Origin of the sequence: Mycolicibacterium sp. Y3 (assembly GCF_051188035.1) — a bacterium.
Classification (GTDB): Bacteria; Actinomycetota; Actinomycetes; order Mycobacteriales; family Mycobacteriaceae; genus Mycobacterium; species Mycobacterium fluoranthenivorans.
Genome location: NZ_JAVQLT010000002.1, coordinates 1 through 115,343, shown reverse-complemented (window position 1 = coordinate 115,343; position 115,343 = coordinate 1). Strand labels below are relative to the sequence as shown.

Genomic DNA, 115,343 nt, shown 5'->3' with positions numbered 1-115,343 from the left:
CCGCACGGCATACAACTTCGGATACTCACTGGCACTGTGGGATTGCGACGACAGAGTCGAGATCGTCAGCGACGGCGCAGGCCGAAAGCAAGATCTCGCGCTCAACGATCCACGGGTGCTGGGTCGTCTACAGGTCCAGATGCGCAAGCGCCGCATCCAGGTAACGACAGTGGGCACGGACGAGTGCTCCGTATGCCAACGAACAGGCTAAAGCGTGTGTTTCTCGGGCGTCGTCGGTTCAGGCCGCGGGTGCCGTGTGAACGTCAGTTCCCGCGACCTTCGGGCTAGTTTCACGGCATGCCGCGTGTGTGGCCAGGGCTGTCTGGCCTGCCAACAGCAGAAAACCGGGTTCCAGCGAACAGGGGACCCGGTTTTCAAAACCCGCTCTTACGTCGGGGGTTGTATACCGACCACTATAGCCTTTCACGCTCTGTGAACAGACCCAACGCCTGACCAGGTGCTGCACCGACCCGGGGATCCTTTCCCCGGCTCTCCGGGCGTCTATCCCGCGCCTGCCGTCGAAGGTTGGGCCAGATACGTCGAATCCCTGCAGGAGGGGTACGCGCAACCACAGTCCGGCCGCCGGGGCGGCGGGGTCGGATTGCAGACCGTACCCGCCGGGTTCGCGCCCCATCGCCAGAACTCAATCAAGGCCGGCGGTAACCAAGAGGCGGCGTGGCCGCAGACTCGGCGGTTCGCCGTGTCGCTGGAGTCCGTCGATCGGTGAATCAACTCAAAGCGCTTGAATAGCATTCTGTTCCGCACCCGAACGCCGAACTTGGCCTGTCAGAACTCGGGTGTCGCTGATCCCGGTGTCTCAGGCCAAGGAAGGAACTGCATCGCTGATCGGGCTATCGCTCCGGAACGTGAAACTCGGTATTGAATTCGCGAAACCATGCTTGCGGCTCCAGATTCAGTCCACCAGCGATATCTTCGGCGGCTTCAGCTGGCATGCCGAACAGCATCAGCACATCGTGATCTTGGAACAAGCACTCGAACAGATCCCCGTAACCGAGTGGATTCGACTCATCGGGCCAGACACACGCCAGATCCGCAGAAAGTCCGGTATCGGCCAGCGCGGCCCGACGAAGAATGACGTGCAGCGCCATTTCCTCACCGGTGCACCGCGGGACGGGCGCACCCCAACGTTCGGTGTCCTCGCCGAGCCGCCGAGCTGCCAGCGCGAACTGATGGCGCCAGAGCTGGCTCTGCGCGAACGTCTGAGCGGGCAGTGCGCCAAGCACCCGAAGCTGCTTCCGATTCCGGTCATCGATGGCCTCGATGCCGAGCTGCTCGGCGTCGAATCGGACGTCTGCGGCAACCTGGTGGGCGGCCGCGATGATCTGTTGGCGCCGCCGCGGACCGACCATACTGATGATCTCGATGAACTCCTCGTCGAGATCCTCCACAGCGGCTACCTTCCACTTGTCGCAGCGCCACCACCCTAAGGCGTCCGCCCCGCGGAGATTGACTTGAACACACCCGCGAATTCAGTCCGACTCAGACGCACGAAGGCTGCGAGATGGCACCGACGAGCACCTACCGCCGGCTGTCCGCCAGGAGCCGGCTGCGCTGATGGCGGATATCATCCATCACACCTACAATGAGATCCATGAACACACGGTCTCGCTTTACTGATCTCACCGGCGGTTCGGCGGGCGTGTTATCCGACGGCCAGTTTGTTGTGCTCGACCAGGACGAATTCAACCTTGGCGCCCTTGCCCCACGACTGCAGACCACGGCCTTACCCGACAATGACGTGGTGGTCGTGGGCGCCTTTGCTCCTGAAGTCGCTACCCAGCTGATCCGGATCGCTGGCCTCATTGTGCAAAAGAAGCAGCAGAGCGAGCGGCTGATTGACGCGATGTTCAGCACCACCGCGACCGTTACGTCCGCGGCCGCGCAGCAGGCATTGCGCAACGCCGAGGCACGTCAGGAGCTGCTCGACGAGTTCGGTGTGTTCGACAGTGAACAGGTGGCACAGCTGGCCGGCTCGACTGCTAAGAATCGATCGGCGACCGTGTCGCGGTACCTGGCTGCTGGCCAGGTGTTCGCCATCGAGCACCGCGGGGGCCGCTATTACCCTGCGTTCCAGTTCGATGCCGACGGACGCCCTCGGCCGGTCATCGCCCAGGTACTGGCGGCACTGCGACGCTACGGCCTCGACGGTTGGGAAATCGCGCTGTGGTTCACCACTGCCAGCGGCTGGCTCGATGATCTGCGGCCGGTGGACTTGCTCGACGACGATCCTGCCGAGGTTGTTGCGGCGGCCGGGCACACCGTCGACGCTGTGGCCGGATAGATGCCCTGGGTCCCCGATGTCCGGGTTCCACTGAACGACCCACGGTTGCACCTGTGGCCAGCTGACCAGCCCATCGTGCGATGCCACAACGTTGCGATGGGCGCCACTGAGTTCAATACGACAGCGGTGTCTCGGCGGTTTCGACCCGTCTACGATTCCGGCGCCGCGGCCGTTGCGACCATCTACGGGGCCGACCTCACTGAGGGGGCGTTGTCAGAGACGGTGTTTCACGACGTCCCGGTGCGCGGTACCGGGCGCCGGATCCTTCGCAAAGCTCTGGTGCCCATGGTGATGTCGACGATCATGCCGGCGCGAGATCTACGGCTGGTCGAGTTGCATGGAGCGGGGCTGAGCAGACTAGGCGTCACTCACGGTGAGCTCATCGAGTCCAGCGCCAAGCAGTATCCGCGCACCGCACTCTGGGGCCAGGCCCTCTACGATCACGCGGACCGCTTCGACGGATTGATCTGGCGATCGCGGCAGTTCAATGACTCACTCGCACTGATGCTCTGGGGCGACAGAGTTGACCGTTTCACTGACCTCAAGGCCCACCCCGCCACCGCCCCCGTACCGCTTTTCGCAGGCGACGGCTTCGAGACCGTTCAGGAACTTGCCGATGCGGTGGCGATCACCATCGTCCAATAGCGGGGCCGACCGCGCGGATCACGAGCTGCCAGGTTTCCGAATGCGCTCTAACTCCTCGCGCACTCCCTCGACAGATTGCTTGTGCGAGTAGATCGCCTCACCGAGCTTGCCGCCGACTTCCACGATCACATTCGCAAGCACCATAATTGCCTGCGCCACAGTTGGTTCAGGAGAACTAGGTGTGCCATCTTCGAAAGGTTGTCCCACGGACGCATCCTACCGCGCTGAGACAGCGTCGACGCTGCGCTTCTGATGTTCAACAGCCATGCACGAGGTTGTCCCAGCCGAGGCCGCACTGACGGCAGATCGCTATCCCGTCACGCACTACTCGGTTCTCCGGCTTGTCGTGCTGTTCCTTGGCTGCGGCGAGTTCGGCTGCCTGCCTGGGCAAGTCCCATTCCTTCACTGCGGTGCCCTCTCAGCGGGTCAGGCTGTTGACGTGTGCGACCTGGATGACAGGTGGGCGGCCGTTGGCAGCCAGTGTGCCGTTGTCTGAGATGAGGTAGCCGCGGCCGGCGATGAGGAAGTTCTCTGCGCGGACATCGCGCATCTTGATCTTGTCGTCGCCGCAGGCGAGGGACAGGATGTGACCGCGCACTTCTTCCATGGCGGCGACCGGTGAGACGGAGGCTTGCCGCACGGATTCGCCGCTGTAGCTGCGGTGTGTGGTGGTGGCGATCACGCGAACGTCCACGCGGGGCCTGATGCGGATGATTTCGGAGAGGAGTGCTGCGGCGCGTGGTGAGGATCCTTGACCGTCGCGGTAGCTCTCGACATTGTCGATGAGGACGAACAGTGTTGGCCCGTCGAAGAATGTCTGTTGTTCTTCGGCGGTCTCATCGGCATTGGCGCCGGCTGCGACTCGGCGGTTGGTTTCGTCGAGTACCGCTTTGAGGACGCGTTGGGTGTCCTCGCGGTCACCGTAGCCGGCGAGGTAGTGCTCGCGTTCCAGAAAGCGTTTCACGCGGGAGAGTGCGCCGCGTTCGTCGAGCAGGACGATCTTGGCTTCGTGGGGTGCGAAGGATCCGACGATGCCGCTGATGATGGTGCGCAGGACGGTTGTTCGTCCGGATTGGGGGCGTCCGAGGATGAGTGTGTGTGGGCAGGAGTCCACGGCGTCTGGGGTCCAGGGAAGGCCGGCGATGGTCATGTCGACGCTGCTGAGGCCAAGCGGAATCTCGATGTTGCGCTGGGGGCGTCCGGGTAGGACGGGTTTGTTGATCTGGGTCTTGCGCCATTGCAGCCACATCTGTGTGAATGGCAGCTCGGCGGGCAGTGGCCGCAGTACTGGGATGCGCTGATCTGGTGTGGCTGCCCGGGTGATGCCGGCGCAGAGTTCGGCGATGTCGTCGCTGTAGTCGTGGGCTTTCAGTGATTTGATCTCGTCGACGGTGGGTTCGGGGACATCGTGAGTCACGGGTACCGCGAACCGGGCTTTGAGGACGTCGTGCTTGCGATCGCCGTTGTGTGTCGGGGGGTAGAGCGTGAGACCGGGTTGGCTTTCTGGGTAGGCCTTCAGGATCATCTTGGCGGTCGACCCGGCGTCGGTCAGTTGGTCGGCGCCGCGCAGGTAGAACGGGCTGACCGCTTTCTGCGCGACCTGGGGGAGGTCAACAGCGGAGTTGTCGGTGGTGATGGCGAAGTGGATGCCGAAGGACGGTCCGCCTTCGATGAGGGCGCCCATGCCGGTAACCCAGCCTTGCGTTTCCATGTCTTTCTTGAGTTCGACCTGCAGTGAGATCCAGCCGTCGATCGCGACGAAGAGATAGCCGTAGGGGTCGGCCGGCTGCGGATTGCTGTCGCGCCATTGCAGGTACTCAGCGGTGGAGGTCAGTGAGTGTGCTGCGAAGAGTCGGGACCGTAGCGTGAACACGCGTTGAATCTCGGAGAAAATTCGCTCGCGCATGTCGGTATTGCCGCGGCTGGCGTAGCCCGCGACGTTGGGCAGGTCCCGAGTCAGCGCGAGCCGCCCACCTTGGTCGATGATCACCCAGGACACCATCCGTGGCGGCTGTCGAAGCGCGCTGGTGACGATCAGTGTCGTGAGTGCCATGGTGCGGCCGGATTTCGCGGCACCTGAAATGACGATGCTGCCAGCATTCGTGGCGAAGTCGGTACTGAGCAGTGTCTGCACGTGGTCCATGGGATGGTCGACGATTCCGAGGGGGAATGTCAGATCGGCGAGGGAGGTCGCGGGTTGCAGCGCGCCGAAGGTCTTGAGTTGGTGCAGAGTGACGGTTTTGCGCAGCGGCGGGGTCCACATGTTGTGGAGGTCGGTATCTACTGGTTGGGACAGTTTCTTGATGAGCAGGGAGATCTCTGACCGTTCGGTGCGGATCTGACCGTCTGTGGTGCGTCCGGAGGCATGGTGTGGGGTTGCGGTTTCGTCGGCGTTGGCCTCGGTTTCCCAGTCGTTGGCCAGTGTGAAGGTGCTCAGTGACCCCGATGGTGCCGGCCCGGTGGTAGTCGAGGTGCCGGCCTTGCGGTATTCGGCCATGTTGTTGGCTGCGCGTAGATGCACTACGTCGTTTCCGGCGAACTTGAAGAAGATGTGGCCGCCCTTGACGTAGTTCTTCACTCGTTTCTTGACGTTGTCGTCGTGAGCGGCTTCATCGGTCAGCACCACTCGTGACAGGTTGGCGCTGTTGACAACTAGTGAGCTCTTGAAGTTCATCTCAGCCCATAGCTGGGCCTGGTTCTGGAGGAACTGCAGTTCCTGGGAGGCCAGTTGAATCCAGACACCAACTGAGCGGCCCTGTTTGACGATGTAGGTGAAGACCTGGGTGAATTCGCTTTTGTACTGCTCGTAGAAGATCGATGCCTCGTCGATGAGCACGATGAGGATGGGCAGGGGTTTCAGTTCGTTGCGGTACTCGGGCATTTCGCGGAACTGCAGGTACTTTCCGGCGTCTGGTAGGGACACGCCAAGGCGGGTCTGCTCGGTCGCAAGGAGACGTTTGCGTCGTTCAATTTCGCCGAGCAGTGTGGCCGCGAGGCGGTCAAGGATCTCGGGGTCTCCTGTGTCGTTGACCATTCCGCGGATGTGCGGGATGGTGTGGAATCCCCGGAAGGATGCCTCGCCTTTGAAGTCGATAATCATGAAGTTGACTTTGTCCGGCGGATGCCAGGCGCATGTGGACAGCACGAGATTCTCAAGGAAGATGGATTTTCCGGAGCCGGACTGCCCCTGGTACGCGCCGTGCACGCCGTCGCCGCCGTAGTTTCCAGAGCCGAGGTCACGGACGTACGGCGACCCTGTGGCGGTCCCATCTCGGTAGAGGGTTCCTAGCGCTACCTCCATGCGTGGATCGAAGCGACGTGGTGCCCAGAGTGTCTCAGGGTCAAAGTTCTCCAGGTCGGCGATTCCGAGAAGCTCGCTCAGTCGAAGGTCACGACTGTTCGCCGACAGCGCTTCGGTGTCGATGTGCGCGTCGCCAAGGTTCGCTTCGCGAAAGCGTGCCATCCGGCGGGCGAAGGCTTCCGCGCCCGAGCGGGTCATTTCGTCTACGGCGGCGACTTCGGACTGCGGCGGTGCGGTGAGGATGCCGTGCTTGTTGACGACGAGGTATCGGGTCTTGTCGGAGTCCAACGCGGATTTCATCGGTGGGCACCGTGCTTTGTTGTCGCACCAAAGATGTTGTTGCGGCGCGCCACCTCCCTGCTGATGGCTATGCGGAGTAGTGCGAACTTCGCGGGATCGGCCCGAATGTCGACAATCATGTCGGACAGGCGTGGTAGCCGAAATTCGGCGGACACCGTCCGGCCATCGGTGTCAGTGAGCACGCCATTGGGTGCGTTCTCTGGCGTCTCTGCGGTCGCGGCCATGGCAGGTCCTCTGCTTCGGATTGCTGGGGTAAACGTCTAATCCAGCCTAAGGGTGGTGACCGGCGCCGAGTCCGCTTAACCTGTTGTGCCAGCGCGACGCTCCTGGTTCGACAGCGCTCCGTGGACGGCGGCCTCGTCATGACTGTGTTCCTGTACGTCGCGACGTGGCAGGACCACCAAACCGTCAGTTCCAGTGGGCTGGTTACCTCGACGACCTGTGCTCTCGAATGAAGGCGGCGGTGTAGGCCCCTGTGAAGTCCAGCTGGAATTCGTAGTGGTCGTTGGGATAGCCAAGGCGAGCCGCAACGGGGCGTGTGTCGATCGGATGGTTGGCGAGGTGGCGAGGGATGGTCGGATGAGGGGGCGGGATCTCATCCGGTAGCGCGGGGACGATGTCGACGATCTCCCCCTGTCCAGCGAACTCACCATCAGCATCAACGCACGTCGCGTGCACAACCCAGTTGGGGTGGCGGACGTACCCGTCGGAATTGCGGGCTTCGTAGTGCGAGTCGACGATCTGGCACCATTGCGCGGCAGTCTTTGTTCGCACTGCGTCGACGATTTGGATATTCATGGTCGCTCCTTCACATGAATCATCACACGTCGAAAGCGCAGTTCGTCCGCTCGCCCGAACGTTGTCGCCCGGCCACGCCGTCAGAGGTTCTGAGCGGCAGCACATCTGAAACATCTCAGTGTTCTGCGCCGTCGTGCGGCCCTAGGTGCGGGCAGTGTTCACGCCGTCTGTCCGTCAGTGTTTCGCGACTATCCTTAATGGAGAATCAGGGAGGGCGCAGCTGTGAATCTGACCAACGCCGTCAAGGCAGAGTTGAGCAGAGTGGTGGTCGAATCGTTCACCGCCCGCAGGGCTGAGGTGGCCACGGTGATGCGTTTTGCCGGCGAGATCCTCGCCGCGGAGCGCGGTCTGGTGGTGGAGGCCGATCTCGCGTCCGAAGACGCAGCCCGGCGTCTTCACGGGCTGATTCACGAACTGTTTGATCCACGAGTTGCGTTGCGCCGCCGGCCTGGCCATAGCGAATGGGTGTCATCGTCCTACCGGCGGCACGAGCTGCCGTGCTTCGCAGTGGAGGTCAGCGAGAACGTCGTGGGCTTCGCCCAACGGGTGGGACTTGTCGATCGCCGTGGACGCCGTATCAGAGGGTTGCCACCCTCGATCATCGCCGGTGACCGCTCCGTGATGATTGCGGTCTGGCGTGGCGCCTTCCTGGCCGGCGGAAATCTGAGGGATCCTGGACGCCCGCGGCCGCTGCAGGTCAGGGCGCCCTCCCACGAAGCAGCGGTGGCAGTGGTGGGCGCGGCGCGCCGCCTCGGGATCGAGGCCAAGACACGCGAGGTTCGTGGCGCTGATCTGGTGGTTGTCTCCGATAGTGATGCCATCGCCTCACTGCTGTTGATGATGGGCGCGGCGAAGTCGAAAGCTCTGTGGGACAGGTCTTGTGAGCGACGCCGGGCAGATATCTCGCGCGGAGGTTCGGGCCGAGGCTTAGGGGATCGAAACGCGCAGAGTTCGATTCGCGCGGCGGAATCTGCCGCGATGCGGATCGAGCGAGCGTTGCAGATTCTGGGCGATTCGGCGCCGGCGGACCTGGTTGAGGCTGGGCGACTACGGATCACACATCGGTCGGCCACATTGGAGGAGCTGGGGCGTCTGGCGGACCCGGCACTATCCAAAGATGCTATCGCGGGGCGCATTCGGCGGCTGCTGGCCAAGGCCGATCGTCACGCGTCCCTCAATGGCCTCCCTGATACTCATTCAGTTATGGCGCTTCAGCCTGGTGCGTGAGCAGCGCACACGGTGCGTTACACGAGGCGAATGATGCTGTCGGCGTGGTCCTTCACCCAATTCGGTGTGAGCTCTGCGGGTGCGTCGACGGTACCCACGGGCTTCCACGGGGCGTGGTCGACGGTGGCGAGTACGGTGTGGCCGTCATCTCCGACCCGTATCCAGCCGCTGAGTTTGGCTGCTCCGGCGATGGTCAGGATGTAGCCGCGGGAGCCGTCGGGTGCGTAGCTGGGGGCCTCTGCGGTGATGTGCCTGGTCACGGTTTCCTTTCGGTGGCTACTTTTCGTTGTTCGTCGGCGTGGCGGCAGTCGGCGTAGATCTGATTCGCGAGGCTCGCGATCTGCTTCTTGCTCGCGGTGACGGGTCCACCGATGGCCAGGTCGATGGCCGTTGCTCGGGCGGGGACAAGGTAGGGGGTGTAGTCCGTTTGGGGGTCGACGGTTTGGACGATGTCGATGTCAGATGCGGTGGGGGTTATCGCGTGGTCGCGAAGGTAGTTCTGCCACTCCTCCCAGTTCGGTTGCCACGGCTGGCCTTGGTGGCTGAGTCCGTACAGCAGGTAGGCGGTTGCGGTCGTGATTGTCGCGTCTGGGGGTATCGCGGCGATGATCTGTTGGGCCTGTGGGCTGTACTGCCCGTCGATGATCGCTGCTGAGGCTGGGACGCATTCGGCGCGTTGTGCAGGCATGTTTGGTGCGCCGCCGCGCAGTGAGGCGGCGATCTGGCGCGCGGCGTTGAGTGGTTCGGTGAGTGCGTAGATGCCGGCGAGGGCGACGAGCGCTGCGGTCAGTGCGACAACTGTGGTGAGGATGAGTTTCCACCGCACGGCGGTGAAGAGCCGCTGGGTTGCTCCGCGCGCGAGTTTGAGCGCCAGGGTGAGCGGGTTGAGGGTGGCGAGGAATCTGATCACCTGCGGGATGGGGCCTTTTTCAGGATTGCTTGTTCGGCGGCGTTGAATTCCCATCGGATGGTGGCTTCCTCGGCGCCGGAGCGTACCTGCAGGATTCCTGGGTTGGTGGCGTCGATGAGGTAGCGGGGTTGTTGCCGGATGGGGCTTTCTGCCCAGAGAATGCGCACCGGGGCGGGCGACTGGTTGTCGTCGCCGATCGCGGCGATGGTGATGTCGGGTTGTTCGTGGCGGCCGATGCCGGCGTGTCGCAGTGCGTGTGCGATGTCGGCGAGCTGGGGTGCTCTTACGTCGATGCGTAGGCCGAGGGTGGCCGATCGGATGAGCAGAAGTTCGACGGCTTCGCGTGGGCCGATGATCCAGAGTGGGTCGTCACTGGCCACTGTGATGTCCAGCCAGACGCGGCGTGTGCCGTCGCTGGTGTAGCCGAGGTAGATTCCGGCGCCGCCGACCCGCTGGGGTAGGGCGTGTGGTGTTGGGGCGTCGGCGGTCGCTGTCGTTTTGGGTACCGCGGTGATCGGTGGAGCGACGGCCAGTGGAAGCGCTGTGTTGGCGATGGCGGCGTGTTGGCCGTATTCGCGGCGCAGATCGGTAGCTTCGGCGAGGTCGACGGTATCCAGGCGTTGCACTTTGTTCAGGTAGAACTGCTCGATGTGGTCGGAGGACGCTGAACCGGGGGTCATTCTGGTGATGCTGGCGCAGACTTCGGTTGTGGCCCGCAGCCACTCGGAGTGCGTGCGGGCAGATGCGTTCGCGGTGGGTGTGAAGCCAACCAGGTGGGGTGCGTCTTTGCCGGCGTAGGCGAAGCCTTCCTCGGCAATGGCGTCGGCGCCGAGGAGTGCGACGATGTCGCGATGCAGGCGCTGTGCGTCGTTCTTGGACAGTTTCTGTGCGATGAATCCTTGCAAGGTGATGGCACGGTGTGCGCGCGACGAGGCGATCTGCAGGGTGCGTGCGGTTGCGGCTGCCAGTGTTTCGCGTGGGTCTGCATAGGTGTCGATCTCGCGGGCGTGGATGCTGTCGGCCGATGTGGCGGTGTCGATGGTCACGCGCAGGTACGTGCGTCCGTAGGCGAGCGCGTTGATGGAGCCGGTGGTGGTGAAGGCGACCTTGGCCAGGTCGTTTTGCTGTGCGTAGGTGTATCCGATGGTGGTGAGGGTGAGATCGTGCAGCTTAATGTCGAACTGCCGTAGCTCGTGGCGGATGGGGTCCAGGTCGAGGGTGGTTGACGACCAGTTGTCGTTCTCGTCGACGATGTTGATGGTGAACGGTTTTGGCGTTGCCCCGATCAGGATGCTGGCTTGTCCTGTGGTGTGGTCCCACAGGATGGCGGTGCTGTTGTGCGACAGGATCTGGGTCAGTCGCGGGGTTCGACGGGTGCAGGTACGCCGGTGACGTATCCAGCCTGCCAGCGTGCGGTCTCGGTGGGTGATGGCGAGTATCGCGACGGTGACGATGACGAACCCTGCTGTGGCGTAGTACGTTTCGTGCCAGTGCGTTGTTCTGGTGATGGTGTAGTGCAGCGCTGCCGCAGCTGCGGTGGTGATCACCGCTTCGCCGACGGTGACTGTTCGTAGGCCGAGATGCATGGCTAGCGTCCCTTCTTGCGGCGGCGGGCGAGCCCGATGATGGATGCGGCGGCCAGTACGCCCGCGGCGGTCGCGATTACAGCGATGGCGATGTTGCGTGCGAGGTTGTCCGGCGGAGGTGGCGGTGCGTACTTCTCGGCTGCGCGGGGTGGGATTCCGGGAGCGACGATGGGGCCGGCGTCAAGTTTGTTGGTCAGGGCTGCCACTGGGTCGACGATGCCGGCGCCGAGGATGTTGGTGATGCTGTTGGCCGGGCTGTGAGCGGTTCGTTTGATGCGTGCGATGACTTGGTTTGCCGTCAGTTCCGGGTGAAGTTCGCGGATGAGCGCGGCAAGTCCAGACACGTAGGCTGCGGAGTAGCTCGTTCCGTTGATCGGCGTGGGATTGCCGTCCTGGACGAGGGCGTTGACCAGGGCGCCGGGTTGAGGTTCGGTCGGGTCGAGGGACGCGATCTCGACGGCGGGTGCGCCGACTCCTACCCATGGTCCTGGCATGGAGTTGGCGTAGGGGTCGCCGGTCAGTGTTGTTCCGCCCACGGAGAGGACGAACGAGTCGAAATAGGCTGGAATGGCGACGGATTGGGCTTGGGTCCAGTTCCTGGGATCGGCTGGCTGGCTGGGGTCGTACTCCGGGTTGGCTTTGCAGGTGTTGCCGCCGGTGTTTCCCGCGGCCGCAACGATGACGACGTTTTTCACGACAGCGGCGTAGTAGAGGGCCCCGGCGAGGACACGAAGATCGGGCACGTGGCCGGCGTCGACGCAGGCGGTGAGTGACATGTTGATGACGGTGGCGCCGAGGTTGGCTGCGTGGACGATGGTCTTGGCCAGGGTGAGCATGTTGGCGGCACTTTTGTCCGCGGGGGTTAGGTTTTGAGTTTCAGGGGTGCTGTCCTCTGTGTATTGAGCTGAGAGCTGCCGGATGGACAGAATGGTGGCTCCGGGTGCGACTCCGATGAATCCATCGTTGACTGATGGTTGACCGGCGATGATCCCGGCGACCAGGGTGCCGTGGTGGTCGCAGTCTTCCAGGCCGTTGGATGATCCGACGTAGTCGCCGCCTGGGATGAGGTTGGGCAGTCTGGTGACTGGCTGCACTCCGGAGTCGATGACGGCCACGGTTTGGCCGTCTCCACGGGCGAAGGTGTGCAGTTGAGCGACGTTGAATGCCTCTTGGGCGGGGATGGTGGTGAACTGGGAGTTCTCCAGGATCGCTGATTGCCCGCAGGTACGGGTCTGCTTCATCGGGTACACCGGACCGGGGCGTGTGTCGTCCGGCGCGATGTCGGTGGCAGGGTCGAAGGTCCAGGGCGTGAGGGCCTGGGCGATGCCTGGTGTGTGCAGCGCGGTGAGCAGCCCTACGACCGCGGCGAGGGCGATCAGTCGTTTCATGGTGCTCACCAGGCTCGGAAGATGCTGTAGAGGCCCATGAATGAGAACCCCAGAATGGCGTACGGCATGAAGTACACCCACCATTCGAGGATGTCGATGCCCTTCTTGACGGTGTTGCTGGTCAGTGAGATCTGTCGGATGGAGACGATCACAGTCAAGATGGCGGTCACGGTGAGTGCGCCGATGACTGCAGCGATACCTGAGTTCAGTCCCGCGGTCGCGACTGCGCCTGCGGTGAAGCTGATCACGGTGGCCGTCGCCGCAATCCAGTAGGCGGCCTGCAAGAACGCATCACCGCTGCTTAGTCCGCGGAACATCAGAGCTGCGGCGATCAGGATGACGAAGATGGCGGTGAGCCGCCAGGACCCGTTGGGATACAGGCCGGTGAAGAACGCGGCGGCGCTGATGACGGTGCAGAATCCGATGGTGACGGCCAGGATCGCGTAGCGCGACGCTACGACGCGCTCTTTCTGATGGAAGATTGAGTCGAGTGTTTCGTCCTTGCTCGTGATGAGCGGCAGCTTGGAGACGTCGCCTTTGAGGTTCTTGATGTAGGACTCCCCGCTGGCGGCGATGTAGGGCAGGTTGATTTTCGCCAAACCGAGGGCGATCTGGGCTGAATACTTCAGGGCCAACAGTCCCAAGGCCATCGCTTGGGCCGCGATCACCATCGGTGGCCACGAGTAGGCGCAGGACAGCAATGGTGTCACCGCGGCGAGGATCGAGGCCGAGGCAACGGTCACGTGGATCAGTGGATAGCGTTTGGTGGCCGCGTAGATGACCACCGACAGCGTGGCCAGGACGACGGCGACCACGATGATCGTGTAGACCGATAGGGCTCGCGGGATCACGATGGCCGCCGCGGCGGCACTCAGCCCGTATCCGAGCCAAAATCCCCATATCGGTACGGCTTTGGTCTCAGGGTCATCGCCGTAGTCACATACGAAGGTGATCGCGAAGGTCAGGGCCGCTACCGCGGCCAGTCCGCCGACGATGCTGTAGCGAGTGAGGGCATCGAGGTGGGGGTGCTTTGCGGCGAAGGCGACCAGGCCGGTCAGGACCAGCGTTGCGCAGACCAGCAGAGCCGCGCTCGACAGGGGGCGGGAGTACCGGGAGGACCACGATGGGAACTGTGCTGTTTGGAGCTGGGCGATGAATTCGGCGTGGTCGTCGATCAGTTCCGGGTAGACCTCGGTGGGGTTGCCTTTACGGAGGGTGATCCGCTCTCCTGACCTGACCCCGGCGTCGGCCAGGGTGCCTTCGGCTGAGATCGATTCGCCGCCGAATCGTTCCAGATGCCATGACACGGTGCGTTCGTTGAAGAAGTCAGTTGCGCGACCGGTCTTTTCCAGCGCGGTTCGGTATTTGTCGACCAGGTCGGCCATCATGGCTGCGACGGTGGTGTGTAGCGGCAAGACCATGTCAATGGAATGACGTGGGATCGTCACCGACACACTCACACGGTCTTCATCGTTGATGGTTGTCACCGGGCGTGGACTTTCTTGTCGTTGGCGGCGGGCTGCTTGCGTTTGGTAGGCGGTGCCTCAAATCCCATGTTTTCGAGGGCCTTTCGGGTGATGATCCGTTCGCCTACCACCCTCTCGTACTCGGTCCGGTAGTCCCCATCGGCATCGGCGAGGTCGCCGTCGAGTTCAGTCAGAGCCGAGGCCTCCTGCGCCCGTAGCGCGGACAGTTCGGCTTCAAGATCGCGGGTCTGCGTGGCGAGGCGCTCATCGTATTCTCTTGCCAGAGCAGCTCGTTCGTCTTCGTTCTGTGCCTTCACGCTTCGCCGAAGTTCTTTTGCGCGGCGGTCAGCGTCCTCGATCAGGCGGGCCGCCTCCTCTGAAGCTGCGGTGCGTCGCCGTTGCGCCTCCTCAGTGAAGCTGTCCAGGGCAGCCTTCTTCTGCGAACGAAGGTCCTCACGCAGGGTGCGCAGTTTCTCGCTCGTGGTGGCGATTTGTTCCTGGATGGGCCCCAGCGGCCCCAAGGTTGCCGAACGGATCTCGTTGCGGCGGGTTGCTGCGGCCTCGAGGCGGGACCGCACGGCGCGCATGTAGGCTTCGACGTCCATTTCAGTTCCTTCGCGTTCAGTGCTGAGCGTTGCGGTCGGCGTTTCGATCGGGCAGCTTGTCCATCAACAGTGCTGCAGCCCTTTCAAATTTGCGCCGGGTTTCTTTTCGCAGCAGCCCAAGGTTGATTTCCCCGCCCGCGGCAAGATGCGGATCCAGTGGTATGTCGACCAGGCAGGTCGACGGATCATTTTGTGGGGACAGTTCTCGCACGAGGACACTCTTGGTGGCGTCGACGTTGATGACGACCTCGCGCCCGGGCGCGGCGTTGTTCCACAGCAGCACAGTGCGCGTGAGCAGGTGATCGTAGCTGGAGTCCCTGATCAGATCGATGAATCGTTTGACATTGTCGATGCTCACCGAGTTGGGTGTGGTGACCAGCACGATGGCATGTGCTGATTGGATGGCCGGCCAGAACGTCGGGACCCGCCGGTCGGGCCCCATGTCGATGAGGTTGACCATGTACTCGTTGTGCAGCGCCCCCAGAATCTGTTGGAAATCCTCGGCGTCGAGTTGGTAGTCATGCATGTGCTGTGCAGCGACGAGGGCTTGCAGCCCGAAGGAGTTCGAGTACAGCTGAACCTGAACCTCGCTGCCCGACAGAGAGCGGCGATGTGCCTCGACGCCAGAGTGTGTGGCGCCCAGCGAGTTCAGGAAGAGCCGCGCATCTGAGGTCACTGCACGGTTCTTCTCCACCGGCATCCGGCGCCGCAGCGATCCGTCGGTGGCGCTGTCGAATGCGACGACATCACTGACGTCGCGGTGATGGGCCAGCGTGGAGCCTAGGGCTATCGTCGACGTCGACTTGCCGACACCACCTTTGAGGCTGATGAACAGAACATTCTGCGGGTAGGCCAGCTTGCGCTGCATGCGCAGTACATCGCGGTCGTAGTCCTGTTCGCGTGCCGATTTGGCCAACTTGATACCGACTTTGGCCATACCGGCACGCCAGCCCTGCTTGGGTCCGGTGCGTTCGGCATCAGCAGTTGACCACGCCGATTCGTCTGGCCCATGCGAGCCGGTGTCCGCCGCCGGTGGCCGGTACTGCTCGGTCTGGCGACCGTCAGCCGCGAGCAGCGCGGAGATGTCAGCCTGCGAACGTCCTGAGCCACCGCGTCCTTGCGATGCGTGATGGGGTCCATAACCGGTGGCCGGGGCCGGGGCCGGGGGCGGGGCATGGCGGCCGGCGTACGGCGCAGGCGGCGCAGGCGGTCGGCGGTCTGGTTCTGGACGGTGTTCGATGCGGTCCCAGCCGCGCGGGTCTGCCTCTACCGCCGGCGGGAAGACCGCGGGGCCGGGGTTCTGGGCTGGGGGTGTCGCCGGCCAGGGCGTTTGGGGCTGATACGGGGGCGGGACCTGCGGAGGTGCCGGGATCTGCTGCCCGTTGCCGGTGGGTGCACCCGGCCAGGGCGGTGGGGTCCGCGGTTCGGGTCCCGCCGTGGGTGTCGGGTCGGGCTGTCCGTCGTAGGGTTCAGCGTTGGGTGTCATGATGTGTCTCCTCAGGCGAAGCGATGTGAGCGTTATCCGTGAAATTCGGTGACCCAGTTGCCGGTCTCGTCGATCCCGGAAGTGAACAGTTTTGTGCCACTTGGCAAGAGCGCGCGGGAGTCGATGGTTCCCTCCCAACCCATGGCTCGTAGCACGATTTGGGCGTAGGTGATGCGGGCCAGGTAGGTGGATGGCGAGGCGTGTGCGGCCGGCGGTTCCAACGAGTTGCCGCGCGGGTCGGTGAGCGTCGACACTCTGCCTTGGGGGGCACCGTCGTTGCGGAATGTTTCGAGCAGTTGCGCGGTGTTGTTTCCTCCGGCTATTTCGAGCGAGTCTCGGCGCAGGTGATCTCGCCAACGCTGGCTGGCTGTCTGGGGTGTAGTGCGTTGGTCCTCGGTGGACTGCGTTGTCCCGGTGGAGGTGTTGAGCGGATCTGGCCGGTGAAGAAGATCGGTCAGTTCGTGGCGGTCGTGTTCATCGGTGGTGCGGTTGTTGAGCTGATGATCGATCCCACCGGCGGTTGAGGTTCGGCGTTGAGCCGGTGGAAGCGGGCGAGTCTGACGCCACGGTGCTAGCCGGGTGAGGATCGACTGCACTGTCGCCCGCGGCGCCAGAGTCTGCAGTGCGCGGTCGTCGATGGTGTTGACCACAGCTAGCGCGGCCCTACTCTGCGCGGTATCGGGCACAATCCCCTGCGCAGCGGCCACACTGCCGGTCCCTGCCGACGCGGCTTGACCATTCATCGCTGCGGCGGCCAGAAGTTTGTCGTTCGCCATTCTTGCGACCTGTTCACGTGTCTGGTGGGCCCATTGGGATCCTTGTTGGCGGGCCCGGGAGATCAACCGGTCAAATGCGGTTGCTTGCGGGTTGAGCCCGCCGGGGAAGGCGAGCGACCACCATCGCGATGCGGAGTCGGCACCTGAGGGTGTTGCGTTGCTGGCTGCTTTGAGCAGCCAGTTGCGGACGGGCCCGAACTGCTTTTCCACTCCCCAGACCAGCACGGCCAGCAGGTGATACATGGAGACCAGGACGGCGAAGTGGACGAGGGTTGACGTGCTGACGGACTCGGCTATGGCTACGGCGGCTGCTGGTCCTAGCCGTGCGACCGTGACGATGCCTGAGGCGATGACCAGATTGGCGATCGCAGAGATCATGAATCGCAGGAATTCGTCGAGCGGGCGGTCCTGCCACGGGGACAGTGCGGCCATCGCTGCTGCGGCGGCAAAGCGGACGAGGGCCAGGCCAAGGTGGGTCGCGAAGGTGATGATGACGACCACGCCAAAGCGGCAGTAAATGAAGACCGGAACGAGTGCTGCCAGCGTCATGACGAACGCGGATCCGACGCTCTGCGAGGCTTCGATTTGGTCGGCGTTCAGGCAGGTCATCGGATCGCCGTTTTCGATCATCCTCGCCCACTGTTTGGCACAGTCGGGCGAAAGCTGTGATCCGTAGTTGAGCATCCAGGTGAGGGGACGTAGGAAGTTGGTCAGCACCGAGCTGTCGGTTCCGGCGGCCACAGTGTCGCCGACCTGGTGGCTTCCGTCAGTGACTGCGGGGATCTCGCTACTGTGTGGCGATGTGGCAGCTGCTACCGCCGCGGCGTCGTCGTCGAATCCTCCGAGGAGACCGACCCAGCCGGTGAGAACGCTGAGCAGGGTGCCGGCGGGGTTGTAGAGCAGCGCGAGAATCAGCACGTACATGCCTAGGGATGCGACGGTGCGCTGGACCATGGCTTTGACGGCTTCGTCGGCATTGCGTGCGCGGACCGCGATCATGGTGAGCACGGTCAGCAGGACGGCCGCCAGGAGCACAGTGGGTGAGATGAACGCGAAGAGTCCGTTGGTGACGGTGGTCCAGGCCTGTTGGATGGGCTTGAGCCACGTTCCCGGGTTGATTGCAAATTCCAGGAGCTGCGAGGAGTACGCCGCTGGAATGATGACAAACAAATAGATGACGTCACTGGTCAGCCACGCGAAGAACTCCCCCGGGCCCCAACCGCCGTCGAGGTATAGCCGATAGTGCTGAATCTTGGCGCCGTTGCGGTCAATCAGATTCAGTGGCGCCAAAACCCAGTTAGCCCACACGATGTCGGCCTTCAGCGAGTGCGGCGCGGTGGTCGTCGACTCGCACAATCTTGTCGGGGCTGGTGTCGGCGGCGGCGGCGCGGCTGGGAATGAAAGGCGGGAATGTTTGCATCTTGCCTACGCGGGTTCCGTCGAACCACAGGAGCTCGCCTTCTCGTCCCTTGATGACTTTGATCGGGTCGCGTGGATCGCTAGTGACATATTCGATCGGGGAAAGATGACGGGAAATCAGGTTCAGCGCGGACGGGGTGGGCGTGATGTGGACTTTCCGTAGCGCCGGCACAGCGTTCTCGGCGCTACGTTGGCGGAAGCTGCCTCGTTTTGTCACCAGCTCCAGGCCGTCGCCTACGTCTTGTGCTGTCTGCGTGCTGACGAGGACGAGGTTCTTGAATTTGCGGCCCTTCTTGTTCGTGTCGGCCAGGATGTTGCGTTTGATGATCGGAGCGTCCAGCGAGTGAGCTTCGTCGAGCCCGAACAGGCACACTCGTGGTGACCTGTCGAAGTAGAACTTGGCCAGCGCCGCGATCGTGGTGAAGACGGCAGTCGCGATACGGCTGCTGGTAGCAGTCTCGGTCTCCCCCGCCCGGAGGACGTACTGCCTGGTGTTGAAAACGACGAACCGTGACTGAGCGGCATTGAATGCGGGGAGATCGTGCACCTTTCCGGTGTTGACATCTACGGGGTCGAGCAGGCAGGCAACGCCGGGCAAGGCCTTTATTCCGTTGAGCGCTCGGCGCAACCGGACGGCCACTTCGTCGCTTTCGTGGGCGATGTGCTCGAAGACCTGGCGTGTGGTGTTCAGTCCTGGTGTGTTACTCAGTGGGCTGTAGTGCACTTCGCGGTACGCGGGTGCGATGACCGTGGCGAGCCGCTCGTACTCCTCGGTGTTGAGTTCGACACCCAGCAATGGGCACCAGGTGTCCAGCCAGGCTGCAGCCGCTTCGCCGGGTGGGAGGCACTTGAGCAGGTCCAGCGACACTGCTGTGTCAATCAAATCGAGGACTACAGCGTCGTCCAACTGTCCGGCGACGACTTCCATCTCGCCAGTCGGGTCCACCAACCACACTTCGCCGAGTAGATCGTGCACAGCGAAAGCGATTGTCTTCATGAACATCGACTTTCCGGTGCCCTGCTCTCCGAACAACATGATCGACCCGTCACCGGCCGCGGTCGGGTTGATGAAGTCGCTGTAGACGACCTGGCCCAAAGAGTTCTCTTGATTGACCCCGATGGGCCAGCCGTAGGGATCGCCGAGCGTCTGCCGGCGCAGGGGCATCACGGCCCCGAGTAGTGCCGGGGTCTGTGTCAGTCGCGTGTCGTCGATCAACGGGGTTGCGGCGGTGCAGGGAAGAAGCGATTGCCAAAGCTCCTGTTGCGCACCGACGTGCCGGAATACCTGGAAGCTGTCGTCCGAGTCGTCTTTCGTGCTGGCCAGCTCGCCAATGACTTTCTGCACTTTCTCTTCGAGCTTGTGGTAGTTGGCATCACCGAAGATGAAGGACAGGTGCACATTGGCCAGAACGCCTTCGCCGGAGGCGAACCGGAAGAGAGTACGAAGCTGACTGTCCTTCTCCGCGAACTCCGTGGCATCGAATTCAGATTCCGACAATGCTTCGTCGTCCGCGTTGTTGCGGCGTTGCGCCTTGCCGAGAACCTTGGCCGCTTTCCTTCCGGGCAGTGGAGTGAAGGTGATTCGCATTGCGATATCGCCGTCTAAGCCGTGGAAGCCGTCGACGATGCCTGACATCTTCTGGATTGCATACGACCCTTGCAGCGAGGGCCCCGACGCCACGGTCAGCACCGTTTGGTAGGTCGTGTATCCGTCGGGAAGGTCGGTGGTGCGCCGGCCTGGCACGTGGACGGCGATGCTGCTCTCGCGGCGCAATGACCGATAGCGGTGTAGGACCCCGTCGCGAAAAATCCGGGCGAGGCGGTCTGCGTTTCCGTTGGATTCCGCGGCGCAGCGGTCCAAGAACGTGTCAGCGAGGGATTCCGCCTCGTGCCCCGAGGTGATCGTCACAAGTGGGAAGTTGTTATTGCCAGGAACCATTGTGGGGTCCTGCTTGCGGCCGGGCAGATAGGGAACGGTGGAATTGCTGAGCCCCAACGTGCTGGCTCGCTGGATAGCCCATTCCAGGTCGCCAGGGTTAGTGCGCACCGCGTTGAATTCCGCCGGGATTGCGTCCCAGACTTGGCGTTCGCGTACTTGCACTACTTGGGTATCGACGAGTGCCGTTCCGAAGCCAAGCGATTCCAGCCACCGCTCATAGAACTTCGGATCGACGGAACCAACCTTAAGGCTGATCCAGAAGGGCCGTTCGAAGCTGGCACGCTCCCCCGTCTTGTACATGTTGTTGAAGTGCGTGAGGCCTTCCGACGCTGCCCGGTACCACGTCGACTCGTAACGTGCCCAGGACGGCACGTGGTCGATGCAGCGGCGGGTCAACGTTTCCGCCGGGACCTTGACCTTGAATCCGCGTACGTAGACCTCCTCGACGAAGCCCAGCGCAGCCAGGTTGGCGAACACGCCGGCATTTGCAAACTGCGCGCCCTCGACCGAATCGAGATCGTGCGGGCTGAAGTTGATCCCTTCTACGAGATAGTTGACCCACGCGTCGCCGTTCTTCAGGATCACGACATTTCCGTGTCTGGCTGCGATCGGTGAGGGCCACTTCCTGTTGTTGGACCACTCTGGATTGCTCAGTCGACGGCGCAGAAGTCCCAACTGTGTTCCCTCCCTCAGGGCGATACCGGGCTTTGGCGGTTTCATCGCGGTCAGCCACCTGGCGGCCGCTAGCGCCAAGGAGACAGTGACGGCGACGAGGACCCACCCGGCAAGAGTCTGTCCAAAGTTCGTCAGGACGAATAGCCCGGCGAAGCCACTCAGGCCGAAGGCCCCGGTGGAGGAGCCGATCCGTGTTCCCAGCACCGACCACTCGAAGGGCGGTCGGGGTCGCGCCGTGAGGAACCACATGCGGCGCATCGAAAGCCTCCCTGTCGCAGTCGGTTACAACAATGCTTGCACGCGCGACGGCTGGGCTGTCCGCTTAAGCAAGACTGCTCTCACGGTTTTGAAAAACCTGCCAGTTCGTCGCGCACACGGGAGCTCGGGGTAGCGCGCATGAGTCTTTCTGTAATTCCGCGCCGCGCGGGTGCACGAATCTCCTTGTGCCCTCGTGGCGATGGCTGGCGTGGGCAGGTCAAGTCGTTGAAGGCGGCGATCTCCGATCGCCCTGAGTCGCGCCCTATCGGGCGTCTCGCGGCCGTGGCCCCAGTGGCAGATCCTCCTCCCCAATGTCCGCCCCAGCAGTGTTGCCGCGATGGCACCGGTGATACGACCTAGAAAGCCGCCCACCTGGGGTTTTGACTGGTTTGAGTTCGATTTCGAATGCCGCTTTTCGCCCAATTGTTGGCTAGCTCACTACCCAATTTGAACTTCGCGACCCGCCCCAAATTCCACTTATGGCTGAGGTTTGACGAGTACCCATTAAGCGGACTGACGGGCTGTTGCGGCACTTAGAATCACAGGGAGCCAGCTCGGGGCTTCACCCATTGGTCAGGAGTTTTGTTGGAGGCCTATCTCTACTCTCAGCACATCGGCGACACACCGCTGTCGCTGACCGAGGCGCTGATTGACCTCTCCGACTTGACAAGCCGAGGAGTCCTGAACCAAGACAGTTCCGTCTGGATCAGCGCACACTCGCCGAAGCCTGACATGTGGATGCTCACCGATCGCTCCAGTTACGCGTACATTCATCAGTCCCGGACACCGGGCTACGTACGAATCAACAAAAGTGGAATCCGCTGGGCGCCCGACTGGGATTCAACTATCAGCAATCCGGCTCTGTCGCTAACCGCGAGGGAAGTCGCAGTATCAGACGAGGACGATGTCAATCTCACACTGATTGTGAAGCATCGATCGCAGGACCAGGCCGTGACCGTCATCAAACCCGATGGCACAAAAGGAAAACTGACCGGTGGGTGCTACACCTTCGGGCGGTTCACGGTGATCGACCTTCTCGCCTACGTTCCGAAGCCGTTGTTGGAAGCGGACAGCTATACGAAGTCCGAGGCGGCACACATGGGTGCCCACCACATTCTGAGAAGCGTTCCTAAGAGCAAGCGACGCGAACTGTCCAGATTCATTGATGACATGCGCTTCACGCTGACAGAGGCCGACATGGAGTCCCTGCAGGAAGTTCATCGCCAGATGCGCCAAATCTCGTCGAGCTTCGTTTCCCATCTCCGAACACGATTTTCGGCACGGGGCGCACCGGAGGATCTCCTCGCTATCGGTCAGGCGGCTATTGATGAATGATTTTTCCGACGTCAATGGTGGTCAGAATCGCGGCAACCGCCCACTGCTTCTGATCGGTAAAGGCGAGCCGGACCGGGATCTGCATCGTGTACCAGGTCGACTGGGATGCGCTGCCCCGGACCGTCGCCAGCACCTCCACGGTATCTCCTGCGGCCGGCTGCTGCGGTGGTGCTTCTTTCGCCCAGATCATCTGCACCGTAACCGAGCTGAACGGACTGCCCGCCAGCGGCTTTCCGGAAAAGCTACCAGTCACGTAGCGTCCAATGTTCTGGCTTGTGCCGGGAACGTAATAGGCATTGGCGAAGCTGGACACCGCGGTGCCCAGCGCGCTGTTGAGGTCGACGGCAATCGTATATCCCGGACCCACCTGCATCGTGGGCGCCTCCATGTTCTCGATGCGCGGCACGGCGGTCGCCTTGTAGGCGCCTTCGGAGGACAGCACGTTGACGATGAAGCTCTGGAATTGCACCGCCCCGGTGCCGGGCGCCGAGTACCCAACCACGACGCGTACTTCCCATTCGGCAGAGTCTGGTTGTTCAGCAACTCGCTTGATGATGGTGGGCGCCGTGCTGGTGACGTTCCACGGCACCGGCGGGAAATCGATCCCGCGCGGGTCGACGAGCTTCGACGCCAAGATCTTGCGATCCTGCTCCCCGGACCCGGTCAGCGCGAGGCGCACGACCTGGTCGGCGAAGAGTTCGATCTGGTTGGTGGTCGTATTCAGGCCGATGTAGCTGCTCGTCGGCAGCGGCTGTTTGGAATGTGCGCTCCATCCGGCCCAGATGGCGACGACAAGCGCCAGCGGCGCGCACATCAGGATCGCAGCGAAAAGCAGTCCCGCGTAACGGTTTCTACTGGGGTCCAGGAATCTGAGCATGTAGAGAATTTTACGGCCGAGAGGAGCGCGAAATGACGGGTGAGGAGTTCATCCCCCGGATCCAGCTGCCGCAGATCGGCGGGCCACCGCGGCCGCCGAGCGCACCAGAGGACCAAGGTTCTGTCCGCAAGTCAGACGACCATCACGAACGCTTCCGCCGCTTCCTCGTCTCCGGAGACGGGCTGGAGAATCTGGTGGACGGTGTGCAGCGGGACACCGTCGGTCGTGACGGACGTACCTTGAATCAACGGGAATCCGAAGCCGAGCAGGCGCACCAGGATGCTGTCGTGGAGCGCAGCGCAGTTTCTGCGCCGCGCCCAGCACCCAGGCGGACGGCGGGATTCTTCGATGACGACGGCCCGGTCGAGGAGGAGGAATTCACTCCGGCGTGGGAGCCACTACCGCCCCCGCGCGCGACGCGGCGTGTCGATCCGGCCCCGACTCCATTAGTTGAGCCAGACGGTGACGATAAGTTGACCGGATCAGCGCCATCTCCGCCGTGGCGCGTCGATCACAGCATCGACGAGGCTGGACATTCCGAACCCGAGTCTCCGGAGTTCTCCGACCCTGGTGCAGACAGCGACGCCGACGACGGGCAGCCAGGCGATTTCGACGATGACGATGAGGACCAGGTTCGCCCTCCCGGGTCGCTTTGGGACAGTACCCGCGGAAGTGCAGAAACCTACGAGCCGGGAATCATCGTTGTTGATCCGGATCCGCAGCGGGCCGCGCCCGGGGCGATGTCGGAGTGGATCCGTCGTCAGTACCAACGCCTCTGGGTGCCGCTGAGCCATACCTACAAGGCTGTGGCGATCGTTGTTGTCGTGGTTCTGACCGCTTGGGTTGGATATCTGAGTTTTGGCTCTCATGATCGGGATGCGCCCGGTCTGCAGGCCGCCGATCCGCTTGTCGATGCGGCGCCGTCATCAAGTGCCGCAGCTCCAGCTCCGTTGCCTCCGGATTCAGTCAAGGCCCCCGGATGCCCCGCGCGGTCCCAGCCGGCGGCCAATGCTTTCGACGGCAAACCTGACACCGCATGGGTGTGCGTGCGGGCGTTCAATACCGATCTCCAGACCGTCACCATCACGTACTCCAAGCCGGTCGTGGTGACGTCGATCTTCGTCATTCCGGGTTTCGAGCACGTCGATGGCAACGGACGAAACGAGTGGAACGAGCACCGGGTCGTCACTCTGATCAGTTGGCGCGTCGGCGGCCAGAGCTTTCAACAGGACATCGACCCTTCCGCGCATACCGGATCGAGCATCCAAATTCCCAACGTGGCAACCCAAGTGATCACCGGCAAGATATTCAAGACCGTTCCTCCGCCTCCGGTGGAGGGGGACAATGGTCCTAGCGATGCAGACATCAACTCCACGTTCGCCATGTCCACCATCACTGTCAACGGCTTTCCCGCCGGCGGCGTGCCCCGCTGAAAACACTGACGTCACGACCATTTGATTTCGACCTCAAGGAGCGAGCCCGACTATGTCAGAAGAGCTGCTGAACCGCCTGGCAGGGGCGATCAGGTTCATTGGCGATGGTGACCCCGTCAATGCCCAAGCAACACTGCGGTATTGCGTGCAGCTGGATCAGTCGCAGTGCGATATCTGGATCACCATGGCCGCGGCCTCGGACGGGGTCGCCAGCGACGAGGTTCTCGGTCGCATCGTGGCAACCAAGAATACGTTCGACATGTGCTTCTCGCGCCTTGACGAGGAGTACGCGCGGTTCATCGTGTCTCGCAGTCCCCATCTTCCTTTGGGGTTCGCAGGTCTTCGGGCGCCGCTGGTCAGCCCTACCGGAATCGAACTGGCACATGCCGCGTCACTGGTACTCGATAAGCGGTACTCTCAGGCCGAAGAATCACTCCGTCGCGTACACGATGATTCCGCGCATCTGCTGCGCGCGTGGCTGTACCACAGCACATCTCGCTTCCCCGACGTGCTCAGCGCCGCGAAGAATCTCGTCGGGTCCTACGATGAGGCGGCGTCGACGTACGCGCGATTGTTCAGCGGTATCGCGCATGCACACCTGAGCAACTTCAACGCTGCACGCGACCACCTGAACTCGATCTTGCCGACAGAGGCAGCTCAAGTCGACGCAGAAGCTGCAGCCGAAGCCGCTTACTGGATCGCGCTCACGTGGCGCGAGGAAGGCGATGAACAGTCCGCGGCACAGTACCTGCAGCGAGCGTTGACGTTGTCTCCCCAGCCCCGCTTCCAGGAAGCACTCAGCGACAAAGCTATCCGGATACGCCTGACCCGCTCCGAGCTCATCGATCGGCGCACCGATCGCTGGGACGTCGAGACTGAGCCGACTCTGGAACAGGCGCAGTCCGAGGAGATGTCCCTCAAACGGGGCGACCTGTTGGCGGAGGGCTTGGCGAAGCTGCACGCGATGGTCGGCATGGACCAACTCAAGGCGGACATCGAAGATCACTGCGATTACATTCGCGGTCTTCAAGAACGCGCAGCTCGGGGGAAGCGTGCCGACCGAGCCTCGACCCATCTCATTTTCGCCGGCCCTCCTGGCACCGGCAAGACGACTATCGCCGCCATTGTCGCCAAGATCTATGCAGGCCTGGGGATCATCAAGACTGACAAGTTCACCGAAGCCAGCAAGGCCGATTTCATCGGCGAGTACTCCGGCCATACCTCGCCGAAGACCAAGGCCAAGCTAGCGGAATCCCTCGACGGGGTGCTGTTCATCGACGAGGCGTACCAGTTGGTGTCTGACACCGGGTCAGGGGGATCCAAAGATTCCTTCGGGGCCGAAGCCGTCACCGAGATCTTGGCGTTCATGGAGAACAACCGTGACCGCGTGGTGGTAATCATCGCGGGCTACAGCGATGACATCGATCGCCTGCTGGAGACCAACGAGGGCTGGTCGTCACGGTTCACCACGCGGTTCGAGTTCGCGTCCTACAACATCGACGAACTCATCGCTCTGGCTCAATTATGGTGCGAACAACAGGAATACGAGCTATCGGAGGATGCGGTCGCGTTTCTGCGCGCAAAGGCCAGTTCCCTCTATGCCGATCACATCTCGGGGCGCACGGTGATTGACAAGCTCGCCAACGGCCGGTTCATCCGCAATCTCATGGAGTCCGCGGCGAAGAAGTCCCTCGGCTCGGCGATGAAGGGATCACTCACCGGGGATGTCGATGATGCAGCACTTGATTTGCTGACGCTGCCGGCGGTGCAGCGCGCGTTCGAAGAACTGACCCGCAAGCTGCTCGGCGGGAAGGTTGCCTGATGCGCTTTCTGGTAACCAAGCCTCAGTTGTGGGGTACACGGTGGCAGTCCAACCGCGTCGAGAAGGCGATGATTCGTCGTGACACCAAGGATCTGGAAACTCCGCACCGCAATCAGTCCATGGGGATGTTCAGTGGCGTTGCGTTCATGGCGTTGTTGTGTGTCGTCGGAATCATCGTTGCCAAGATCAGCCCCCAGTCCAGTCAGCGGGACGCGAAGTTCATCGTCACCGCGTCGGGCAGCCCGTATGTCGACTACGGTGGTGCGCTGCACCCGGTGCTCAACTTGGCCTCTGCCCGTTTGATCCTCGGGTCACCGCAGTTCGCGAAGCCCGTCAAGGACGCGGTTCTGGATACTCGCCCGCGTGGGCAGACCATGGGGATCCTGCACGGCGCTGAGATGTTGACCCCGCGCTCGGATGACACTGCCCGTTGGACGGTCTGCGACACCCATGGCTCCTCGTTGTCGCTGACGACGAGCAGAGCTGTCACGACAACATTGATCGCTGGGCAGGCAGAGTTGCACGGGCACAAGGAATTGGCTGTTCCGACTGCTGTGGCCGTCCGTGATCCGGACACCGCCGGCCAGGTATGGGTGTTGTGGGGGAATCGGCGCGCGACGGTCAGTGGTGATGACAAGGCCGCCCAGGCGGTGTTGGGGCTGACGCCTGCGATCATGGGCGATGCGGCTCCGATTTCGCGGGGGTTGCTCAACGCGATCACCCCCGCTCCCCCGATCACGTCGCCGTTCATCGCCGACCGCGGTGCGCCCAGCGCCGCGGTTCCTGGCATGAAGAACGGTGACATCGTGCGGTCGAGGTCGGTGACCGGCGACAACGTCTTCACCGCGGTGTTCGGTGACGGTGTCCAGGAGATACCGACTTTCGTGGCCGATCTGCTTGCCGCGGCCGGTTCGGCTGTCACGACGACGCCGCCTTCGGGCCTGCTGAGCGCTCCGCGCGTCCAGCACGTCGACGTCGACAGTTTTCCCTCGCAGGCGCCGGTGTATGTGCAGTCACCGGTGTTGTGCTGGACGTGGTCCCGCGGTGCAAATGACGCCGCTGCCTCGACGAAGCTGACGATCGGGGACCAGCTTCCAATCTCATCGGGTGATGTGTCCCAGATCGTTCCGCTGCTTGATGCCACCGGCATTGAACAGGCTCAGCAGGCATTCACCGCTCCCGGCAAGGGGTGGTATGTCCGTGTGACGGGCGAGGGCCGCACCTCGGAATCCCGTGAGCAGCTGCTCTGGATCGACGACAAAGGGGTCCGGTACGCGATCGGGCTCGAAGGGAACAGCTACGACGGCACAGTGGCCGCACTGGGGATCAATCAGAAGCCGCCGCTGCTCATTCCGTGGAGCATCGCCAAGCTCTACGGGCAGGGCCCGACGTTGTCAAAGACCGATGCGATGGTCCTGCACGAGAACTCAGGTCCAGACATCCGCCAAAAGGCCGCTCCGACGCCAGATAAGCACTGAAAGGAAGCCTCTGCTGTGACAACGCCCATCAGCCCGGTTCCGCGCGGCACAGTCAAGTTCAGCACCAAAGTCAACGGTGACGAAGTTGCCGTGTCTGTGAAGCCGCCGGCGAACCTGAAAAAAGAGGCGCCACCGTCCATCGGCCGCACGATCGTCATCCGCTCCGTCATCGTCCTGATGGTGTGCGTCTTTGGGCTCATGATGTATCTCGGTATCCGCCAGTTCAATCCGATGATGATGATGAGCATGTTCGGCGTGCTTGGCATGCTCGGCGCTGTCGGCGGTGGAGCGCACTTGATGGGCGGGAACAACCCGCAGGGTGAGCTGAACATCGAGCGGCAGGACTATGCCACGCACCTGCGTGAGCAGCGCAGTAACGCTCACGTGCTCGGTCGGCACATCCACTCAACCCAGACGGCGATCTACCCGCATCCTGACACATTGGAAAGTCGTTGCGGTGACAACACCTTGATGTGGACGACGGCGCCACCTCGGGAGAACACGGTGCCCACTGGCTTCAATGATCGGGAGTTGGCCGAGTCCGCCCAGATCAATCCGTGGGGGTCGGCCAGGATTGGTGTGGGATACCGGCGGATGGACCCCTACATCAAACCCACTGCCAATGACGCTCCCGAGACGTATGAACCCGTGCAGGCCGCGGCATATATGCGGTTTATCCGCACTCACAACGTGATTCCCGATTGTCCTATCGGAGTCGACGTTTTCGCGCGGCCCTTCATCGTGTGCGCCGGCGATGCAGACAAGCTGTTGAGCGCCGCCAGGGCGATGATGTGCTCGCTGGCCGATAACCATGCGCCGCGGCATCTGCAGCTGGGCATCATCACTGATGAGCTGCAGGAGTGGGAATGGATGAAGTGGTTCCCCCACTGCCTGGATCCCTCGCGTCGTGACAAGAATGGGCCGGCGCGACTGCACTGGTCAACGATCGCCGACTACGCCCAGGATCAGGCCGGCCTTATCCAGAAGTCGCTGCCGCACAGTGCAAATCGCGACAATCTCGCCGGCAAGCCTTACCGGGTGATTTTCGTCGATGTGCCCGGTCACGAGCCCGCAATCCCGGCCGGCATTTCCACTGCTGGAATCGCGGATCACACATTCATCTACGTTCGGCACTCCTGAAACCGACAGGACACGATGAACGTGATTGAGCTGGGCAACGTCGTCCGCACACCCGACGGTGCGATCGGTTCGGTCACGGACTGGGTCGACCACGGGATGCGCCCGGGGATCTTCACCATCGAGTGGGATCACGCGACCTGTGCGGGACAGACACCACAGCGACACTGGACCCGCGAGGAAGCCGCCATCCTCACTGTCATGAGCTGAGCTGCCCGACTCCCCCGCGTACACGTCCGTCCAAACGAGGCGAATCCACTTTAGTCACGTGACGATTCTGTCGTGTGCAACGGGCGCACCTCGCTCGCGCGAATGTTTCGCCGTTGTCGGTCATGGCCTGGATCGTCGGGCGCCGTGTCCACGGTCCGGGCCGACTCCAGCTCGAATAGCCGGCCGGGTTTTCAGTATGGCTCCGCAGTGGGTGCACACGGCTCCCAGATGGTTCCCTTCCCATGTGTGCACCTCGCCGTGGCTGGTCAACTTTGCGGCATACTGCTTGCCCGTCGCTGTGCGACTGATGATGATCAGATCGGATTCTATGCCCGAGTCGTTGGCGGTGCGGTGGAGTTTCCTGGCGTTGGCCGCGCAGACTGAGACGCCTGGATTGCCGCTGCTGCGCTTTGAATACAGTGGCGCCAAGAGTGATTCGGTGATGAACCGGCCGCCGAGTGGTGCTCCTTCGGTGATTCGTGCGCCGCGGCGGCCCAGCCACCAGCGCTGCGTGGATTGCTCGATCGCCACCGACAACGGCACTTCGACATCGAGGATCGTGAGCTGCTCATAGTCGCTGCGCGCAAGCTCGTCGACATGGCTAGCAGGCAGCTTAGGCCAGCTCAGCGTTCCCTCCATGATGAAGTTTTCGCGCATCTGTATTGAGGCTTCGCGGACCAGAGCGGCCGCTTCGGTGGAAGTTCGGTGAACCCAGCTGGCCAGCTCCCCCGGGCTGATCGGATAGCCGTCTGCCAGAACGTGTTTGAGTCGCATATCGAGGAGCCCCGATTGGTCGAGGCGGGCGAGCAGGATGTCCTTGACTTCGTCTGGGTCGATGCGGCGATAGCCCGATATGGCGATAGCGTCCAGGGCGCTGGACTTCCCGGCGCCCGGCACGCCGGCGCAAATGATGGCCATTCCTGCCGATGGTGCGTCGGGCCGCTGGGCGCGGTACTCGATGGCGAGTTCGTTGGCCAGTTGAGTGTTGGCCAGGTAGCTGCGGACCGGGTCGGTGGCAGCTATCTGGCCTCCGGTGAGGATGGCGGACAGCTGTTTGTGGACTTTGTTACGAAGTTGGTGGTCGGACAGCGGCACAGACGCTCTCGTATTCCTTATCGCTGAGCAGTCCGAGCACGTGAGCAGCGCCGACCTGGGTCCAGGTGCCTGGGATCGAACCTTCGTGCGGCGAGGGCGCGTGGGTGGTGAAGGTGTAGGTCAAGGAGCTGAGCGTGTCGACGAGCGCGTCGCGGGACTCTCCGTTGAGTGTCGCGCGCAGGATCAGTTCCTCGGGGATGTCGTCGTCGCCGAACGCTCGAGCTCCACGCAGGAGGCGGTGCACGCGCGGCTGTGTGGTTTTGAGGATGTCGGCGATCTCGCGCTGCGTTTTGCCTTCCCTCTCCAGCTGCAGGGCGTCGCGCATCTCTTCAATCGCACTGAGGCGGTCACGGAGGTGCCTAACCTGGGCCTTGTGCGCGATTTCTTCGACTGCGGTCGGCATCAGGTTCTCCTCTCAGGCTTTGATACGTATCGTATCACCGATTGATTCGTCTCGTATCAAACGGATCGAGACTGCGTCGGTCGACCTTGGGCGATTGGCGGGCTCAGCACGCCACCACTCCCCCGTGACGTACCCCGCCCAGACGCCGATTAGACGAGCTTGAAGTGTTCGTTGCCGACGCCGTCAACCACCGCGTCGGCATCGGTCGTGGTCTGAACGGTCCACGCGTAGCCACCCTCGGGATCAAACTGGGCGCGGACGGACGCCAGGTCGCCGTAGGCGGCCTTTTCGTTCTCATACGGGCCAACGACCGGGATCACGATGTGCCCATCGGTTGCGGTCACGTACGCGTACTTGGCCGTGGCCTGTCCCGGGTCACGCGTGAGCCGTGTGATCACCGCAACGGCGACAGCGCCGATAACCACGGCGGCAGCGACGCGAGTGAGCGCGATCCCCGGCAGCGTGCCAGGGCCATCGGCGCTCTGCAGAGCGCCGCCCAGTGCGGCCAGGGTGGCGGCGAGAAGGGTCAACGCCGCGGCCGGGATGTACCTCATGTGGTTGACACCTCCCCTCTCGTTTCAGCGTGCGCCGTCCAGCGCGACACCTCAATGGTACCGTTTCTGGTACCACTATGTCGAGGGGTGCCCGTGGCGATCACAGCGAGCGAAGCTCGAAAGACGCTCTTTCCGCTCATCGAGCAGGTCAACAACGATCGGACGGCGATCGAGATCACCTCCCGCCACGGCAACGCGGTGCTGGTCGCAGCCGAGGAGTGGGAAGCATGGCAGGAGACCGCCTACCTGTTCCGCTCGCCGGAGAACGCGCGACGGCTTTTGGATGCGGCCGCCGCACTCGATAGCGACCAGGGCGTCGCCGTCGACCTGGAGACGACGCGGTGAAAGTGGTCTACTCACCTCAGGCGCGGCAGGACTACCAACGGTGGCAGTCGACGGACAGCAGCATGCTCACGCGTGTCAACCAGCTCATCGAGGTTGCCGCCGGAACCCCGTTCGAAGGTATCGGCAGGCCCGAGAAGCTCAAGTTCGGCATCGAGGGAGCGTGGACACGCAGGATCACCGCGGAGCACCGTCTTGTCTACCGAGTGCGCGGCGATGACCTGCAGCTTCTGCAGCTCCGCTACCACTACTAAACCGCTTGGGCCGCAGTTGAGCCTGTCAAGTTTTCTGTGTAAGTCGCCCATCTGATAGTTCCTGAATGTGTGTTGCTGTGGTTACAGATAGCGTTCGATACGGTCTGGGTAGACCAGGCTGAGTTGTTCGAGTGCTTTCTTCCAGTTGGTGACCACCTGTCCTTCTACGTGGCGCCCGGGCGCTGTTCGGCAGAGCTTCTTGCCGCGTTCTTTGGCCCGTTCGGCGGCGCGTTTGTCCTAGATGTTGCAGATCGCCAGCCACAGCAGTTTCACGACGGAGGCGTCGTTGGGGAACCCGGCGCGCACCATCCGTGACCTTACTGACGACAACGTGTGGATCGACTGACGACAACGTGTGGATCGCTGCACGGCTGCGCGAATTGCACTCGTTGGACGCCATCATCGATCGGTTGAGCGCCGAGCAGGCCAGCCACAGGTCAGCGGTCAGCGGCGCCGGCACCCGGAACCAACTGCCGTTGCAACCCATCGCCACCCGCGGCGCTCACGACTCCGCCCTGCGCAAAGCTGATCCACACGAGCGCACGTGACCGTCACACAAGCCTCCCTGGACGCGCTGGCCACATCCACCCAGATTCGTCGTCACTCGGTCCAGACGCGGACCCGCCAAGCGATCAAAGACATGCGCCGCGAGAAGATCCCCATCTCCATCAGTGCCGTCGCCCGCCGCGCCAAGGTGGGCCGCAACAGCATCCACCGCCGCCCCGAACTGCTGGCGCTGATCAAATCGCACCAGCCGCTGAGCATGGTCACCGATCGACCAGCCCCCGCACCGGCTCCCGGTTCTGAATCCAGCATCATCGCCGCGCTGCAGATCCGATTGACTGCCAAAGACGCCACCATCGGCCAATTGAAAGCTCAGCTACGCCAACGTGACGACATCATCGCCACTCTGCAGGGAGAACTTGAACGCCTCAACGCCGATACCTGAGCTGGTCGTTGTGAGCAGTGAAGTTTGGAGACGTTCCCAGTGAGACCGGGGCGACTAGGTGGGCCGCCGCGTGGTTTGCCTACGAGAAGCTGCGTTCTGAACGGCGGCTTACGCGCCTTGGATCCGCGACATCAGCCGCTGACTTCGACTGCGCAGGTTCGTGTTTACCCGAGCGCCCTTGAAGTCCGTCGGCATCAGAGGCCGTCCCAGCCTGGCCTCGGTACACGCGATGCAGAGGTGCCCCACTCGTTCGGGGTTGATGCTAAGCCACAGTTCATCGTGGATCATGAAGTACTCGTCGCGACCGCTGCCATCGACGTTGTCGGTATCGACCCCGCAGTCCAGGCACCGCCAGTCGGCAACAAGCAGCTCCCACCGGAATTCGGTTCGAGATCCGTCGTGGAAGTACACATCTCGGCCCCCGAAGGTATGCACCACCCGCGCCGCGCCGGCTTCGTGTCGGTCTATGTGCGTCGAGATCATCTGTTCGATCTGCAATGTTGAGGGAACGAGGCTGCGCGACGTCGTGGGACTAGATTCACTGCCTGTGAACGTTGTCACCTGCAGTGCCCAGTTGACATGCACACCGGGCTCGTACACGACCTCGATGCTGTTCGCATCGCTATCTACGTTCACCGCTCTCCTACATCGTCTTCTCCCGGACCTCGCGATCCGCGGCCCGGCGCTGTCCGAGGGTGTCGCTGCCTTGTACTTAGCGACAGCAAGCCTTCGCGAGCGTGTTCCAGACATGCCAGGTACGAGCCTGGTAATTCATCGTACTTCGCCAATACGGTGAGAGCCATGGTGTCGACAGTGGCTGTGCGGGGTTACCGATCGTTGCGTGACATTGTGCTGCCGTTGGGGCAGCTCACGGTTGTCACGGGCGCGAACGGCAGTGGAAAATCCTCCATCTACCGTGCACTGCGGCTGCTGGCCGACTGTGGCCGCGGCGAGATGATCCGGTCGCTGGCCCGCGAGGGCGGGCTGCAATCGGCACGATGGGCCGGGCAATCGGCGGGGAACCGACCGGTCATGCTCGAACTAGGCTATGCAGCAGATGACTTCGGCTACGTCGTTGATCTCGGGCTGCCGATTCCATCGACCACAATGTTCGGCCGGGACCCGCACATCAAACGTGAGACGGTTTTTGCCGGCTCGATTCTGCGGCCGGCATCGACTTTGGTGCGGCGTGGCGGCCCCTTGGCCGAGAGGCGCGACGATTCTGGTGCCGGTTTCGTTGAGCTTGCTCGGGGGTTGGAGAGTTACCGCAGCGTGTTGGCTGAGTTTGCCGATCCGCGGCAGCTCCCCGAGCTTGCGGCGGTCCGAGATAGGTTACGCGGCTGGCGATTCTATGACGGCTTCCGGGCTGACGCCGATGCGCCGGCCCGCAGGCCGCACGTCGGTACTCGCACGCCGATACTGGCTGATGATGGCGCAGACCTTGCTGCTGCGATCCAGACGATCATTGAGGCCGGTTCGGGTGCCGGTTCAGATGATTTGCAACACGCTGTTTCTGAGGCGTTTGGGGGTGCCACGGTCTCGGTGGTGGATATCGACGGGGTCTTTGATCTTCAGGTTAGCCAACCCGGAATTCTCCGTCCGCTTCGCGCCGCAGAGATGTCAGACGGCACCTTACGCTTTTTGCTTTGGGCCGCCGCGCTGCTGGGTCCACAGTTGCCGTCGCTCATGGTGCTCAACGAGCCCGAGACCTCGTTGCATCCCGATTTAGTGAGGCCGCTGGCCTCACTTATTCGTGCCGCCGCTGACCGTACGCAGCTGCTGGTGGTCACGCATTCGCACGAACTCATCACTGCATTCGACGAATCCTCAGTTCGGGTCGAGCTGATCAAAGACAACGACGGCGCGACTCGGGTCGCAGGTCAAGGGATGCTCGACGTTCCCTCTTGGCGCTGGGGCTCTCGGTGACATTGATTCCCGCGTGGGTACGCTATACCCCGTAGCTATGTCGAATTCAGAGGCAGCACAGAGGGTGTCGACAATCCTACCTGCTGACGGTTCCAAGGGTGACTACCCAGTGCGAAAGATCGCGCGGTCACTCGAGGATTAGATGCCACTTCGGCGCAGCACTGCCTGGCGCGGCCGGCAGGTCTGAGCGACGTTCCGTTCGAACATGCGCGGCCAATCATGGATATATGACGGGTGTTTCACCCTTAATGATGCATTCGTAGCAATAGTTTGGATGAATCATGCCCGCGTGCCATCCCCCGCAGTTCATGCAGGAGTGATCTGCACCGTTCCCACTACCTTGGCTCAGCATGCTCTGCCATGCTGATGTCAGCTGTGTTTGCGACTGCAGTTCGACAGGTTTGGCCTCGTAATTGGTGGGTTGAGTCCCGTTGGCGGGCATCGTGGATGCAGACTGGCCATACTGCGGAGCAGCCTGGTAACCCTGGGCACCTCCGTCTTGCGCCATAGGAGGGTTATATATGCTGACGCCTCCGTCTTGATTCAGGCCGGGGTAGCTACCGGAATTGGCAGATTGGCCAGGCGGCGATGGCATCTGGGGAGGCTGAAACTGACTTCCCCCACCGAAATCAGATCCGTTACTCCCGCTTCCGCCACACCCCGGATCGCAGGGAGCAGCCGCCGCACGAGGCAGAGTCCCGATGCCGAGACGATCTGATGCCCCACCCAACGGGGTGGACGTCGCTGGTTGCGGAGCGGTAACCAACAAGGCGAATAGCATGCCTAGGATCATTGGAATCACAAAGGCACGCCTATGGAGTTGCGGGATTCCCCGCAACTGCGGACGCCGCATCAGCATCAAAACCCCTTTCCTCGTGCGAAATTCGCGTAGAAGTCCATGCAGGGTTGGCCGGATCACCCGGGCCCTCCTGCCATGTTGGCTTTCACCCAGGAAACTTCTTCTGAGGCGGTGCGCACGCAGGCGTCGTAGTCGTCTCCGACTTGACCAAACGTTGCTACACATTGGGCGGACATGTTCGCGAACAGTCGATTGTCACAGGAGTCAACCGAAGTGGTGGTCGGTGTCGCGGCCAAGCACTGTTGTTGGGTTTGGCATGACGCGAGGAAGTCGGCGCTGCGCCCGTCCGCAGCAGTGAATTGGTTAGGTCCGCCCTGACATTGGCCGCTATGCCGTTGGGCATAGATCACCGGGTCTACACCGTCGGGACGCAGCGCGCCGCCGGGGTCCGTCACGTAATCCGCCGGTCTGGCGATCAGGTCAGCGAGCGCGCTTGCTTGCGGCGGTATCCCGTCCCAGTCCGGGGTCAACGCGCCCGACGTCGGGATATCAGAGGCGCGATATGACATCGTAATCGTCACCGGGAATGCGAAGATATTGGCTTCGCCCAGCTCGATTGTCAGTGCGGATTGGTTGGGGAATCCCGCGCCGATGCCCGGCGTCACGGCGATCGGAGTGTTACGGGCGTCGCGTGCCACCGCAATGCTGAAGGTACCGATCACGTGCGCCGGATCCCCGGGAGCAGGGTCTGTCTCAACGAGAACGACATTGACCCCTTGGCGCAAGTGGGTAGCCACTGGCAGTTTGACCCCTATCGGATAGGAACTCCCCGAGAAGATGGACTTCCGAGTGATCTTGATATCCATGCCGCCCCCGGAGAAGGGAATGACTTGATAGTCAACATCATTAGAGCCATATACTGCGCCGCCATCGCCGGTCCAGGCCGCAGGCCCCAGTCCGAGCTCGCCAGGTAAATGGACCACCAACTGCCGATTCGGGTGTGCGGTGGGAAGGAAGATTCCATCCTTCGCCCACATCGGCACCGTTGGGTTAGAGCGCTCCGCAACTGCAGCAAGCGGTTGTTCCAAGCCGGCCGTTTCACCCTGCGGAGTCGTCGATGAAATCCGCGCTCCGCCAATCGGATTTACCCGACTCGGATCCGCAGGCATCGGCCGAGGAATCGGAATTGGCACCGGCACAACAGGGTCGGCATGGGCCGTACCAACGCATCCCACCAGCGCGATGACAAGCGCCGCCAAAGCCAGCCCGGTACGTCGTCTTTTCGCGACCGTCACACTCATCTCAGTCATAGGTCCTTCGGTTCGCCGTACAGAGTCTGGGTGTCGTTGCCGTTATCGGTGCGGATTCGGATTGTGCTGTAAGACTGAATCTTTACCTGCCCACCGCACCCGTCTGCCTCAATGTTCAGATCACGCAGGTTGGACACGGCATGCATGGTCCGCAGACTCACTCGATCGAGCGGAACCTGCGCCAGGCCACCGGGTTTCAACACAACCCGGCTATAGCCACCCAAATGCTCTTGCACTCCCAAGATCGCCCCAGCCGATGCCCCGCCGAACCCGCCGCCCTGGCCACCACCGGAGCCACCGCCGCCGTAGCCACCGCCGTAGACCTGGCCATTGACCTGCTGATACGGGTCAATTCCGATATCACCGCCGACCTCGACACCGGATGACGAATCGGTGCGGCAACCCACGAAGTACCCCGACTCCAACTGCGCATCTTGAATCACCGCACCACCGGCGCCACTGATACGGGCCTCAGCACGCAACGTGACTCGCGCCTGCCAGGAATTCGATGCCCCCCGCCAGGTTATCGATGTGATCGATAACCTCATTGGTGGTGTTCGCATCCACCACCCACCCATCGTCGGTGACGAACTGCGTCCACCGATCCGGCATAACCTGCGGATCAGCAACCGCCACGCCTCCGCCGGCAGACAAGATCACCTGAAACGCAGCGAAGAACGATGCGGCACCAAATCTGCGCACCCCAAACCCCCAGCAAGACAACCCGCCAACCCCCCCGTACGCCAAATAGCCCTGTTCTCCAATGTCATCCAGCGTGATACGCGTAATTTCGATGACCTTCGCATAACCAGACTGACACGTCAACTCGTCAAGCGCCACGCCCGCAGCAAAGATGCCCGAAACGCCGACGAACATGACGTACCTGTCAGCTTTGACGTGCTCCCCGGACTGAAGTCCGGGGATTCCCGTGGCGGCTTACGCCGCTGTTGGGGTGCTTCCTGTTTCAACACCCACTGCCGCAACAGGTTGCGGTCTTACACGGGCTCCACAGTCGTTTAGTCTCTCTGCCCGCCCGGCAGCGAGAATGACGTTGGCGGCATTGTGGTCTCGGTCGTGAACGGCCTGGCACGACGGGCACGTCCATTGCCGGGTCTGTAGTGGGAGGTCGTCGAGGCGATGCCCACACCCCGGCGTAGAGCAGGTTTTGCTCGATGCCAACCACCGCGACACCGTGTGCACGGTGCGCCCGTAGTGGTCGGCTTTCTCGCCGATGATCTTTACGAACTGGCCCCACCCGGCATCGCTGATGCCGCGTGCAAGCCGGCGATTGCGCACCATTCCGGCGATGTTGAGGTCTTCGACGTGGAGCACTTGGTTCTCGCGCACCAACGCCAAAGCCGCCTTATGGTGATAGTCCCGCCGCGCCCGCGCCACCTCGTTGTGCGCGATCGCGACCCTGCGCCTGGTCTTGCCTCTGTTGGCCGATCCTTTCTGTCGGCGGGACTTCTCCCGCTCCAACCGACGCAGCTTGCGCAGCTTGCGGCCCAAATGCTTCGGATTCGCCATATCGACTCGGCGGCCATCGGTGGTGGCGACCGTCGCCAGCCGGGCGATCCCGACGTCGATCCCGGCTTCCTGGTCGGTCGCCGGCAGCGGGACTGCCGGCACCTCGACGACGAAGCTGGCGTAGAAATGTCCGTCGGGCTCTCGAATGATCGTCACCGAGGACGGCGCTGACGGCAGCTCGCGGGACCAACGCACCTTCACCTCGCCGACCTTGGCCAGGAATAGTCGACCGTTCGCTTTGAGGCTGAACCCGTTGCGGGTCAACCGAAACGACTGCCGATGGCCCTTACGCGACTTGAACCGCGGTCGACCCACCCTGCGGCCCTTGCGTTTCCCGGTGGCCGAGTCGAAGAAGTTGCGCCACGACCGGCGGGAATCGTTGACCGACTGCACCAACGCCACACTGGGCACCTCGCTCAGCCAACCACGCGCCTCGGTGGTCTTGGCTGCGGTGATCACCCGACGCTGAATCTCACTATCGGACAACTTCACCCCGGCCCGATACGCCTCATCCCGGACCCGCAGGGCGTCGTTGAACACCACCCGAGTGCACCCGAACACCCGCGCCAACATCAACTGCTGGGCCGGTGTCGGTTCAATGCGATACCGATAACGCATCTGCACACCACGACTGTAAAGGCGACCTGTGACAACAACGACCTATCGACGCGCCCGACACAGCGTTTCCGTACTGCACGCCCACCTGGTGTTCGTCACGAAGTACCGGCGACCGGTGTTCACCGACGCCATGCTCACCTTCACCGAAAACACCATGCACGGCGTGTGCGCCGAACTCGACACCGAACTGATCGAGTTCAACGGAGAAACCGACCACGTCCACCTGCTCGTCGCCTACCCACCCACCCTGGCGATCTCCACCCTGGTGCAACGCCTCAAAGGCCGAACCGCTCACGCGGTCCGCCGCGAGTACACCGGCATCTGCATCCGTGCGCACATGCGCGGACACCTCTGGTCCCCGTCCTACTTCGCCGTCTCCTGTGGAGGCGCACCGCTGTCGATCATCAAGCAGTACATCGACGGCCAAGCCCGCCCACTCTGAACACCGGGCTACGCCCGCTGACAACCAGGGATGGGCTCACCCCGGACTAAAGTACGAGGCTTGCGCCCAAGAACCCGGTCAGTACTCCGGGCCACCGCCGACCATGCGGCGAGAAATACGCCCACATTCCCCCTAATGCGCAGCAGAATGGCCGGCAGTCTTGCGAAGACCGCCTCTAGTAAGGATTAGTCGTGGATTGGCGCCCAACCCGAACAGTGAACTAACGCACAGCAGACCCGTCTCCGCGCGACAGAGCGTGCTGACTCCTCTGCTCAACCACCTCGACACGAGCTACTAAGCGCGGATTTTCGTCGGGAACAGGCCTGCAGATAGCACTGTTCCCGATGAGGAAATCTCGTCGGCGACCGCGGAGGGACAACGCGAAAACCAAGCGGTGTTCCGATGCGCAGACCGAGTTTGCGGGTGGACCGGCAACGCTGACACCAACGCCGCGATCGTGATCAAACAACGGGGCCAGGAAGTGGCCTTGCAGGACGTGGAGCCCAACGCCACCAGGCAGGCTACGAAGCGTCAAAACCCGGAACCAGCCGCCTAACAACGGCAGTCAGTACGGAAACCGCCCCCTTCAGAGAGCGGAGACTTCATTTGCTGCGCTTGGCTCTGTCGGGCATCAAGTGGTGTTCGAGTACGCGGGCGATGAACTCGGAGAATGAGGTTCCGACCTTGACCGTCGCCATCTTCGCTTCGATCCATTCGCGCTGCTGGGCGCTGAACGAGATCCGCGCTTCGGTCAGCGGCGCCCCGGAGGACTTCGCGCGTGTGGTCGACGACGGCATCAGCCACGGGTCATTGTGCTCTGGGACCTCAAACAGGCTTGCCAGGACTTCCTCGGGTGACTTTTCCTGCTCAGCCGCTTCCTGTGCGATCCGCGCGAAAGCGTCTTGGACAATCTGCGCGTAGTCCTTGATCTTGCGGCTCTTGGTGGCCGTGAGCTGCTTGTAGGCGTCGGTAGTGAGGTAGACCGACGACGCAGGCACTCCCCCGCTACCGGCGGTACGCCGGCGGCGCGTAGGCGGGACTTGGGTGGCGACCGCGGCGGCCTGAGTCATCGCCGGCTGCACCGGGGGTACGACTGGGAGTTCCTGGGAGGGCTGAGCTGTCGGAACCACCGGCTCGACTACCGGTTCGGGAGTTCGCGGCGGGGAGCCGACCTGTGGCGTGTGAGATGGGGCCGCGGTTCCAGCGGGTGCTCTGAGCAGGCCTTGCAGCTTGCTCCCTCGATCGGCGGCTGGGGCGCCGAACGAGCTGGCCAGGTTCTTGTGCTTGGCGTTTCCGTTTGCGGCCATGTCAGCGCTCCTCTCCCGCGGTGGCATTTTCACTGATCAGTTCGTTCATCCGATGGAGCACTTCTGCAGCGAGATTCTCGTAGTCCTCGGCCAGGCCCTTGCTCGTCCCTGACCCTGTTCCGACCACATCGTCGCCGATCTTCTTGCCGGCGCGCAGGGCAGCGAACCTCGTGGCCTTAGCTTCACTGCTCGCCGATTCCAGCTCGTGAGCGAGGAGCCCGTGGCGTCGGGCGTCGAATCCTGACGCGTCCGAGTGGCGAATGATCGACTCGAAGATTGGTGCGACTCCGCCAAGGATCTGGTCGATGGTCTCGTACACGCGTTCAGCGACACGGGTGGATCGGCTTCCGAGACCGAACCGGACCACTCCCCCAAGCCGCAGTGCGGGGTTCTCCGCCAGCGCTGCCCCGAACAGGTCGGCGATCGTGGACAGCCCGTCGATGCTGGCGTCGTCCGCCCGCACCGGGATGACGACCGTGCCAGCCACTCGCAGCACTGCCTCAAGGGCGGTGATGTCGACCGGTGGGGCGTCGATCAGAATCATGTCGTAGGTCCGGCCGAGGCCGATTATTTCCCGTCGAACGCCATCGGCGAGGCTCTCTTTGGAGTTCGCGGCGTAGTACTTGTAGATGCGCTCCAGTCCCCCGCCACCTGCGATGAGGTCGACGTTGGGCCGTACGTCGGTGTAGAGCGGCGGCTGGGCGCTGGCGACGAGCAGCGCCGCGGCGTGCTGCTCTCCGTTGGCATCGATCACGTCCTTAATGGACTCGTACTCGGCGACAGGCAGGCCGAAGTCGCGGGCGCAGTTGCCCTGCGGGTCCAGTTCGACCAGCAGGACTTTGTATCCCGCCAGGCCGAAGAGTCCGGCGAGGTTTGCGCTGATGCTGGTCTTGCCAACTCCGCCTTTGCCATTTGCGCACGCGATGACCTGCCATGGCGTGGGTACCACTGAAGCCAACGGGTGAGGCGGCGCCGCGATTTCAGTCATCATTTCCCTACCCTCCCAAGGGTATAGCGCCCGCTTAGGCGCGTTGGATGTCGCGTTACATCCCGCGTTGGTCTCCGCTGGGTAGCGGGCGGTGATTCACGCGCGATTAGCGCTGATACTACCGCGCTTATATGCGCCCGGGGTCGCGCTACACGTAACGCGTTGGTAACGCCTTACATTGCGCCCTGGTAGTAGCCCACTGCACCGCGCTATTACCGCGCAGTATGCGGCGTGGTGACGAGCGTGTCCACCAGCGTTGTCAAGCGCGTAACCATCCGCCCATGTCCCGCCCGATACTGCGCCTTTGGCCACGCCGTGAATCCCGCTCGTCTGCACGCGTTGCTCATCGCGCGCATGACCGCCCCTCACATCGCCCAATCCCACGCGCGGTGCCGCGCTGCTTCTCACACCACTAAACGGGCGTCTGCACGCGCGGTAATTGGGCACTGCACTACGCGCATTGTCGGGCCTGCGCCCGCGCGTGGCGCACGGCGCTGCACTCCGCGTAAGTACGGCGCTGTCATCCGCCGCGTGTTGTGCGCTGATATCCGCGCGATACAGCGCGTGGCGCTCCGCGCGTTCAGAGACGCGCTTTAAGACCCTATCTGATGCGCGATTAACTGCTCTGTTGTATACGCGTTTCTTAGCGCGCCTTGCCGCTCGTTGCAATACTCGTTTGATGCGCGGTTGCATGCGCGATGCACTTGCTCTAACTGCATAAATAGTGCTTTTGAGCGGACTACATGGTCGCGCTACGGCTTCCGCATACCTGCGCACCATATCGCCTTTGCCGGTCGCATCCGATGAGCCCAGGGGAGTGGGTGTCACGCTCTGCGCCATCATGGCCCTGATCCCTCCTTCTGCGCTCTGTCACTGCGGTGTAGTCGACTCAACAAAGCTATCGCGATTGAGCCAGATCTACCGGGAGGCGCGATGAGCAATCCAGTCCAGTCTTAGGTCCTCTCTCGGTGTTGGTTGAGCGCACCCGAGAGCACCCGAGCGCATGGATCCTCGTGGTCATCACGTGCTGGACCGCGCTTCTTAGGGATCTATTCGCAGTGCAGTGACGCGCAGCGGCGGGAGCGCGCTCATCTCGTACCTGCGTCAACTGCGCGCCTCGATGGCCTCTCCAGACGGACTCATAGTCCAGGTACTTGCGCCACTGGATTGGCGCCCGTCTGCGCACTTTGGACCACCCCCGAATGCAGCCTCGATCAGGCCCATAGTCCCACCCGCCAGATCCGGCTGACCGTCCAGCGCACCGGGATTTGCCCAAATCGGGGTGGCCGAGGCCGAGCGCCGATGGTCACGGGTCTGGCTGGGAGCCGATTTACGAGTGTCGACACCGACGCAGCGGGGGCCGCATCGTGTCTGGGGCTGCTCAGCCCCGCGGGGGTTGGTTCATTTAGCCTCATCCCCCCGTGTATCGCCGGCACGGGCAGTCACGTGTCCGTGGGCCGCTGATCGGGGTTGACCTGCGGAAATGCTGCTGGGCTAGCGGACCCGCTAAGTCGGATTCCCCGGAGATGGCCCTGAGGTCACTTCTGGCGATCGACAGGGCCGCTCTGGCATCTCCTATAGGACTCGGCCAGTTTTGTGGCTCAGCGGCCACGGTGGGGCATATTCGCAGGTCGCCGCAGTGGGGGGTTGCTGCCGGATCGCGGCGTCGCTCGGTTGGGCGGCGCTGCGCGCGTTGCAGCGGCATTCAGCTCCGGCGGTTGCGCCCGCCTGGGCAGGCGTGCGCCGGCCGTGGGGATGCGCTGCATTGCTCGGCCTTCCCGAGGCTGGGAGGTCCAGTGGGGGGAGGGGCCGGTCCGGCGCGCGCCAAGCCGGCGCGCCCGTCGTTCCGACGGGCTTGGCTGCTGGCCGTGTCCGCTACGCGCGGTCGCCGCTGGGTGTGGCTCCTACCGCGGCGCGAGCACACAGGTCCTGGGGTGCGCCAGATCGCCCCAGCCCCGGGCCACCTGCGTGCACCGCTGTGGCGCGGGCGCGCCAACGTGCAGTGATCCTTGACCGTAGCCGCGCCACGACGTCGGGGCGGGTTCGGCGGTCGGCGCATCTGATGAGCGCCCAGTCCTGGATGTCGACGAGTAGCGCACGGTGGACGTGCCGAGGGTGCGTCGGCGAAGGGAGCGAGGTTTTCGAGCTCCGAACGGTCAGTAGCCGGTGTAGCCGTTGGCGTGGCGGCGAGCCTCGAAGCGTTCGAAGTTCGCGCCGGCGTGGGGCTCAACGTCGTAGTGGTCCATCACGTAGCGCATCGACGCTGCGATGTTGGCCACCGGATCGAAGATGTTGTCACTGGTGCCGGCGACGTGGTAGGCCTTGAATGTGCCCGGCACCACCTGGCATAGTCCGCGGGCGGCGTTGGCGGGGCCGCCGTCGCTGGCTGTTCCGCCGCTGTGGTTGACGTCCTTGACGCCTTGGATGATGTCGGGCTGGTTTTCGCTTTCGTGCTCGATCATGAATCGGTACAGCGCGTGCCATTTCGCTCGCACGACCTTGTCGGATGGGATTCCCGCTGCATCAGCGGCCTTGTCGATCGCGGCGCGTAGTTCACCTGGGGACATGGGTCCGCGGCCGGTCTTGGCGAGCCGAGCCTCCGATAGTGGGTCTTTCGCGCCGGACCCGACGTTTCGCCCTCCGGTCATCGCTGCGGTGGCCGATTCGGGGGTGACCCCCGCGCTGGACAGGAGCGTGGCCAGGGCCTGCGGTGAGATGGCGCGCATCGATGCCGGGATCGCGGCCGGGGGAGAGGAGGCGGGGGCCGACATGGGCATCGGCGGCGCTGCGGCTGCCATGGGGGCAGGTGTCGGCATCGCAGCGGGAGCCGGGGAGGGGCTCATCGGCGCCGGGGTTCCCCTGAATTTCTTGGCGGAGTCGTCGTCGGTGTTTCCGGCGTCGGTGACGCCTTTGGCTGATTTGTCGAGGGTCTTTTTCGAGTCGTCGAGTTGGTCTTTGGTCTTGTCGGTGTGTTTGCCGAGCACGTCGTCAAGATCATCGAGACCGGTGCTGGGAGCCGGCGCCCCGGTTCGGTTCGCTGCGTCGGCGACGCCGGCGCCGCTCGCTTCGAACACACCGCGAGAGGCCAGGTCGGTCGTTGTGACGGGCTCGGTCATTGTCGGTGAGGGCTCACGCGGGGCGTGCGGTCATGGATCACAGTCCCTGGGGGTGGGGGAGGGGCTGTGCCGCTGCGTTGGGGTTCGCCGTTGGCGCCGGGGATGCCTGCGCCGGGTCTGTTGCGGGTGTCGGCGGGATGTCGGCGGTGCCGACCGCCGCCGGCGATGTGGTCAGGCCGTCCTGGCCGAGGGGGGATGCGGTCACGTCGACGACGGGTGTGCCTGGCTCAGGCATTTGGTAGATCCCGTCGTTGCCGCCGGCGGGGTTGATTACCTGGTCGACTGGTTTGACTTCGCCCTGTTCGGTCACGGCTTGCCCCTCGCCGAGGTACCAGGCCATGTCTGCGCCGTTGTTGCTGACGATCACCGCGCCTGGCTTGGCCGCGGTGATCCCGTCTACCGATTGGCCCAGTGGCTGTCCGACTGGGGGCACTGTGAAGCCGTTGTCGGCGAGTGTCTGGGTGATCGGGATTCCCGGACCGGATTGTGCTGCCTGAATCGACTCTTTGATCGCTGCGGCGATGCGGGGAGAGTCGAAGGTGTAGTCCTTGTTGCCGATCCGCACGGTCTTGTCTGCTCCTGGCGGGGGCGGGACGGCAGCTGGTGGCGCCGGGGCTCCGTGCACCACTGCGGGGCCACCTGGGGTGTTGGGGTCATCTTTGATACCGGGATCATCGGGTTTGTGGCCGGTGTCGTCTTTCTGGGTGACATCGTCTTGAGGCTTGTCTTTATCGTCCTTGTCTTTGTGGTCGTCGAGAGGCTGTTGATCTGCCATCGGGTTCAGACCCGACTCCGGGCCGGCCTGTGGCATGGCGGGCATCGGGAGACCACCGCCGGGCATGCTGGGGGCCGGCATGGAGGGAACGGCGTTGGGCAGGCTCGACAACAGGCCATCCAGGGGGGACTTTGTCGATTCGGCGGGGGTTTGCGGCAACGGCGTCGAAGGGGCGGTCGATGGCGCAGGCGCCGCGGCGACTGGGGCCGCCGGCGCAGGCTTGGGCGTCACAGCGGACACCGGGGTCGTCGATCCCAGTCCGCTGGCCGAAGCTGGGGGGACCGACCAATTTGAGAAGGCGCCACTCACTCCGGCATTGTGTTTACTGATTTCGTCGGCTGTCGATTTGGCCGACGAAATTGCATCATCCATTGCCGCGGCGTTGACATGGTTTGCCGTGAATGGAATCAGGCCGCTTGTGCTGTTGGCAATTTCCTTGCGATTTCCATTGTTGACCTCGCGAAATTTCTGATACAAGTCGTTGGCATTTGTGGTGACACCATTCACCGCTGCCGCTACGCCAGGGGCGACTGAACTCTGATACTTGTCGAGCGAGTCGGCGATGGGGCCGAGTTTTCCTGGCAGGGATGTGGCGAATTGCCCGGCGGAGGCGCCGGTGAGTGAATTCGACACGCCCCGAATTGCGTCCGCAATGTTACTGGCCTTCGGGCCCAGTTTGTTTACCGCCGTAACGGTGCCTTTGAAATCGGGAGTGGTCTCGACGGTCGGCTGAGAGGGCCATACGTCGTCGGGACGGTAGTTGAAGGCCGAGGCGTTGGTCTTCGACATGCCCTGGTCGATCTTCTCGATGTCAGGGTCACGGTTGCCGTCGTGTGTCAGCGGCAGGAACTGGGTACGCGGCGGGCTTGGCGGCGCGTCTCCGTCGGGCGGGAATCCGACACCTCCCACGCACGAGATCAGACCGTTGACCAAGCTGCGGCTGTCCTTGTCGAACAGCCATGTCGCCGCGAGAACGACTTCGCCGACCACCGGTATGGGAGCCATTGCAACGCGGCTGAGGGTCAGCATTCCAGCCCTGGCCGCCACTCGTGGAGCGGCCTTAGCTGCAGCGGAGGCCACAGCCCGACTTGCCGCCGCGACGCCGCGGCCTGCGGCCTGACGGGCCGCCGCCGTAGGGGCCTTCGTTGCGGCCAAGAGTCCGCGGTAGGAGTCCGACCGTGCTGCCGTCAGGGCGGCGTTGAATGCGGGGACCCGCTGCGAGGCAAGGCGCAGGCCCGCATACCCACCCATCGCCGCACCGGGCAGCAGGACAGCATTGGCCATGTCGACACTTTCCGGCGCGGTCAACGGACGCGCGGTCAGCACCGGTGAGGTCGCGGCAGGGACGGCCTGCGCTGCGGCGGCCAGGCCGTTGCCGGATCCGGGCGTAGTGGGTTGGGAGGGAGAAGTCATGACCTTGAGCCTCGTGTTCGTTCAGAAGTTCAGCCGAATTGCCATTGAATGTTCAGCGCTTAATTCAGCGTGTCCGATACGCGCGTTGAGGCGCCACCGAACTTATTGTTGATAAACATCATCACCACGCCAGTGAGTATCACTGCGCCTATCGATACGAGCGCAATGGATTTCACTTTTTCCGCTTCCTCTTTCTTCTGGTCCCGAAGAATAGACGTGGCGACAATGAGCACAACTGTGCCCACAATAACGCCGAGCCAGGTATTAATCGTGGTCGCCGCCCATGCGCTTGACGACTGACCGTAGGCGACAATGATTTCGCGAGCTGCGGCGATATTCAGGGTTCCCATTAGCGGACCTTTCGTCGTTTATATCGACTAGGGTAACAGTGGGTAGAGGCCGTCTGTCCGCTTAAAGAAAGGTGGTAATGGTATGAAGCCGATCCTCGTGCGGATCGAGCTCGGGTCCGTTGATGGACCGATGCCGAACTTCACCCCGGTCGTGGAGGAGTACGTCAGCAAGGCCAAGGCCGCGGGCGTGCCCGTGCAGCCGGCCATGAAGGTGACCGATGTCCTTGAGCATCCCGAGGCGTGGGGTGCTGCACAGGGATCGGAGGGGTACGTCGCGTTCCTCGGCGCCACAACTGAGCGTGACGATGCGGTGGAGATTCTGTCCTCACTCACGGTGACTCCGCGGGCTGTGATCGGAGTGAAGGTCCTCTCCCCGTCCGAGGTTGACGAGTTTCAAGAGCAGGCGCGCCGAATCGTCGAGTTGCGCAAGCAGCGTCAGCAGGATGCATCACGAGGCCGACACGCAGCCCGGGCCGCCACCGCGGGGGCACCCACCTCTTCGCTGCCGGGAACCGTTGGTTCAGCAGCCGCGCCCGATGAGCCTTATGAACTCGCGCTATCGACCCCGGAGGGTGCAGTGAAGTCCCCTTTGGACATCCTCAACCTGGTGCGGTGACCATGCGCCGGGCGATCGCCGCGGTGATTGCAGTGTCGTCGCTGAGCACCGCGCTGGCGCCAGTCAGCGGTGCTGACACTCCGGGGTTAAGGCTGCAGCCCGGGGTGTCCATCTACGTGGTCAACCATGACACCGAGCTGCAGTCGACGTGCACCTTGGGCTGGTTGGTCGTATCTACGCGAGGCGATATCGGGGCGCTCACGGCGGGGCACTGCACTATCGGCCCTGAGATCGATGTCCACGACCCCGCGACCGGCAAAGCGACAACGGCCGGGAAGTGGTTGCGCTCAGAGCATTCCGGCCATGACACTGTTCTACACGGCACCGACATCGCTGCCCTGGCGCTGTCCAGCGACCTCGGGCATAGCGTCGGTACCCGCGACGGAGTGAGCCCCCTCGGTGTCTCCACCGCCCAGGATCTGCTCAACGATCCACCGGCACGGATCTGCAAAAGGGGTGGGCAAACCGGCGTCAGTTGCGGACCCCTGGTCGACGTCAGCGAGGACCGTGTCACCTTTCGCGCCGCTGTCGATCATGGCGATTCCGGAGGACCTGTGTGGGCGGTATCGGACGCGGGAGTGGTGACTGCGGTGGCAGTGGTCGTCGGCCAGTCAGATGACGATCCCTCAGTGACCGTTGGTCAGCTGATCAATCCCTGGCTGCTGCGCTGGGATTTCAGCCTGGGGGTACCGGCGTGATCGCCGTGCTCGGACTGGTCGCCGCGTGGATCATGAGCTGCTACTTCGATCCGTTCTCGTCGTTGTGGTGCGACATTGGCATGCTCTCGCCGGCAGGGCAGCCACATGTGTTCTCACTTCCTTGGGCCTATCCCGCGGTGGGAGCCACCGCCCCGTCGCTGCTCATCGACTCGGCTGCGCTCATCGTGGTCTGCGTTCTCACTCACGCCATCTCCAAATTCGAGTCCACGACCGTCGTCACCGACGAGGGAAGGCGACGTACCGAACGTGTCTTCGCCAGCAGCCGAGCCGTGCGTGCATATCTGATCGCGCTCGGGTGCGCCGGCGTGGCGGCCGGGATCGGCGTGGGCCTGCAGTTCGGATGGGGTCTGACTCTCGCTGTGCCCCTTGCCCTTCTGGGCTCCGTCCTGCTCATCATCGGATCTGGTCGCGCCGAGCGGGCGGCCCACGCTGCTCCCACCGGCGAGCAGGCCGGGGGAGTCATGTTCCCTGGTCTGGCCTCACCGATAGATCTTGGTTCCCTGCCGCCGCGTTTTCTTCAAGGTGGCGAACTGCATGAGGATCTGCGCAGATTGATCGGGCTTGCTGGGTCGAAATTTCCCCAGAAGTTGTCCCTCGACATCGCCGCCGTCGAACTCGAGAATGACAGCAAAGGTTCCTACAGGCTGGTGGCCTGGGGTTTTCGCTGCGCCGAGCCCGGCTGCCTCACTGACTCCGCCATGCAGCAGAAACTGCAGACGACATTCCTCAAGGGTGCCGGTGGCATCTGGACGTTCCGGTTCGATCCCCGTAGCGACACGTTCGGAGCCAGCCGCAAGTCTGGCATTCCCACGCTGCTGTGGCCGCCCATGTGGCCCGTGATCTCTACCGTGGCTGAGGCCAGGAAGCGTTACACCGGTTGGGAATTCAAGGTCGGTGAATCGGCGCGCGGTGTCGTGGGTGTGTGCATGGAGCGCATGGCTCACGTCAAGGTGATCGGCGAAACCGGCGCGGGCAAGTCGGTGGCGATCCGCAGCTGGCTTGAGCAGTTCCGCGCGATGGGATGGATGCTGATTCTGGCCGACGGGAAGGGAGCTGACTACGCCGGCTACTTCGCCCCGCATTCCGAGGATCACGATCTGCCCGTACCTGGAACAGTGGCCGTGGGCCTGGGCTCGACGCCACGGGGGATGGCTTATGTCGGGGCGATCGTCCTGGCCTACCAGATCATGCAAGAGCGCCAGGATGGCTCCTTGCAGGGCAAGATCGACAACCCAGAGAGCTGGAACTCATTTACCCCGGTCTTGTTGGTACTGGACGAGATCAAGGGGATGCGAGAAAAGTGGAAATCGCTGGGCAAGGAGTCGGCTGCGGCGATCGAATCGATGGTCACCGAGATCACTTCGCTGGGTCGCGAGCTTCGCGTCCACGTCATGTTGATCTCGCAGGACGCGCGCGACGTGTCCATTCCCGGAGTGTGGAATTCCAATCTGCCGCTGACGATCTCGCTGGGTAAGCCCAGCGAGATGACGGTGAATAAGGCGTTTGAAGACTCGGTGCGCCCGAAGGTGCGCATGATCCGCGAGTCCATGGACCCCAACATCAAAGGCCGGTGCCTTATCGCATCCGTAGACCCCGAGACCGGCGCCGCTGACGCCACTGAGTACCAGGGCTATCTGGGCTACAGCCCCGGCGAGCACTGGAATAACCCGAAGTTGCCGCCCCAAGCTCAGACCGAGTGGCCGCCCTTCAAAGAGCAGGTCTCAGATCGGGTGCCGCGGCTCTACACGCGCCAGTGGTTCGCTATCACCGAGAAGTCCCAAGCGCAGCAGGAGGCGGAAGCCATCGACGAGTCTGACCTTGGGTTCATTGACTTCGATCTCTTCACCGTCGAGGAGATCAAACGCCTGGACCGCATCCCACTCGACATCCGCGACGCGAGCGGACAGATCGTTCCTGATCCAAGCGCGTCCAAGTACGACCCATCGAGCCGCGAGTACGTGTGTCGCCCCAGGCGGAGCCGCAAAACAATCGTCGCTGAGCTCTGACGCGGCCCCGTTATGTCGCAGCGAGCAAAGGTTGGCCATTGATAGATCAGATTCCATCAGGATTCTCGGTGAGTGTTGCGGGAGTCGTCATCGACTCGGGCAAAGTATTGATCGCACAACGCGCAGATAATGGAGCGTGGGAACCTCCGGGGGGCGTGCTGGAGCGCGGGGAGACATTCCATCAGTGTGTTCAGCGAGAAGTACGGGAAGAGACCGGACTTCTTGTTGAACCCACGCATTTCACCGGCTGCTATCTGAATATGCGCGCCCACGTCGTAGCCCTGGTATTTCGCTGCGCGTTGTTGGCCGGTGAACTTCGTTTGAGTTCGGAGACAACTGATTTGCGGTGGGTAGCGACTGATGGGGCCGCCCAGTGGATGACCCCGGCATTCGGCGTTCGCGTCGACGACGCCGTCTCATCCACCGGCGAAACCGCGATCCGCTATCACGACGGGGTCGAACTTCTATGGTCGAGTGCGCGCATTTTCTAGGCGTCCGGATAGGGCTTCTTCTCGCGTAAAATTGATGCCATGAGTACCGTCCGACTTCCGCCGCGCATCATCGAAGACACGGGCCGCAACTCAAAACAGCATCAGGTAGCTGATGCCATTCGTAAGGCTGTTGTGGACGGCGTCTATGGCCCTGGCCAGCAGCTACCCACCATTGTGCAATTAACGCGCCACTACAACGTCAGCCGCCTCACGATTCGGGACGCCTTCAAGGTGCTGATCAACGAAGGACTCATCATGTCTGGGCGTGGTCGTGGCACCTTCGTCCGGAAGTCACCACCCATCATCAGGCTCGCTAACACCCGCCTGCAGCGGACGAATCGCGAGCAGGGACTGGGGCCGTACTCCATGGATGCCAGGTCCGCTGGTTTCAAGCCGGTCGTTGACGCGATACAGGTGTCGGTGATCGAGTTCGACGAAGCCCTTGCCCGGCAGCTCGATCATGTGGATGCCGATTGGGTCGGCCGCCAAGTGGTTCGGCGTTCCCGCCAGTACGTGGTCTCAGGGCAGTCCTTGCAGTGGTCGGTGTCGTACGTCCCTCTAGATCTCGCCGAGGGGACGCGCATCATGCACAGGGACACTGGCGACGGCGGCATCTACGCCCGTTTAGAGGAGCGCGGGTTTCTCATCGGCCGATTTCAGGAGACCGTGCAAGCGCGACTTCCCATGGTCGATGAGATGGACAGGATCGCGGTGGGGGCGAACCAGCCGATTCTCCGCACGGTTCGCAAGGCGTTCTCCGCAGACGCTGGCGAGCGCGTCCTCGAGATCTGTGACTCGATCATGTCGAGCGACTCGTACCGCCTGGTCTATGAGATCGCGGCAGACTGACCGCTGGACGATTACGGCCCGCATGCACGGTTGTGCGGTGCGTGAGCATTTGAGAAACTCGCACAGATGTTCGCAGATTGGTCTGCGGAGCTACTCGGGTATCGGACGCTGATCGCCGTTGACCGCGAGGTCCTCGTCTATACGGGCAGGATGTTTCCGCCTGCTGGTGGCCGTCGGGATTCGATCGCGATGTGGATTAAGAGCGGAGGTCTGCATCTAGAGCCGTGGATGCCAGGCAGGCAATCCGCTTGGTTGAAGCTCGACACCGGAGGCTGGGTGGCAATCGTGGACGTCCCGGCGTTCAGTGGCAATCGGCTGTCGCGGGTGGCCATGCAGCTATGGGTACTTCCGCAGGATTTGAAGATCAACGTGGACGGCGCGTAGCGCTGACATGTCGCCGCACAGCAAGGCCACCTTCAGTATGGGATCCCCTACGCGGCAACGTTTCTCAGTAATGCGGAAGCAGTATGGTCAATCGTCCTTGTCGGAGGGATCTACAGGCGGGAGTTGCTCAATTGATCGGAGCTGGTCGATGATGTTCGCGACGTTGGCCAACGCCCCGGGCGATAGGCCAGAAGCGCGGGCGGCGACGTTGCGCACTCCGGCATCACGCAGGATTCGGAGAACCTCAAGCTGGGATTCGATGTCGGGGCTGGGGCCGGGCTCCAATAGGTATCGCGCAGATACACCGAAGTATGCGGCGATGGCCCGTAGGTGCTGGATGCCGGGATTGCGTTTCTTGCCTGCGCGGAGCTGCCCAAGATACTGCGGCGTGATACTGACGCCGGTTTTCTCTTCGATGCCCTTGGCGGCAGCGTAGTTCGTGACGGGCGGTACGCCGCGTGGGTGCATTGTGTCGAACAGCTGGTTGAGTTTGGCAGCGAGATCCGATCCGTCTAGTTCACCGATCGTCTCGGGTCGGTCGTTGTCCATCACTCCACGGTTTCGTAGCCCCAGCCTGGCGGAAACTCATGTTACCTCAGTCGCCAATCACCCGAGCTGCGATCGAATGAACGCAGCAATTCTCGCATTGGCACCCTCGGGTACTGCCCCTCCACATCGAACAACCCAGGACTCATCCGCCGTCAGGCCCGTCAGCACGCTGATTACGGGGTCCGGCAGCCCACTTCGGCGACAGGCGTTGTCGTATCGAGCCGCCGTCGATTCCGGAATTCGACTCAACAGCAACTGCCGCTTGGCATCGAGGTCATGTACAGCTTTGAGGAGATCCGCAGCCGTTTCGCGATCGGTGATGCCTGCCATCTGCCACGAGTTAGCTGTAAGGATGGTGACCTTTGCGCATTGCGCGAGGGCCGCATTGACCGTGACGGCGAAGCGGGGATTCGATGGCGCCGGCAACTGCCCAATCAGCGAGTCGATCATGTCGATGTACGCCTCGGCGTGTGCAACCAGTACTGCGGAACCCTTGATTCTGCGGACGGGCACATCGATGACAGCCCCACCATTCTCGATGTTGAAGCTATCTGCCAGGTCGTCGAGCGCTGCGTCGTCGTCGCCTGCATCGGCAAGCCGATAGAACGCTCCGGGCGGCCAACCCAGACCCGTCTCGATGCGCGATACCGTTGAGGGTCTCGGCGATTTGTTGCCGCGTTCTATGTGACTGATGGACATCTTGGTCACACCGGTCATTGCCTCGATGTCATCGAGTGTCCAGCCGCGACGTTTCCGAAGGCGCCGGAGCGCCGCGCCCGCGTCCCTGAACGTCAAGGCACGTGGGCGTGGCTTGACGGCGGACTCATGCGGGAAATCGTACCGAGTCACGTTTTCTGTAGCGATTTCTCTGTCCAGGGACACTCTTAACGTGCCGTAAGCGTGATTTTTTTCAGGCCCGGTAAGGCCGCGCACGCGCCCGGTAGGCGTACGCCAACGCTCTGAACTGCACATTTGCGCGCCACACAACCGAAAGCTCATCTGGATCACGTCTCCGATCGCCCCACACTTAAATAGCACTTTGTCTTGCACTCTTGATGTAACTGCGCTTAGTCTGACATCACGCGGTCACCCGGGGGCCGGAGCGGGACAAGATTCGACTCGTCACTTGTCAACCTCCGTGTCGCCAGTTTTGTTGACGCGCGCGTTGCGAAACTGATATTTACTATCTGTGAGGGTGGGGCACTACCAGCGATCGGGCTACCGGCGCTGCGGGGGGATTGGGGATAGATATGAACGGAACTACAGACAACCCGGGGAAAACGGCTGGACTATTGGAGTTCCGCGGGGGTCGCTCGGACGCTGAGCAGATGAGCCTGTTCGACGCGGAGCTCGATGACACCGACGAAGCCGCTGTAGAGCGCTCGATCGCTCCTTCTGAGCCACAGCAGATGCGTGTACCGCAGGACGACACAGAAATGCAGTGCCGAACAAGCGATCCTGATGCGTGGTTTGAGCCTCGTTTCTATCCGTATCTGGCCGGCGCCTGCCTGGCGTGCCCGTTTCGTCAGTGGTGCGCCAACGAAGCGTTGAACCTGACGGCCGGCACTGAGTACCGCGTTGTTGGGATGTGGGCTGGTATCGATTTCACTGAAACCGACAGAGGCGGCCGCTATCGCCGGCGGATCCAGCGGTTGGAACACATCGCGCGCACCGGGACTGACGCGCCGCGCGCTCGCAAGCCTAAGAAGCCGTCGGTGGCGGCGTGATCAGCCCTGCCCGTCTCGGGTCGGGGAGGGCTTTGACCGACGTCGAGCAACTCCGCGGAGTCCGCGGCGTGGGAGGTGATGAGTGCACGTACCGGCCGTTGGCCGCGCAGTACACGTGAGAGGGATCCAGTCCCAGAAATAGAACTGCCCCCACTAAGGGGGGCAGTTCCGAGGGTGGAGGAGAAGCTGCAACTTCTCGTCCAGATCTCCCCGATGAAGGAGAGAGTGACTTTGCTTGGTCAATACCAGGGTAGAGGCTTGCCGCCTACGGAATCAAGTATTCCAGCCCCACAACTCCGTTCGACAGTCCTGAACTGCTCGAACTCGGTCAGAAGCGCATTCGTGGCGCCGATTTCCGGCGCTTCAGTGCGTGTTAGCCGGACGTCGATCTTCGATGACTGCCCCCTGTGCGGTGGCCAACCGGTGGAGCCTGTGCGCGTCGACGGTCAGCTAGCCTGCCGCAGTTGCACCAGCGCCTGCACGGTCTGCGGGTCTCCTTCTGTGCCCGGTGATGACGCCTGCAGCGTGTGCGTCCGTCATATTGATCCCGCGTTGCTGGCGGTCCTGGCATGAGGACTCCACACTTGATCGCCACCGGCTGCTCGGTCGGCGACCCAGATGCTCCGTACCGCCATGCGGAACTGGCTATCTGGGATGAGCTGCAGTGCAGCATTTCTGATCACCCTCGACTCTGGCAGTCCCCAATCGAGGGTGCGATGGTGCTCGCCGAGGAAGTCGACGAGCTCTGGGACGAGGTCCGCGGGAACCGGATTGGGCTTGCCCGGGCAGAGGCCACCCAGGTCGGTGCCATGGCTGTGCGCTTCATCGCCGACCTGTACGAACCCCGCGACGGTGGGCAGACGCGCGGACGCGCCGCCGCAGCGCAAGCTCAGTTGGCGCGCGCCTTGGTCGGCCCGAATGGGCGCACATTGGTGTCGAGCCACGAGGGGTTCGGGTATCTGAAGCGCGAGTTTGATGCGCTGTGGTCGGCAGTGAAGTTCGACGACCCCGCGCGTGACCTCGCTGCGCGTGTGGCCGGGTCTTCGATCCGTTTCATCGCCGAGATCATTCCGGCGACCGCGGCGGCGGGGTTGGCCTGATGACTCAGTCACTCGGGCGAGCTGCGGCCGACCAGAAGGTCTGCATTGTGGAAACCCCAGATGCGCCCGAGCTTTGGGCCTCTGATCGCCAACCCACACCAGCTGTGCGCAAGCATCTTGAACAGATGTGCCTACGTTGCCCGGCTCGTCGCTCATGTGCCGAAGATGCGGTGGTCCAGGCCGCACAAACCGGCATGTACGCCGGAGTGTGGGTGCCCCCGCAGTCTGACCGCCAGAAGTGGTTGACGGCGATGGATCGCCTCAGGCAGATCGCCGGTATCGGCGACGCCGTCGGAGACAGACTGCAGGTCTCGACATGACGAAGGCGAAGCCACCATCGGCGCGGCGCCCGGCGCAGGCCGAGTTCGATCGGGTCACCAGTTCGGTGAGGAGACAACTGGCCGCCGCGCCGACGCGTCCCGCTGTCCGGTCGCGTCACATCGGAGCGTTGTTGGCATTCAGCCGCACCCAGCATCTCGGGCCGGCGCTGATGCGCATCACGTTCGAACATGCCGGCACAGCCCAGTGGGCGGCCAGGGCCATCGACCACAGGGATATCCAGGTCAGCCCAGCCGACGGAGGATCCGGCACGCTGCTCATTCGACGGCCGCACGAAGTGCTTGGCAGCTACGGGTATCGCGATGAGCGCTGGGTTTTCGGACTGGGCCTGGATGCGGCCCTGGGGATCAGCCGTGGCGCGGTCCACGGCGCCGGAACCTTTACCAGGGAAGGCCTTTGCATCACGTGCCCTTCCTCGGCGATGATGCTGACGCTCTACGCGGTCATGGGCCGACTCGGAATCGAGGCCAAGCTGCCCAGAGGCTGGCGCGGTGTCATCATCAGCGCGGGCGATGTTCCCGCTGCCTTGGACCTGCTGGGAATCGCGGGCGCGGGCGACGCGTATCGGCTGCTCCGCACTGTTCCGCGGCGTGCAGCATGAACCCCGAGCGGACCGCCGGCGTCGCGCCCCTTTGGAAGCCATTCAAGACTGAACAGCTCATCGCCATGGGGCGCTGCCCTGGGTGTGGGTGGTCACCTCGCGAGCAGGGCCACAGTCCACGCTGCCCAATTCATCCCGGCAAGGAGGCGTCGTGAGCGATCAGTCAACTACTTCGGACATGAAGGGTAGGGCGTCAGTGCCGCTGATACAGAGCCGACAAACGCTAGGGGACAGACTCTTTGACCACCGACGGGATCGTTCGCTGGGCGAGATTCCGATGGTCGTCGAGGACCCGAGCAGAGATCTACGCCCGGGGAACCCGGTCCAGGTCGGGCGCCCCGCGGGCAACCACGGTCGTGCGCTGTGAAGGCGGGGGTCTCATCGGCGGTGCACCGCCCTGCGGCGAAGCGGCGGCGCTTCGCTCACGACGATCTGGTCGCGGTGGATCTGTTCTCGGGGTTCGGTGGGCTGACACAAGGCATCAAGCGGGCCGGGTTCACGACGATCATGGCCGCCAACCACAACCGCTACAAAGTAGAAGTACATGAGGCCAATCACCCTGAGGCTGAACACTGGATTGCGGATTTGGTCGACAAGGAATCATCGGATTATCACTCCGCACGTGACTTGCCGCCGGCTGATCTGGTGGCTGCAGGGGTGTCGTGCAAAAACCACACGCAGGCCAACACTGAGAAGGCATACGAGCAGGGTCTGTCGCTCTTCGACTTGGAGGATCCGGAGTTCGACGCCAGCGTCACCCGGTCCGAGCGTGACCGCGCAACCGCGAACTGCTTCCCTGCAGGGACGATAGTCGTCGCACGGCGCGGAATGGTGCCTATCGAACAGCTCATTGTCGGTGACGAAGTCCTGACCCACATGCATCGCTGGCGGCGAGTGACAGCGACGATGGCGCGGCGCGCTTCACTCGTCACAATCGAAGGGCGCGGACACACTGCACTGCAGGTCACCGCGAACCACCAATTCCTCACCCGCCCAGCGAAGCTGACCAGCCATGGCTGGACATATGGTGCAGACGAAGAGTGGATAGAGGCCGGCGCCCTGGTCGGCCACGCTTGGCAGTCGCCGATCGAGTTCCCGACGTGCGTGGTGCCCGATGCTCCCTCGGGTTGGCAGTACGGCCAGCACTTCTGGTGGACCGTCGGGCGGTGGCTCGGCGACGGCTGGATCAGGCGCTGCAAACCCTCTGGTGCGATGGTTGGCATCTGCTGTGGCTACGCCGAGCGCGGCGAACTCGACGGCCGTTGGGATGCGCGCGTAACCGAGGCTGCGACCGCAGTCCAATACGAACTGCGTGGCAGTGGCGCGCTGGCCCGATGGCTAGTGGCGCATTTCGGTGAGCTCGCGCACGGCAAGACGATCCCCACGTGGGCGTTAAGTATGGACGCCGAACACCGGAAGGCGTTGGTGGAGGGGTACATGTCCGCCGACGGCTGCTCGTCTCTGAACGGCCGCCGCGGTTCGTGCGCGACTGTGAGCCGCCAACTCGCGATCGGTATGAAGTTGCTCCTGCAGACCCTCGGTTATCGCCCTACCCTGCGTTGCCGAGGAACAGAACCGTGGAGCATTGAAGGCCGAACCGGCGCGACCCGACCTATGTGGATTCTGCAATGGATGGCGGAGCAGCGGCGCGCATCGACGATTGCCACGGTCGACAACAGGTGCGTCGGTGTCGTTCGGTCGGTCAAGCCAGGACGTGAGGACGTTGTATTCGACATCGAGGTCGAAGAGGATCACAGCTTCACCGCCGACGGGATCATCGTCCATAACTGCGTGCTGCACTATGCCGCCCAACATCATCCGCGGCTGGTTCTTGTCGAGTGCACGACCGAGTTGACCTCGTGGGGTCCGCAGGTCCCTGGCAAGCGCAAGGTTGGCGACGGCTCGACGTACCGGTGGTGGCTGAAGCAGTTCGAATTACTGGGCTACAAATACCGTGTCCTGTACCTGAATTCGATGTTTTTTGGGGTCCCGCAGTCCCGTGACAGGTTGTATATCGCCATGTGGGACGCCAAGATCCCTGCCCCGGATCTTGACCACCGGCCCCCATCGTGGTGCGCCAGCTGTGATCGCATCGTCGAGGCGGTGTGGACGTGGAAAACAGGGGTGCCCCCGACCGGGTCGGTCCGATACGGCAAGCAGTACCAATACCGGTGCCCGTCGTGCCGCGCAGTAGTGATCCCGCCGATCACACCGTCGCTTGCGGCGCTGGACCTCTCTGATCTCGGTACCCGTATCGGTGACCGGAAGAAGCCGCTGGCGCCTGCGACGATGGCCCGTGCTGAGCGGTGCCGGCAACGGTTCGGCGAGTTCCCGGCAGTCCTCATGCCGGCCAAGGCTGTGCGTGGCACCGAGCGTCACCCGTGGCAGCCGATGGGAACGCAGACCAGCCAGCAGGAGACAGCGGTGCTCTCCACGGGTGCGATCATGGCCGCGGCCGGCAACACCTATGAACGTCCCGGATCTACCTGCCGCAGCCGGGATCTCAGCCAGCCCATGTGGGCGCAGACGGCCACGAGTACCACTGCGCTGCTCACGCCACCGGTGGCGATGGCCATTGACAACTTCCAAGGAGCCCCGCGAGGGGCGGATGAAGCCCTGCCGACGCAGGGCGGGTCCGAGACCTTGGGGCTGCTCACTGCTCGGGTACTGCCCAATCGGACCAACGCGACGAGCCGCAGTGTGGACGAGCCGATGGAGACCGTGGTGGCCGGCGCCGGGTCGGGTGGTATTGCTGTGCTTTCCAGCGGTGTCGTGCCTTATCGGAACAACACCGTGCCCACCCCGCATGCCGAAGCGATGCCGACGATCACGACCGAACAGATCCCCGGCGTGCTGACTGCAGCTGGCCGGGTGCAGTGCAATGGCTCGATCGAGGAGGCGAAGTACCGCTCCTACCCGGTGAATCGGCCGATCGGGACGGTAGTCGGTTCGGCGATCACCCAGGGTCTGCTGTTTTCCGGATGGTTCAAGCAGCATGGGAGTCAGCCTGATCAGTTTCCTGCGCCGCATCCGATCACTGATCCGCTTGGCGCGATTACGGCCAACCCGACGGCAGGTCTTCTGACGGCCCGGTGGCACGAGATGCTCGATGAGCTGCCCTTGGAGGACTGCTACTTCCGCATGATGGCCTCTCACGAGATCGGCCGGGGGTGCGGTTTCGATGTCGATTTCGGGCACTACCAAGGCTCGTTTGTGGTGTGGGGCAGCGCGCGTAAGCAGACCGATGGCTACGGCAATGCGGTGTCGCCGCAAGTGGGCGAGTGGATCGGTGGCCGTCTGCGCGCTGCGCTGCACCGGGAGGTGGCAGCGTGAGGATTCTGCCCGTGTGCCTTCACGTCAGCAACGATAGGGGGTCGGCGTGAGTGTGGTCGATGCAGTGAACTCATTTGGTGGCCAGCATCTTCCGCGTTATCGGTTCGGGATCGGCGGCGGTGGCGCGTATCCGCGGCAATGGCACGCCGTGGATTTGAAGGTCTACGGTCCGCGGATGGCCGCCGAGGTAGCGCGGGGTGGCCACGTTGGTCAGGTCGAGACATTCTCGATATGTGGGTTGCCCACGCAGTACGTGCGACGTTGTGGCCAATTCGCCTATGACAGCAGCTTCCTGGCGTCGCAGCGCTGTGAGCGGTGCGGCTGGGTGGTGGCCCTGAACCAGGGGACAGTTGAACGTGAAATTGAGCTGTACACCGAGGCATCGGGTGAGCGTGATCGGGGGCTGCTCCGTCAGATCTTCACCGCGATCTTGGCTGATCTGCCACCTGGGAAGGTGGCAGAGGCAGGTCACCGTTCAGACCTGTTGGCCCACGCCGCGCGCCATCGCCCTGTGCTGGTGTCGTGTGAGGGGTGCTCCGAGGGCCGCCCGGCGTCTGCGGTTCACCGTCGAGCGGTGACATTGTGCCCGGACGCGGTCCTGGTGTGCGGATCATGCACCTTCACCGCCGGGCCGTGGGGCGGGAATCGGGCGGGTACGCCTACCAGCGAGTGCGTGGTCAGTTCGCCATGCTCGGTACTCGCCGCGCTGGCCGGGCACTACGACATCGAGCTGAATCGCAGATGGGAACGGTGACCACGCGCGCACGGCGATCACGCTCAGATGTTGGCGGGGCTCGCCGCATCTCGGCGAAGGTACTGGTGGTGCCGGACATGGCGGCGCCCGGATGCGCCGCGGGCGCCGCAGTAGTTACCGCGGGCGAAGCAGGCGGCCGGTGGCCGTTCGCGTCGTCGGCGCAGTTTCTCGTCCCGTCCGCGCAGCCCCCGATCGTGGGGCACCCGCTGGTGGACGACGTCTGCGTGAAGCAGCAGTCACGGTGGGGTTGGTTCATCGCTGAGACACCGCGCGGCGCGTCCATCCATCAGCCGGGCAGCGGGTCCGGTTTCGCAACAGAGGAGGGTGTCCAGCTGATTTGACGAGCTCTGCGCAAGCGGGGCAACACAACTGGATAGAGGGACCGACAGAGATCAGGTGCCCGGGAAGGGCGGGCGGGACCGGCTGCGTGTTTGCACCACGGCGCAGCGTCACGTTCTGAACAGACGCCCCCGAAGGGGCGCTGTGAGCGAGATTTCGAATCGAGAGCCTCGGAGGTACGAACTCCGAAGTCTCAGTTGAGAGTCAAGCGACAACTCGAACTCTCGGTCCCCGTGAAAACGAGGAGAATCACCGTGGTAGGTGCTTCTCAGGGTAGCGCTTACCCTGGACACAGTTCAACTGATACGAGCTGGGGATCACGAAAACATTCCGTGAACTGCGGAGACGCAGTCATCACGGAGGTGCAACGACACCGTGAACCCCATGCTGATGGCGTTTGCCAGAAGCGCTCGCGCACGCACCAATTCGCGCGAGCGACCCATCTCGTCAGCGGCGACGCCGCCGCGCCAGTGCGGTCGCGGATCCGCGGCGCCGGCGTACAGCACGTCAGTCTCGCCGCTGACCGTGGATATGCCTGTGCTCGATCGCGCCGGGCCCAGGCCCGCAAGGCGCGCCGTGAATGGATCGTGCGCGCCGGCGCGAGCTCGGCGGACACGCCGATGTGGACGAGCCGCGTTGGGTGGCTTACCGAACTGACGGGCTGGCTGGCTACCGACGAAGGGCGTGCCGAATCCCGTCGCCTGCACATTCGTCCCGAGCGGAGCTTGGCCGCGGCCGCGGTGCTGGCCGCCCACGCCGACCATGCCAGTGGCCGTCACTGCGCTGTGTCCAACGCGACCGTCGCGGCCGCGGCAGGCTGCTCCGAGCGGACGGTGACTACCGTGCGCAAGCTGCTCAGCATCAGCGGGCTGGCGATAGAGATCCACCGAGGAACTGGATCGTCGAACACGCTCAGATGCGGTCGGCGTACGTCGATTTGGCATCTGGTCAGCCGACGCAAGCCCGACGCTGAGCGCGCCGTTTGCGACCTACCGCCATCCCGTAGGGATAGGCGGTTAACCCCAGTTAGATCTCAATCACCAAACGCGCGCGCAAGCGCGACGCGACCCAGATCGCATTCCCCCTCAAAGGCACCGAAGCGGAGCCGGCGCTGCGCGCCACGGCCCCTGCACGTCCAGCAGCTGGCCGCGGGACTGGTGGCTGGCAGCCAAGGCCTCGACCGCGGACACATCGGCTCCATCTGCAACGCCCTGACCCGATCAGGGCTTGATCTCGACACCTGGACCGCAAAGCAGCTGCTCACAGCGCTCAACGCCGATATGAAAGAACGCCACTGGGACTGGCCTAACCGCATCGACAACCCCGGATCGTTTCTGGCCTCCCGCCTGCGAAACCTGCCGGCGCGACCCGACCGGGCGCTACACGGCGCTGTGACCGCCCGTCCCCAGAAGGCCCGCACGGCGCTGATGTCGGCTGATACCGCACCAACGAGCCGCCCGAGCGCTCAGGCCGACACCGACCGCTGGCATGCCGAGGTTGAGGCCGTCACTACGCTTGAGCAGCGCGCCTTGCTGCTGCACGCCCACGAGGTGAAGATGGGACCGCTCACGGACCCAGTCAGTGCCTTGGCAGGTGCCGGCCGGCGAGCGTCCCGGTTGTACCCCGACCTCGAGTTGGGGGTGGCGTTAGCGCGCTGGGCCGAGAGTGTGCTTGGAGACCAGGTATCGAGAAGTGCCATGCCTGAGCCGATTACGCCTGCGCGGTCGTTCAGTACGGATGCTGTGGTCGATCTGATGATCTCGGAATGCGAGTGCCTGGTGTGCGGCGCTACGCAAGCCACTGCACGACCGCAGCTCCCGCTCAAGTCGATGGTGTGTGACCAGTGCTGGCCGGTCAACCAGGCCAGCGACATCGAGGAGACGCTGGCATGACCGATCTCGACGAAGCCCCCGCCCGCAACCGCCGCAGGATCAGGCCGCCGAGCAGTCCGTGCTTGGCGGGATGCTGCTCAGCAAGGACGCGATCGCCGACGTCATCGAGCGGTTACGTCCAAATGACTTCTATCGGCCCAACCACCGCCAGGTCCACGACGCCATCATGGACCTGTTCGGCCGGGGTGAGCCGGCCGACGCCGTGACTGTCGCCGCCGAACTCGACCGGCGCGGGGTACTGCAACGCATCGGCGGGGCGCCGTACCTGCACACCCTGATCGCCACCGTGCCGACCGCTGCCAATGCCGGCTACTACGCCGGCATCGTCGCAGAGAAAGCTCTGCTGCGTCGCCTGGTGGAGGCCGGCACCCGCGTGGTGCAGTACGGCTACGCCGGCGCCGAGGGGGCCGACGTAGCCGAGGTCGTCGACCGTGCCCAGGCAGAAATCTACGACGTCACCGAGGACCGCGGCAGCGAGGACATGGTGCCGTTTGAGTCGCTGCTGCAGCCGACCATGGACGAGATCGACGCCATCCAGTCCGGCGGCGGCCAATCGGTCGGTATTCCCACCGGCTTCGTCGACCTCGACGAGATCACCAACGGTCTGCACGGTGGCCAGATGATCATCGTCGCCGGTCGTCCTGGTCACGGAAAGTCGACGATTGCAATGGATTTCATGCGATCATGCTCGATCAAGCACCGCAAGCCGAGCGTGATCTTCTCGTTGGAGATGAGCAAGTCCGAGATCGTCATGCGATTACTCTCGGCCGAAGCCAGTATCAAACTGGCCGACATGCGCTCAGGCCGTCTCAGCGATAACGACTGGGCACGAATGGCGATACGGATGAGTGAGATCAGCGAAGCGCCGCTCTACATCGACGATTCGCCGAATCTGACCATGATGGAGATCCGGGCCAAGGCCCGGCGGCTCAAACAGCGAACCGACCTCGGACTGATCGTCGTGGACTACCTGCAGCTGATGACCTCGGGGAAGAAATACGACTCACGGCAACAAGAGGTGTCGGACTTCTCCCGAAGCCTCAAGCTGCTGGCCAAAGAGCTGCACGTCCCGGTGGTAGCGCTCAGCCAACTCAACCGTGGCCCAGAACAACGCACCGACAAACGCCCGCAGGTGTCGGACCTTCGTGAGTCGGGATCGCTGGAGCAAGACGCGGACATGATCATCCTGTTGCACCGCCCCGACGCGATCGACCGCGACGATCCGCGCGGCGGCGAGGCCGATCTGATCCTGGGCAAGCATCGTAACGGGCCCACTGCGAATTTAACTGTGGCACATAATCTTTCGATGTCCCGGTTTGCGAACATGGCTCGGTAGAACCGCCTTCTGTACTGTCTCACAACCGATTTCATTTTCTCACGATCGATTGCATCTGAGGCGTGAGAATCGCAAAAGGCCAGGTGGCCACGGCGCGTTGACGGTGGCGCTGTAAGAAATGAAGCCGTTCGTAAGACAAACGCCGATGCAGTCGCCGTGAGACACACCCAGTCGCCGCAGGTCGGAGGACCGGCCGGCCAAATGCAGCCGATCGTGAGAACCTACAGCTTCTCATGGCCGCGGCGCCGGCTGCCTATGTGACTGGTACCGGGAAGGCCAGCGGCACTTGATCGGGGTCGAACACCTACTCGACAGAGCCCGCGCTCGCCGCACCCGAACCTCCGCGGCTCCAGCGCCCCGGCGTGGATCTGGGCAACGAAGTCCCCACCGCCCCAAATCCACGAGTTCAGCCAACAAACACCTCTAAACACAAAGGTCACGACCTCTTTCGAGTTCGTGACCTTTACGTCTGCAATTCGCAGTATTGCTGTCAGCTCCGGTTGAATTGTGAGCAGCCTGTTCCGGGGTGGTTTCGAGTCGTCGTTGCAACACTTCTCTAGATTCTGGAGGTTGTGTTGGCATCATCGCGTCGGGTCAAGAAGGGGCCGGGGCGTCGACCGCTGTCGGCCAAGCGTCAGCGGTTCATGGAGTTGCGGGCTCGGGGGTGGAGTATCCGTGCCGCGGCCCGCGAAGTCGGCGTGTCCCGGTCATCAGGCACGGCCTGGTCCAGCGGTCACAAGACCTACCGCAATGGTGTCGTGGTGGGGTTCGTCCCGCCATTGGATCCGCTGGCAGTGCGTCAGATCAGCACGCGCTATCTGTCACAGGATGAGCGCATCGAGATCGCTGATCTGCGCAGTGCTGGGCTGAGCATGCGCGCCATCGCCGACAAGCTCGGACGCGCGCCCTCGACCATCTCGCGTGAGCTCGGGCGCAACGCCACCTCGGACGGTCGTACCTATCAGCCCTTCGACGCTCATCGACAGGCCACCGCACGCCGAGCACGCCATCACCGACGACGAGTCGACACTAGTGATCAGCTCAGTGTCCTGCTCGTCGAGCTGCTCGGTCGGCGGTGGAGCCCACAGCAGATCAGCCGCCATCTACGGGTGCTCTTTCCTGACGATCGGTCGATGTGGTTGTGTCATGAAAGTATCTATCAGGCTGTCTACCAACCAAATTCACGCTTTCTTCGCCCTACGCGATTGGCTCCGCATAGGCGTTCACCGCTGCGAACAGGCCGCGACCACCGCCGAGCACACCAGCAACAGCAGCGCCGCCGGCCGCGATTCCAGCAGCCCATGCTCACCATCCACGACCGCCCATTCCCTCCGATCGATCGGTCGCAAGCCGGCCACTGGGAAGGAGACCTCATCATCGGTGACAACCACCTCTCAGCGATCGGTACGCTGGTCGAACGCCAGACCCGGACATTGCGCCTCATTCGTCTGCCCCGTGCTGATTCCGACTCGCTGCACACCGCTCTGGTCGACCGGATGGGTCTGCTGCACGATCAGGTGACAGTTTGACCTGCCCTACCTGTTGGGTTCCAGTCGTGGTGGCTAACTGACGGCGGTGAGGGTGTCGTTGGTGAAGGATAGTTCGTACTCGATCGGGGTGCGGTAGCTCAGCGCCGAGTGGCGGCGTTGGCGGTTGTGGAAGATCTCGATGTAGTCGAAGATCGCGTTGGCCAGCTCGACGCGGGTCTTCCACTTCTGGCAGTCGAGTAGCTCGATCTGCATGGACGACCAGAAGCTTTCCATCATGGCGTTGTCGAGGCCGTCGCCGATTGATCCGAACGACGGAACCAGCCCGGCAGAGCGGATCTTCTCTCCGAAAACCCATGAGGTGAACTGAGTTCCGTGGTCGGCGTGGACGATGCCGCCAGAAGCGGGCCGGCGGTTACGGATGGCCATATCCAACGCATTGACCACCAACGTGGCATCGGCCTTCGAGTCCATCGACCAGCCCACGATCCGGCGGCTGAACGCATCGAGCACAGCACAGCAGTACAGCCATCCTTCCCGGGGCCTGTGCTGCGTAATATCAGTGACCCACAGCTCATTTGGAGTCAGTCGGTGGAACTTGCGGTTGACCAGATCGTCAGCAGTGGCCACCCCGCGCAGCCGTTTGACCCGCACTGGCCCGGGCAGGCCGTAGATGCCGGCCAGGGTCATCAGGACCGACACGGTGCGCGGGCAGACGGTGATTCCCATGCCGAGGGTGAGTTCAGCGTGTACGCGGCGATAGCCGTAGGTACCGCGTGAGGCGACGTGAATCTCTCGGATCAGTCCGGTCAACCATTTACGGCGTAGCTGGGTGGCTGTGGTCGGTTTTCGCTTGTGTTTGTAGTAGTTCTGGCGTGTCACACCAAGAATCGTGCAGCAGCGGTCCACAGGTGCCCCGGCGTCGACGAGTTGGTCGATCACCGGATAGATCCTTTTGGGCGGAGCTTGTCCTCCCCGAGGAACGTGGCAGCCTGACGCACAATGGCCAACTCGGTTTCCAGCTCGTGGATTCGTCGCCGGGCAGCGCGCAGCTCGGTTGATTCGCTCGTCGGGACACCGGGGCGCAGCCCGCGGTCGATGTCATCCTGTTTGATCCACTTCGACAATGTGACGGGATGGATGCCGAGATCGTCGGCGGTCTGCTTCTGCGGCTTGCCGGCGCGCACGAGCGCGATCGCGCGGGCACGGAACTCGGCCGGATAGGGGCGGGGCATGACGGTCAGCCTTTCGTACAGGCCGTCACTTAGTCACCGAATCTGGAACCCAAACGGTGGGTCAGGTCAAGATGTCACCTATTCGTGCAGCAGACCCGATCGATGCTCGGTAGCCGTGTGTGATCCCTCAACGGCTAGTCGGTTTGTGTCGGTGGATCGTTGCGACAGCTCAGCGGCGGTTTCAGACGGCGTTCGGACGACTGGTCTGAGATTGCGGTCGGCGCACGCCCTGCAGCGGATGATCGCCAGTGGTGAGTTGGCCTTCACCGTGGTCTCGATCATTGGCGTGAGCCACGAAACCGTGTATAGCGCAACTGCCCGAGGTCAATTCGATCGAAGTGCAGCGCGACGAGGCCGATCGAATGAGTCCGGCTGAGCGGCTCAGCCCGCGATCTTCGTTTGGCCTCCGGCGACTCGGTCGGCGAATATGGCGATCTCGGCAAGCGCGGCGCGGGTTTCAGGCAGGAACCAGACTAGCAGCTGAAAGACGTGAATCTGGTCCTGCCACAACTGCAACGTCACCGGTACGTTGGCACCGGCGAGTTGGTCGGCCATCCGGCGGTTGCCGGGCACCAGCGGTTCAGTGGACCCGAGCTGCATCAAGGTCGGTGGTAACCCCGCTAGGTCCAGATCGAGCGGGCGGACCTGCGCTGCCAGACCGGTGCGGTCGCTACACAAGCGGGCGGCGCGTCGAGCGAACCGCAGCGCAAAGAATGCGTCGCGCGGCTCCCCGCGGCGATGGCGATAATCGGGGTCCAGCCAGGCCGACATCGTCACCAAACCAGCAGGCATCGCCAGCTTGGCATCGCGCGCCCCGGCGAGCATTCCGAACGCCAGGTTGCCGCCAGCGGAGTCGCCGCTGACCAGCAGCTCGTCCGGTGGGACCTGAGCAAGCACCCACCGGTACACGGTCAGGCAGTCCGAAGCCATCGCCTCCACACCGCTGTGCGGGGGATGGCGGTAGTCGAACAGAAGCACTCGGGAGTTCGTCGCTGCCGACAAGCGGACGGCGGCGGCCCGGTACATGTCTGGTGTACCGAACATGAATCCGCCGCCGTGCACATGCAGGATCGTTCGTGACGGCGACAGCACACTGGCAGCGCGCACCCATATCGCTGGCACGCCGTCGATGTCGACCGCCTCGACTGGCGTGCGGTCCAGCGTGCGTCCGACCAGCGATCCGAGCCGGTCCAACGCGTGCAATGCCCACGGGGTCATCGGGAACAGATCACCACCGGTTCGCCCGACGATACGTAACGCCGCTGCCGACGTCTGCGACGCGCCGCTCCGACCATGTCGGTGCACAATCGCGGGGTTGCCGACTCCATCGGTACCTGCTGCGCAATGAGCCATCTGACCGGTCCACCTCTCTAACCAGGTTGTAGATGTTGATAAGAATCGTCGCAGAGGACCGGTCTGGCTCACAGCACCGGCTGGCGTTGGGTGGAACCGTGGCTATGTCAACTTGAGTTGGCCCCGGGAAGACGTGTCGAAGTGGCCCCAGTTATGTCCTCTGCGCGACGAGGGACGGTTACGTTCCGGCTGAGTAGACGAACAAGCGGGTCTGTCCGGGGGTAAGAGTGCCTGTAACAGCGGTGATCTCCACCGTTCCTCTGTTCGCCGGTATGAAAGAGACGTACTGCGCGTTCGCCAGCGTGCAGGTGAAGCCGTAGTCGGCCCAGGTCTTCGTGTCGCCTGAATCGCATTTCGTCAGGGGTACCGCGGCGGGCGCGCCGTCGATAGAGACCATGGCACCGTCCTCGGGCACTCGGGTCGGTCGGTCGAAGGCACCCGTGTAGGAAGGCTGCCCGACGGGATATCTCACCGAAGTCATGCCGACGAGTTTGTATTCAGCAGGAATGTTGATGCCCAGGGCGGACATCGCGTCGCGCGCTTGGTCGTCAGTGAGTTGGGACACCCAGGGTGGCGGCGGACTGTCGTCGCAGCCCGCGACCGTGGTCACGAACGCCACAATCGCGATCATCCACCGCGCCCGGCGCATGCTGGCGTTACTTATCATTGGCCAGGCACAAACGTTTTGATGCTGCTGACCCCAAATGTGTTGAAAGCACGTGCGTAACCGATTTCACGAAGGGTACTGAGTTCGTCGATGACGGTCATCTTCCCGGCTTCGACAGGACTGCCCGTAAGTGCGTCGATGTTGGTGATTGTCTCGCTTGTGTGTTCGTAGTCGGTGAAGTCGTAGATGTAGAAGCGCTGATGGATCAGAGCCTGCGCGGTCCCCACGTTCTGAACTTGCGTGACGATTTGTGTCGAGTATCGGCCCACCGAGTAGATATTGCTTGGGGTGCTTCCAGCGACCTCGGTCCACCCGTCATTTGCACCGAATACCTCGGTGTAGGTCGATTGCGGTGACATGGCCGCCGCAGCCAGGGCACTGCCTCGGGCCTGCTGGAGCAGGTCAGGTAGTGATTGGATGTTCGCTCCATAGCCCCCGTTATAGGGGTCGACGCCGAGAGCGTCCGTCTGCGCAGTGGACAATTGAAAGTCGCGCCCCAGCGACGAATCACCGCTGCCGCTCTCGTTGGCCAGGTAGTGCCCGATGAGATCGGCGGCGGTGTCCCAATTGCGGGCTTGCAGATAGCCGACAGCGAGAGTGCCATCAGCGCGCCCGCCCATCCCTGACAGTAGGCGCTCAGCAGCGGACATGTCCGATTGACCGAACTTCTGATCTGAATGCACCAGGAGCGGCGGCTTCGCCGGTATCGGCGCAGTGAGGCTATCGATAGCCGAATCATCGACTTTGATGCCGTCTGGGTCTGCGGTGATGGGGTAGACCGCGTCAGCAAGAGGCGAGATGGTTTGGGTGAGTGTGGTTCCGGTGGCGGTGAACTGGGTGGGTTGGGTGGCGCCGGTGGCGTCACGTGCCCAGGGTGCGGAGAAGCCGTCTCCGGTTTCGGTCCCTGCGGCATCCAGAATGGACACGGTTTGGTCGGGGTTGACGCGCAGGCTGCCGCCCTCGGGGGTGAGTTGGGTGGCGTCGAAGTTGTAAGTGGTGGGAGACGACGGGTCGGTCATCGTGACCAGGGTTTGGTCGCCGTCGGTTTGGCCGATGTGGGTGACGCTGAACCCGCCGCGCACCCCCTGGCTGGGCCCTGCCGAAGAGTTCGATTGTGTCCGTGTGCCGTTGCGCCGCGATGCCGCTCCGGCCCCGGCCGCAGCCAACCCGACTACAAGTGCAGTAGCTGGCCCTGTTGGGTCGTTGGGGGCAGCGGGGGTAACGGTGGTGGTGCTCTGCTCACCTTGCGCATATTCGCCCTGCGGGGGCAGCACGATGGTCGGAGTCTGCTGGGTGGCCGGGGGTGTCGACAGCTGTGCCGGTGTAGTGGCTGGAATGGCGTCCTGCAGCGCCGTGGCCGGTTGGCTGGTGCTCTGCTGGCCTTGCTGGGGTGCGGCGTCGAGCACCCGTGTCTGCGCCTGCACGGTGCGCGGTGGTTCGGCTTGGCTGGAGACTCTTGTGTTCACGCTGCGATTCGGGCCGTCAGCGCTCCACCGGTTGTTGGCGTTGGTCTGCTCGCTGAAACTCGATCCCGACCGCCCCGTGGTGTGCTGGCCATCAGAGGACCCCCGCGAAGACGACGAACCCTCACGGTTGCCGTTGTTGTTCGACTTCTTCTTGCTGTCGCTCTTCTTCTTTTTCTTGTTGTCACCGGGTTTGGAGTGATTGCCACCCGGTGATCCGGGTTTGGGGGTCGCCCCGGCCTGCGCCATCACCGCGGGATCAGCGGTGATCATCGGGATCATCAAACCAGCGATCGGCACCACCAACGCCGTCAACCCCGCCGCGACACCCAGGCGCAGCCACCGGCCACGATCCCCGACCGCGCGCACCGGAGCGGCGCGGTGGCGGCCACCGCCGCGGCGTGCGACCACCAAAGGGCTGGCTACCGCGTGCGCGTGGGCAGCAGGGTACTGCGATGTGTCGCAAAGAGTGATGCGCCCACCAGTGTCTACCGCAGCGGCGGTTTCGCAACGCCGGATACTCGGCACGAAGTTGTCCACGATGCCCCCCCTCAGGACTGTGAACCCGTTGCCTGCCTGTGCTGACGGTGGGTTCCATAAAGGTTTAGTCGTGGATCAGACCCCAAACCGAACGGTGATCTAGCACACAGAGCAAACACAGCTGGCGACGGCTACGCTCGGCGACAGCAACAACACCACGGCCCGGCGCGTGTCATCGGCGGGTGACGCTCGTACAAATCAAACGGGCCGTTCTATTGATCGGGGGATCATGCACATCTTCAGCCAACGGGCACAGTTCGGGGCCAAAGACTTCGCCGCCCTGCTGGCCGGTCTGGTGATGCTGGTGGCGGGCTTCGCTGCAATCACCGCCCTACCCGGCTGGGTTACCCACTGGGGCACCGTGCCGGTGTATTTGACCTACTTCCTGTACATGTCGATCGCCGGGCGCCTCTTCTGGAAAGGGGCCGACGCCGCCTGGGACGCCCTCAAAGGCGCAGCAGCGCAACGCACCTCAACTCCAGCGCGAGTGTGACGTCCAGATCCGCTGGTGCCCGGCGGAAGTGCGAGGAGTCGCTGCGTCCGAGGAATGTGTTTGCGGATGCTCATGGAGTTGAGCGGCCCATGACAGTTCCTGCCGAGTTCAGTTATCCGGGCGTAGGACTCACCGAGCCGCATGCTGTCACGTGGTCAGCTCCGACGCATGGCTACCGCCGCTTCGAAGCCACCGTTGCCATCGGACGGGGTGATGACATGTGGTCTTTCGCTGCAGCGGAGGTTGCCCGGTGGGGTGTGAAGCGGCGCAGCGGATTCCGTGTCTCGCCGGATGTGCCAATTGCGCAAGGGGCTGAATACAGCATTGTGCTGGCGGCGGGCGCGATCGCGATCCATGAACCTGTGCGTGTCGTGGATGTGGTGGACACTCCGGATAGGTGCGGATTCTCGTACGGGACACTGCTCGGTCATCCAGTCTCAGGCGAAGAGGCTTTTGTGGTCCACCGAGACAGCACCGGCACAGTATTTTTGACGCTCCGTTCCCTGACCAGACCAGCGCCACGCGGGCCTTGGAGGTTCGCCTTTCCGGCATTGCTGGTGGCGCAAGTATTCGTCCGCCGCAGGTATCTGAAGGCACTGGCAAGGTAGGAGAACCCCCCATCGCCACACTCGGCGCGCTCATTCAGCTGAGCTGTGGCTTCACGTGACCGCGGTGGTGGTGCGGGCGTGGGCGAGTCGGTAGGAGTCGGTGCCGGTTTCGATGATGGTGCCCCCGAAGGTGAGCCGGTCCACGATCGCCGCGCACAGCCGGGGATCGGTGAACGTCTTTGTCCACGAACTGAAGGCCTCGTTGCTGGCGATGGCCACCGAGTTCTCCTCCTCCCGCTCAGTCAAAACCTGAAACAGCAGCTCAGCACCCCTTTTATCAAGCTCCATGTATCCGAGCTCGTCAAGTAAAAGAAGATCAACCCTCCCGTAACGGGCAATGGTTTTGGTGAGCTGCTTGTCATCGGCGGCCTCGACGAGCTCGTTCACCAACCGGGTGGCCAGGGTGTAACGCACCCGGTAGCCACGCTCAGCCGCGGCGGTACCCAGGGCGATGAGCAGATGGGACTTGCCGGTGCCGGAATCCCCGATCAGGCACAACGGTTGGCCTTTAGTCACCCAGTCCCCGGTGGCGAGTTGGTGGATGGTGGCCGGGTTGATGTTCGGGTTGGCCTCAAAATCGAAGTCGCCCAACCATTTCTGCCGCGGGAACCCCGCCGCTTTGACCCGGCGCACGGTGGAGCGCCGGTCGCGGTCATCGCATTCAGCGAGCAGCAGCTCGGCCAGAAACCCTTGATATGACAGTTGTTCCCGGTTGGCCGCACCCAGTCCTTCCTCGAGAACGGCCCGGATCGTGGGCAGCCGGAGCCGGCGGCAGGCCTGATCGATCGCGGCCAGGGCGGCGGGTTCGGTCAGGCCGCGTTGGCGGCGCAGCGTGGTGGTCACCGAGGTAGCGGCTGGGCTCATGACACATGGCTCTCTTCTACGGTTGCGGGAACGGGACTGTCGTGCGGCGGCATTGCGGTGTGGGGATCGGCGCTGGAACTGCTGCGCCGGCGGGCCAGTAGCTCGTCATAGACGGCGACGTTGGGCAGTGGCCGGGTATCCGGGGGTAGGCCCGCGATGATCGCGGACGGATCGGTGAGCCGGCGCTGGGTCAAACTGACAACCCGCTGCTCAACCGGCATATCCTGAACCGCGGCGGGACGGTCCGATTCGGACCCACCCGTGGTGACGCGGCCGGCGGCGTGACGGCGGGCTTCCACCGCGACCACATCAGCGCTGACCGCCCCCACCTGCAACGCCGCCGTGATCCCGGCGATCACATCGCGGTCGGTCATGCTGCGATGCAGCAACAGCACCTCGATCAACTCCCGCGTGCCCGCAGCATCACCGTTGACCCGCCGCGCCGCAGCCCAGAACGCCTCATGCGCCGCAGTGAACGTCCCCGCCGCCCGGGCCCGGGCCAACGCGGTCGATCCGGGGAACGCACCCGGTTTGATCTTGAGGACCTCCAGGTAGTGATCCAACAGGACACTGGACCCACCCCGGATCGCGATCCGTGGATGCGTCGTGACCAGGGTGCGTCCGTCGAAGACCACCACTTCGCTGGCCCGCAAAGAGACCCGGACCTTGCGGCCGATGAACCGCACCGGCACCGAATACTTCGCCATCCGCACTGTGATCAACGCCGAACGATCCACCCGCGGAGTCAGCACCAAACCAGGATCGAACGGCTCAAACGGCAACGCCGCGAGCAGGGGTTGTTCGGTGGCGAAATCCTCGCCGATCGTGCGGATCCGATCACCGATACGCCGGTGATCATCCTCGGCTTCCCAGCCGCGGATCCGCTCATTAAGCTCAGCCAGCGAATCCACTTCCGGCATCGGGGACAAGCGGTTGCGGCGGAAGCGGCCGACTTCGCCTTCCACACCGCCCTTTTCATGCGCCCCAGCGATCCCGGGCTGGCAGTAAAAGGCATCAAACCCGAAGTGCGAACGAAACAACACCCAGCGTGAATTCTCCGCCCGCCGCCGATCAGTAGTGCCATGCAGTACCGCGGCCACTGCGCACGTCAGATTGTCATAGCGGATATGGCGGGTCGGGATACCGCCGATCGCCGAGAACGCCTCAATGTGGCCCTCCAGGAACGCTTCCTGGCCCTGGGTCGGGTAGACCCGGTGAATCGCCTTACCCGAGTGCGCCAGCCAGAACACGAACATGTGACACTTGGTCTTCACCCCAGCCAGCACCACCCACACCTCACCGAAATCGACCTCGGCTTCCGCCCCAGGAGGGTGTTCCTGCGGGACGAACACCTCCACCCGCCGGCCCGCCTCGATATCGATCTGGGCACGACGCAGCCGGACGTAGTCCCGCACTGTTGAATACGACAGATCGACCGCGCCGTGTTCCTCAATCAGGCGGTGCAGAATCCGCCGCGCGGTATGACGCTGCTTCCGCGGAGCCGTCGTATCAGCGACCAACATCGCATCAATCACCGGTTTAAACGGGTCAAGTCTCGGCGACCGGCGCACCGGTGTCTTACGCGGAGGTGGCACCGGATCAGCCAGCGCTTGGCGCACCGTACGCCGATGCACCCGATACTTGACCGACAACTCCCGGATTGATAACCCGTCCAGCCGTCGATCCCGGCGAATATCGGCGAACTGCTCCACCCGTGCCTCCACCCTGGCCCCTCTCCATCGCAACCCTGTTCGATGGATCAACACTGAGGTGGGGCCAACTCAAACCGTCACAACCACACCGGCGAGTCAAAAAAGGGGCCAAGTGAAACCGTCCTACCGGAGCCACATCAAACTGTCATAGACAGAACCGAACATCTCTCGCCAGAGCACGCAGGCGGAGGCCGCGGAGGGTCCCCGACGGTCGGGATTTTGCCGCTGGTGAAATCTGAACGGTGCTCGCCCTGACACGATCGATATCGGCGCGGGCGGCCACGTCGTCAGTGACGGTTATGACTGCGACGGCGATGTCGACGTCCGATACGCGCGGCACGATCGGCCATCAGGTCGCGGGCCCGTGACCGCAGCGGGTTGCGCGTCGCGCACGGGTCGGCCCAGGGTTGAACCGGATTTCGCTCGGAGTCGAGGATCTTCACCCGCACACAAGGATTGGTGAACAAGTACCTGTTCATGGCCTTGTTACTTCGCGCATACTCCAGAATTAGCCACACGACGTCGGGGTGCGGATCAGTGCGGTCAGGGATGTCGGTTCGCACACGTTGCACCTCGACACGCTGGCACGCCACAGCGTCGTCAACCCACACGTCGGCGACCAGCCCGGAATTCAACGGCCGCTCCGTCTCCGTCGTATAGCCAAGGTCTTGTGCGGTCTGGCAGACATACTGAACCGTCCCGGGTTTGATGCCGCTTCCTTCTGTGAGAAGGATGGCGAGTATGGCCAAGCATTACCCGGTCGGGCAGCGCGAGCGTGCGGTGAAGATGGTGCTCGATCATCTCGGTGAGTATCGGTCGGTGTATTCCGCCTGCCAGGCGATCGGTCCGAAGGTCGGGGTTGGTGTGGAGTCGCTGCGTCGGTGGGTGTTGCAGGCCCAGGTCGATGCCACCGAGCGTCCGGGTGTCACGACTGCTGAGGCGCAGCGCATCCGCGAACTCGAGCGTGAAGTTCGGGATCTCAAGGAGGCAAACGAGATTCTGAAGGCGGCCTCGATTTTCTTCGCGCGGGAGCTCGACCCGCGCCACCGCTGATCTGCGGTTTCATCGACCAGATGCGCGCGGCCGGATACCGGGTCGAGTCGACCTGCGCAGTCCTGCGTGAGCAGGGTGTGCAGGTTGCCCCACGGACGTATCGCAACTGGAAGACCGCCGGCCCCTCAGCGCGGAAGCGCTCGGATGCGCAGCTCACAGACGCGCTGCTGGCCACCGTCGGCACTCCCGAGGGCATGTACGGGCGGCGCAAGATGACCGCCCACCTGCGCCGGCAGGGCCACCGCGTCGCCCGATGCACGGTAGAACGGCTGATGCGCGACGAGGGCCTGTCGGGCATCACTCGCGGCCGAAGGCACCGCACCACCATTGCCGACAAGGGTGCCGATCGGCCAGTCGATCTGCTGGACCGCGACTTCAGCGCCGCCGCACCCAACCGCAAGTGGGTCACCGACTTCACCTACGTACCGACCTGGGCGGGGTTTGTGTATGTGGCGTTGGTGATCGACTGCTTCTCCCGGGCGATCGTGGGCTGGCAAGTGTCCAAGGTCAAGGACACCGCCATGGTCACCACTGCGCTGAAGATGGCGTTGTGGCGCCGTGATCATCACGGCCGGCAGGTGTCTGAAGGGTTGATCCACCATAGCGATGCCGGATCGCAGTATACGTCGATCTCTTTCGCGGAAACCCTTGTGCTAGAGGGTATTGCGGCATCGATCGGCAGCGTTGGGGATGCCTACGACAACGCGTTGGCGGAGACCACCATCGGGTTGTTCAAGACCGAGGCCATCAGCACCGGGAGCCCGTTTCGGCCTGGGCCGTTGCGGACCCTCGACGACGTCGAGTACGCGACGATGGAATGGGTCGACTGGTACAACAACCGCCGTCTGCACAGCATCTTGGACTACATCCCACCCGAGGAATACGAGAGCACCTACTACGCTCAACTCCGAGCGTCCGAGCCGGCGATGTCTCAAACATGAAGCCGGCATCAAACTCGGGACGGTTCAGGTGCTGATCCGGGCGTAGCCGAGGGTGGCTGTCATTTATCGACTGTCTCAGCTGGCAGTGACAAGGCAGATGCGAGACACGCAGTGTGAGACGAGATATGAGACAACGCCACCTGGGGCGATGCAACGGGGAAGGCTTTCCCTGAGCCTGTCTCGGATCTCTAGAAATGAGACAGGGGCCTGGTGTTCAAGTGCCCTGACGAAGAAGGCGAACTTCCACTACATCTCCGTGAGGGTCAACTACATCGTGTCGTTTATCAAAATATTGAGGTCTGTTGGATCGGGAAATACTTCAGGAATGGTGTTGCGCCAGTAGACCTGGACCTGGACGCGCCCGGTCCGACTGATAGCCACTTTGTGGCGGTCTTCGGGGAGGCTGAGTATTTGGCCAATGGCGAGACTGGGCTCTGAAAAGGTCAGAGCACCGTCGAACGCCAGTTCACCCAGCCCTGTAGGGTCGGTCCCTCGATACACCCGCACGGCAACGTTTCGACCGAACTCGTCGGCCATGTCGGCGGACATCGTGAGCACCGTGAGGGTGTGGTCGGTGGCGGTGGCCATGTTGACCCCCCATGTTGGTACATCGTCTGGCATCACGGTCTTGCCGGCGTCCTCGATGACGACGGTGCCGTGATCGGGGAAGACGTCGAATTCGGCGAGGAGCTGGTTAGGGGATGTCATGCGCTCACGAACCTATCAGCGGAGGTCATTTTTGGCCCTTGCGGTGTTTCTTATTGGTGCTTTGCTTCTTCTTTTTCTTGCTGCCGTTGTTGGAACCGTGCTTATTGTTGCGATGCTCGGCGCGGCTCGTGGTGTCTTGAGTGTTGTTGGTGACGTTCGTTTTGGATGCATTGCCCTGGTTCGAGGCGTCGTTAGCCTCACGGGCGTTGGCCTGGGCGCGGGCGCGGGCTGCATCAGCGGATTGTTGCTGATTTCGGCGATCGATCGCACACGGTGCACAACGGACCTTGCCGTCGTCACCGCGAAAGACGCGATCATAGGGATCTCCGTCGTTAATCTCTTGGTCTCTATAGGTTCTTTGTAGCTGGTTGCCCTCCCGGTCACCCTCCCATTTGGGGGTGTAGGTCAGGCGAGCTCCTTGCCCACCCTCTTTGGTGGAGGCGGGGTTGTCTTCTTCGAGTACGTAGTCCCTCCCCCCCTTGGGAACGCCGTTTTGTGCGGCGCGGCGATTCCGATCAATCTGTGCCTGGTCGGTCTCTCGGTGCACGGTCGCTGATGACTGACCGTTTTCGATACCCGAGAGCTTGTTGTCGTAGGTCTCCGGTGTCCATTCCTGACTGTAAATAGTGGCGGGATTCTCGCAAACATCGCCACAGTCGTTTCTGGTTCCGGCAGGCTGCGACACACTCGGCGGCTTGTAGTCAGTCGGAGGTCTGACCGGGCCAAAAGGCGGGGGCTCCAACGGAATACGATCATCGGCCGAACGCAGCGGCGTGACCGGCGGTGCGTTGGCTGCGGCGGGGGTTCCGACTCCGGGTTTGGGGGTCAGGGTGCCGGCGATGTCGTTGGCCAGTTGTGGTGAGGGGGTGGGGGTGACGGGTTTGACCGTGTTGACGTCTCTGAGGGCGTTCTCGGCCAGATCATCGAGTTTCTGCACACTGCGCTCGGCGGCAGCAGTGACCCCTTTTTGGATGCTGCGGGCGGGGCTGACGTAGTTGAGGACTTCCAGGGTGTCACCGGCGGCGGCCAGAAGCTGATTGGTCGGATCAGCGGCTGCGGCTTTCTGCACCAGACCGGTGGTGCCGGAGAGCACCAGGCTGGCCCCGAACCCGGTCCCGACCCCGGTGACCATCAGCACGGAGCCGCCGATGATTTCCGCGGACTCCAGCGGGTTGTTCTTCACGAAATTGCCGACCGCTTTCGCGCCGACCACGGTGGCATCGGCCACCGACTGCGCCGCCGAGGCGACGCTGTCGAGCATGCAGGAAAAGCACGGGTCGGCATACACCGGCCACACCGTGGTGGCGTCGGGGTGGATGACTTGGGCCAGCAGATACAGTCCCGGCCGGATCTGCTGGGTCACAAACGCACTCGGCACCACGGTTCCGTGGCTGTCGCGGGCCTGCGGCGCGGCGATCGTGGCGATGGTGGTCGCGGCCGGGGTAGCGTCGTTGAGGGTGATGATCCCGTTGGTGTGGGCCAGCATCACCGTGTCGGGCGGGGTGCGCAGGAACATCGGCACCATCGGCAATACCTGACCGTCGGCGCTGGTTGTCGTCGTCGCTTTGGCGGCCGGTGTCGTGGCGGCACCGGTCATCACTGGTTGGGGGATGCGGGTGATGGTGCGCCCACCCGCGCCTTGGTTCTCGGCGATCACACTGAAACCGGCACCACGGTCGGGGTAGACCACCTGCCCGGCCGGGGTGTGCTCAGCAGCCCCCAAACCGGCGGGCAGCACCAGCTGCACGCGGCGTCCGTCGGTGGTGGGCAGATCCCAGCCCGCCACCGGATCGGCCGGGATGTTCGCCGACCGCGCTGCGGGACTCAGCGTGTCATCTGAGGCTAGTGCTGTTCCGGCGAACGCCGCCGACGCCGCGGCCGCCACCGATTCCACGTTCGACGGCCCACCCGCCGCGGGGCGAGTCTCCGATCGATCGCGGTCAGAAAGCCAGTGCACCCCGCCGACCACCAAAGCAACGGTGGCCACCAGCGTGATGGCTACCTGCGCCCACCACCGGACACTCCACCACGGCCGGTCACCCGGCAGAAAATCCCCCACGACCCCAACCTCCTACGTCAACCCACATCGCCCGCCAGCTACGACGGACATCTGCAAGGTGTAGTCGGGAACCAACCCCAAAACCGAACGGTGATCTAGCCCACAGCAATCAAACCCTACCGGTTGGCGATGCGATCGCCGCCGGACACCAACCCCACAACCAGAGCCATGAGCAGTGGAAAAGCGCAACACATTTACCTGACTCAAATGTCATAACAGCACGTCAGGCAACATTTCATGCGTTAGGTCGAAGAACCTCGACGCGCCTCCGCATCCCGCAACTGAGCAACACCAGACGGGTCCGCCAATCGAGACAAGAAATGAGCCGTCCAAGTTCTTTAGAAACGAGACACCTCGACGAGGAGATCCTCGACGCGACTGTATGTAGTGCGCGATGAGTTAGTCGCCGGGGCGCACTATGCCGGCTCCCAACAAGTTATTGGTCATGCAGATCTTTAGCGGTGCCGATAAACACGTCGGTGATCTCGGGTAGCCGGGATACCAAGTCCCATAGGGGCTTATCGGTCTCGTACCGCGCGGCGGCGTTCCCTTGGTCCCACTGCTGCTTCCAAGCCGCATAACCCGGCAGGTCATCGGGGTCGGAGCTGTAGTCCAGCGGATCAAGCCCGTCGGGATGCCTCGGCCGGATCACGTAAAAGCGTGCTAGTCGTCCGGTGTGGCGGTGGTACGCCACCACGTTGATCTTGAGCTCGCTTGGCATGTCGGTGCGCATCTGTACGCGGCCCAGAAGCTGCCACTCGTCCAGGTCTGACACCTGCAGGCAGGTGCCCTCGGTCAGTGTGATGGCCATCCGTCCATCGGAATGGACGTGCGCGATCACCTGGTCGGGGCTGTTCGGGCCGTAGTCGGGGCGCAGTGGCGGAGTCGGCGTGATGCTCATGCGTGATTTCCTTCGGTGGCGGTGGCCCCAGTGTTTGTGCTCTAGAGACCTAGATACGGCAAACCCCCGGGTGGGAGCCCGGGGGTGCCGGCACCTTTTTGCGCAGGGCCAGTGCCTTCCTTTCCCCGACGCCCATACCTGGGGCGGCGGCGACAGCTGGCGCGAGCGGGCCCACTAAAACGGAAGCCAAGTGCGAGCTAAACCGTTTGGTGGACCGGTGCGCCACTGACACTACTCCACTGCAGCGGCGCCGACCAAGAACTACATGTCGCTTGCACCTGGTATACTCGTACGTTAGCGCCCGGTACTATGTAATTACCTGACCAAGTGTGGCAGGTCTTCACTCAAAAGTAGCAGGTGAGAGACAGTGCCCCCACAGCCTGAACATCAAGCGCCGTCACGCCGCACTGCGCAAACATTCGCAGGGACTACTGCACACCGCGGCTCTCCCGTACGACGGTCCTTCGTGACACGCGAAGGTGAGGGCGGGAGTCCAACCGGCCTCGAAACTGTGATGCGAGCTGCGCGAGGCGGCGCCGGCGGTGGACGTGGCGGCCGGACGCGCCTAGCGCTGCTACTGAGCCTGTGGTGGGTCAACTCAATGCCGCCCTACTCGTCGCAACGTCCTGCCAGCTGGTGGGCCGAACTGATTGGCATGAACGATCCGGTCAGGGGGCCTCGCACCATCGCGGCCAACTTTCAGGAGCTCGCGCGACGAGGTTTCATCGCAATCGAGCCCGGTGAGCCAGGTATGGCCAACGTGGTCACTCTCCTCGATGACCATGCGCGGCCAGGTAAGCCGTATCTGCGGCCTGACGGCAAGAGCGGATCTTATTTTCGTGTACCGGACCAACTGTGGACTACTGGCGCGATCGCCAGGCTCAGCGGCCCTGGCCTGGCGATGTACTTGATCGTGCTGTCATATCACCACCGCCCGACAGGGATCGAACACCCGCCAGGAGAGGGGATTCGCACACCGGCAGCTCCTCCGGTGTGGTTTTCCCCCAAGGGGTTCAGCGAACGGCATGGACTGTCTGAAGACACTCGGCTGGCCGGAATCCGGGATCTCCGCGATGCGGGCATCGTCGAAGTCGAGACCGAGCATATCGACATCCAGAATCAGTCAGGGTCCGGACATCGCCGATTCCGTCGACAGCTGTTGACCCTGCACCCCCTCTACGTTCCGCCGCTGCCCGGTCGGGCCCCGACCCGTGCCACGGCCACGCCCACGGCCACGGCCACGGCCACGGCCACGATGTGAGAGAACCGGGCCGCAATCACCACCGCGAGCACTTTCTTGGCCGTGCAACGAGGTGCCGCGGAGTTGGTTCAGAACTCCAGTAGTTCCAGTAGTTTTCCCGCGTTGGTGGAGGTGCTGGGCGCAAGGTAATGGGTACGCGTCTCGGCGATAGCCGACAGTTCGATTGGTCGAACGTTGTGTTTTAGGCCGACGTGCACGACTCGGTCGATGCCGGCACCGATCAGGGGAGCAAGTGTTTCAGACAGGGAGTGCAGGCTGCTCTCCTGGATCTGGCCTCCGTGGACGATCATGTTCCTTTTGCGGTAGAGGCGGGTGAACTCACGGGTAAGGATGTCGGTGATCTTCTCGATCTCACCTCGCGGATTGGCCAGGGCGGGTCGGATGCGGTTCAGCGCGAGCGTATCCATCGCATTCAGATTCAGCGGTGGACTGTTGTGGAGGTGCTGTTGAAAGAGCTTGGCGCGGTCTAGGTTTTCGCTGCATTCCCGCATCTCGTCGGCGGCGGGTCCGCTATGGAGGTTGGTGTAGGAGCGTGAGAGCCATGACAGTTCCGCGCGCAGCATGCTTGCTGCGACGATCAACGCGAATCGTCGCGCGGCGATGACGTCCTGTTCGTCGGCCGGGCCGACCATCAGTGACTCGATAGCTGCCCAGCCGTTGACGACGGCGACGTGCGGGGGTCCGGTGCGGACTGCCTGCACGAGCGCCAGGGTGTTGGTGATGTAGTCGACCGTGTCGAGGTCGTGCAGGTGTCCTAGGCGTTCGAAGGCGTGCACATTGATGACGCGGTTGGTGGCGTGGGCGGGGAATTCGTTGCCTTTGTCCTTCGACCACATGCTCGGGTTCAGGGTGATCGGCTTCTTCGCGCCTAGTTGCAGCTTGGTTGCGAGGTTGGATATGCGTGTGCGGGCTCGGTCTGCTGCGGTGTTGATGTCATGGGCAGACACCTCGATGAGGAACGAGCCTTGCTGAGATACTCCAGGCGCCTTCGCCGCATACTGCGCTTTCCACTCGGTTGTCTGCTGGGCGGTCAGCCAGCCAGGTGGTGGCCCCGATCCGTCGAACTTCGGGGAACTCTGTACTGGAACGCAGAACGTGTAGAGCTTGAGAGGCTTCTTCAGTCGAGCGTCAGCCTCGCGTAAGAAGTCACCGATCGACAAGGTGGTTGATGGATCGTCTCGGATCGTTCGCAGCCAGGCGTAAACGCTACTCTTGTGCATCCCTGCATCGAGAAGGTGAGCGGTGATCCGCCGCGCGGCGCCTTCAATATCGATTCGCCGGCGGGGGTCTGGATCCGGTACGGCGTCGAATGCCGTAGCCCACGTCTGGAGATAGTCCTGGTCATATCGATCGAGGTGCTCGCGCAGACTCACCCAGGCATGGTCGGAGTACGTCACCCCCGGTTTGATGCCGGCCAGATTGCCTAGAGCCTGTCCGCGATCCGCGATGCCGTTATCGGTCTGCAGACTGTGCCGGCAGTGCTTTCTCAAGTCGGCGATCGCAGACTCCGGAGTACCAGGCCGCGCGCTTTCGTCGCGAAGTTCGCGTCCGACCTGCAACGTCCCCGCACGCCAGAGCCGGCGGTGCCACGGAGCGCGCGTCGAGCAAATCTCCATGATCCTGGCGGTGAAGTCGGCATACTCCGGTGGTTCCTGGATCGGCATGTGGTACATTTAAGACGTAAACGAGCTACATGCCCGGCCTTGCCGACCATAAGCTCGTTTTTTCTTCCAAGAAGTACAAACGAAGAGAATCTATAAAAGATCGGATTGCCCTGCCCAGGGCAATCCGATCTTTCTCTATGTCCAGAGTTCCCTCGCTCTGACGAGACAACGTCCCTGGACATCACAGCTAGCTGTCGTCGATGAGGACGTTGATGATGTCGGTTCCGTTGCCGGGCTGGCTTTCTCGGGTAAGGACCCGGATAGGTATGGCACCTGTTCGTCTGAGTGGCACGTGGTGGTGGTAGTCCTCGGTCTCCAGGATGCTGCCGAAGGTGAGTTCGGGCTGAGGGAAGTTCAGGGGCGTGTCGAAAATGAGTCGCCCCAGCCCAGCGGTGTCGGCGCCGCGGTAGACGTAGATGTCGACGGTGCGGTCGGCGTGCTCGTCCTGGTCGTCGGCGAAGGTGTAGACGTGGATGCTGGATTCGTCAGCAAGGTATTCGTCGGCATCATCATCGAATTCAGGAACGGTCCTCGAGCCCAGCGCCGAGAAACGCACTTGGTGGTAGATCGGGATCATGGTGGCTTGGGCGAGTAGTTCATTCCCGGTCATCCCTGTCATCAGTGTCCTTTCTGACTCAGCGGGGTTTGGGGTGGTGCTGGCTGCTCTTCTTCTTTTTCTTCTTCTGATCGCGGTTCTTGTGTGCCGATGATCCTTGGTCGTCGTGAGTGCGGTTCTCACGAGCGGAGATCGTCCCGGCTTTCTGAATGGCGGTAACGCGCTGACGGTTAGTCACCGTAGTCACCCGCTGCTCATCGAGGGCGCGCTGTTGGGCGGGATTCGACGGTCGCAGCTGTGGCTGCCGATTGAGGAGGTCGCGTTGGGCGCAGCTGCGGCAGCTGATCTGTCCGGAGCGATCTCTGAATACGATCTCGGCACGGTCACCGGGCTTGAGTTGGTACTTCTGGCGCAAGTTTGACCAGATGTTGCCCTCGCGCGAGGATGCCGTCGGATTCAGGTAGCGGACGGTGGGACGACCGGTACCGCGATCAGCGCTCATAGCGAGGGGTTTTTCGTCGCGGGCGAAGCCTGACCGTAGTGGGAATCCTTTCATCGCTTCGTTGCGATTGGCGAGCTGAGTCGCCTCGTCAGCGATGGTGAAGGGGCTGGGCTGGTCGAGGATCCCGGCCTCGTAGTGATCGATGAAGGGCCCCTGCCCGCCCATCTTGGTCTCGTCGTACACACCGGCAGGGTGCTGGGTGACACATCCGCAATCGAGCGTGTGCCCCGGCGGGACATCGCGCGGGGTCTTGACAGGGGGAGCGTTGGGCGCTTTCGGTGTACCCACGCCGGGCACCGGCGCCTTCGCTGTGATGTCGTCAACGAGCTGCGTGGGTGGGGTCGGGCCGGCTTTGGCGACGCCCACGACACTCTCGGCGGCGTGGGTGAGGTCGTCAGCGTGCTTGGCGAGTTGTTCAGCAGCGAGTTCGGCGCCTTCTTTGACCGGGTTCTTGGGCGCAAGCCTCGGACTTTAGTCCGGGGTGAGCCCATCCCTGGTTGTCAGCGGGCGTAGCCCGGTGTTCAGAGTGGGCGGGCTTGGCCGTCGATGTACTGCTTGATGATCGACAGCGGTGCGCCTCCACAGGAGACGGCGAAGTAGGACGGGGACCAGAGGTGTCCGCGCATGTGCGCACGGATGCAGATGCCGGTGTACTCGCGGCGGACCGCGTGAGCGGTTCGGCCTTTGAGGCGTTGCACCAGGGTGGAGATCGCCAGGGTGGGTGGGTAGGCGACGAGCAGGTGGACGTGGTCGGTTTCTCCGTTGAACTCGATCAGTTCGGTGTCGAGTTCGGCGCACACGCCGTGCATGGTGTTTTCGGTGAAGGTGAGCATGGCGTCGGTGAACACCGGTCGCCGGTACTTCGTGACGAACACCAGGTGGGCGTGCAGTACGGAAACGCTGTGTCGGGCGCGTCGATAGGTCGTTGTTGTCACAGGTCGCCTTTACAGTCGTGGTGTGCAGATGCGTTATCGGTATCGCATTGAACCGACACCGGCCCAGCAGTTGATGTTGGCGCGGGTGTTCGGGTGCACTCGGGTGGTGTTCAACGACGCCCTGCGGGTCCGGGATGAGGCGTATCGGGCCGGGGTGAAGTTGTCCGATAGTGAGATTCAGCGTCGGGTGATCACCGCAGCCAAGACCACCGAGGCGCGTGGTTGGCTGAGCGAGGTGCCCAGTGTGGCGTTGGTGCAGTCGGTCAACGATTCCCGCCGGTCGTGGCGCAACTTCTTCGACTCGGCCACCGGGAAACGCAAGGGCCGCAGGGTGGGTCGACCGCGGTTCAAGTCGCGTAAGGGCCATCGGCAGTCGTTTCGGTTGACCCGCAACGGGTTCAGCCTCAAAGCGAACGGTCGACTATTCCTGGCCAAGGTCGGCGAGGTGAAGGTGCGTTGGTCCCGCGAGCTGCCGTCAGCGCCGTCCTCGGTGACGATCATTCGAGAGCCCGACGGACATTTCTACGCCAGCTTCGTCGTCGAGGTGCCGGCAGTCCCGCTGCCGGCGACCGACCAGGAAGCCGGGATCGACGTCGGGATCGCCCGGCTGGCGACGGTCGCCACCACCGATGGCCGCCGAGTCGATATGGCGAATCCGAAGCATTTGGGCCGCAAGCTGCGCAAGCTGCGTCGGTTGGAGCGGGAGAAGTCCCGCCGACAGAAAGGATCGGCCAACAGAGGCAAGACCAGGCGCAGGGTCGCGATCGCGCACAACGAGGTGGCGCGGGCGCGGCGGGACTATCACCATAAGGCGGCTTTGGCGTTGGTGCGCGAGAACCAAGTGCTCCACGTCGAAGACCTCAACATCGCCGGAATGGTGCGCAATCGCCGGCTTGCACGCGGCATCAGCGATGCCGGGTGGGGCCAGTTCGTAAAGATCATCGGCGAGAAAGCCGACCACTACGGGCGCACCGTGCACACGGTGTCGCGGTGGTTGGCATCGAGCAAAACCTGCTCTACGCCGGGGTGTGGGCATCGCCTCGACGACCTCCCACTACAGACCCGGCAATGGACGTGCCCGTCGTGCCAGGCCGTTCACGACCGAGACCACAATGCCGCCAACGTCATTCTCGCTGCCGGGCGGGCAGAGAGACTAAACGACTGTGGAGCCCGTGTAAGACCGCAACCTGTTGCGGCAGTGGGTGTTGAAACAGGAAGCACCCCAACAGCGGCGTAAGCCGCCACGGGAATCCCCGGACTTCAGTCCGGGGAGCACGTCAATTACGTCCTGAGACCAGTGCTACGCATATATCGCCTCGACGTACCCAACCACATCGAAATCGGTACCCAAGGATCGGCGCGCCTTTGGTGGTTCGGCTTCATTCCCGCCTGGACCCACCACCTGACCATCAAACAGCTCGACCCGACCGAGATCTACACCCACGAACACGGCGGCCCCGTGCACACGTGGAACCACCGTCTCACCTTCGAGCCCATTGACGATCGGCACTGCCGCTACACCGACGAAATCGAAACCGACGACGGCCTTCACGGAATCCTGACCAGGATTTTCATCAAGCTCATGTTCCGCCACCGCCACCACCGCTGGCAAACGATCGCAACAATCCTGCACTGATCCATGTACACCCTGGGGCCAGCTGCACAACGATGCGGATCGGCTATGGGACCCGGGTTCGTTAGCAAAGCAATCTCGTCTTCACCGCCCGAAGTGGGCCAACTAGCTCCGTCACCGTGGGACCGAATTACCTTGACAATCAGCAACTCGCTGGTCATGGACTTTGAGACGTTTCCGAATCCACCCCTTGACTCTTAGCGCCATCGGAGGTCTTGTCTCACACCGCGTGTCCCGAATCTCCGATGTCGACAGGCAATGGGGACGAGGTCGCGCCACGGCCTCGGGGTTACATGTCGCGGACGGTCCGGTTCTCATTCGCAAGGTTTACACATGTCTCCAACGTGCCGAACTGCACAGACAAGCCGGCTGGCCCGCTTTGTTACTGATAAGCGGTCTGCCACACCGATACCGGTCAGCCTTTTCTTGTGGCGTCGCTGCGGGACCCGCAGGCCCGAGCACGGGAATCGGCGGTCGACACCACCGACGGCCTACAGGGCGTCGCCGGGCACGTTCGTGCCGACCTGTGCGCCGCCTTCATTGATCCCGCCGCCCCTGTACTCGCCCAGGTACTCGGCCCGCCACCGAGGCCAGTCGAGGTAGGCCACACCGGCGCCTGCGCGGTAGCGGCGATACTGCCCGCGGACCGTGCGCAAGGAGCGGCGAGCCTCTCGGGCGGCGCGGCGCGCAGCGTTCCTGGCGGTCGCCTCCTGCGCCGCGGTGAGCTCGACGGGTGGGTCGCGGAAGATCTTCCGGTTGCCGAACATGTTGCGGAGTGTATGTCCGACTGGGTGTTACTTCTCGCGTAGCAGGACAACGGTGTTGCCGATGGGTTCGCTCACCCACCAACCGTCACCATCGCGGGTTCGTTCGGGCAGCGCGAAAGCGCGGTCCATCAACCGCTGCACTGCGGCGTCCACGTCCGGGCCCCGGAACTCCAACCCGGTTGCGGTGTGCGGCCGCGATGTGGCCGGGTACAGCTCCAGCACGAGGCCGGTCTCGGCACAGGTCACCGACCAGTGATCAGGTCCTTGTTCGTGCTTCTCGGCGATGGGTTCGGCGTCGAGGATCGCACCGTAGAACTTCGCGGCGCAGTCGAGAGTGGGCGGCGGGATGTACGGCACAATCAAGCTCAGCCTCATCAGTCCCTCCTCGACAACCGCATCTCCGACTGCGGAGCGATCCGCAGCTCGCCGCGGGCCTCCTGCTCCCGCAACGCCTTCTGCTTCTCGCCCGGCAGCGTAGCCACGTACTCCTGAGCGATCACCGCTGAGCCGGGAACGACGCGCAGACCACTGCCGGAGTCGGGGTGCACGTCCGGACAATCGGCAATGCAGCAGCCGCACTCCGAGTAGCGGGAGTAGTCGATCTCGGTGTGGTCGGATTCCTCGCTGCGGATCGACGGCAGGGTGCAGCGGCCCCGACACCGCCACCCGCGACGCTCTGCGAGCCAAGTACGGGCAGTGGTTGTCCGACCACTGACACGGCGCGTAGTTGGACGGCGGATGAGAATTCGATTGCCATCACTGCCGATGCGCCAGTAGCGTCCAGCCACGACTCCGCCCAAGTCGCATCTACTCGGTAAGGGTGCGACCTACCGCGCACGGTGAGGGTGGCTGCCCGTTCGAGCCGGGCCGGAGCCGGAGGGCCCACCGCAGCGCGGAGCGATCGGGGTCCTCATCCACGGCGCCGATCGGAGGGACTGCCGTCAACGATGATCCGAGGCCGGCGGTGCCGCCGCTGTCGTTGTTCCACGGGAGGCGCGAAGCCGCCCTGATGTCGATTTTGCGGACCGGGCTGCGGCCATCAGGCAGTGGCTGGGTCGCGCTGTCGCCGAGTGCCGGGGCTGCGCACCGCTTCGCCGCTCGGCACACCCGGCCTTGCGTCCTGCGGGTCGCTGCGGGCCAGATGGCAGCCGAGGGCTATGAGTTCTTCGAGACGTCTGAAGGAGGTGTGGCTGACCGCCGCCGTTCCCGCCCGCTACGTCGGCTTGGGCTGACACCACGCAGACGCGGCCGCGTTCAGGACGGCAACGTCAGTGCGGTCTTGGCGTTCTCCGCTCGCGTGCCCGAACGGGTCCAGGGACCGGTGTCGCGGTGCCACTCGATCATGTCCAGCGACGGCAGCCCGGGCCGGGGCTGCACCCAGTAGTGGACCTCCAGGATCGCCAACAGGCCGTCGTGGGGGAACAGGATCACCCCGCCGATTGCGTTGCCGTCGGCGTCGAAGACGTCAGCGTCGATGTCGACGGGCCGGGCGGCGGCCGAGCGCGGAAGGTCGTCGCCGACCGGATGCAGGTTCAGGGTTCAGCAGCCGCAGGCACAGCCCTGGGTCACCAGCAGTGAGCGGGCCTGCACCCGCAGCTCCTCGACGCCGGGGAAGTCGAAGGCCAGGAACGCGTGCACCAACGCGGCCTCGGGCGGGGTCATCGGGCGGGGATCAGACATGGGAGTTGCCTGTTGTGGCGAACCAGGCGGTGGTCACGCCGCGGGTCCTCGGTGGTGGAAACGAAACGTTGTCGGCGCCGAGGGGACCCACCTGCACCGTCCAGCGTGGTTGAGAGCGATCGATGGGTTGCGCACCGTCGGCGGTGGCCACCAGGACCGCATCAGCGCCCTGGCAGCCGTAGGCGCCCACCAGGCCGTCGTGGCGGCCGCCCCAGGCGCCGCCGTTGCGGATGCGACATTGCGTGCCGTCATCGAGGAGCAGGGCGAACGGGCGGGGGGAGGACAACGGTACGGCCTCGGGCAGCACATCGGTCACCGTTGCCCGGTGAAGTTCTTTGCGCCAGGGGTCATCGACGCACAGCAGTGTCGAGCCGGTCGAGCGCCAGCACACATCAGCCCCGGCCGCCGACGGCGAGCATCGGTAGATCCCGGCATCGGCACCGGAAGGGGACGCATCGCACATGGAGACCGTGTTGTTCGCGTCCGCCGGCGTGGTGTCCCGGTAACCGTTGGCGGGTTGTCCGTCGACGACCGCCGCCACGTTGACGACCTGCGTCGCCGTCGCCGTCTGCGGGGCGGCTGCTGCACTGGACGCCGCAGTCACGGAAGCGCCTGTGGGCGCGGCCGCGGTCCAGGACTCGCAGGCCGAACCTGTCGCCGCCGCGAGAACGAGAACCCCGCACGCCACGGCCCGCCGTAGCGGCAGAAATCCTTGATGGGCGGACGGGAGTGTTGTGCTCACGACCCGATTCTGCGCTGCAACGCAGCGTCGGGGAGCAGGACACCCGGAACGGCGAAGGTGTCACCGGCGTTCATCCGCAGCACCACCACCGTGCCCGAACGCCGCGCAGACCGGATGGCCGACCGGTCCAGTACCAGGGTTCGGTCGGGGCAGTCGAACCGCAGTACCTGTTCGTCGGAGCCCGCTGCCCACCGTGAGCCGGCTGCGCAGATGCGCTTGTTGCGGCGGTACACCAACGCCATCGACACGAGCTGCAGCAGTGCCAGGTAGCCGGCGAACGTTCCCAGGAGCAGCATCCCCGCGGCGGCTGCGCGGGCGCCGGCAGCGACCGCGATACCAGCGACAGCGGCGGCGGCGACCAGCGAACCGATGCCCACCCGCAGCCACGCCCGCGGTCGGGCGAACGCCGAGATCGTCGCCCGCCGCGCATCACCGTCGCCGGCGACCCAGTGAATCGTCACGGGCGGTACTGGCCGCGCATCCTCTGGTCTCACCCCGCTGCCTCCAAACATCTCGCGCCAGCATGGCAATGCCGGACTTGTACAGCCAGCATCGTGTACTGCCCCGTCGAAGTATCATCACCCCCCCTCACCGGCGCCTGCTCCACCTTCTTCAGACAGACCACGACCTGGGGTGTGGGTGTGATCAAGGGTCGACGACCATCACGATCATCAGGCGGGTGGGGTTCTCGACGAGGACGGGGGTGAACGCGACCCAAGAGGTGCCCTGCGCCGGTTCGGCTAACGGATGGACCGAGCCGGACCTTGCCTCGCATCCGGCCCGTGAGGCTTGCCTGTGGGCTGTTGATGATCAGGCGTGGATCAGCGAGGTCGATCTCCATCGACGCCCCCACCACTGGCGTCGATCCGAAGGCGTCGATGGGGCCGATGATCCGAACGGTCCGGCGCACGATCTCCTCCTTCGCAAGACGCTCGTCGATCTCCTCAGTGGTGGGTACGAGGACCGCCGGCAACGACCATCGGTGGCGTCGCGGAGCCCGCCCGCACTGGTCTTGTGCTCAGGTGGTCATGACGTGCATAGGCGAGTCATCGAGTCCAACTCGCCCACGAAGCTTTTGAGCAAGTCCACGTAGTGGGTCTGCGGCCCGATCAACATTTCTGGCCGGGTATCGAAGTCTGGCTGCCGCGTGCGGCCCACCACTTCCACCGCCTGGTCTGCCAGGTCGACGATACGGCGAATACGGGGCGCGGTGTCGGGGTCATCGCCGGCGTCGGAGGCATAGGTGTGCAGCCGCTGTACCCACTGCTGGTAGTCGGCCAGCGGCGGGCCGCCAGGACCGATGTTGGAGGTCCATATGAACTCGGAATCGCCATCGTTCACGATCGACCGCCAGGCGTGGCAGCCGCGTTCTTTCGGCGAGAAGTGAACAGCCACCGCGAACGATGCGAAATACCCAAGGCTGATGAGCGCCGCAGCTATCAGCATCCACACATTTCGTCTCGGTCGAGCCGCGGGAGGGCTGGTGATGGTGTCGATCGCGGCGGTGACGCCGGGATCGTCCTGGGCGGCGGCGCGTAACAACGCCAGCCGGGGCCTGCGTAGCCTCGCGTGAATTTCAGGAGACATCATGAGGGCCGCGATGAACCACATCGTTAGTGCGATCGCGAGTCTGTGATCGGTAGCGAAGTAGGCCAGGCAGCTCGACGCCGCGTAGAGGACCGCGAAGATGGTACGGGCGCGCCATGTGCGTAGGCGTTGCCGCTCTGACAGCGCGTGCAGGCTCAGCGCCGCTACTAGGACGGCCGCATCGGTGGGGATGGGTTCGTGTCGCCGCCACACCCGCGCTACCTGTCGGCACTGATGGTCATCGAGGCCGGCCAACGCTTGCCGGTGGCGCGCGAGCGCCAGACGCCCGTAGCGCGCTAGCGTCCAGCTCAGCAGGAGGCTGATCGCGGCACAGACGCCGGCGAACAGCAGCCACCAGGTCCACCGATCGTATCCATGGTGGCGTAGCCTCACCGCGGCATTGCCGAACAGGCACGAAAAGATCCAGGCCGAACCGATCAGTAACCGTCGGCGTTCGGACAGGCGCATACCCCAGATCCACATCGCCTATCGGCCTTTCTGTTCAGTGGTGGTGCGCGGTGTGTCGGTCCTCATCGAAATCTTTCCGATCGGGGGCGTTGCTTTCGCGGTGATCCAAAGGTGGGCGGGTGCAGGATTGCTCCCGGGGCGTGGGTCGGTGAAACGCGGGCGTCGACGCGGCGCCAGACATGGAGGACCGGGATGCGGTCCAGAAGGTCGACGGCCGGGTTCATTTGCTGTCTTCGAGAAATTATGCCGGGTTGACGCCTCAGTCAGTATATGCGATGGTCCTAACAGATTGTGGTGGACGACGATGGCAAATCAGCAGGCTAGAGTGGCCTCTCACTCTCCGGTGATATCGCCCTTGAGAGGGTGCGGGTGGCGACTAGGTGGGGGAGCGCGACGCGCGGGTCGGGCGTCGCTTCATTCTTAGCTGTGATCCCATCCGCGTTGTTCGCCGCACAGAGTGAACCAGTGAAGGAGACCTCACCCATGGAGTTGGACTTCGACGAGCCGATGGCTACGCGCGTGCTGCGCACCGCCGCCGCTACCGTGGTAACAGTTGAGCTCGGACCCCCCCAACCGTTCGAACCGGCGGCGCCGGCGGACCAAGGTTGGTACTGCCCCTTCCGTATCACCGGCACTGCTGACCAGCCGTGGATCAGCTTCGGCGGCGGCATAGATGGCATTCACGCCATCACGATCGCGCTCGCCCGAGTTGGCGACTACTTGGATAGCCGGGCGGCTCTCGGACTTACCTTTGATGGAGGCTCTGAACTCGGCTTCCTCAGCGCTAGCCGCCTACCGCTGAGCAGCCGCGAATGAGTCACGTCCGTTGATCATGGCGAATACGGTGCTCTGTGATGTGCAGGTGACACCCGATGGTGCTGTTGTGGTGATCGAGGATGTCGGCGCTCGTGGCGTGCCGGGGATCTATGCGCACGAGGCGATCGGCTGTGTCGTGACTCCGCCGCGGCCTGTGCATGCGATCTGGGTGCGCACGATGAGCATGTTTGACGGTGAGCTTCTCGGTCACCAGGTTCGGGTGCGGGTCCTGGTCGGCACCGACACCCGAGGACTTGGAAGGCCGGTGTACCAAGGCGAGTTCACCGTTGCCAGTGGGGTTTTGGCGATCGGTGAGGCCCGCAATCCGGATCGCCAGCTGTTGTTCGGAATTCCCGCCACACTGCGGGTCACGGTGCTGGTGGAGACCGCCGATGAGGTGATCCACTTCAGCGATCCGCCGGCGGACTATCCGGTCTCGGGTCCCACCGGTGTCACAGTGCTCATCGAGGACAACCCCGGGTTCACCCACGCGGTGAGCAACACCGTCCTGCGCCGGCGGTGGTGGCTTCGATGGCCGGTAATTCGCCGCAAGCTTCACGGCAGCTCCTGGCCACCGGTGCCCCTTCGACGAAAGGACCGCTGTGCGCATTCAGGTTTCACCGCCGTGTGCGGTGCCGATGTTCCAGGGTGCACAGGCCGGGCTGTACCGGGCGCCGAAATCCCGGTGTGACGCCGCGGCCGGATGCAGCGCGCCGCGAGGGCCTAGTGCCCGGGTTCGCTCAGTTCGACGAGGGTGGCAATAAGGTGAGGCCGTGGTCGATGAGAATCGGGTCTCCCAGCCTGTTACGGCTGCTACGTCTGGTCGCGCAGGTGAGCTGGCAGGGTTCCTGACGCTGGGGCATGTGTTTGGTGGCCTTGGAGCTGAACACGATCCGCCGATAGCCCTCGACGACATGTATCTAATCCGGCACAGCTTCAACAGCAGCGATGAAGGCGGGCTGAGGGGGCGAGAGGATCTGACTCCGAGGCGGGTGCGGGACTACACGCGCTACCAGGATATTTCGTCGAGGCTGTTTCCCGCCGATCCAGGACGGTATTGGGTTGTGTTCATCGCCGACGGCCAACGGCGTTCGCGGCTCTACGGCACTTTCGAGAATCGTGGTGAGGTCCTGGCCGAGCGGACGGAGACCAATCGATTCTGGGATCTGCAGCCGAGCGGATTTCTAGCGCCCTTGGCGAATCGGCTGGTGGTGGAGTGGAGTAACCCGCGCCGATGGCACCGCAGAGCTACCGGTGCCACGAGCCTGCCGGTGCTGGAGATCGCGGACCGGGACAAGGTCCCGTGTCTGTGACAGGTTGATTCGGACCCGGTGTGACGGCTTGATTCGGGACCACTTTGTTCGGCTCATCGGCGTGGTTGTGACGGTTTGATTCAGGACCACCTCAACGTGGACTCCATCAGTTGGAGCGAGTTGGGTGGAGGGCCGATGGGACTGCGTGTGGAATTGTTCGCCGGTATTCGTCGCGATGCCCGGGTCGATGGATTGTCGATTCGGACACTGGCGCGTAAGTATCGAGTCAGTCGCAGCACGGTGCGCCAGGCGTTGGCTGATCCGGTGCCTCCGCCGCGTAAGACTCCGGTGCGCCGGTCGCCGAGACCTGACCCGTTCAAATCGGTGATTGATGCGATGTTGTGGGCTGATACGACAGCACCGCGCAAGCAGCGCCATACCGCGCGGCGGATTCTGCACCGGCTGATTGAGGAACACGGCGCGGTCGATCTGTCGTATTCAACCGTCCGGGACTACGCCCGTGTGCGTCGTGCCCAGATCGATATCGAAGCGGGCCGCCGGGTGGAGGTGTTCGTCCCGCAGGAACACCCGCCCGGGGCGGAAGCCGAGGTCGATTTCGGCGAGGTGTGGGTGATGCTGGCCGGGGTGAAAACCAAGTGCCACATGTTCGTGTTCTGGCTGGCCCACTCGGGTAAGGCGATTCACCGTGTCTATCCCACCCAAGGGCAGGAAGCGTTCCTGGAGGGCCACATTGAGGCGTTCGCGGCGATCGGGGGTGTCCCGACACGCCATATCCGCTACGACAATCTGACCTGCGCGGTGGCGACGGTGCTGCACGGAACGGATCGGCGTCGCACCGAAAACCAGCGTTGGATCCTGTTTCGGTCACACTTCGGGTTCGATGCCTTCTACTGCCAGCCCGGTATCGCTGGGGCGCATGAAAAGGGCGGTGTGGAAGGCGAAGTCGGCCGTTTCCGCCGTAACCGGTTGTCTCCGATGCCCGAGGTCGACTCCCTAGCCGGAGCTCAATGATCGGATCCGCGGCTGGGAAGCCGAAGATGACCACCGGCGTATCGGTGACCGGATCCGCACCATCGGGGAGGACTTCGCCACCGAGCAACCCCTGTTGGCGCCGTTGCCGTTCGAACCGTTTGATCCTGGCCTGGTGCTCACGCCGCGGGTGGATCGGTCGGCGTTGATCACGGTGCGGATGGCGAAGTATTCGGTGCCGGTGCGGTTCATCGGGCGCAAAGTTCGGGTCTCGTTGCGGGCCAACGAGGTGGTGGTATTCGACGGGGCCAACGTGATCGCGACCCATCCACGGATCGCGACCAGGGGTGGGTCCAGTGTGTTGTTGGATCACCACCTGGAAGTCCTCAAGATCAAACCGGGCGCGTTTCCCGGGTCGACCGCGCTGGCCCGGGCGCGGGCGACGGGCACGTTCACCGCGGCGCATGAGGCGTTCTGGGCTGCCGCTCGGCGGGTCAACGGCGGTGGTGCGGGCACTCGGGAGTTGATCGAGGTGCTGTTGCTGCACCGAACTATGGCTGAACTGGATGTGATCGCGGGGATCACCGCCGCGGTGTCGATTGGCTCGGTGAGCGCTGATGTGGTGGCGGTGGAAGCCCGCCGTCACGCTGCCCAGCACGAGGGTGGTCCCGAATCAGACCGCCATCTTGGTGCGCATGAAACACCATATGAGCAGCGCGTTGTCAGCCTGACTCAGCGCAGGCTCACCGATTCAGCAGCGATCATCGCGGGCCCACCAGCTGATACCCGGCCACTACCCAACGTCGCCGTCTATGACGAACTGCTGGCCCGCCGCCGCCCCAGTTCCAGCGCCGACACCCACCCGGCGAGCGCCACGCCGACCACCACCAGAGAAGAGAGTCACGTGTCATGAGCCCAGCCGCCACTTCGGTGACCACCACGCTGCGCCGCCAACGCGGCCTGACCGAACCCGCCGCCCTCGCAGCGATCGATCAAGCCTGCCGCCGGCTACGTTTACCCACCATCCGCGCCGTCCTCGACGAAGGCCTAGCGGCAGCGAACCGGGAACAACTGTCCTATCAAGGGTTTCTGGCCGAGCTGCTGCTGGCCGAATGCGATGACCGCGACCGCCGCTCCACCGTGCGTCGCGTCAAAGCCGCCGGGTTCCCCCGCCAGAAGTGGTTGGGTGACTTCGATTTCGAGGCCAACCCGAACATAAACCCGGCCACCATCCACCAACTCGCCACCGGGGACTGGGTGACTAAAGGTCAACCGCTGTGCCTGATCGGCGATTCCGGCACCGGCAAGTCCCATCTGCTCATCGCGTTGGGAACCGCTGCAGCTGAGCGCGGCTACCGGGTGCGCTACACCCTGGCCACCCGCTTAGTGAACGAGCTGGTCGAAGCGGCCGACGACAAACAACTCACCAAAACCATCGCCCGCTACGGCAGAGTGGATCTCCTCCTGCTTGATGAGCTCGGGTACATGGAGCTCGATAAACGCCGCGCTGAGTTGCTGTTTCAGGTGCTGACCGAGCGGGAGGAGAAGAACTCGGTGGCCATCGCCAGCAACGAGCCCTTCAGTTCGTGGACAAAGACGTTCACCGATCCCCGGCTGTGCGCGGCGATCGTGGACCGGCTCACCTTCGGGGGCACCATCATCGAAACCGGCACCGACTCCTACCGCCTCGCCCACGCCCGCACCAAGAACACCGCCGCCGGCTGAACGAGAACACCACTCACCTCCGCGAGATCGACGCAGCCTCACGTGGTGCCGCAGCACCTTTGAGCGCGCCCCAGGCGACGTCGGCGCCTTTACAGAACAGCCGCCCAGCGATCGACATGTACAGGAAATAGGTCAGATACACCGGCACTGTGCCCCATTGGGTAACCCATTCGGGCAGAGCGGTAATCGCCGCGAACCCGCCCGCGAGCATCACCAGCCCGGCCAGCAGCGCGGCGAAGTCTTTGAACCCGAACTGGGCTCGTTCGTTGAAGGTGTGCATGATCCCCCGATCGGTAGATGTTCGTAGCCCTTGACGTGTTCGAGCGCCACGCCGCTGCGCGTCTTCGGTCAGGACATGTTGCTGCGGTCGGAGCGTAGCGGCACTTTCCTACGCTTGCTCTGTGCGCTAGATCACCGCTGGGTGACGTTCGGTTTGGCCTTCGGTTCCCGACTACACCATGAAAGCCTCGGCCATTATTGCTGGCCGAATTGGGGATGCGGGAAACAACTGGGGGGTTGTCATGACGGGATATTCAACGGGTGGCCGGCGTAGCCGAGGATCACACGCAGCGGCTCGCGGCAGCCGAACGGATCTTTGCTCGACCAGCTCCCCGGTATGGCCATCGGCGCTGGTCGCACCGGTGCAGGCCCCCGCAGGAGATGCAGTGACCAGCCCGCTGCGCGCCACCGCCACCGGTGGACGGCACCGCGCGGTACCGGTGCGATCGATCGATGATCGCGGCCGCTGGGTACGCCTCGGTGTGGCGGCGGGCATGACCGCGCTGCTGGTCCCGGTCGCGGGTCTGGTCATCCCGCTGATCAGCGCTGATCCCGCGGTGATGGCGCAGGCCTCTGCGACACCGAAACCAGGGTCTGCGGGCGGGAATCACTCCAAACCCGGGGACAACAAGAAAAAGAAGAAAACCGACAACAAGAAAAAGTCCAACAACAACAGCAACCGGGGGGGATCGTCCGCCTCTCACGGATCCAGCAGCGCTTCGGGTGCGCGGCGTTCAGGGTCGAGCTTTTCTGAGCAGACCAACGCCAACAACCGCTGGAGCGCTGACGGTGCGAATCGCAGTGTGAACACCCGGATCTCCAGCCAAGCGCAACCGCAGCAGCCGGCGCCGGCACCCAGTCAGGTGATCCACGCCAATCCCAGCCAGGGACAACAGAACTCTCCGCAGGGCACCCCGCAACAGGCAGTGACACCGCCGCCACGGGACACCGCTCCTGCTACGCCGCCGGCGCAGACCTCGACACCGCCGGCGGCGCAGAGCACCCAGACCGCGGCTGCCACACCTGCGACCACGCCGAGCAGTCCGAGCAACCCCGTGGGCCCGGCGACAGCCCTGGTGATCGGTGCGACTGCGGTCGCGGCATCCCGGCGCCGCAGCAGTGCAGGAGCACCGAGCGCGCCAGCCCCTGCTGACAACTGGGATCACGGCACCCCACTTGGCGGGCCGGCCTGGGACCTGCACGTACCGCAATCACCGGCGACACACGACGACAGTTCCGTAGTTGACCAGGTGTTGGGACGGCCAAACTCGTTCGAGATCAGTCACAACGAAACCGGTGATGCCTTTGCACTGCCACCAGCAGGCGGGACGTGGACAACATCGGAGAGCCTGAGTCATCCGACACCGTCCGAGCAGAGCTTCACAGCCGTCGAGAACTACATGTACGGCGAGATGGCAAACAACGCCAATTCCGCCTTCACCCAGAGGATCCGCAACGAGATGTCTAGCGGTGTCCTATCGGCTGCGCGCGGTCTATTGGAATTCCATGATGCGGTGCAAGTGGGTGGGGTGTGGGACCACAAACCAGTGATTCAACGGATGCTGGACGTTTCTCAGGGTGCTGGTCTGTACCTTCAGCAGCCAGCGACCGACCGGCAGGTCTTTTACGACATGTGGTCCAACATTCATTACGGATTTGTGGGTAAAGCCGCCGGAATCCCCAGCACCGCACTTGAACTAGCCCCCCAGAATCCGCTCGACAATGCTGGCGTTACCGACGATGGCGATATCATCACGGTCAGAGCCGGGATCGATATGTTCGAGAAGTACGGTGCAGATATGACCGCGGTTGAATTCGCCCAAGGCATCAACGACACCGTCGACAAACTGCAAGCGGCTTTTGCTGCGGGTAAGCAGATCTCCATGACGTTCGGGTTCAAATAATGCCGAGATGGATCATCGTCACCGTCGGGATGATTTTATGCCCAATCCTGGGCGCCATAACCCTCGGCCTGTCCACCCTCATCCTGGCCGACATGATCGGCACCTGCTACCCCAAGCACACTCCCAGCGCCAACCTGGCACTCGTGTTCTTGCTCGCACCAGCAGCCCTCACAGTCGTCGTGACAGGGGTCGCGTACGCCCTCGTCATCACTCTGCTCGACCGCCCGTGGGCCATCTACCTTGCGATCGGCATCGCAGTCCTGGCTGCGGCCGTGATGGTGGCCGTCGCAGTCGGCGGGGCATACCGGCCCACGGACCCGACCCCGATCTGCCCAGCAGGAATCCCGACATGGTGGCCAGGGTGGCTGATACCCACATGATCGCCCAGCCGAGTCATACCCCCGAGCCCGCCCCGGTCGGGGCCAACTCGGGTTGACATGACGCTGCAGACGTTCTTCGCTGGTCTCACCATCGTGTCCGGTCTGGTGGTGTTGGGGATCTCTTTCGCGACGCGTCACTCCGTCCGGAAACTCGGTGCCTATTGGAGAGTTTCCCTGGTCTGTTCGAGTATCGGCGCTGCCTGTGCGGCGGTGGGTGCTGTTATCGGCGTGATTGCGGGCACAGTGCTGTTGCCGATCGCCAATGTCGTGTGGCTGGCGGTCTTCGCCGACGGAATCCACGACGTCCTGAAGGCTCGCAGAAGCTGACGACTCAGCGCCAGTGCCGCTGGACTTCCATGGCCTGCTCACTGAGTGTGAACCCCAACGCGTGGTGGTCCTCACTCAAGCCGCCCCACCGGTCCTGAATCAAGTTGACATAGCCAGTCCCGTTCCCGGGATTCGATCAAGTACTCCTGACCTTCCACGAGCTGGTTCAGATGGTCTCCGACGATCGGTATGCCGACTGGCGAGCAGCGTTGTCGGAGGTGCAGGGCGTCTATCTGATCACCGACTCGTCGAACGGCAGGCAGTATCTTGGGAAAGCAGCTGGGGCAGAGCAAATCCTGCAGCGCTGGAGGTCATATGCGCTGGACGGTCATGGGGGCAACCGCGCCCTGCAGGAACTCGCCGCGGCGAGCATCGGTGCCGGCGGCGCCAAAACTGACCACGCCCGCCACTTCACGTTCAGCCTCCTCCGGGTCTTCGGGCCCGGTACGCCGTCGATGACAGTCAACGATGCGGAGACTCATTTCAAACGCGCACTGATGACTCGCAAGTTTGGCCTCAACCGAAACTGAAGCCCGCCGACACCATAGGCGGCGCTGAATCTGTCTTCCGACAAAGCGGAGCAACCGCCGGCCGAGCCGGTCTCCAGCGTCGACTGAACCGTAGGTAAACCAGTCCAAGACAGGAGAGGCGGGAGCGTGGTGATGAACGCCGCCGAGGCTGGCCGATCGCCCGTGGAGACGGTGCGGAGTCTGGACTTTTTTTCTGGCAGAACGGCTTTCAGTCCGCAGTGCTCGGATAAAATGACGAATTGACTTTTACGCTTCGCCACACTGCCACTGGCGGTGACGGTGTTTAGAGCCAACTACGGAAAGGTCTGCGCTGTGGCCAGATTCACTATCAGCAGCCTTCTCGAAGGGCCTGCCGATTTGCGGGCGCAACTGCCGATCACCGGCATAGTCTTCGATGCACGACCCGGGCCCGACGGCATGACATACTTCTGCGCTCGGCTCGATGAGCCCGTTAGGTACCACTTTGGCCAGTCCGGTGAGACCGTTCCCGTACCGGAGCTCAATGTCGAATTGGGCAGCAGTGGAATGTATGTGACTATCCGTGAAGTCGTCATGCGTTCGAGCGATCCAACCGTGCAGGCCCACGAAGGGACGCAGCGCTTAGCGGTCGACCTCGCGTATGCGATAGACGGGCGGTACATGGAGAACGGCCAGCTCGACTTCCGCATGATTGTGCCTGTCGCAGCGGCCGAGATCGATGGCGAGTCCCTGGCGATCACTAGCGTCGCAACCGCCATCCCACGGGCGGTGATCCAGCCGGCAGCGAGGTCCACTGCCGATACCTACTCGGACCCGCCGGTGCTCAGGGCACACAGTGCTGATCGGGCACTCGCGCCTCCCCCCTCGACACAGTGGGCGGGAGGCAACTCGGCAGCCCCAGATTCCGGCGGCGTCGCCACACATCTGCACGAGGGCCCCGGCGGCTGGTCTGCTCGCACGACGGCCGACGACGAGGAAAGGCGCATACAAGTTCGGCCCGCCCCGCTCCAGGAATACCCGCAGCGGCGTGGCCCATCCAAGCGCGCACGTATGGCTGCTACAGCAGCAGTTCTCGTCGTAGTCGCTGTGATCGGCCTCAGCGTCTGGGCAGTGCTACGACCGAACGGCGCCGAGGGTCAAGGCAGCAACGCCAGCACCAGTGAGCTGCCATCACAGGGAAACGTCGCCCAGGTTGAAGGCATGCTCCCGAAGGGATATTCGAGCGAGAACTGCGCGGCCACCAGCGACACCAGTCGTCCGTCGCTTACCTGCGGTCCCAGCGCCGAGCCAGGGGGCCCGCAGACAGCGCTCTACTCCATTGAACCCGATCAGGGCGCTCTTAATCAGGCGTTCACGCAGACAATCGCCGCCTTCGCGCGCGTTAACTGCCCGGGCAATATTCAGTCACCAGGGCCCTGGCGCCATTCAGGCTCCGACGCACCGGCGGGAACGCTTTTCTGCGGAACCCATGATGGGCAAGATGTCATTGTCTGGACCGACGAACAACGCACACTGCTCAGCGTCGTCCGCGGCGCCCCGCAGGGACCCAGCCTCGATCAGCTCTACACCTGGTGGACGAATCACTCATGACTCGATCACTGCCAGTACCTGCAAACACCACGGTTGATTCCGCGGAAAAGCGACCAGTGAACCAAGCCGACAGTTGGGAGCGCCAATTTGAGGAGCTGCGCACACATCTGGCCCGCGAAGGCAGATACCCGACGAGCAGAACCACCCTCGGATCCTGGGTCGGTAACCAAAGAGTCGTTTTCAAGCAGGGTTCGCTCGGCAACGACAGACGCGAACGTTTGGAAGGGCTGCCGGGCTGGGCGTGGAACGGTGTCGACGGCCGCTGGCAGCGCCAATTTGAGGAGCTGAGTGCACATCTGGCCCGCGAAGGCAGATACCCGACGAGCAGAACCACCCTCGGAATCTGGATCATTAACCAAAGAGTCACTTTCAAGCAGGGTTCGCTCAGCAACGACAGACGCGAACGTCTGGAAGAGCTGCCCGGGTGGGTGTGGAGCGTACGAGAGGACCACTGGCATCAGCGGTATGCGGAGTTGTCCGCGCACCTCGAATCTGAAAAGGGCTACCCCAAAAGAGAGTCCGTTTTGGGGCGGTGGGTTGTTGAACAGCGGACGAGGCGATATGCGGAGCAGCTTGAGGCCGCGCGGGAAGTGCTGCTTGAGGAGCTTCCTGGCTGGACGTGGGACGCCTTCGATGACCGTTGGGAGCGCAGATTCGAGGAACTGAGTGAGTATCTCGGCCGCGAAGGTAGATACCCGACGAGCAGAACCACCCTCGGAACCTGGATCAATAATCAAAAAGATGCGATCAAAGGGGGTTCGGTCAGCCCCGACAGACGCGCGCGCTTGGAAGCACTGCCCGGGTGGACGGAGAACAACTTAGCGAGCCGATGGGAGAACCGGTTCGAGGAACTGCGCGCACATCTGGCCCGGGAAGGTAGATACCCGACGCGCAGCACTAGCCTCGGAATCTGGATCGCTAACCAAAGAGTCGTTTTCAAGCAGGGTTCGCTCAGCAACGACAGACGCGAACGTTTGGAAGGGCTGCCGGGCTGGGCGTGGAACGGTGTCGACGGCCGCTGGCAGCGCCAATTTGAGGAGCTGAGTGCACATCTGGCCCGCGAAGGTAGATACCCGACGCAGGGAAGTAGCCTCGGATTCTGGATCAATCACCAAAGAGTCGTTTTCAAGCAGGGTTCGCTCAGCAATGACAGACGCGAACGTTTGGAAGGGCTGCCGGGCTGGGCGTGGAACGGTGTCGACGGCCGCTGGCAGCGCCAATTTGAGGAGCTGAGTGCACATCTGGCCCGCGAAGGCAGATACCCGACGCACGGAAGCAGCCTCCGATCCTGGATCAATCGTCAAAGAGTCGCGTTCACGCGAGGTTCGCTCAGCCCTGACAGACGCGAACGTCTGGAGGGACTCGCGGGATGGAAGTGGGCCGGGCCTTTTCAGCGCGGAAACCCATGATGGGCGGACCTTCATCGCCTGGGCCGGCGACCTACATGCGCTGCATCGGTGTCGTTCGCGGCGCCCCGCAGGGGCCCAGCCTCGATCAGCTCTACACGTGGTGGACGAATCACTCATGACTCGATCACTGCCAGTACCTCCAAACACCACGGTTGGTTCCGCGGAAAAGCGACCAGTGAACCAAGCCGACAGTTGGGAGCGCCAATTTGAGGAGCTGCGTACACATCTGGCCCGCGAAGGCAGATACCCGACGTACAGCACCAGCCTCGGAATCTGGATCAATCGTCAAAGAGTCGCCTTCACACGGGGTTCGCTCAGCACTGACAGACGCGAACGTCTGGAAGAGCTGCCCGGGTGGGCGTGGAATCACTTCGAAAGCCGTTGGGAGCGCAGGCTTGATGAGCTGCGTGCACATCTGGCCCGTGAAGGTGCCTACCCCACGCAGAAGACCGACCTCGGATCGTGGGTCAACGCCCAGCGGGAAGCGTACAAGCGACAAGCCCTCCCACCGGAGAGGACGAATAAGTTAGAAGCCCTTCCAGGATGGGCGTGGAGCGTACGAGAGGACCGGTGGCATCAGCGGTATGCGGAGTTGTCCGCGCACCTCGAATCTGAAAAGAGCTACCCCGCATGGAGTTCTGTTCTGGGCCGGTGGGTCAAGGAACAGCGAATGAGGAGACGTGCGGAGCAGCTTGAGGCCGCCCGGACAACGCTACTTGAGGAGCTTCCTGGCTGGACGTGGAACGACTTAGACGGCCGTTGGGAGCGCCGGTTCGAGGAACTGAGTGAACATCTCGGCCGCGAAGGCAGATACCCGACCGACGGCACCCGCCTCGGAGGATGGCTCCGTCATCAAAAAGATGCGATCAAGAGGGGTTCGGTCAGTGCCGACCGACGCGCGCGCTTGGAAGCGCTGCCCGGGTGGGCGGAGAACAACTTGGCGAGCCGATGGGAGAACCGGTTCGAGGAGTTGCGCGCACATCTTGTTGCCCGACATGGCTATCCGGTGAAAAGTACCAGGCTCGGAATCTGGATCTCGCAACAGCGGCTTAGGTATAGGGACGGTTCTCTGAACGCCGAACGCCGCGCGCGTCTGGAAGGACTGCCGGGATGGGCGTGGAACGGTTTAGACGGCCGTTGGGAGCGCCAATTTGAGGAGCTGAGTGCACATCTGGCCCGCGAAGGTAGATACCCGACGCAGGGAAGCAGCCTCGGATCCTGGATCAATCGTCAAAGGGTCGGCTTCACGCGGGGTTCGCTCAGCCCTGACAGACGAGAGCGTCTGGAGGGACTCGCGGGATGGAAGTGGGCCGGGCCTTTTCAGCGCGGAAACCCATGATGGGCGGACTGTCATCGCCTGGGCCGGCGACCTACATGCGCTGCATCGGTGTCGTTCGCGGCGCCCCGCAGGGGTCCGGTCTGGATCAGCTCTACACGTGGTGGAGCGAGCATTCCTGACTCTGCCGAATCGGCTTTACCAGAGGCCGTTGAATCCCGCAGCGAGGTCACCGTAGTTTGTGGCGATGCGGTTGAGCGTCTCCGCTATCTGAAATGCTCGATCGCTGGTGACAGTGCCTGCGGTGTGAAGACTCTCGACAACCTGTTGCAAGCCAGCGACAGTGCCCGGACTCGACTCTGCCGCGATGAGCTGTTCGAGCGCGTTATTGATTGATCGTAGAGCGTGTGCCGATGCATCCGGACTGGCGCCGCTGCTAGCTGCTAGCTGCCAGCTGGTGTGCAGTGGCAGCAATGGCGGCTGCGGCTCCCGCGTAGATCTCGGCCAAATTCATCAGAGTCCCCCCGCGGGATTGTGTTCGGCTAGATCACCGAGGTGCTCCGGTGTCGTGGGTTGCAGGTAGGTGCTCAGCGCCAAGTCGTACCCGCGCAGCATCGTCTGGAGGTGCTTGAGGGTTTCGACGCGTTTGGCGTCGGCCTCGGCCATTGCGCGGGTGAATGCGGCGTGGGCTTCGGCTTCCGCTACGAGACCCTGCAGGGCAGCGTCCGCCGCGGCCTTGACGGCCGAGAGAGTATCGATGAGGTCAGCGCTGTTCACCGGGGCTGGGGCATGTCCAAGCGACGCCGTAGGTGCGGGGGAGTGACTGGTCGTTGTGCCTTGAGGCTGGCTGGCGCCGTATTTGCGGCGGAGGAATTCTTCGGCGTCGCGGCTGGTGGTGCGCTTGTTGGATTTGGCGCCAAGTTCAGGGAAGACGGTGTAGGCGAGGTGTCCGTTTCGCCACCAGCTGCGGACTGTATTTGCCGTGGCGCGGCCGGCGGTGAGCGCGGCGATGTCGTCGGCTGACAGCCACTCGTCAGTCGGCGTGGCACTGGATGCGCCACCGTGCGTTGTCACGCGTAACAATGTAGCGGTCATAGCGCAGCCGGCGCAGCTGACTCGACACGCCGTGGCGCACCGCGGCGTATATCAACGGGTAGTGGCGCATGGTGCGCTATCTTTCTTGTACGCGGACGCCCGCGCACTGCTGGATCTTTACCCTGGTGGTTGGCCGCATCGGAAGAGGGAGCCTGGTATGACGACTGTCTTGGAGCGCGAAGTCACCGCGCCGGCGCAGGTCTCTGGTGTTCAGGCCATTCGCAAGAGCCGACAGGGCACGGAGACGCGGAAGCGCACGGAGCGCAAGACGTTGCGGCTCCTGCCAGCAGAGAACGTCGTTGCCGAGGCGTTGGCCGAGGAGTTTGACACCAAGAGTGTGCAGGCGTTGATCGTCGATGCGTTGCAGCCGGTCTTCACGGCAGAAACACTGGAGCGGGTAACCGCCGACCCAGAGGGGCTGCAGGCGTGGGCCCGCGCCCGGGGGATCAGTACGGTGCAGGCACTGGTGCTTCAGGCGTTGGAGTTGGCGGCCACGCCGAAGGCCTCTTAGAAAGTCTCGCCTGTCCCACTGTCACCATTAGATGCGCGGGCGTCCGCGTGTCGCGCGCGGACGCCCGCGCATTCTCGTGCGACCATCCCACTGGGTAAACATCCAACTTCGGGAGGTCTTCATGAATCCACGCCAACCGCGCGTGGTTCTGCTCAGCGCTAAGTAACTTGCAACGCAGCATCGCCACCACGCTGCAGAACAAGACACGTCACACGCCAAAGCTCCTGTGCCACAAAGGAGTTCACATCACAGCAACATGCTTGTGCGTAGTGACATTTTCCGCTCTCACACCTTAGACGGTCCCCGTCAGTGCTTTGGCTCTTCATGCCGAGGCGTCTTACGAGGAACGGCGATGAACGCTGCCCGACTCACGGTAGACGGAGCCGGGCAACGCACACGAGATCTTCGTTGTGATCACGCATGCAGTCACCACGTCAGGTGACCTAGTTTTCGAGAAGGGATGCCGATGCCGGCCTAGTCACAACTAGCGCCCATCCCCTGTTGGCGCAGGGCCTGGGACCACAGCTCACATCTGAATAGCAGTGCGGTCCAAAGCCAAAGACGACAAAGGCCTCGCCCGAAAGCGAGGCCAAGTCGAGGTTTCGATCTGAGTTGGCGCTCAAATCAGGTCCGCACCCAGTGCCCCAGGAAGGGACGATGTCGTATCAGGACACGTCTCACGGTACTGCACGCCCACGATACGGTCCAGGCGACGCGCAAAACCGTGACCTACGAACCTCCTCAACTCCGCTCGCTTTCAACCGCGCGATCGGGGATCTCGCCGAGCAATCTCACTCGCCCTCGGTCACCCGGCGCTTGCGTGCTGTCAAACGACGCGCAGCTCGGCGATCGGGGATCGAACGTGCGGGAGCCACAGCCCCGTCCACGCCGATGTGGACTTCGCGTTCCGGCTGGCTCGACGCAATTCACGCATGGGCGGAAAGCCCCGAGTTCCAACAGGTGTGCGCGTCATCGCACGTATCCATCACCACCGCCACCATGCTGTCAGTGGCACAGGCGTGGGCTTCGTTCGCCGATCACGCAACCGGCCGCAACGCCGCAGTCACCCGCGCCCGGATTGCAGAAGTCGCCGGCTGTGACCCGCGTACCGTCACACGAGCATGGAAAGTGCTTGGCGCCGGCGGATTCGCAGTCGAAGCAGCACGCGGGCACGGATCAAGGATCACCGCGAGGTGCGGCAACCGCGCATCGGTGTGGCACCTGGTAAGCCGGAAAATGGATAGCGAGCCTGTGGATGTTGTCCACCTACCGCCATCCCGTAGGGATAGGCGGTTTACCCCAGTTAGATCTAACTCACCAAAGGCGCGCGCCAGCGCGCGCGCAAACAAAACTCGACCCGCTCCCCAGAAACGCCGCGCAGGCCGGGCTACGCCCAGGCCTCTCGCATTGCAGCGGCTCACAGCCCAATTGGCCGACAAAACGATCGGGCTCGACCATCCTGGCCGCGACCACATCGGTGCCCTATGCGACGCGATCGCCGGCGCCGGTATCAACCCAGCCGCATGGACGGCCGAGCAACTCATCTCAGCGCTCAACGCCGACATGCGGGAACACCGATGGTCCTGGCCCAACGAGATTCAGCGACCCGCCGCGTTTCTCGCGGCTCGGCTGCGCAGGCTGCCCCCCGGCCTGCGGCTTCGTGCCCCCCAGGATCCACACGCAACCAGACGAGATACTCGACGCTTGCCTACGCCTCAGCCCGGCCCCAAGGCCGCTTACCTCATCACGGCATCACCTGACGGCACCAGTGCGCACCCTCATACCACAGCGGCCGGGACGACGGTGAACGGCTGCTGCGCCGTCTGCGGTAATCCAGGGGCAATCCGGAGGCCCTACCTCCCACAGCATCGCGCCGAGATTTGCGACGAATGCTGGACCTGCGATTCTTGAACAGCCGGAGCCCTGATGTCTTCGGTAGTGCCAGCGGCGCCTCAGCTGTCACCAATCGAGGAGGCCGGCACCGTGCGGGAGTCTGCGCCGTCCGGTGCTGCGCTGGCCAGCAGGGACCTCCCGGCATTCATCGGCGTCCAGTCGATCGAGGACTGATCTTCACCACCTGCTGCTACCCGTGGGAACGCTCCGGGACCGGCGCCAAGCGGCATCACCTGCGAAAACTCGTCGTGTCAGAGCCCGACGACATAATCGGAACCATGGATATCTACGAGTTCGTCGTTGATCGAAACGGAAGAAATCTGACGGGGGTTGTACCAGGGGAGATTCTTACCGATGCTGTTGCGCTCGCACTCCGGAGTGTGGACCCGGACGTGTCGCCTGAGCGGCAGGAATGGTTACGTGGCGAGGTCGCGGAATACATGGCCAAAGACGCCGTGACACCGCGCTATCCCATCGTGTTTTTCCAGGACGGCGCCGTCTCGGGCACGGTGAATCTGACCCGTGTTTCGGGCACCGTGCCGCCGTTGCAGCCGCCACCGCAACTTGCCCGCCCCCGCGTGGAGCGGCCAGCCGAGTGGGAAGGCTTGCTGTACCGGCAGATGTACCGATACGTGCGCGGCCAGATCGAAGCGGGTAGCTACCGGGTTGGCGACCAGTTGCCGGACCCAGACCAGCTCGCGTGGCATTTCGGGACGACTTCGTCCAATACTGGCCGCCAGGCGTACGTCCAGCTCATCACCGAGGGGTTGGTGACCGGTCACGGCGCCGGTCGCTACGTGGTCGCGGCCATGACGCCACCACCGGTGCAGACGATAGAGGGCGCGGTCGACCGTCTCGACGCGCTGGAAGCTTCGGTCAACGAGACCCTGGTGGCGCTGCGCAGACTGCGCGGTGAACTCGCGGGCGTTCAAACACCGCACTGCGGTCAGTGGTGGCAGGTGCGCTCGCTCGCACAGGGGGCTGACCCGGTCGACACCTCGCAAGCCGTGTGCATTCGCGATGACGAATGCGCTGATCTGCAGTGGCTGGCGTGCATCAGCAACACTTGGGTCAGAAAGCCGTTGAACTACTTCCAGCCGCTGCGCCGTCTCAGCCACATCCCGGACTGGTCCTGCCAGGAGACCTGGCCTACTGCCACGTCGGCGAGCCAGCGCACCGAGCTGGCAGGCGAGCGCCCCGCGGCGGTGCCCGGCGCTGCCTACTATTCGACCGGTGAGCAGCACAGCGCCACCGGCAGCTTCGAACACTACGGCCCAGAACAGTGGACCGAAGGCTTCTTCAAATAGCCGTCACCTAACCGACCCGCGCTCGTGCGCACGATTCGCCATGCGCTTCCATGGCTTTCCGGCGTGTGGCGGCTGAGATGGGTGTCTCGTCTCTGCGGGTCTATCGAGTGTTGCCGACATCGCGTTCTGACTGGACCCCGAACGCGATCGCCAATGTGTCGTGGGGACCGGAGCATTTCACCCGCGATGACATGTCTGTGAGATCCGCCGACATCAGCCCGGCCTTGGTCGTCGGCGTCACCCTGATCCGGGAGTGTCATCCGTTGATCACGCCATTCGACATCACCACGGGCCCGGGACGATTCGACGCCGTCTTCAGTCGATAGCTCTTCCCACCACCCATCCGACACGGGGTGGGTGGGTAATCGGTTGAGTGAAAACGTGTTTGGCTCATGTTTGTCGTTCGAAGGCGTTGACGATGTCCTGGGGCGGGCTCGGCGGTTGTGGTGGTGCAGACGTTTGTCGGCCGTGGGGTTTGGCCGGGTCTGCACCTGGGGGTGGCCGCCGAGCCCGCGGGCCCATTTACTCACACATCTGGTACGGCGCGCAGCCCGTGGGTGCGCGGAAGTATGTTCGCGGCGCGTGGGCCGTGGAGGCCTGGCGGTGGCCTTCTGACATGTTGCTGTGCTGTCGGTCGCCCAGTGATGGTGACCTACAACTCATCCGTATTGACGCGTCAGTCGTGTTATGTCATCGTGTGGGTGTCAGGTGAGCTATCAGGCAAGTCAGGGGGCTTGAGGCCTGTGTTCACCAAGGGGGATTCGGTTGATGCTGCGCTGTGCGGAGTCGTCGCGTCATGGCGCAAAATGCATTGCTATGTTCGCTGCATTCGCAGCGGCGTGCACGGTCACAGCCCCCACAGCGGTAGCTGACCCGCAGGTGATGCCGGATCGGTGGACGCAGTTTGTCACCGATGATGGGTGGGTGGTGGATGTGAACTCCACCAATGAGGTGATCGACCATATCGACAACCTGGCCGGGGCCTCCAATTCTTGGCAGGCCCGAGTGACACTGCGCTCGGAAGCCCGTATCACCGGCACCGGTGGGGCAGTGATCCAGGACGCCCAGCTGGAATCGGGGTACTTCGTGGGGTGTCGCACCGACTCGTCTCCCGGGGTGGAGGTCGGTGTCGATGCGGGGATCGATCCTTATCAGCAGGTCAACGGCCAGGTCTACGGCGGTGGGTACGGCGGCGGCGGGTCGGGAGGTGGGCAGGGCGGCGGGTTCGGCGGAGCCGCCGCCGGTGCCACGCTCGGCGTGCAGGAGCATTTGGGTGGGCATATCCGGGTCTTGCTTAAACCCGGTGGCCTGGCTCAGGTTCCGCTGGACCGGATAAGTCTTCGCAGTATGCATGCGGTGTCGAATCTGCGTGATCAGAACATCGAAGCCGATGGCTGCGGTGGTCAGGTGAAGATCCAGTCCTACACGACGATCCGGGTCCGCACCGACAACGGCAACGACACCCAAACCCTCTACGGCGAACCGAAAGACCTTTGATGGCCCGGACAGGTAAATCCAGTAGAGCCGCGCTCGTGTTCAGCGTTCTTACGGCGCTCGTGTTGGTGGCAGTCCCGACCTCAGGCCTCGCCACGTCCATCGCGCCACGTGCGTCCGCTGATCCGAGTGCGGCACCTACACCCGCCCCGTTACCCGCGCCGCGTCCCATGCCCGCCGACCCAGGACGGACCAATCCCATTGGCGGCGCAAGGATTTCATCAACCACGCCGCAGGGTGAAACCGCGGGCATGGAACAACCCCTGGCCGCAGCGCGGGAACTGTCCACATTCACCGTGCCGATGTGGGCCAAAGACGGCATCTTCTTCCCGACCGCCTGGGCGTCCAGAAGAGTCGCGCTGCACCTGCCCGGGGAGCTCACCTTGCAGCCTGCGGCGTGGTCCGGCGATGGCGGAGCCACCTACGCCTCCGACGATGTCGACTACCAAGTGATTCCGTTCGCCGGCGGTGGCGGTGACATCGTCATTCATCGCAAAACCATCTTCTCGCCGTCGGACCTGCAAATTGGTGTCAAACTGCCAGATGGCACACACCTGCGCCATGGCACCAATGTGACACTCGTCGAAACCGACCCGCACCCTGGCGCGCCGGCCACTGTCATCGGGACGGTTTCCATCCCGGTCGCCCGCGACCGTAACGGCGCGATAGTCAACGTCTCCCCAGGCATCGGCCCGGGCTTCCCGAACCAATCCAACGTGTTGATCACTCTCGGGCCAGCTGACATCTTCGCCTTCCCCGTCGACATCACCGTGGCCTATCGGGCGTCAAGCCTCCCGACCAGCGGCGCTCTGACCTCGGACTGGCCGGGCATGCCCAGCGGACACAGCGCGCCGCAAGTGCTCAGCGCCCCAACCGACTACGTGAGCGACCCCGCCGGCACCTTCCGCCCAGACGGAGTGGACCCTGCGCTTTACGCGCAGCGGCACTCAGGCACCTGCATAGGCGGCCCCAGCCAGTACAGCTCGCCCGATAACCGAACCGCTGACTTCATCCCTGCCTGTCAAACCCAGCAGTTGTGTTTGAACGATGCCCCGACGACGACGTCAGTCGACGTTTGCAACAACACGCTATTTGCGAACATGTCCGCCAACTGCGTTGCCTCGTTCGGGCAGACCGGTGATCAATACGACACCTGCGTACGCGTCGCCAGCGACGAAGTCGCATGGGTGAAAGCCAACATGCTCACGGGCCCGGCGCCCAACCCCCACGGCAGCAATGGATAGTCGACGCGCGCTGACCTACGGGCACGGCGCACCACACGTCGGACCGCTGAGGAACAGAGGCTGGTAACCAATGGAAAGCATGCGGGCGGCCGCCACAATTCAGTCATCCATGGGCTCGACCCCGCGCCGCGGTGACCGCCCCGTACGTAGGCGGATCGCGGCCGTGCTGGTCCTGGTCGCTGCGATTCTCGGGCTGCCGGTCGTGACGCCGACAGCAACGACAATGCTCGCGGTGGCGCACGCAGCGTGTCCACCCGACTGCGGAACAGGCGGCGGCTCAAACGGCGGCCCGCCCGGCGGCGGAACTGAATTCGTACCGCCGCAGATGCCGCAACCGCCGAACATCAACGGTGGGTATAACTATCCGGCTCCGGATCAGGCCAACGGCATCAGCATCTACAACCAGTCACCGTCGGCTCAAGGGCCTGCCCCGAGCAACGCAACATCCCCGCAGACAGGACAGAGCTGGCAGAGCGCCGCCAACGGTGAACAGCAACCCATCCAATACCAATCCGCACCACGCGCCGAGCAAGTCAGTAAGCAATTCGCCGACCTGCAGACCCAGCTCAGCCAACCCCCCAGCGGTACCATCATCTGGTGTACCCCTTCGACAATGGGGACCGGATTCATCTGTGAATACATGGGTGCAGATGGCGGGATTACGTGGAGACATTCTCCCCTCGACGTCACAGGAGGCATGCCCTAGTGAAGATCGAAACACAGGCTGACGTGGAACGGCTCATGATGGAGCAAGGTATAGCTATCCACTTCCGGCCCATCATCAGCGAGCAACCTGGCGGCACGTGGATCGCCCGTTACCCGTGCGCGTCCTGGTTCGCCACTGGCAGCGACGCCAACGATGCTCGCGAACGACTCCGCGAGGAGGGGATCAGGCATATGCCCGACCCTGCCAACGCCGAATGGAAGGTCGAAGCTGTCCGCCGCTACTACGCCGATGGCCCCCTCGAAGGTGTCTACATCTTCGATAAAGAGACCGCCGATCGCATCTTCGCCACAGATGCCACGACCGAGGCACTCGATAACGAGATTGCGGCAATCGACAGACGGCGCGCCGAAAATGGCGAAGGAGTTCACTGAATTACGCGCACCCTTGGCCCTAGAGGTCTCGCCCCGTTAGCTACCGATTTCGGATTGGGGTACAACGTCCCTAGCAATGCTCGCCCGGCAGCCGGAAGATCGGGCGAATGAAAAGTACTGGCGGTACCTCGGAGCCGGCTTATGACGGGGGCTTGGGCCTGGCCCGGCTGCCCGCCGGCGCCCAGGCCCTTGATCGCACCGAGGCACTTGAGCTGTTGGCGAGTACCGACTACGGCCGAGTGGTGTTCACCCTCAACGCCCTGCCCGCGATCCGGCCAGTCAACCATCTCTTCGACCGCGACCGGATCATCATCCGTACCCGCCTGTCCTCAACGATCTCCCAGGCTGTATCGGCAAGCGATTCGCTCATCGTCGCCTACGAAGCGGACTCTGTGGACCACTGCACCCGCACCGGGTGGAGCGTGGTCGTCGTCGGCCGCGCCCACACCGTGACCGACCCTGCTGAGATCGCCCACTACGAACAACGCCTGCACCCGTGGGTCAACCACGCCGACACCGTCATCGCCATCGAACCCGATATCGTCAACGGCTTGCGCATCAACACCGCATCCGAGTAGTCGAGGAGCTGCTTGAGCGTGCCGAGCGGCTAGCCGCTCTGAGCGGCGATGGTCCCGATGAAGAGACGGACGCCCCGGTGGCGATGTCCGGGTGGGTCAGTGAACTGGATGGGGCCCGCGTGGTGCAGATCGACACCTTCGAGGGAGCGGGCCGGGTGCGGGTGATGATCAACGACGGCCCGGTCTACGACGGAGACCCGCAGACCGACGAGCCGCCGGGAGCGCAGTACCGCGGGGACGGGTGTTGCGACGGGAAGCAGGTGTGGAGCGTGCGCAGCCTGATGACTGGGGAGACCTCGACGTTCCGCGCCTCCAGCCAGGCCGACGCAGCTGCGCAGTACCTCGACGTGGTGGCATCGAATCTGATGGTGTGGACCAACTCCGACCCAGCAGACTGTCGCTGCGATGAATGCGGGGCCGCCACCGAGGAGCTGGTCAGCCGGCGGCACGGCCCAGGGTGCTCGCTGCACCCCGACAACTGCGTCGGTGCTGAGCCGGGACAGCGGTCGTGAGCGGTCAGCCCAGCGGCTTCGTGCCCATCGGGGACACCTTCTGGCCCGATCCCACCGACCCGCGTGAACTGGCGTACCGCCTGCGCCACGAACCGGACGGCCTGTTCCGCCGTGATCAGCTGGTGCTGGCGTCCATCGTGGAGGCGTATAGCTCGCTGGTGTGCATGGACTCCCGGACCCGGCAACGCCGCGTTATGCAGCTGCGGGATGTTGCCGAGGTGTTCCGACGTGTCGGTCGCCGTCGGTAGAGTCACCGTTGTTGGGCAAGCCAGTGGGGCGGGCCTGGGATCCCGAAACGAAGGGGAGTGAGACCGATGGCCGAGGTAAGCAAGAAGGCAGGCGTCACGGCCTGGACGGGCGCGTGGCGGCTGCCCACCGGCAAGCCCGATCACCAACGCGCGGTGCGTAAGCGGCGCCGAAGGGACCGCCGTGAGGTGGCCGGTCAGCGATGCGACTACGACCGCCGCTGAGAGCCCCCACACGGCGCGCGGAGCGCGCCTGCCCCCGGTGCCCGCAGGTTCCCCCGCCTGCGGGCACTGTCATATCAAAACCCTTTCAACCTCCGGCGCGTGAGCGCCGATGGTCGAATCTTAAAGATGTTGGAATGCAGCACTTTTCGGTATCGTGGTGTACGATAGACCTATGACGTTGAGCAACAAGGCAATTCGCACCTACCGCGCAAGCGGTAGCGACAACCA

At 63.3% G+C, this 115,343-nt stretch carries 113 protein-coding genes and 4 pseudogenes (1 of these 117 running past the window's edge); 63 read left to right on the top strand and 54 right to left on the bottom strand.

What is annotated here, in order from left to right; translation table 11 throughout:
- From QN239_RS31710 to QN239_RS31695, 4 genes are all read left to right on the top strand, one after another.
- Positions 1–211, top strand: partial view of an RES domain-containing protein gene (locus QN239_RS31710; RefSeq protein ID WP_499017184.1) — the 3' end only. It extends 494 nt beyond the left edge of the window; only the last 211 of its 705 coding nucleotides appear in the window; its start codon lies off the left edge, out of view; its stop codon occupies positions 209–211.
- A 586-nt stretch (positions 212–797) separates the two neighbouring features.
- A complete protein-coding gene (locus tag QN239_RS31705) occupies positions 798–1,448 on the top strand; it encodes a hypothetical protein (RefSeq protein ID WP_499017183.1) in 651 nt (216 codons plus the stop codon).
- 164 nt (positions 1,449–1,612) lie between these two features.
- On the top strand, positions 1,613–2,302 hold the full coding sequence (locus tag QN239_RS31700; RefSeq protein WP_499017182.1) for a hypothetical protein: 690 nt from the start codon (positions 1,613–1,615) through the stop codon (positions 2,300–2,302).
- Complete coding sequence (locus tag QN239_RS31695) at positions 2,303–2,947, top strand: RES family NAD+ phosphorylase (protein WP_499017181.1); 645 nt, start codon at positions 2,303–2,305, stop codon at positions 2,945–2,947. It abuts the gene before it with no gap.
- Between the two features lie 18 nt (positions 2,948–2,965).
- On the opposite strand, the gene QN239_RS31690 is transcribed toward QN239_RS31695, so the two are convergent.
- The 5 genes from QN239_RS31690 to QN239_RS31670 all read right to left on the bottom strand — a co-directional run bounded on the left by QN239_RS31690 (position 2,966) and on the right by QN239_RS31670 (position 7,346).
- Positions 2,966–3,154 carry a hypothetical protein gene (locus QN239_RS31690; RefSeq protein WP_499017180.1) on the bottom strand — a complete coding sequence of 63 codons (189 nt, stop codon included), beginning with the start codon at positions 3,152–3,154 and terminating at the stop codon, positions 2,966–2,968.
- Positions 3,155–3,203: 49 nt separating this feature from the next.
- The gene (locus tag QN239_RS31685; RefSeq protein ID WP_499017179.1) at positions 3,204–3,338 is read right to left on the bottom strand and encodes a hypothetical protein; all 135 of its coding nucleotides are present in this window, start codon (positions 3,336–3,338) and stop codon (positions 3,204–3,206) included.
- A 27-nt stretch (positions 3,339–3,365) separates the two neighbouring features.
- The gene (locus QN239_RS31680; RefSeq protein ID WP_499017178.1) at positions 3,366–6,446 is read right to left on the bottom strand and encodes an FtsK/SpoIIIE domain-containing protein; all 3,081 of its coding nucleotides are present in this window, start codon (positions 6,444–6,446) and stop codon (positions 3,366–3,368) included.
- A 98-nt stretch (positions 6,447–6,544) separates the two neighbouring features.
- Positions 6,545–6,772 carry a hypothetical protein gene (locus QN239_RS31675; protein ID WP_499017177.1) on the bottom strand — a complete coding sequence of 76 codons (228 nt, stop codon included), beginning with the start codon at positions 6,770–6,772 and terminating at the stop codon, positions 6,545–6,547.
- A gap of 202 nt (positions 6,773–6,974) precedes the next feature.
- A complete protein-coding gene (locus QN239_RS31670; protein ID WP_499017176.1) occupies positions 6,975–7,346 on the bottom strand; it encodes a hypothetical protein in 372 nt (123 codons plus the stop codon).
- A gap of 228 nt (positions 7,347–7,574) precedes the next feature.
- On the opposite strand from QN239_RS31670, the gene whiA reads away from it, so the two are divergent.
- The gene (whiA, locus tag QN239_RS31665) at positions 7,575–8,573 is read left to right on the top strand and encodes a DNA-binding protein WhiA (protein WP_499017306.1); all 999 of its coding nucleotides are present in this window, start codon (positions 7,575–7,577) and stop codon (positions 8,571–8,573) included.
- A gap of 17 nt (positions 8,574–8,590) precedes the next feature.
- Here whiA and QN239_RS31660 read toward each other — a convergent pair whose 3' ends face one another.
- The 9 genes from QN239_RS31660 to QN239_RS31620 form a co-directional block, all read right to left on the bottom strand.
- Positions 8,591–8,833, bottom strand: a complete 243-nt coding sequence (locus tag QN239_RS31660) for a hypothetical protein (protein WP_499017175.1) — start codon at positions 8,831–8,833, stop codon at positions 8,591–8,593.
- Positions 8,830–9,483, bottom strand: coding sequence for a hypothetical protein (locus QN239_RS31655; protein ID WP_499017174.1), 654 nt, complete (start codon positions 9,481–9,483; stop codon positions 8,830–8,832). The genes QN239_RS31660 and QN239_RS31655 overlap by 4 nt, the downstream gene beginning before the upstream one ends.
- Positions 9,480–11,069 carry a type VII secretion EccE family protein gene (locus QN239_RS31650; RefSeq protein WP_499017173.1) on the bottom strand — a complete coding sequence of 530 codons (1,590 nt, stop codon included), beginning with the start codon at positions 11,067–11,069 and terminating at the stop codon, positions 9,480–9,482. The genes QN239_RS31655 and QN239_RS31650 overlap by 4 nt, the downstream gene beginning before the upstream one ends.
- Before the next feature lie 2 nt (positions 11,070–11,071).
- Positions 11,072–12,457, bottom strand: coding sequence for a type VII secretion-associated serine protease mycosin (mycP, locus tag QN239_RS31645; protein WP_499017172.1), 1,386 nt, complete (start codon positions 12,455–12,457; stop codon positions 11,072–11,074).
- 5 nt (positions 12,458–12,462) lie between these two features.
- Positions 12,463–13,905 (bottom strand): type VII secretion integral membrane protein EccD, encoded by a 1,443-nt coding sequence (gene eccD, locus QN239_RS31640; RefSeq protein ID WP_499017171.1) that lies wholly within the window; start codon positions 13,903–13,905, stop codon positions 12,463–12,465.
- A gap of 35 nt (positions 13,906–13,940) precedes the next feature.
- On the bottom strand, positions 13,941–14,528 hold the full coding sequence (locus QN239_RS31635) for a hypothetical protein (RefSeq protein ID WP_499017170.1): 588 nt from the start codon (positions 14,526–14,528) through the stop codon (positions 13,941–13,943).
- Between the two features lie 16 nt (positions 14,529–14,544).
- On the bottom strand, positions 14,545–16,014 hold the full coding sequence (locus tag QN239_RS31630) for a MinD/ParA family ATP-binding protein (RefSeq protein ID WP_499017169.1): 1,470 nt from the start codon (positions 16,012–16,014) through the stop codon (positions 14,545–14,547).
- A 32-nt stretch (positions 16,015–16,046) separates the two neighbouring features.
- The gene (locus QN239_RS31625) at positions 16,047–17,714 is read right to left on the bottom strand and encodes a hypothetical protein (protein WP_499017168.1); all 1,668 of its coding nucleotides are present in this window, start codon (positions 17,712–17,714) and stop codon (positions 16,047–16,049) included.
- Between the two features lie 373 nt (positions 17,715–18,087).
- The gene (locus QN239_RS31620; protein ID WP_499017167.1) at positions 18,088–21,081 is read right to left on the bottom strand and encodes an ATP-binding protein; all 2,994 of its coding nucleotides are present in this window, start codon (positions 21,079–21,081) and stop codon (positions 18,088–18,090) included.
- A 585-nt stretch (positions 21,082–21,666) separates the two neighbouring features.
- Here QN239_RS31620 and QN239_RS31615 point away from each other — a divergent pair.
- A complete protein-coding gene (locus tag QN239_RS31615) occupies positions 21,667–22,416 on the top strand; it encodes a hypothetical protein (RefSeq protein ID WP_499017166.1) in 750 nt (249 codons plus the stop codon).
- Here the strand turns inward: QN239_RS31615 and QN239_RS31610 are convergent.
- Positions 22,403–23,293: a hypothetical protein gene (locus QN239_RS31610; RefSeq protein WP_499017165.1), complete on the bottom strand. Its 891-nt coding sequence runs from the start codon at positions 23,291–23,293 to the stop codon at positions 22,403–22,405. The genes QN239_RS31615 and QN239_RS31610 overlap by 14 nt on opposite strands.
- A 32-nt stretch (positions 23,294–23,325) precedes the next feature.
- Here QN239_RS31610 and QN239_RS31605 point away from each other — a divergent pair, with 32 nt between their 5' ends.
- From QN239_RS31605 to QN239_RS31585, 5 genes are read left to right on the top strand one after another with little or no spacing between them, the layout of a single operon-like run.
- Positions 23,326–24,726 carry a hypothetical protein gene (locus QN239_RS31605; protein WP_499017164.1) on the top strand — a complete coding sequence of 467 codons (1,401 nt, stop codon included), beginning with the start codon at positions 23,326–23,328 and terminating at the stop codon, positions 24,724–24,726.
- A 52-nt stretch (positions 24,727–24,778) separates the two neighbouring features.
- Positions 24,779–26,548, top strand: coding sequence for an AAA family ATPase (locus tag QN239_RS31600; protein WP_499017163.1), 1,770 nt, complete (start codon positions 24,779–24,781; stop codon positions 26,546–26,548).
- Positions 26,548–28,026: a type VII secretion protein EccB gene (eccB, locus tag QN239_RS31595; RefSeq protein WP_499017162.1), complete on the top strand. Its 1,479-nt coding sequence runs from the start codon at positions 26,548–26,550 to the stop codon at positions 28,024–28,026. Before QN239_RS31600 ends, eccB begins: the two co-directional genes overlap by 1 nt.
- A gap of 15 nt (positions 28,027–28,041) precedes the next feature.
- Complete coding sequence (locus tag QN239_RS31590; protein ID WP_499017161.1) at positions 28,042–29,166, top strand: hypothetical protein; 1,125 nt, start codon at positions 28,042–28,044, stop codon at positions 29,164–29,166.
- 15 nt (positions 29,167–29,181) lie between these two features.
- Complete coding sequence (locus QN239_RS31585; protein WP_499017160.1) at positions 29,182–29,373, top strand: hypothetical protein; 192 nt, start codon at positions 29,182–29,184, stop codon at positions 29,371–29,373.
- A 120-nt stretch (positions 29,374–29,493) separates the two neighbouring features.
- Here QN239_RS31585 and QN239_RS31580 read toward each other — a convergent pair whose 3' ends face one another.
- The 3 genes from QN239_RS31580 to QN239_RS31570 form a co-directional block, all read right to left on the bottom strand.
- Positions 29,494–30,468, bottom strand: a complete 975-nt coding sequence (locus QN239_RS31580; RefSeq protein WP_499017159.1) for a DEAD/DEAH box helicase family protein — start codon at positions 30,466–30,468, stop codon at positions 29,494–29,496.
- A complete protein-coding gene (locus QN239_RS31575; RefSeq protein WP_499017158.1) occupies positions 30,440–30,871 on the bottom strand; it encodes a hypothetical protein in 432 nt (143 codons plus the stop codon). The genes QN239_RS31580 and QN239_RS31575 overlap by 29 nt, the downstream gene beginning before the upstream one ends.
- Before the next feature lie 149 nt (positions 30,872–31,020).
- On the bottom strand, positions 31,021–31,425 hold the full coding sequence (locus QN239_RS31570) for a hypothetical protein (RefSeq protein ID WP_499017157.1): 405 nt from the start codon (positions 31,423–31,425) through the stop codon (positions 31,021–31,023).
- Positions 31,426–31,518: 93 nt separating this feature from the next.
- On the opposite strand from QN239_RS31570, the gene QN239_RS31565 reads away from it, so the two are divergent.
- Together QN239_RS31565 and QN239_RS31560 are read left to right on the top strand one after the other, a co-directional pair.
- A complete protein-coding gene (locus QN239_RS31565; protein ID WP_499017156.1) occupies positions 31,519–31,770 on the top strand; it encodes a type II toxin-antitoxin system Phd/YefM family antitoxin in 252 nt (83 codons plus the stop codon).
- Positions 31,767–32,021, top strand: coding sequence for a Txe/YoeB family addiction module toxin (locus QN239_RS31560; protein WP_499017155.1), 255 nt, complete (start codon positions 31,767–31,769; stop codon positions 32,019–32,021). The genes QN239_RS31565 and QN239_RS31560 overlap by 4 nt, the downstream gene beginning before the upstream one ends.
- Before the next feature lie 81 nt (positions 32,022–32,102).
- Here the strand turns inward: QN239_RS31560 and QN239_RS31555 are convergent.
- A pseudogene (locus QN239_RS31555) lies at positions 32,103–32,369 on the bottom strand (IS256 family transposase); the annotation flags it as partial.
- A gap of 5 nt (positions 32,370–32,374) precedes the next feature.
- On the opposite strand from QN239_RS31555, the gene QN239_RS31550 reads away from it, so the two are divergent.
- Both QN239_RS31550 and QN239_RS31545 read left to right on the top strand, forming a co-directional pair.
- Positions 32,375–32,569: a hypothetical protein gene (locus QN239_RS31550; protein WP_499017154.1), complete on the top strand. Its 195-nt coding sequence runs from the start codon at positions 32,375–32,377 to the stop codon at positions 32,567–32,569.
- Positions 32,566–32,970: a DUF6262 family protein gene (locus tag QN239_RS31545; RefSeq protein ID WP_499017153.1), complete on the top strand. Its 405-nt coding sequence runs from the start codon at positions 32,566–32,568 to the stop codon at positions 32,968–32,970. The genes QN239_RS31550 and QN239_RS31545 overlap by 4 nt, the downstream gene beginning before the upstream one ends.
- A 108-nt stretch (positions 32,971–33,078) precedes the next feature.
- On the opposite strand, the gene QN239_RS31540 is transcribed toward QN239_RS31545, so the two are convergent.
- Positions 33,079–33,570: a hypothetical protein gene (locus QN239_RS31540; RefSeq protein ID WP_499017152.1), complete on the bottom strand. Its 492-nt coding sequence runs from the start codon at positions 33,568–33,570 to the stop codon at positions 33,079–33,081.
- 201 nt (positions 33,571–33,771) lie between these two features.
- Here QN239_RS31540 and QN239_RS31535 point away from each other — a divergent pair, with 201 nt between their 5' ends.
- Complete coding sequence (locus QN239_RS31535; RefSeq protein ID WP_499017151.1) at positions 33,772–34,896, top strand: AAA family ATPase; 1,125 nt, start codon at positions 33,772–33,774, stop codon at positions 34,894–34,896.
- 915 nt (positions 34,897–35,811) lie between these two features.
- Here QN239_RS31535 and QN239_RS31530 read toward each other — a convergent pair.
- The 3 genes and pseudogenes from QN239_RS31530 to QN239_RS31520 form a co-directional block, all read right to left on the bottom strand.
- On the bottom strand, positions 35,812–37,005 hold the full coding sequence (locus QN239_RS31530) for a hypothetical protein (protein WP_499017150.1): 1,194 nt from the start codon (positions 37,003–37,005) through the stop codon (positions 35,812–35,814).
- A pseudogene (locus QN239_RS31525) lies at positions 37,002–37,617 on the bottom strand (MspA family porin). Before QN239_RS31525 ends, QN239_RS31530 begins: the two are co-directional and overlap by 4 nt.
- Before the next feature lie 324 nt (positions 37,618–37,941).
- Positions 37,942–39,150 carry an RNA-guided endonuclease InsQ/TnpB family protein gene (locus QN239_RS31520; RefSeq protein ID WP_499017303.1) on the bottom strand — a complete coding sequence of 403 codons (1,209 nt, stop codon included), beginning with the start codon at positions 39,148–39,150 and terminating at the stop codon, positions 37,942–37,944.
- 28 nt (positions 39,151–39,178) lie between these two features.
- Here QN239_RS31520 and tnpA (QN239_RS31515) point away from each other — a divergent pair, with 28 nt between their 5' ends.
- Positions 39,179–39,592: an IS200/IS605 family transposase gene (gene tnpA / locus QN239_RS31515; RefSeq protein WP_499017097.1), complete on the top strand. Its 414-nt coding sequence runs from the start codon at positions 39,179–39,181 to the stop codon at positions 39,590–39,592.
- A gap of 602 nt (positions 39,593–40,194) precedes the next feature.
- Here tnpA (QN239_RS31515) and QN239_RS31510 read toward each other — a convergent pair.
- The 5 genes from QN239_RS31510 to QN239_RS31490 form a co-directional block, all read right to left on the bottom strand.
- Positions 40,195–40,662: a hypothetical protein gene (locus QN239_RS31510; RefSeq protein ID WP_499017149.1), complete on the bottom strand. Its 468-nt coding sequence runs from the start codon at positions 40,660–40,662 to the stop codon at positions 40,195–40,197.
- Between the two features lie 238 nt (positions 40,663–40,900).
- Positions 40,901–41,890, bottom strand: a complete 990-nt coding sequence (locus QN239_RS31505; RefSeq protein ID WP_499017148.1) for a ParA family protein — start codon at positions 41,888–41,890, stop codon at positions 40,901–40,903.
- A 2,153-nt stretch (positions 41,891–44,043) separates the two neighbouring features.
- Positions 44,044–44,961, bottom strand: a complete 918-nt coding sequence (locus QN239_RS31500; protein ID WP_499017147.1) for a transglycosylase SLT domain-containing protein — start codon at positions 44,959–44,961, stop codon at positions 44,044–44,046.
- Positions 44,962–45,040: 79 nt separating this feature from the next.
- Positions 45,041–47,191 (bottom strand): hypothetical protein, encoded by a 2,151-nt coding sequence (locus tag QN239_RS31495; protein WP_499017146.1) that lies wholly within the window; start codon positions 47,189–47,191, stop codon positions 45,041–45,043.
- Positions 47,192–47,250: 59 nt separating this feature from the next.
- A complete protein-coding gene (locus tag QN239_RS31490) occupies positions 47,251–47,541 on the bottom strand; it encodes a hypothetical protein (protein ID WP_499017145.1) in 291 nt (96 codons plus the stop codon).
- Positions 47,542–47,623: 82 nt separating this feature from the next.
- Here QN239_RS31490 and QN239_RS31485 point away from each other — a divergent pair, with 82 nt between their 5' ends.
- The 6 genes from QN239_RS31485 to QN239_RS31460 all read left to right on the top strand — a co-directional run bounded on the left by QN239_RS31485 (position 47,624) and on the right by QN239_RS31460 (position 52,606).
- Positions 47,624–48,157 carry a hypothetical protein gene (locus tag QN239_RS31485; RefSeq protein ID WP_499017144.1) on the top strand — a complete coding sequence of 178 codons (534 nt, stop codon included), beginning with the start codon at positions 47,624–47,626 and terminating at the stop codon, positions 48,155–48,157.
- On the top strand, positions 48,154–48,855 hold the full coding sequence (locus QN239_RS31480; RefSeq protein WP_499017143.1) for a chymotrypsin family serine protease: 702 nt from the start codon (positions 48,154–48,156) through the stop codon (positions 48,853–48,855). The genes QN239_RS31485 and QN239_RS31480 overlap by 4 nt, the downstream gene beginning before the upstream one ends.
- The gene (locus QN239_RS31475; protein WP_499017142.1) at positions 48,852–50,882 is read left to right on the top strand and encodes an ATP-binding protein; all 2,031 of its coding nucleotides are present in this window, start codon (positions 48,852–48,854) and stop codon (positions 50,880–50,882) included. Before QN239_RS31480 ends, QN239_RS31475 begins: the two co-directional genes overlap by 4 nt.
- 38 nt (positions 50,883–50,920) lie before the next feature.
- Positions 50,921–51,373, top strand: coding sequence for an NUDIX hydrolase (locus tag QN239_RS31470; RefSeq protein WP_499017141.1), 453 nt, complete (start codon positions 50,921–50,923; stop codon positions 51,371–51,373).
- 39 nt (positions 51,374–51,412) lie between these two features.
- The gene (locus tag QN239_RS31465; RefSeq protein WP_499017139.1) at positions 51,413–52,222 is read left to right on the top strand and encodes a GntR family transcriptional regulator; all 810 of its coding nucleotides are present in this window, start codon (positions 51,413–51,415) and stop codon (positions 52,220–52,222) included.
- 66 nt (positions 52,223–52,288) lie between these two features.
- Positions 52,289–52,606 carry a hypothetical protein gene (locus tag QN239_RS31460; protein ID WP_499017138.1) on the top strand — a complete coding sequence of 106 codons (318 nt, stop codon included), beginning with the start codon at positions 52,289–52,291 and terminating at the stop codon, positions 52,604–52,606.
- An 87-nt stretch (positions 52,607–52,693) separates the two neighbouring features.
- Here QN239_RS31460 and QN239_RS31455 read toward each other — a convergent pair whose 3' ends face one another.
- Positions 52,694–53,155, bottom strand: coding sequence for a helix-turn-helix domain-containing protein (locus QN239_RS31455; RefSeq protein ID WP_499017137.1), 462 nt, complete (start codon positions 53,153–53,155; stop codon positions 52,694–52,696).
- Between the two features lie 57 nt (positions 53,156–53,212).
- Positions 53,213–54,127, bottom strand: coding sequence for a helix-turn-helix domain-containing protein (locus QN239_RS31450; protein WP_499017305.1), 915 nt, complete (start codon positions 54,125–54,127; stop codon positions 53,213–53,215).
- A 356-nt stretch (positions 54,128–54,483) separates the two neighbouring features.
- On the opposite strand from QN239_RS31450, the gene QN239_RS31445 reads away from it, so the two are divergent.
- The 10 genes from QN239_RS31445 to QN239_RS31400 all read left to right on the top strand — a co-directional run bounded on the left by QN239_RS31445 (position 54,484) and on the right by QN239_RS31400 (position 66,105).
- Positions 54,484–54,882, top strand: a complete 399-nt coding sequence (locus QN239_RS31445; protein ID WP_499017135.1) for a WhiB family transcriptional regulator — start codon at positions 54,484–54,486, stop codon at positions 54,880–54,882.
- Between the two features lie 584 nt (positions 54,883–55,466).
- Entirely contained in the window at positions 55,467–55,982 is a 516-nt protein-coding gene (locus tag QN239_RS31440; RefSeq protein ID WP_499017133.1) for a hypothetical protein, read from the top strand.
- Entirely contained in the window at positions 55,982–56,302 is a 321-nt protein-coding gene (locus tag QN239_RS31435) for a WhiB family transcriptional regulator (protein WP_499017131.1), read from the top strand. Before QN239_RS31440 ends, QN239_RS31435 begins: the two co-directional genes overlap by 1 nt.
- Positions 56,299–56,922: a hypothetical protein gene (locus QN239_RS31430; RefSeq protein ID WP_499017130.1), complete on the top strand. Its 624-nt coding sequence runs from the start codon at positions 56,299–56,301 to the stop codon at positions 56,920–56,922. The genes QN239_RS31435 and QN239_RS31430 overlap by 4 nt, the downstream gene beginning before the upstream one ends.
- A 363-nt stretch (positions 56,923–57,285) precedes the next feature.
- Positions 57,286–60,255 carry a DNA cytosine methyltransferase gene (locus QN239_RS31425; RefSeq protein WP_499017129.1) on the top strand — a complete coding sequence of 990 codons (2,970 nt, stop codon included), beginning with the start codon at positions 57,286–57,288 and terminating at the stop codon, positions 60,253–60,255.
- Between the two features lie 46 nt (positions 60,256–60,301).
- Positions 60,302–61,009, top strand: a complete 708-nt coding sequence (locus QN239_RS31420) for a hypothetical protein (protein WP_499017128.1) — start codon at positions 60,302–60,304, stop codon at positions 61,007–61,009.
- A complete protein-coding gene (locus QN239_RS31415; protein ID WP_499017127.1) occupies positions 61,006–61,350 on the top strand; it encodes a hypothetical protein in 345 nt (114 codons plus the stop codon). The genes QN239_RS31420 and QN239_RS31415 overlap by 4 nt, the downstream gene beginning before the upstream one ends.
- Before the next feature lie 1,155 nt (positions 61,351–62,505).
- Positions 62,506–63,240: a hypothetical protein gene (locus QN239_RS31410; RefSeq protein ID WP_499017126.1), complete on the top strand. Its 735-nt coding sequence runs from the start codon at positions 62,506–62,508 to the stop codon at positions 63,238–63,240.
- Complete coding sequence (dnaB, locus tag QN239_RS31405) at positions 63,149–64,576, top strand: replicative DNA helicase (protein ID WP_499017304.1); 1,428 nt, start codon at positions 63,149–63,151, stop codon at positions 64,574–64,576. Before QN239_RS31410 ends, dnaB begins: the two co-directional genes overlap by 92 nt.
- Positions 64,577–65,151: 575 nt before the next feature.
- Positions 65,152–66,105 (top strand): IS30 family transposase, encoded by a 954-nt coding sequence (locus QN239_RS31400; RefSeq protein ID WP_499017125.1) that lies wholly within the window; start codon positions 65,152–65,154, stop codon positions 66,103–66,105.
- Positions 66,106–66,138: 33 nt separating this feature from the next.
- Here QN239_RS31400 and QN239_RS31395 read toward each other — a convergent pair.
- The 4 genes and pseudogenes from QN239_RS31395 to QN239_RS31380 form a co-directional block, all read right to left on the bottom strand.
- Positions 66,139–67,298 (bottom strand): annotated as a pseudogene (locus QN239_RS31395) (IS3 family transposase).
- 381 nt (positions 67,299–67,679) lie between these two features.
- On the bottom strand, positions 67,680–68,516 hold the full coding sequence (locus QN239_RS31390) for an alpha/beta hydrolase (RefSeq protein ID WP_499017124.1): 837 nt from the start codon (positions 68,514–68,516) through the stop codon (positions 67,680–67,682).
- 313 nt (positions 68,517–68,829) lie between these two features.
- Positions 68,830–69,282: a hypothetical protein gene (locus QN239_RS31385; protein ID WP_499017123.1), complete on the bottom strand. Its 453-nt coding sequence runs from the start codon at positions 69,280–69,282 to the stop codon at positions 68,830–68,832.
- A 32-nt stretch (positions 69,283–69,314) separates the two neighbouring features.
- On the bottom strand, positions 69,315–71,192 hold the full coding sequence (locus QN239_RS31380; protein WP_499017121.1) for a hypothetical protein: 1,878 nt from the start codon (positions 71,190–71,192) through the stop codon (positions 69,315–69,317).
- A gap of 358 nt (positions 71,193–71,550) precedes the next feature.
- Between QN239_RS31380 and QN239_RS31375 the strand changes: the two genes are divergently transcribed.
- Both QN239_RS31375 and QN239_RS31370 read left to right on the top strand, forming a co-directional pair.
- Positions 71,551–71,814 (top strand): hypothetical protein, encoded by a 264-nt coding sequence (locus QN239_RS31375; protein WP_499017119.1) that lies wholly within the window; start codon positions 71,551–71,553, stop codon positions 71,812–71,814.
- Positions 71,815–71,903: 89 nt separating this feature from the next.
- Positions 71,904–72,422 (top strand): DUF1990 domain-containing protein, encoded by a 519-nt coding sequence (locus QN239_RS31370; RefSeq protein ID WP_499017117.1) that lies wholly within the window; start codon positions 71,904–71,906, stop codon positions 72,420–72,422.
- Positions 72,423–72,473: 51 nt separating this feature from the next.
- Here the strand turns inward: QN239_RS31370 and istB (QN239_RS31365) are convergent, their stop codons facing one another.
- The 3 genes from istB (QN239_RS31365) to QN239_RS31355 all read right to left on the bottom strand — a co-directional run bounded on the left by istB (QN239_RS31365) (position 72,474) and on the right by QN239_RS31355 (position 75,747).
- A complete protein-coding gene (gene istB / locus QN239_RS31365) occupies positions 72,474–73,286 on the bottom strand; it encodes an IS21-like element helper ATPase IstB (protein ID WP_499017115.1) in 813 nt (270 codons plus the stop codon).
- Positions 73,283–75,010, bottom strand: a complete 1,728-nt coding sequence (gene istA / locus QN239_RS31360; RefSeq protein WP_499017113.1) for an IS21 family transposase — start codon at positions 75,008–75,010, stop codon at positions 73,283–73,285. Before istA (QN239_RS31360) ends, istB (QN239_RS31365) begins: the two co-directional genes overlap by 4 nt.
- 275 nt (positions 75,011–75,285) lie before the next feature.
- Positions 75,286–75,747 (bottom strand): hypothetical protein, encoded by a 462-nt coding sequence (locus QN239_RS31355; protein WP_499017111.1) that lies wholly within the window; start codon positions 75,745–75,747, stop codon positions 75,286–75,288.
- Between QN239_RS31355 and QN239_RS31350 the strand changes: the two genes are divergently transcribed.
- Positions 75,740–76,992, top strand: a protein-coding gene (locus QN239_RS31350; protein WP_499017109.1) for an IS3 family transposase whose coding sequence is annotated in 2 segments (ribosomal slippage) — positions 75,740–76,013 and positions 76,013–76,992 — 1,254 coding nt in all. Because the reading frame shifts where the segments join, the coding sequence is not laid out codon by codon here. The two genes, QN239_RS31355 and QN239_RS31350, sit on opposite strands and share 8 nt — an antisense overlap.
- A 267-nt stretch (positions 76,993–77,259) precedes the next feature.
- Here QN239_RS31350 and QN239_RS31345 read toward each other — a convergent pair.
- From QN239_RS31345 to QN239_RS31335, 3 genes are all read right to left on the bottom strand, one after another.
- Positions 77,260–77,700 (bottom strand): hypothetical protein, encoded by a 441-nt coding sequence (locus QN239_RS31345; RefSeq protein ID WP_499017107.1) that lies wholly within the window; start codon positions 77,698–77,700, stop codon positions 77,260–77,262.
- Between the two features lie 25 nt (positions 77,701–77,725).
- Positions 77,726–79,585 (bottom strand): NucA/NucB deoxyribonuclease domain-containing protein, encoded by a 1,860-nt coding sequence (locus QN239_RS31340; protein WP_499017105.1) that lies wholly within the window; start codon positions 79,583–79,585, stop codon positions 77,726–77,728.
- Positions 79,586–80,195: 610 nt separating this feature from the next.
- Positions 80,196–80,660, bottom strand: coding sequence for a hypothetical protein (locus QN239_RS31335; protein ID WP_499017104.1), 465 nt, complete (start codon positions 80,658–80,660; stop codon positions 80,196–80,198).
- Between the two features lie 655 nt (positions 80,661–81,315).
- Between QN239_RS31335 and QN239_RS31330 the strand changes: the two genes are divergently transcribed.
- Positions 81,316–81,921, top strand: a complete 606-nt coding sequence (locus QN239_RS31330; RefSeq protein ID WP_499017103.1) for a hypothetical protein — start codon at positions 81,316–81,318, stop codon at positions 81,919–81,921.
- A gap of 68 nt (positions 81,922–81,989) precedes the next feature.
- Here the strand turns inward: QN239_RS31330 and QN239_RS31325 are convergent, their stop codons facing one another.
- The 4 genes from QN239_RS31325 to tnpA (QN239_RS31310) form a co-directional block, all read right to left on the bottom strand.
- A complete protein-coding gene (locus QN239_RS31325; RefSeq protein ID WP_499017101.1) occupies positions 81,990–83,585 on the bottom strand; it encodes an integrase in 1,596 nt (531 codons plus the stop codon).
- 187 nt (positions 83,586–83,772) lie between these two features.
- Positions 83,773–84,204, bottom strand: a complete 432-nt coding sequence (locus QN239_RS31320; protein WP_499017100.1) for a hypothetical protein — start codon at positions 84,202–84,204, stop codon at positions 83,773–83,775.
- Between the two features lie 16 nt (positions 84,205–84,220).
- A complete protein-coding gene (locus tag QN239_RS31315) occupies positions 84,221–84,826 on the bottom strand; it encodes a hypothetical protein (RefSeq protein WP_499017098.1) in 606 nt (201 codons plus the stop codon).
- Between the two features lie 338 nt (positions 84,827–85,164).
- Complete coding sequence (gene tnpA, locus QN239_RS31310; RefSeq protein WP_499017097.1) at positions 85,165–85,578, bottom strand: IS200/IS605 family transposase; 414 nt, start codon at positions 85,576–85,578, stop codon at positions 85,165–85,167.
- 28 nt (positions 85,579–85,606) lie between these two features.
- Here tnpA (QN239_RS31310) and QN239_RS31305 point away from each other — a divergent pair, with 28 nt between their 5' ends.
- Entirely contained in the window at positions 85,607–86,815 is a 1,209-nt protein-coding gene (locus QN239_RS31305; RefSeq protein WP_499017303.1) for an RNA-guided endonuclease InsQ/TnpB family protein, read from the top strand.
- A gap of 60 nt (positions 86,816–86,875) precedes the next feature.
- The gene (locus QN239_RS31300) at positions 86,876–87,214 is read left to right on the top strand and encodes an Rv1443c family protein (protein ID WP_499017095.1); all 339 of its coding nucleotides are present in this window, start codon (positions 86,876–86,878) and stop codon (positions 87,212–87,214) included.
- A gap of 488 nt (positions 87,215–87,702) precedes the next feature.
- On the opposite strand, the gene QN239_RS31295 is transcribed toward QN239_RS31300, so the two are convergent.
- The 8 genes from QN239_RS31295 to QN239_RS31260 all read right to left on the bottom strand — a co-directional run bounded on the left by QN239_RS31295 (position 87,703) and on the right by QN239_RS31260 (position 92,455).
- Positions 87,703–87,978: a hypothetical protein gene (locus tag QN239_RS31295; protein ID WP_499017093.1), complete on the bottom strand. Its 276-nt coding sequence runs from the start codon at positions 87,976–87,978 to the stop codon at positions 87,703–87,705.
- A gap of 27 nt (positions 87,979–88,005) precedes the next feature.
- Positions 88,006–88,353 carry a VOC family protein gene (locus QN239_RS31290; RefSeq protein WP_499017091.1) on the bottom strand — a complete coding sequence of 116 codons (348 nt, stop codon included), beginning with the start codon at positions 88,351–88,353 and terminating at the stop codon, positions 88,006–88,008.
- Positions 88,353–88,526, bottom strand: a complete 174-nt coding sequence (locus tag QN239_RS31285) for a hypothetical protein (RefSeq protein ID WP_499017089.1) — start codon at positions 88,524–88,526, stop codon at positions 88,353–88,355. Before QN239_RS31285 ends, QN239_RS31290 begins: the two co-directional genes overlap by 1 nt.
- Positions 88,527–89,232: 706 nt before the next feature.
- Complete coding sequence (locus QN239_RS31280) at positions 89,233–89,409, bottom strand: hypothetical protein (protein ID WP_499017087.1); 177 nt, start codon at positions 89,407–89,409, stop codon at positions 89,233–89,235.
- A 108-nt stretch (positions 89,410–89,517) separates the two neighbouring features.
- A complete protein-coding gene (locus tag QN239_RS31275; RefSeq protein ID WP_499017085.1) occupies positions 89,518–89,658 on the bottom strand; it encodes a hypothetical protein in 141 nt (46 codons plus the stop codon).
- The gene (locus QN239_RS31270) at positions 89,651–90,400 is read right to left on the bottom strand and encodes a hypothetical protein (protein WP_499017083.1); all 750 of its coding nucleotides are present in this window, start codon (positions 90,398–90,400) and stop codon (positions 89,651–89,653) included. Before QN239_RS31270 ends, QN239_RS31275 begins: the two co-directional genes overlap by 8 nt.
- The gene (locus tag QN239_RS31265) at positions 90,397–90,861 is read right to left on the bottom strand and encodes a hypothetical protein (protein ID WP_499017081.1); all 465 of its coding nucleotides are present in this window, start codon (positions 90,859–90,861) and stop codon (positions 90,397–90,399) included. Before QN239_RS31265 ends, QN239_RS31270 begins: the two co-directional genes overlap by 4 nt.
- 565 nt (positions 90,862–91,426) lie before the next feature.
- Positions 91,427–92,455 (bottom strand): hypothetical protein, encoded by a 1,029-nt coding sequence (locus tag QN239_RS31260; protein WP_499017079.1) that lies wholly within the window; start codon positions 92,453–92,455, stop codon positions 91,427–91,429.
- Positions 92,456–92,938: 483 nt separating this feature from the next.
- On the opposite strand from QN239_RS31260, the gene QN239_RS31255 reads away from it, so the two are divergent.
- The 5 genes and pseudogenes from QN239_RS31255 to istB (QN239_RS31235) all read left to right on the top strand — a co-directional run bounded on the left by QN239_RS31255 (position 92,939) and on the right by istB (QN239_RS31235) (position 97,239).
- Complete coding sequence (locus tag QN239_RS31255) at positions 92,939–93,271, top strand: DUF6968 family protein (RefSeq protein ID WP_499017077.1); 333 nt, start codon at positions 92,939–92,941, stop codon at positions 93,269–93,271.
- A gap of 10 nt (positions 93,272–93,281) precedes the next feature.
- Positions 93,282–93,962: a hypothetical protein gene (locus QN239_RS31250; RefSeq protein WP_499017076.1), complete on the top strand. Its 681-nt coding sequence runs from the start codon at positions 93,282–93,284 to the stop codon at positions 93,960–93,962.
- 82 nt (positions 93,963–94,044) lie between these two features.
- Positions 94,045–94,584, top strand: coding sequence for a hypothetical protein (locus tag QN239_RS31245; RefSeq protein WP_499017074.1), 540 nt, complete (start codon positions 94,045–94,047; stop codon positions 94,582–94,584).
- Positions 94,585–94,719: 135 nt separating this feature from the next.
- Positions 94,720–96,427 (top strand): annotated as a pseudogene (gene istA, locus QN239_RS31240) (IS21 family transposase).
- A complete protein-coding gene (gene istB, locus QN239_RS31235) occupies positions 96,424–97,239 on the top strand; it encodes an IS21-like element helper ATPase IstB (RefSeq protein ID WP_499017072.1) in 816 nt (271 codons plus the stop codon). The pseudogene istA (QN239_RS31240) and the gene istB (QN239_RS31235) overlap by 4 nt, the downstream one beginning before the upstream one ends.
- Before the next feature lie 13 nt (positions 97,240–97,252).
- Here istB (QN239_RS31235) and QN239_RS31230 read toward each other — a convergent pair whose 3' ends face one another.
- Positions 97,253–97,519, bottom strand: coding sequence for a hypothetical protein (locus QN239_RS31230; RefSeq protein WP_499017070.1), 267 nt, complete (start codon positions 97,517–97,519; stop codon positions 97,253–97,255).
- A 493-nt stretch (positions 97,520–98,012) separates the two neighbouring features.
- Here QN239_RS31230 and QN239_RS31225 point away from each other — a divergent pair, with 493 nt between their 5' ends.
- The 7 genes from QN239_RS31225 (at position 98,013) to QN239_RS31195 (ending at position 104,976) form a co-directional block, all read left to right on the top strand.
- Positions 98,013–99,422: a polymorphic toxin type 44 domain-containing protein gene (locus QN239_RS31225; RefSeq protein ID WP_499017069.1), complete on the top strand. Its 1,410-nt coding sequence runs from the start codon at positions 98,013–98,015 to the stop codon at positions 99,420–99,422.
- Positions 99,422–99,802, top strand: a complete 381-nt coding sequence (locus tag QN239_RS31220; protein WP_499017067.1) for a hypothetical protein — start codon at positions 99,422–99,424, stop codon at positions 99,800–99,802. Before QN239_RS31225 ends, QN239_RS31220 begins: the two co-directional genes overlap by 1 nt.
- A 57-nt stretch (positions 99,803–99,859) precedes the next feature.
- Positions 99,860–100,129 (top strand): hypothetical protein, encoded by a 270-nt coding sequence (locus tag QN239_RS31215; protein WP_499017066.1) that lies wholly within the window; start codon positions 99,860–99,862, stop codon positions 100,127–100,129.
- Between the two features lie 170 nt (positions 100,130–100,299).
- Positions 100,300–100,659 (top strand): GIY-YIG nuclease family protein, encoded by a 360-nt coding sequence (locus QN239_RS31210; RefSeq protein WP_499017065.1) that lies wholly within the window; start codon positions 100,300–100,302, stop codon positions 100,657–100,659.
- Between the two features lie 312 nt (positions 100,660–100,971).
- Positions 100,972–102,228, top strand: a complete 1,257-nt coding sequence (locus QN239_RS31205; RefSeq protein WP_499017063.1) for a hypothetical protein — start codon at positions 100,972–100,974, stop codon at positions 102,226–102,228.
- A 56-nt stretch (positions 102,229–102,284) separates the two neighbouring features.
- Positions 102,285–103,637 carry a helicase associated domain-containing protein gene (locus QN239_RS31200; RefSeq protein WP_499017061.1) on the top strand — a complete coding sequence of 451 codons (1,353 nt, stop codon included), beginning with the start codon at positions 102,285–102,287 and terminating at the stop codon, positions 103,635–103,637.
- Positions 103,638–103,812: 175 nt separating this feature from the next.
- The gene (locus QN239_RS31195) at positions 103,813–104,976 is read left to right on the top strand and encodes a helicase associated domain-containing protein (protein ID WP_499017060.1); all 1,164 of its coding nucleotides are present in this window, start codon (positions 103,813–103,815) and stop codon (positions 104,974–104,976) included.
- 450 nt (positions 104,977–105,426) lie between these two features.
- Here the strand turns inward: QN239_RS31195 and QN239_RS31190 are convergent, their stop codons facing one another.
- Entirely contained in the window at positions 105,427–105,987 is a 561-nt protein-coding gene (locus QN239_RS31190; protein WP_499017058.1) for a hypothetical protein, read from the bottom strand.
- A gap of 178 nt (positions 105,988–106,165) precedes the next feature.
- Between QN239_RS31190 and QN239_RS31185 the strand changes: the two genes are divergently transcribed.
- From QN239_RS31185 to QN239_RS31130, 12 genes are all read left to right on the top strand, one after another.
- Entirely contained in the window at positions 106,166–106,519 is a 354-nt protein-coding gene (locus tag QN239_RS31185) for a hypothetical protein (RefSeq protein WP_499017057.1), read from the top strand.
- 1,926 nt (positions 106,520–108,445) lie between these two features.
- Positions 108,446–108,586, top strand: coding sequence for a hypothetical protein (locus QN239_RS31180; RefSeq protein ID WP_499017056.1), 141 nt, complete (start codon positions 108,446–108,448; stop codon positions 108,584–108,586).
- Between the two features lie 104 nt (positions 108,587–108,690).
- Positions 108,691–109,719 carry a GntR family transcriptional regulator gene (locus QN239_RS31175; RefSeq protein WP_499017055.1) on the top strand — a complete coding sequence of 343 codons (1,029 nt, stop codon included), beginning with the start codon at positions 108,691–108,693 and terminating at the stop codon, positions 109,717–109,719.
- 191 nt (positions 109,720–109,910) lie between these two features.
- Positions 109,911–110,045, top strand: a complete 135-nt coding sequence (locus tag QN239_RS31170; RefSeq protein ID WP_499017054.1) for a hypothetical protein — start codon at positions 109,911–109,913, stop codon at positions 110,043–110,045.
- Positions 110,046–110,535: 490 nt separating this feature from the next.
- Complete coding sequence (locus QN239_RS31165; RefSeq protein ID WP_499017052.1) at positions 110,536–111,216, top strand: MspA family porin; 681 nt, start codon at positions 110,536–110,538, stop codon at positions 111,214–111,216.
- Positions 111,216–112,457, top strand: coding sequence for a hypothetical protein (locus QN239_RS31160; protein WP_499017051.1), 1,242 nt, complete (start codon positions 111,216–111,218; stop codon positions 112,455–112,457). Before QN239_RS31165 ends, QN239_RS31160 begins: the two co-directional genes overlap by 1 nt.
- Positions 112,458–112,566: 109 nt before the next feature.
- Positions 112,567–113,163: a hypothetical protein gene (locus tag QN239_RS31155; protein WP_499017050.1), complete on the top strand. Its 597-nt coding sequence runs from the start codon at positions 112,567–112,569 to the stop codon at positions 113,161–113,163.
- Positions 113,163–113,555: a hypothetical protein gene (locus tag QN239_RS31150; RefSeq protein ID WP_499017049.1), complete on the top strand. Its 393-nt coding sequence runs from the start codon at positions 113,163–113,165 to the stop codon at positions 113,553–113,555. Before QN239_RS31155 ends, QN239_RS31150 begins: the two co-directional genes overlap by 1 nt.
- Before the next feature lie 107 nt (positions 113,556–113,662).
- On the top strand, positions 113,663–114,133 hold the full coding sequence (locus QN239_RS31145) for a pyridoxamine 5'-phosphate oxidase family protein (protein WP_499017048.1): 471 nt from the start codon (positions 113,663–113,665) through the stop codon (positions 114,131–114,133).
- A gap of 77 nt (positions 114,134–114,210) precedes the next feature.
- Entirely contained in the window at positions 114,211–114,645 is a 435-nt protein-coding gene (locus QN239_RS31140; protein WP_499017046.1) for a hypothetical protein, read from the top strand.
- On the top strand, positions 114,642–114,893 hold the full coding sequence (locus QN239_RS31135; protein ID WP_499017045.1) for a hypothetical protein: 252 nt from the start codon (positions 114,642–114,644) through the stop codon (positions 114,891–114,893). Before QN239_RS31140 ends, QN239_RS31135 begins: the two co-directional genes overlap by 4 nt.
- A gap of 66 nt (positions 114,894–114,959) precedes the next feature.
- The gene (locus QN239_RS31130) at positions 114,960–115,115 is read left to right on the top strand and encodes a hypothetical protein (RefSeq protein ID WP_499017044.1); all 156 of its coding nucleotides are present in this window, start codon (positions 114,960–114,962) and stop codon (positions 115,113–115,115) included.
- Positions 115,116–115,343: the final 228 nt, after the last annotated feature.

Bases quoted from the DNA above. Each gene is read 5' to 3' on its own strand.
- QN239_RS31700 (WP_499017182.1), top strand. From the start codon at position 1,613: ATGAACACACGGTCTCGCTTTACTGATCTCACCGGCGGTTCGGCGGGC.
- QN239_RS31695 (WP_499017181.1), top strand. From the start codon at position 2,303: ATGCCCTGGGTCCCCGATGTCCGGGTTCCACTGAACGACCCACGGTTG.
- QN239_RS31680 (WP_499017178.1), bottom strand. From the start codon at position 6,446: ATGACCCGCTCGGGCGCGGAAGCCTTCGCCCGCCGGATGGCACGCTTT.
- QN239_RS31675 (WP_499017177.1), bottom strand. From the start codon at position 6,772: ATGGCCGCGACCGCAGAGACGCCAGAGAACGCACCCAATGGCGTGCTC.
- QN239_RS31670 (WP_499017176.1), bottom strand. From the start codon at position 7,346: ATGAATATCCAAATCGTCGACGCAGTGCGAACAAAGACTGCCGCGCAA.
- QN239_RS31650 (WP_499017173.1), bottom strand. From the start codon at position 11,069: ATGCATCTCGGCCTACGAACAGTCACCGTCGGCGAAGCGGTGATCACC.
- mycP (WP_499017172.1), bottom strand. From the start codon at position 12,457: ATGAAACGACTGATCGCCCTCGCCGCGGTCGTAGGGCTGCTCACCGCG.
- QN239_RS31635 (WP_499017170.1), bottom strand. From the start codon at position 14,528: ATGGACGTCGAAGCCTACATGCGCGCCGTGCGGTCCCGCCTCGAGGCC.
- QN239_RS31630 (WP_499017169.1), bottom strand. From the start codon at position 16,014: ATGACACCCAACGCTGAACCCTACGACGGACAGCCCGACCCGACACCC.
- QN239_RS31625 (WP_499017168.1), bottom strand. From the start codon at position 17,714: ATGTACGTGCTGATTCTCGCGCTGCTCTACAACCCCGCCGGCACCCTG.
- QN239_RS31620 (WP_499017167.1), bottom strand. From the start codon at position 21,081: ATGCGCCGCATGTGGTTCCTCACGGCGCGACCCCGACCGCCCTTCGAG.
- QN239_RS31610 (WP_499017165.1), bottom strand. From the start codon at position 23,293: ATGCTCAGATTCCTGGACCCCAGTAGAAACCGTTACGCGGGACTGCTT.
- QN239_RS31605 (WP_499017164.1), top strand. From the start codon at position 23,326: ATGACGGGTGAGGAGTTCATCCCCCGGATCCAGCTGCCGCAGATCGGC.
- QN239_RS31600 (WP_499017163.1), top strand. From the start codon at position 24,779: ATGTCAGAAGAGCTGCTGAACCGCCTGGCAGGGGCGATCAGGTTCATT.
- eccB (WP_499017162.1), top strand. From the start codon at position 26,548: ATGCGCTTTCTGGTAACCAAGCCTCAGTTGTGGGGTACACGGTGGCAG.
- QN239_RS31585 (WP_499017160.1), top strand. From the start codon at position 29,182: ATGAACGTGATTGAGCTGGGCAACGTCGTCCGCACACCCGACGGTGCG.
- QN239_RS31575 (WP_499017158.1), bottom strand. From the start codon at position 30,871: ATGCCGACCGCAGTCGAAGAAATCGCGCACAAGGCCCAGGTTAGGCAC.
- QN239_RS31570 (WP_499017157.1), bottom strand. From the start codon at position 31,425: ATGAGGTACATCCCGGCCGCGGCGTTGACCCTTCTCGCCGCCACCCTG.
- QN239_RS31535 (WP_499017151.1), top strand. From the start codon at position 33,772: ATGGTGTCGACAGTGGCTGTGCGGGGTTACCGATCGTTGCGTGACATT.
- QN239_RS31530 (WP_499017150.1), bottom strand. From the start codon at position 37,005: ATGACTGAGATGAGTGTGACGGTCGCGAAAAGACGACGTACCGGGCTG.
- QN239_RS31520 (WP_499017303.1), bottom strand. From the start codon at position 39,150: ATGCGTTATCGGTATCGCATTGAACCGACACCGGCCCAGCAGTTGATG.
- QN239_RS31510 (WP_499017149.1), bottom strand. From the start codon at position 40,662: ATGACTCAGGCCGCCGCGGTCGCCACCCAAGTCCCGCCTACGCGCCGC.
- QN239_RS31505 (WP_499017148.1), bottom strand. From the start codon at position 41,890: ATGATGACTGAAATCGCGGCGCCGCCTCACCCGTTGGCTTCAGTGGTA.
- QN239_RS31495 (WP_499017146.1), bottom strand. From the start codon at position 47,191: ATGACTTCTCCCTCCCAACCCACTACGCCCGGATCCGGCAACGGCCTG.
- QN239_RS31490 (WP_499017145.1), bottom strand. From the start codon at position 47,541: ATGGGAACCCTGAATATCGCCGCAGCTCGCGAAATCATTGTCGCCTAC.
- QN239_RS31485 (WP_499017144.1), top strand. From the start codon at position 47,624: ATGAAGCCGATCCTCGTGCGGATCGAGCTCGGGTCCGTTGATGGACCG.
- QN239_RS31465 (WP_499017139.1), top strand. From the start codon at position 51,413: ATGAGTACCGTCCGACTTCCGCCGCGCATCATCGAAGACACGGGCCGC.
- QN239_RS31460 (WP_499017138.1), top strand. From the start codon at position 52,289: ATGTTCGCAGATTGGTCTGCGGAGCTACTCGGGTATCGGACGCTGATC.
- QN239_RS31455 (WP_499017137.1), bottom strand. From the start codon at position 53,155: ATGGACAACGACCGACCCGAGACGATCGGTGAACTAGACGGATCGGAT.
- QN239_RS31450 (WP_499017305.1), bottom strand. From the start codon at position 54,127: ATGTGCAGTTCAGAGCGTTGGCGTACGCCTACCGGGCGCGTGCGCGGC.
- QN239_RS31445 (WP_499017135.1), top strand. From the start codon at position 54,484: ATGAGCCTGTTCGACGCGGAGCTCGATGACACCGACGAAGCCGCTGTA.
- QN239_RS31435 (WP_499017131.1), top strand. From the start codon at position 55,982: ATGACTCAGTCACTCGGGCGAGCTGCGGCCGACCAGAAGGTCTGCATT.
- QN239_RS31430 (WP_499017130.1), top strand. From the start codon at position 56,299: ATGACGAAGGCGAAGCCACCATCGGCGCGGCGCCCGGCGCAGGCCGAG.
- QN239_RS31390 (WP_499017124.1), bottom strand. From the start codon at position 68,516: ATGACCCCGTGGGCATTGCACGCGTTGGACCGGCTCGGATCGCTGGTC.
- QN239_RS31385 (WP_499017123.1), bottom strand. From the start codon at position 69,282: ATGATCGCGATTGTGGCGTTCGTGACCACGGTCGCGGGCTGCGACGAC.
- QN239_RS31375 (WP_499017119.1), top strand. From the start codon at position 71,551: ATGCACATCTTCAGCCAACGGGCACAGTTCGGGGCCAAAGACTTCGCC.
- QN239_RS31370 (WP_499017117.1), top strand. From the start codon at position 71,904: ATGACAGTTCCTGCCGAGTTCAGTTATCCGGGCGTAGGACTCACCGAG.
- istB (WP_499017115.1), bottom strand. From the start codon at position 73,286: ATGAGCCCAGCCGCTACCTCGGTGACCACCACGCTGCGCCGCCAACGC.
- QN239_RS31345 (WP_499017107.1), bottom strand. From the start codon at position 77,700: ATGACATCCCCTAACCAGCTCCTCGCCGAATTCGACGTCTTCCCCGAT.
- QN239_RS31335 (WP_499017104.1), bottom strand. From the start codon at position 80,660: ATGAGCATCACGCCGACTCCGCCACTGCGCCCCGACTACGGCCCGAAC.
- QN239_RS31330 (WP_499017103.1), top strand. From the start codon at position 81,316: ATGAACGATCCGGTCAGGGGGCCTCGCACCATCGCGGCCAACTTTCAG.
- QN239_RS31325 (WP_499017101.1), bottom strand. From the start codon at position 83,585: ATGCCGATCCAGGAACCACCGGAGTATGCCGACTTCACCGCCAGGATC.
- QN239_RS31320 (WP_499017100.1), bottom strand. From the start codon at position 84,204: ATGACAGGGATGACCGGGAATGAACTACTCGCCCAAGCCACCATGATC.
- QN239_RS31305 (WP_499017303.1), top strand. From the start codon at position 85,607: ATGCGTTATCGGTATCGCATTGAACCGACACCGGCCCAGCAGTTGATG.
- QN239_RS31295 (WP_499017093.1), bottom strand. From the start codon at position 87,978: ATGTTCGGCAACCGGAAGATCTTCCGCGACCCACCCGTCGAGCTCACC.
- QN239_RS31290 (WP_499017091.1), bottom strand. From the start codon at position 88,353: ATGAGGCTGAGCTTGATTGTGCCGTACATCCCGCCGCCCACTCTCGAC.
- QN239_RS31275 (WP_499017085.1), bottom strand. From the start codon at position 89,658: ATGTCTGATCCCCGCCCGATGACCCCGCCCGAGGCCGCGTTGGTGCAC.
- QN239_RS31260 (WP_499017079.1), bottom strand. From the start codon at position 92,455: ATGCGCCTGTCCGAACGCCGACGGTTACTGATCGGTTCGGCCTGGATC.
- QN239_RS31255 (WP_499017077.1), top strand. From the start codon at position 92,939: ATGGAGTTGGACTTCGACGAGCCGATGGCTACGCGCGTGCTGCGCACC.
- istB (WP_499017072.1), top strand. From the start codon at position 96,424: ATGAGCCCAGCCGCCACTTCGGTGACCACCACGCTGCGCCGCCAACGC.
- QN239_RS31230 (WP_499017070.1), bottom strand. From the start codon at position 97,519: ATGCACACCTTCAACGAACGAGCCCAGTTCGGGTTCAAAGACTTCGCC.
- QN239_RS31225 (WP_499017069.1), top strand. From the start codon at position 98,013: ATGACCGCGCTGCTGGTCCCGGTCGCGGGTCTGGTCATCCCGCTGATC.
- QN239_RS31220 (WP_499017067.1), top strand. From the start codon at position 99,422: ATGCCGAGATGGATCATCGTCACCGTCGGGATGATTTTATGCCCAATC.
- QN239_RS31215 (WP_499017066.1), top strand. From the start codon at position 99,860: ATGACGCTGCAGACGTTCTTCGCTGGTCTCACCATCGTGTCCGGTCTG.
- QN239_RS31210 (WP_499017065.1), top strand. From the start codon at position 100,300: ATGGTCTCCGACGATCGGTATGCCGACTGGCGAGCAGCGTTGTCGGAG.
- QN239_RS31185 (WP_499017057.1), top strand. From the start codon at position 106,166: ATGACGACTGTCTTGGAGCGCGAAGTCACCGCGCCGGCGCAGGTCTCT.
- QN239_RS31180 (WP_499017056.1), top strand. From the start codon at position 108,446: ATGTCTTCGGTAGTGCCAGCGGCGCCTCAGCTGTCACCAATCGAGGAG.
- QN239_RS31175 (WP_499017055.1), top strand. From the start codon at position 108,691: ATGGATATCTACGAGTTCGTCGTTGATCGAAACGGAAGAAATCTGACG.
- QN239_RS31170 (WP_499017054.1), top strand. From the start codon at position 109,911: ATGTCTGTGAGATCCGCCGACATCAGCCCGGCCTTGGTCGTCGGCGTC.
- QN239_RS31165 (WP_499017052.1), top strand. From the start codon at position 110,536: ATGTTCGCTGCATTCGCAGCGGCGTGCACGGTCACAGCCCCCACAGCG.
- QN239_RS31160 (WP_499017051.1), top strand. From the start codon at position 111,216: ATGGCCCGGACAGGTAAATCCAGTAGAGCCGCGCTCGTGTTCAGCGTT.
- QN239_RS31155 (WP_499017050.1), top strand. From the start codon at position 112,567: ATGGGCTCGACCCCGCGCCGCGGTGACCGCCCCGTACGTAGGCGGATC.
- QN239_RS31145 (WP_499017048.1), top strand. From the start codon at position 113,663: ATGAAAAGTACTGGCGGTACCTCGGAGCCGGCTTATGACGGGGGCTTG.
- QN239_RS31130 (WP_499017044.1), top strand. From the start codon at position 114,960: ATGGCCGAGGTAAGCAAGAAGGCAGGCGTCACGGCCTGGACGGGCGCG.